Raw genomic sequence first — 112,812 nt, forward strand, 5'->3', positions numbered from 1 at the left:
TTGCCCCGCGAGGCCGTCCCGGGCGGCACCGACGACGCGGACGGCGTCGACGGAAGTGACGACGCGGACGCCACGGCGGCGACGGCGACCGGGCCGTCGCCGGCGGGCGTCCGTCGCCGTCATTCCTCGCCGGAGAACCGCTCCCAGGCGGACTGGCGGGTGATGCCGAGGGCCGTCCCGATCCTCGTCCAGGTGACGCCGCGCCTGCGCAGTTCCCGGACCCAGGCGTGCAGGTCCGCCTCCACCTGGTCGGCGACCGCCACGACCCGGGGGAGGTGGTCGAGCATCTGCTGGTCGGTCATGTCGCTGCGCACCGGGATCTGCAGTTCGACCGGCTTGCCCCGGTACTCCGCGACGATCGAGGTGGCCAGGTCCACGCACTCGTTGCAGATGTGCACCCCCGGCCCCGCGACCAGCTTGTCCACCTCCGCGTCGTGCTTGCCGCAGAACGAGCACCGCGTGCTCTCCTGTTCGGCCAACGCCTCGGGCATGCCGCACCTCCGTGTCAGGTTGTTCCTGACGGCAGAGTACGGACGTCAGGAGCAGCCTGACAAGGGACGGCGTGCGAGGGAACGGCCCGACCAGGCGGGCCCGACAAGGACGGCCTGACCAGGACGGTCCGGCGAGCGCGTACCCCGCCGCCGCGTGCGCAACCCGGCGGCAGGGCCGTCCCGCTGTCCGACGCCCGGTCAGGCGGCGGCAGGACGCTCGGGTTGCGCCTCGGTCGCCACCGGCTCCACCCGCTCCACCCGCTCCGCCCGGTCCAGCGGCTCCAGCGGCTCCAGCGGCTCCGCGATCGCCGCCGCTGCCGCGGGCCGCCGGCGGAGCACCCGGGCGAGCACCCGCGGCGCGAAGAGCCGCCGCGTGGGCGACTTGAGGTTGGCCACCCACAGGAAGGCCCGCCCGACCTCGGTGTCCTCGGCCGCCGCCCGGTGCACCCGGGCCACGTACCGGTTCAGGAGCTTCACCCGCAGGGTGCGCCGGCCGTTCACGAACGGGAAGCGCAGGTCGGCGCTGACCGACATGTCCCACGGGACGTCGGCCGCCTCGGTCGCCCGCCGCAGGAACCGCCGGACGGCCTGCTCGCCGCTGCCCTGCGCGAGGCAGTCCCGCAGGGCGATCGCCTCGCAGGCGGCGACCGTCATGCCCTGCCCGTAGGTCGGATTGAACTGGCAGATCGCGTCGCCGAACACCAGGTAGCCCTGCGGCAGGCGCTCCAGCCGGTCGTAGCGCCGCCGGATCGACACCGGGATGCGCATCAGCCGCGGCTCGGTCAGCGGCTCCAACCGCGTCAGCAACCGGTGCAGATCGGGTACCGGCAGCCGCTCCGCGAACCGGTGGTAGCCCTCCGGGTCGAGCGGGGGGTTGTCGCCGTTCATCCCGAACAGCGTCACCAGCCAGCGGTCGCCCTCGCCGCTCAGCGCCACTCCGCCGCGCGGCGCCGCGGCCGAGGCGCCGACCACGTAGGCGTCCGCGTCCACGGTGCCCGGCCGGCGCCGGTACTCCCGCGAGACGTAGACGAGTTCGGAGTCGACCCGCTCCTCCTGCGGCGGCTCGTAGCCCAGGGCCCGGAGCCAGGTCGCGCCGCGGTTGCCGCGGCCGGTGGAGTCCACGAAGAGGTCGGCGGGCACCGTCTGCGGCTCGGCGTTGACCCGCAGCAGGCGCACCGCGGTGATGCGGGTGCCGTCCCCGGCCGCGAGGGGCTCCAGCACCTCGCAGCGCTCGTGGATCTCCACTCCGGGCAGCGCCGCCACCCGCGAGCGCAGGTACCGCTCCAGTGCGGGCCGGCTGACCAGCAGGCAGGGCAGCCCGGACGGCGCCCGGCGCAGCTCGTGCCCGTCGTTGAACCACCGCACGTCCGCCTGCGCGTCGCAGACCAGCGCGCCCCCGGCGACCAGGTCCTCGCCCAGGCCCGGGAACAGCTCCTCCAGTACCTCGAAACCCCGGGACAGCATGCCGTGCGAGTGGTGGCTCTGCGGGACTCCGCGGCGCGGTACGCCGCCCTGCGGCAGCGCGTCCCGCTCCACCACCGTGACCCGTCCGTACGTCTCCGACAGTGCCCGGGCCGCCAGCAGCCCGCCGATCCCCGCTCCCGCGACGACCGCGTGGCCGTCTCTTCGACCGTCACCCTTCATTGGTGCCCTCCTCGCCCCCCGCCGGCCTGTCCGCCGGCAGGGCGAGCATGACCGACGCGACTTGACGACCGATTGCCGTCCGATTGGCGCGCGGCCGTCGTCCGCGCCCGGCGTGGCAGGATGCCTCCCCGGGCCCGGCCCTTCGACCGGCCCGGGCCCGGCTGCTTCCTTGGGTGTCAGTGCGGCAGGCGGGAGCGCGAACCGCGCTCGGCCGGCGCGGCGGCGGCCTTCGCCGGCGGCTTGTCGGCGAGCCGCGCTGCCGTCACCTTCGCGGGCGGTTTCGGCGGCTCGTGCGCGGCGACCACCTTCATCGGAGGTTTCGGCGGCTCGGGTGCGGCGGAGGCCGCGGTCGCGGTGAGGAGACCGACCACCGGCAGGGCCGCGACGGCACTGCCGACGACGGCCAGGCGGACGCGGTTGCGGCGGCCGGAGGTGGTCGTCCGGGCCGTGTCGCCGGGGTCGGCGCCGGTCGCGCCCTTGTCGGTGTCGCTCGTGCCGTCGTCGGTGTCGCTCGTGCCGTCGTCGACGGCGGTGGTCTCGGGGCGGGATGTCATACGGGTCCTCTCGACACGCCCCGGGCAGGACTGCGGAGCCGGCGCCCGGAGGCCCGCTCCGACGGACCCCGCCTCGCGGGCGGTGGGCTGTGCCGGACGTACCGTGCCTGTCGCCCCCGGGCGCTCCCCCGCGCCGGTGGCCTGTCCGAGTCGGCCGGATCGGGGGCCGCGATCCGCGGACGGGCCCCACCTCAAGGGTGTACCACCGAGGAGGCCGCGGGCTCAACCCCTCGCACCGAAGTCAAACCCGTTGTCGGAGGCTTCAGTTGGATGTCGGACGGCGTGCGGGCGCCTCCCGTGGACGGGTACGCCCCGCGCGCTCCGGCGCAACGCTCCGGCGCAGTGCCCCGCGCCCGTCTCCCCCGGTCGGTGCCCGCGGACGACACGATCCGGCTCAGCCGTCGGGCCGGCCGGGAGCGCCGCCACCGCTCAGCGCCTGCGCCAGGAGACGGGCCCACTGTGCGCGCAGCGGGCGCTGGGCGGCCAGGGCCGAGAGCTCCTCCGCCACCCGACAACGGCGCCCCAGGACGAGGTCCAACTCCCAGCTCTCCTGCTGGACTTCGACTCGCACCTCGGTCAGTCGGGCCCGGCGCAGCTCGGCGTACGGGCCGGGGACGCCGGCCAGGGGCGGGCCCTGCCACAGGCCGAGCGCCTGCTGGTAGCCGTCGGCCGCCCGCCTCAGCTCCCCCTGCGAACGCAGGGCCCGCGCCCGGGCCACGCCCTGCTCGAAGACCTCCAGGTCGACGGCCCCCTCCGCCAGCCACAGCGCGTACCCGCCCGACACGGAGACCAGCACGTGGGCCGGGCCGCCGCGCGCGCCGGCGCCCGCCAGCGCCGCGCGGATGTGGGAGACGTAGGCACGGACCATCCCCGCCGCCGCCCGCGGCGGGTCGCACCAGACCGACTCGATCACCTCCTCCGAGGCCACGACGCGCCCCGGTCTCAGCAGGAGCGCGGCCAGAACCGCGCGCTGCTTCGGCGCCCCCAGCGCCACCTCCCTCCGCCCCTCCCACGCCCGTAGCGCGCCGAGGAGCTGAAATCGCACCTCGGTGCCTGGGTGTGCGGTCACCGGCCCCCTCCTTCTGTCGACGTCTGCGGAAGGACCGGCCTCCACCGCCCGGCGGGGTCCGACCCCCCGGTTCGTGAAGCAGTCCTTCGTCGAACTCCGTCTGGCCCTGCCCGTCTCCCCCGCGTCCGGACCGCGAACCGCTCCGCCCGACCCCCGCGCGGAACCACGGCCTGCCCGGCCCCCGCTCCCCCCTCGTGCGGCGGGCGGCCGAGACGACGCACCGGACAACTCTGCCCCCTTGCTTCGGAGCGGCTCCACCGGATGTTTGGTCGTTGGCCAGAACACGCGCCCGTGATGTCCGGTCGGCGCGGATGCCGGTCGGTTGCCCGGCGCCGCCGGGGAGTGACGGGAGACGCCGGGGCACGCCGGCGGAGCGCCGGCCGCGTGCCGCCTATGCTGGCGGCCATGTCAGGTGAACGGCGGACCTTCAGGTACTCGGACGGCGAGCGGATCCCGGGGGTGTGGCGGCCGGTCTTCGTCCACGGAGCCGGCGTCCACCACCTGACCGAGCTGACGGTGTACGCGGACGGCCTGGTGGACTGCTGGGGGCTGTCCACCGTGGCGGAGTTCGCCGAGCGGGTCGGGTACGGCCAGGTGGGTGCCCAGATCGCCGAGGGCGCGCGCGGCTCCGCGGCCGGGCTGGGCACCTGGCGGTTCGCCTCGGCGCACACCTTCCTCACACCGGAGCGGCTGCTCGCCGAAGTCCGTTCGGAGATCGCGCGGTTGAACGATCCGGCCGAGCGGGCGCGGCACGACGATCCGCCGATCGACCCGGCGGTGGTGGTCGACGAGTTCTCGCTCCCCGAGCTGCACAACGAGCACCCGCTGCCGGTCACCGTGGAAGGCGTCCGGCACGCCTGCGCCGCCGACGCCTTCCGGGCGGTGGACGGTCCGCCCGCCGCCGGACGGACCGGGCCCGCGCTGATGGCCGGGGTGCTGCGCGCGAAGTTCGCCCAACACCCGGACGCGGCGGGCGTGCTGCTGGCCACCGGGGACGCCGTGATCCGCTACCACGACCCCGACTCGGCGTACTGGGGCGCCGAGGGCCGGTCTGGCCGGAACTGGATGGGCCGGCTGCTGGAGCTGGTCCGGGCGGAGCTGGCCGCGCTCCCGGCGACTGCGGACCGGCTCCCGGGGGCGTCCGGTGACCGTCCGACCGGGGGCGGGTCGCAGGTCTGAGATCGCGGAGCCCGCGGGCGGCGGCGGGTTGTGCGGGAGCGCCGCGGCGGCACCGGCGGAGCGGTAGCCTCCCGGGATGGGGCAGGTGCGGAGCGATCGGGGTGGGGACGTGGAGCAGAACTACGGCTACTGGCGCGTGACGGACGGTTCGACCGTGGCGGTGGCCCGGGCCGACGCGCTGACCTCGTGGACCGAGGCGGCGTACCCGGTCCTGGTCGGGGTGGCCGGCTCGTACCGGGCGGTCATCACCTACGGCGAGCTGGCGGCCGAGGTGCAGGCGGCGTCCGGGGTGCGGACCAAGGCCCTCCAGCACAACTGGATCGGGCGGGTGCTGGGCGGCGTCGTGCACGAGGCGCACCGCCGTGGTGACCCGCCGCTGACGGCGCTGGTGGTGCACGCCCAGGACGGGATGGTCGGGGAGGGCTACAAGGAAGTCCTGGAGGTCGCGGGCGAGCCGCCCGCCGGCGACGAGCTGGCCCGGGAACTGCATGCCGCGCGGGCCAGACTCGCCTGTTACCGGGAGTTCTGTCAGTCCCTTCCCGCCGACGGCGGGACGGCCGCGCTCGCTCCGCGCTACGAGTCGACGGTCGCCCGCCGACGGGCCGCGGCCGCCGCCGAGAAGCCGGCCGCCGTCTGCCCCGGCTGCTCGCTCCAGCTTCCGGCCACGGGGGCCTGCGACTTCTGCTGAACCGCCGCGCCGGACTCCCCGGCCGCCGGGTCCGGGGGTCCCTATCGCCCGGCGGGCTGTACGGCGGCGCCGGCACCCGTGCGGCTGCGGTCGAGCGCGCCGCGCAGCCGGTCGACCTCGGCCGGCCCGGCAAGTCCGCGCTTGGGGAGCATGGTGAGGCAGGAGGCGTTCTTGTCGCTGCTCAGCAGGACGAAGAGCCCGGTGGTCTCGACGTAGCGGGGTGCCGCCTGCCAGCTGTGGGTGCTGGACGAGTGCTCGCTCTGCACGGTGATGCCCGACTCGGTCACGGTCGCCCGGAACTCGCCCTTGTCGGCGGCCAGTCGGTGGAACTGCCGGGCCTGCAACCGCGGCAGGCCGAGCAGCAGCAGCGGGGCGACCAGCAGCATGACCACCAGCGGCGGATCCACCGTGCCCTCGTTCGCCAGCGAGAGGGCCGTCGCGACCGCGGCCAGGGCGAACACCGCGATCAGCAGCAGGCGGGTCCGCCGGCCGGTCGCGCTGGCCTTGGACCGGGCGACCAGTGCCTCCCGGAAGTCCTCCTCCGTCAGCCGGTACGTCAGCTCCACCGGTATGTCGGCCTGCTGGTCCTCATCCATGCGCTCTCCTCGTCACGTGATCGACCAGGGATGCTAGCGCGGCGGCGGTCTCCACGGCCAGGTGGATTCCCGGCCCGCCGCACCGCCCTCACCTGGGACGAGTCCCCCGTACCCCCGCGCCGAGGCGCCGACGGTCGGATGCCCGCTGCGACGCCCCGGCGGGTCGCGTCGGCCGCGGATTCGCCCGTCCTGCCGCCCCGGGCCGGGCCGGGCGGTACCGTCGTCCTCGGACTACGGAGGGTGGCAGGGCGATGACAGGACCGGAACTCCGAACGTGCGCCGCGTGCGGCGGGGCGCGCGGCACCGAGAAGACGCAGCACACCGTGGAGTTGGACGCCGAGGGCCGGCAGGTCGCGCGGGTCGACACCTTCTGGTCGGCGTGCACCGCGTGCGGCGGACTCGGGACGGTCGTCGTCGGCTGAGGACGACCGTCCCGCGCCTGGAGTGCGCGGGCCGGGAGGCGCCCCGGACCGGGCGAGGTCGGCCCCGCGTCAGCGGAGGTCGGCGTCGGGTCGGGCGAGGTCGGCATCGGGGATCCAGGAGCCGTGGATCATGGCGGGGACGCGGCGCGGCAGGTGGACGGTGGCGACCGGCGGAAGGGTCAGGTCGGAGGCGTCCAGGACGAGCATCCGGGAGGCGTCGGCGTTGAGGTCGCTGACCACGGTCAGCAGGTATCCGGCGTCCTCGCCGGCCCCCTGCGCCGCGGGCACGAACAGGGCCTCGCTGGGGAGTTGGCCGGTGCCGAAGGGCAGCAGCTGGCGGGTACCGGTCGAGCGGTCGTACTTGACCAGGGTGTGGTTGCCGATGCCGAGGTCGTCGGGGAAGGACAGCGCGTACTGGTACCGGTGCTCGCGTCCGATGAAGTCGTCGTTGATCGTCGGGAACTCCACCGTGAGGTCGTCGGTCTGCTCCTCGCGGACGGTACCGGCGGTCAGGTCGACGGTCCAGCGCCGGCTGCGCGAGCCGGAGTTGGGCTCGGCGCCGCGGTCGGGAGCACCGACCCACCAGTTCCAGGAGCGCTGCCAGCCGGCCCGGCCCACCGACGGGCCCTCGACGACGATCCGTCCGCGGGCGTCCTCGTACGCGTTGGCGAGGTGCATCGCGTAGCCCTGGCCGATCTCGAACCAGCGCACCTGCTCGGCGCCGCCCTCGCCCCTCGGCATCACCCCGATGCGCGAGGCCTGCGCGTCGCTCCAGCGGTACGGGATGCCCGACTGCTCGGCGTGGTCGAAGGTGACGGATCCCTCCAGGAACACCACGTGGTGCTCGGTGATGGCGAAGTCGTGCTTGAGCGCCGCACTCGCTCCCGGGACCTCCCGGCTGCGCAGGACCTGGCCGTCGGGCGAGGCCACGTGGTGGATCAGGTGGGGCGGGAACGGGGAGGACGCGAAGAAGTGCAGCTCGCCGGTGACCGGATCCTCCTTGGGGTGGGCGGTCATCGCCGAGGTGAGCCTGCCACCGAAGTCGTAGGCTCCGACGGTGTCCAGGTCGGCCGTCAGCTCGAAGGGGAGGTTCGCCTCGCACAGGGCGAGCAGCCGTCCGCCGTGCTCGATGACGTGCGTTCCGGCGGTGCTGGCCGTCAGGTCGGGGCCCTGCTCGGTCAGGTACGGCGCGCCCTCCAGCGCCGGGGTGTGCACCCAGCGGTTGCGGTACCACTCGGCGCGGCCCTCCCGGAGCCGGATCCCGTGCACCATGCCGCTGCCCTTGAACCAGTGCGTGGGCGTGATGCCGGGCTTGGGGTTGTGACTGTTACGGATCAGCCGCCCGGACAGCTCCGGCGGCAGGCTGCCCTCGACGCGCAGGTCGGTGGCGGTGATCTCGTCGGCGACGGGGGTGTAGTGGCCGGTCAGGTAGGGCTTGCTGGTCATGGTGTGATCCTTCGCTGCGGGACGGCGACTGGTTCGGGGCGGGGACGGCGGGCGGGGCGCTGGTGGGCACCGCGGGGACGGCGGGGACGGCGGGGACGGCGGGGACGGCGGGCGCCGCGCGGCTGCGCGCGGCGCCCGCAGCGTCAGCGCTGCTCGGCCCGTTCCTTCAGGCGCAGCAGCCACTGCTCCAGCGACTGCCTCAGCGCGTCGCGGAGCGCGTCGGGCGCGGCGAGCACCGGGGCGCCGCTCCAGGACTCGTCGGTGCGGATCGTCACCAGGCCGTCCTGCTCCTGGAAGGTCCAGACGTGGACGCCGTCGATGCCCTGCGCGGGCCCGCCCCAGACGATGCGGCGGCCGGGGACGACCTGGTAGACGGTCGAGGTGATGTCGAGGCCGTGGGTGCGCCAGGCGAAGGTGGCGCCGGGGGCGAGCGGGCCGGCGAGCTCCGCGGCGCTGATGTCGGGGTTCCAGTCGGGCCAGGCGGCGATGTCGGTGTGCAGCGCCCACACCTCGGCGAGCGGGGCGTTGACGGTGACGGCGAGCCGGACGACGACGGGGGCGTCCGAGTCGACGGCCTGGATCGGTTCCAGTCCGGCCGGGGCGACGAGGCCGTTGTCCTCGGTACGGGTGGTGCCGGCGGGGTGGGTGCTGTCGGTGGTCATGTCGGGTTCTCCTTCGTGGTGGTGGCGCCCGGGTGGGTCCCCGGGCGGGAGCGGCGGGCGGGAGCGGCGGGCGGGAGCGGCGGGCGGGAGGCTGTCGAGGTGGTGCACCACTCGCTCAGTGAATGTGTGGTCACTCACTCACTTACGAGGCCGAGAAGGTGCACCGGGCGGTCATCCGGAACTCCTGATTCCCTGTTTTCGGGATCACCGGCGAGACGCCGGGAATCAGAGATGGTTTGCGATTGACCACTCACTCATGGCCGACACGAAAGGCCGAATCGGTCGAGAGAGCGAGCGGGACACCGGTACTGCCGCCGGTGGGCGACGGCGGCCGTCAGTAGTGGCGGATGCCCGCGGCCAGCGTGCGGGTCCAGGGGGCGTCCACCGCGTCGACGTCCATCGCCACCAGCAGGTGGCAGAGCATGCCGACGGCGAAGAACTCCTGGACCTGGCGGTCCGCCGCACCCGAGGCGCCGCGGACGTACTCCACCAGGCGGGCGTACCCGGCCCGCACGACCTCTCGGACGGCGGGCTCGGAGACGGCGGCGGCCTGGGCGTGCATCTGTACGAGCAGGAGGTCGTTGTCGCTGATCAGACGGGCGTAGGCGTCCCCCATCGCGGAGAGCACCGCCTCGGGTGAGCCACCCTTGGCCTCCGCCGCGCCGACCTCCAGGCTCGCCCGGACCCGGACCAGGCAGTGCTCGACGACCGCGACGAACAGCGCCTCCTTGCTCGGGAAGAGCCGGTAGACATAGGCCTGCGAGATGCCGGCGGCCTTGGCCACCTCGGTCGTGGTGGTGCCGAAGTAACCACGGGCGGCGAACGCTCCGATCGCCGTCCGCAGGACCGTGTCGCGGCGCTCGTCGGCGGTGGAGAGTTGGCGTCGTCGTTCCGTCTGCATGTGAGTACTCAACCACTCACACTTTTTGGTGTCAAGGCTCCCCCGCGCCACCACCCCACCGCGGCGCCCCCGGGCGAACCGCCCGCCCCGCCCCGGTCAGTCGCGATCCACCCGGACCCCGCCCACCAGACCCCAGGCGTCGAGGCGCACGGTCGGACCGCCGGGCTCGCCGGGTCCGTCGTCGCGCACGCCGCCCAACCGGATCCCGCCGACCACCACCCGCACGTCCGGACGCACCCGCAGCGTCACCCCGCCGACCAGGCCGATCCTGGTGATCCGCAGCTCGGCGCCGTCCGGGATCTCCACCTCCGTCAGGTCGATGTCCACTCCCCCGACGAGCGAGGCGGCCACGGTGCGACGGTGAACCTCCGCGCCGGCCAGCCGAGTTCCGCCGATCAGGCGGACATGAAGGTCGGTCTTCCGGTCGTCCCGCTGCTCAATGTCGGTCATCCCGCCACCGTACGGAAGACCTGGCCGCCCGCGACAGTGCCCGCGGGCATCCACCGTCCCTGCCGTCCGCCCCGGACCCGCCGGGTCGACCGGATGCTCCCCGCCCGGCTCGGGAACGGGGGCGACGCCCGGCCGGTCGGCCGCCCGGGTCCACCGATCGGCCCCCTGCGTGCGGTAGGACAGGGGACGGATCCACCGGCGGCCCGCGGGGCCGTTCGGGCGATCCTGGAGGGCAGTTCGCCGCCACTCGCAACCACCGCCGCGCAGACGCGTCCATGCATGTGAAGGGCACGGAGAGGCGGAGCCGGCGACCACCGGGAACCGCGGTGCCGGACACCCTCACCCGCCACGTCCATCTCACGATCCCTGGGACCCCTGCCATGCGTACGCCCGGTTTCCCCCGTCTCGCCCGCCAGGCCGCGTTCGCCGGCGCCGCCCTCGTCATCGGCGCGGGCCTGCCGCTGACCGTCGGCGGCGCCACCGCCCACGCCTGCGGCGACGCGCCCCGCAGCAGCACCGCGACCGCCGTCGCCCCCACCACGACCGGGGACACCGCACCCCGGGGCGCCACGGTGACCGGCTTCATCCCGGTCGTCCCCACCGCTATCACCGCGGGCGGCCCGAAGATCGAGATCGGCGTGGAGGAGGCCAACCTCAGCGGCGCACCGATGGAGCGCGTCGCCCCGGGCTTCGCGCTCTACGACGAGCAGGCCGGCGGCCACGGCACCGGGACGCTGCTCCACATCGAGGAACTCTCGGTCGAGGTCATGTTCCACGGCCGCTGGACGCCGCTGGAGCTGCACTACGGCTGCGACCCCGTCATCTCGGCCGACACCTCCGCCCTCGCCGAGCCGCTCGCCGACGGCCGCGCGCACCGGTTCCTCTTCCGCGTCGGCCTGTCGGCGCAGGCGCCCGCCGACCGGACCCGGATCCAGGTCTACTCGGGCGTCGCCCCCGACGGGAGGCTGAACGCGATCACCCTGACCGTCGCGCACCCGGCCGACCGGCCGGCCACCGCCGAACCGTCCCCGACGGTGACCACGGCCTCGGCCTCGACCGCGACCTCGGCCTCGACCGACTCGGTGGCGGCTGACGCCCGGCCGTCCGCCGGCGCCCTCGACGAGCAGTCGGTCGCCGCCGAGCCCGTCGCGCCCCGGTCGGCAGCTGCGCCGCCTCTCGTACCCGCGCAGAACCCCGCCCCCGCGGCGGCCGACGCACCCGCCGGGACGGTCGGCCTCGCAGGCACGGCCGAGGCCACCCAGGTGGTGCCGCTCGCCGGAGAGCCGGCCGCCCGGGCGTCCGCTGGCTCCGACACCGCCCTCCTCTGGGGTGGCCTGGCTCTAGCCCTGCTCGGCGCCGGCGCCGCCTTCGTCGGGGTCCGCCTGCGCGCCCGGCGCTGAACGCCGCTGCTCACGCGGCACGGGCGTACGAGGCCGCGCGGCCTCGTACGCCCGTGCCGGGTTCTGCGCCGGACCGCCTGCGGCTGCGTCCTACCGGCGGAAGTGGGCCTGGTGTTCGAGCAGGAAGGCGTCGAGCGTGCGGGGCGGGCGGCCCAGGATGTCGACGACGGTGCTGGTCGGGCTCTCGGGTCGGGTCACGGCGAGTTGCTGGATCTCCGTCACGTGCTCGGCGAGCCAGCCGGGCAGGTGGGCGTTGCGGACGAGGTCCTGGCGCAGTTCGTCCGGGGCGAGGTTCACGTAGCGGATCTGACGACCTGTCAGGGTCGACATCCGCGCGGCGATTTCGGAGTAGGAGACGGCCTCGGGGCCGGTGAGGGTGTAGGTGCCTCCGGCGATCTCGGGCCTGGTGAGGGCGGCGGCGGCGACGTCGCCGATGTCGCGGCAGTCGACGTGGTTGAAGGGCGCGTCACCCGCCGTGCCGAGGATGATCCCCTGGGCGACGGTGGGGGCCAGGCGTAGGAGGTTCTGCATGAACGCGTAGGGGCGCAGGACGGTGTGGGTGAGGCCGCTGGCCCGCAGGTGATCCTCGACGGCGCGGTGTCCGCGGGAGACGGCGACCGGGGAGTCGGGTTCGGCGGCGGGCGCGGAGATCTTGACGATGTGTCCGATGCCGCTGCGGGCGGCGATGTCGATGACGCGGGTTTCGAGTTCGACCTGGGCGGGGCTGTTGGCCATGGCGAGGAAGAGCCGGTCGGCACCCTCGAAGGCGGCGCGCAGGGAGTCCGGGTCGGCGGCGTCGGCGTACCGGACCTCGGCCTGCGGGTCGGGTGCCCCGGCCATCCCGGGGATCGGCCTGTGCGGCGTGCGGGTCAGCGCTCGGACGGGCGCGCCGAGTGCGAGGAGGCTGTGGAGCAGGGCGTTCCCGGTCGCTCCGGTGGCTCCCATGACGACGATCATCGTGTGCTCGTTCCTTGGTGACTTCCCGGCGGCGGATGCGGCCGGGGCGGGCTCGGTCGGGCCCGGACTCGTGGGGCGGGTGGGCAGGCCCGGCATCGTGGGGCGGGTGGGCAGGCCTGGCATCGTGGGGCGGGTGGGCAGGCCCGGCATCGGGATGCGTGTCCCCGGCGCCGGGGTGGGCTACTGGGGGGACGGCCTCGTGGTGCTGCGCCAGCGCAGGGTGACGATGGTGGTGGCGAGCACGGCGGAGACGGGCAGGTCGATGCGCAGGCGCACCAGCCACGGGGTGGCGGGGATCGCGGTGTGGGCGGGCAGCCACTGGGCGACGAACCACCCCAGCAGGGCCGCCGCGCCGGCGGCGACGACGACGAGTGCGGCGGCCAGGACGACGCGCGGCACGGCGACGGTCCACCGTCGGGGCCGCCCGCCGTGCCGCAGCCAGGCACCGACCAGGAACGCCACCACGGCGGAGGTGCCGGCGATGGAGGTGCAGGCGGCCACGACCAGGTCCCGCTGCCCGGTGACGACACCGGCGGTACCGGCCATCAGCGCGGGGGCGGCGTAGGCGGTCAGCACCTCGCGCCACAGGATGAACGGCCGGGACGGCCGGACGGCGGCCCGGTCACGGCTCCTTCTGACCTTCGTTGCGGGCATGTCGGCCTCTTTCTCGTGCGGATGATGGGGATGCGACGGGTCGCGGCGAGCGCCGGCAGGGCCGCTCCGCCACGATAATTAGGCGGCTAACTATTGCCTCGTAAAAAGGGCCCTGCCCGGAGGCGGGGCCACGACCGACCGAAGCCGGGTCAGTCGGCGACCAGGGCCGCGCTGCCGCGCACGACCCGGGCGAGCAGATCCAGGAACACCGCACGCTCCTCGACAGAGAGCCCGCCCACCATCGCCTCAAGCCGCCCGAAGTGATCGGCGGCCATGTCGCGCAGGCGCTGCGCCCCGCGCGCGGTCAGGACGGCCACCGTGCCCCGGCCGTCCTCGACGGACGGACGTCGGGCGACCAGCCCCTCGCGCTCAAGGCCGTCCAGCAGGCCGGTGACCGTGGCCCTGGAGACGTCGAGGTCCTCCGCGAGACGCGAGGGGGACTTCTCCCCCCCGTGGTCCTCCAGGTCGGCGAGCAGCCGGTAGCGTCCGGTCGACAGGCCGAATCGGGCGAAGTGCACCTCGGCCGCCCGGCCGACCCTCGCGCCGGCCGAGATCAGCCGCACCGCGACCAGCACCGCCTGCGGATCCACCTCAAGGCCGTAGTGCTCGACCTGCCGCCTGGCCTGGTCGAGCGTGGGCGCCTCGCCGTCGATGCCACCGTCCCTCGTCATGTAGATAATATGGCGGCTAATTACTTGGTCTGTCAAGGCACCCCGGGTGCCCGTCCGACGAGGGTCGACGAACCCTCGTCCAGCCCACGCGCGGGGCAGGAAACGGGCGGCGGGCGTGGTGCCCGGCGGGCCGATCGCCGTCCTGGCAGGATGGCCGTATGGAACACGTGCTTGGAATCGGTGGGTACTTCATGCGGGCCGCCGACCCGGCGTCCCTGGGGGCCTGGTACCGCGACTGCCTGGGCCTGGAAGCCGACGAGAACGGCCTCTGGCGTCAGGAGGCCGGGCCGACGGTGTTCGCGACCTTCGAGCCCGACACCGAGTACTTCGGGTCCCGCGGCCAGCAGGCCATGCTCAACTTCCGGGTCCGCGACCTGGACGCGATGCTCGCGCAACTGCGCACCAAGGGAGCGAACGTCGCTGCCGAGACGCAGGACATAGAAGGCGTCGGACGCTTCGGCTGGGTCACCGATCCCGAGGGCAACCGGATCGAACTGTGGCAGCCCGCCTGACCGCGTCCGCACCATCGAAGGCCGACCGTGTCCCGGCTGCCCCCGGCCGCCCCGACCGGTCCGGGGCGGCCGGGACACATCGGTGTCAGACCGGCAGGGCGTCGACGGTGGGGACGACCGTGCCGAACAGGTCGGTGATGGTGGTCAGGGCGGCGGCCTGGAGGGCGGCCGCCGACAGGACGGCGCCGTCCGGGGTGGTGAGGGCACGGGTGGCGGTGGCCTCGGCGACGACGGTGGGGCGGTAGCCGAGGTTGAAGGCGCCCTGGGACGTGTGGTTGACGCACATGTGGGTCATGAAGCCGGCGATGACCAGGTCCCTGCCGGCGCCCGGCGCGGCGCCCAGGTCGGTCAGGATCTTCTCCAATTCGGTGCGGTGGAAGGCGTTGGGGACCTGCTTGACCACGACCGCCTCACCGGCCGCCGGGGCCACCTCGTCGCTGATGGCGCCGATCCGGGCACGGATGTCGTAGGGGGTGTTCTCACCGCCGTCGTTGACGACGTGGACGACCGGGGTGCCGGCGGCCCGGGCGCGCTCCAGCAACCGGGCGCCGGCGGCGAGGGCCTGCTCGGCGCCCTCCAGGGCCATCACGCCGGTGCGGTAGGTGTTCTGGAAGTCGATCATGATGAGGACCGACTCGCCCAGCCGGGGCGGCCGGTTGTCCAGGCCGAAGACCTCGCGCAGGCTGCTGGAGGGCGGGGCGTCGGTGACGGACCGGGCGGTGGCGGACCGGTCGGTGGAACGCTGGTCGGTGGAGGGCTGGTTCGTGGTCATCGGAAGCCTTTCGTGGCAGGTGGAAGCAGGCATGGCGAAGCAGAGCGCCGTACCTGCGCACTCGGGGGGCGCGGTGGGAACCGCTGGAGGGAGCGGTCCGGGGATCGGGCCCCGGACCGGATGGTCGGCCGTCAGGCGGTCAGACAGCCGGACGGTCAGGCGGTCAGGCAGTCAGATGGTCAGGCGGTCAGGCGGTCAAGGTGCGGAACCGGCGGCGGTAGGCGGCGGGTGTGGTGGCGAGCTGGCGGCGGAACGCCCGGTGCAGGGTCTCCGCCGAGCCCAGTCCGGCCGCCGCCGCGACCCGGTCGAGCGCGCCGTCGGTGGTCTCCAGCAGGCGCCGGGCCACCTCGACCCGGGCGGCCTCGACGTAGGAGGCGGGGCTGGCGCCCGTCTCCTGCTTGAAGACGCGGGCGAAGTGCCGCTCGCTCAGGCACATCCGGGCCGCGAGCACCTCCGCGGACAGGTCCTGGTCGAGGTGCTCGGCGATCCACAGGCGCAGCTCGTCGATGTCGCGGCGGTCCGAGGCGGGCCGGCTGAGCGGGACGGAGAACTGGCTCTGCCCGCCCTGCCGCTTGAGGTACATCACCAGCTGCCGGGCCACCGCCAGCGCGACCTCCTCGCCCAGGTCCTCCGCCACCAGGGCGAGCGCGAGGTCCAGGCAGGCGCTGATGCCGGCGCCCGTCCACAGCCGGCCGCGGTCGGCCCGGACGAAGATCGGGTCCGGGTCGACGGTGACGGCCGGATGGTCGGCGGCGAGCTGGGCGGCGGTCGACCAGTGCGTGGTCGCCGTCCTCCCGTCCAGCAGGCCGGCCGCCGCCAGCACGTGCGCGCCGACGCACACCGATGCCACCCGGCGGGCGTGCGGCGCGGTCTCCTTCACCCAGGCCACGACGTCGGTGTCGATCCGGGCCACCGGGCCGTCCTCGGTCAGGTCGACCGCACCGGGCACCAGCAGGGTGTCCACCTGCCCGCCGACCTCGTCGAAGGCGAGATCGGCCAGCAGTCGCACGCCGGCCGAGGTCCGTACCGCGCCGGCGACCGGCCCGGCGAGGCGGACCCGGTAGCCGGCGCGGCCCGCGGTCTGCCGGTTGGCCAGCGCGAAGACCTCGGCCGGGCCGGTGACGTCGAGGAGGTCGACGTCGGGGAAGACCGCGATGACGACACGGTGCGGAAGGGGCATGAGCCCATCCTCTCCGCGCCACACCATGACCACAATGACGGTCTGGCGTCACATTCGGACACGCCGCCGGCAACGGACCTCCACGAGGCGGCCCGTCACGCGGGCCGGCCCGTCACGCGGCGCCGGCCCGTCACGCGGCGCTGGGCGCAGGTGCCGGCTCCGGGTGCGGCGTCCGATCGCGTCGCGGGAGGAGGAGCGGGGTGGCCAGGAGCAGCAGACCGGCGACGGCGATCGCGGTACGGGGGCCGGTGACGCCGGCCAGCAACCCCAGCGACGCGGTCAGCAGCGCGGTGACGGCCTTCGCGCTCACCGACCACGCGGACAGGGTGCGGACGGCCCGGTCCGCCGCCGTCAGGTCCAGCCGGTGGGCCGCGAACACCGGGTTGAACACACCCATGCAGGTGATCAGTCCGAGTTCGACGGCGATGACCAGCAGGAGCCCCCCGGTGCCGGGGCCGACGAAGGCCAACCCGAGCGACCAGCACCCGCGCAGGATCCCGGTGGTGCGCATGACCCGCTGCCGCCCGTACCGCGCGACCAGGGGACCGGCCAGCCGGGAGCCGAGGAGGCCGCCGACGCAGGGCGCCGCGAAGGCGAGGCCGTACTGCCAGGGGGCGAAGCCGAGCGGGCCGAGCAGGAGGACGGCGAGGAGCGGCGCGGTGGCCATGATCAGGCTGTTGACCAGGACGGTGTTGAAGAACAGCGGGCGCAGCTCCCGGTGGGCCAGGATGTGGCGCCATCCTTCGAGCAGGTCGCCGGCCCGGAGCCGTGATCCGCCGGTCCGTACGGGACGCGGCTCGCCGCCGCCGATCGCGCGGATCCCCACGGCCGACAGCAGGAAGCTCACGGCGTCGGCCACGATCGTCACCACCGGGCCGAACAGCCCGATCGCGGCCCCGCCGAGCGGCGGTCCGAGCATGGTCGCGGTCCAGTTCGTGGACTCGAACCGGGCGTTGGCCGTGAGCAGGTCCTCGGGCGGCACGAAGGTCTTCAGGTGCGCGCCGCCGGCCGCGGTGAAGGTGATCCCGGCCGCGGCGACCACCACCGAGACGACCAGGAGCTGGGCGAAGCCGAGCAGGCCGAGCGCGTAGGCGGCGGGAACGGTCATGAGGGCCGCGAACCGGGCGAGGTCCATCGCGATCATCACCGGCCGCTTGCGGCGGAACTCCACCCACGGGCCGAGCGGCACCGCGACCAGCGCCCCGACCGCCGCCGCGGAGGCGGCCAGCACCGACACCGCCGCCGGCCCGGAGTGCAGCACCAGCACGGCGGTCACGGGGAGCGCGTCGAAGGCGAGCCAGGTGCCGCACGCACTGACCCCGTACGCCGCCCAGAGCCACCCGAACGGCCGCCCCAACGATCTCCTGCCCGCCATCTCCAGCGCTTCCCTCGACCATCCGACCGGGCGACCCCGTGTCGACCCGTGACAGCAAAGCGGCTGGGTGGTTCGGGGTCAAACCCGACCGGCCCTCGCCGACCGGGCGGGCGCGCGCCGAGGGCCGTGCGCCGTCCGCCGCGCCGGCTGGTAGGGAGAAGAGCGGTCGAGGAGTGCGGGTCGGGGTCAGCCCTCACCGGACGCGCGCCGCGCGAGGTTCTCCCGCAGGCCGGCCAGCCGGGCCAGCTCGGCGTCGAGCACGGCCAGCCGTCGGCCGACCACCCCGGAGCCGGGGGTGCCCGGCTCGACGGACCCGCACCGCGGCGGCTGGTCCCCGTCGAGCAGGTGGAGGCGGTCGGCGCAGCCGCGCAGGTCCTCGACGGTCAGGCCGAGGGCCAGCAGGTCGCGGATGACGCGGACCCGGGCCACCTCCGCGGGCCCGTACTCGCGCTGGCCGGAGGCCGTGCGGACGGGCGGGGGCAGCAGGCCGCGCTGCTCGTAGAACCGCAGTGCCCGAGGTGTCGCCCCGGTGGCCGCCGCCGCCTCACCGATCCGCATCCCGCCCCGCCCTCCCTGTCGGCACCGGTCGGGTCGGCCGACCGGGCACCGCACCAACGCCGTTACACGTCCACCACGACGGCCCCGAAGTGCCGGCCCTCGATCATCTCCTGCAACGCCAGCGGCGCGCGATCGATGCCCGCGATCCGCGTGTGCGGGAAGACGATCTCCCCGGAGCGCAGCCAGGCGCCGAACCGGCCGATCCACTCCTGCTCCACGTCGGGGTGGTCGACGCCGCTGTAGCCGCGCATCGAGATGCCCTTGACGAGGAAGCGGAAGGCGTCGATCTCCACCGGCGCGCTGCCGCCGGCCCGGTCCGGTGACATCTGCCCGGCCAGCGCGCCGACCAGGGCGAACCGCGCGCCCTGCCGGGCCGCGTCGATGGCGGCGACGAGGTGGTCGCCCGCGACGGTGTCCAGCAGGACGTCGATGCCCTCCGGCGCCGCCTCGGCGAGCTGGGCCGTCAGGGGGCCGGCGCCCCTCAGCACGACGGCGTCGTAGCCGAGTTCGGCGATCAGGCGGTCGGCCTTCTCCGGCGAGCCGGTGCTGCCGATCACCCGCCGGGCGCCGAGCAGTCGGGCGATCTGCCCGGCCAGGGAGCCGACGGCCCCGGCCGCGCCGGTGACGAGGACGGTGTCGCCGGTGCGGACCTCCGCCAGGCGGGTCAGCGCGCCGTACGCGGCGGACCCCGGGGAGAGGTGGGCGACGGCGTCGGGCAGCGTGTCGTCCACCGGGGTGCACCGGGCGCCGGGCACCAGGGCGTACTCCCGCCAGCCGAGCAGGTGGACGACGGTGTCGCCGGGTCGCAGCGGACTGTCGGCCGGTGCGGCCACGACCTCGCCGACGGCGGGGCCGAACAGCGGGTCACCGCTGCGCAGCGGCGGCAGCGGGAGGCCGTCGGTCTCCCCGCCGATCAGGGTGCGCAGGCCGGGGAAGACCACGAAGTGGCGGTTGCGCACGAGTACCTCACCCGCTCCGGGCCGGGGCAGCGCGGTCTCGACGACGGCGAAGTGCTCCTGCCTGGGCAGGCCCCCGGGGGTGGCGGCGAGCCGGACCTCGCGGGCACTGCGCGGGAGGGATGCGGTCATGTTGGGCCTCCTGAAAGGGAGTTCGGAGCGGGGCGGCAGGGCTGCGCCGCCGGACACCGAGACGCTAACCGTTGACGCGCGGGTCAGGGTCAAGCCCGGCCGGCCCCGGGAGGTCGGGCCGGCGGTGCTATCCGCCGCTCCCCGCGCCGGTCGAGCGCATCCGGCCCTCCAGGGCGAGCACCTCAGCGAGGGCGGGGGCGTACAGCGCCGGCACCTCGGCCGCGAGCGGGCGCAGGATCCCGACCGCCTCCTCGGCGGCGGCCAGCCCCGCGGGCAGGTCGACCGAGGCCTCGGCCCGGACCCGGGCGAAGAAGGCGAGGGCCAGGGCGAGGTCGCCCCGCCGCGCCACGGGGTTGATCGCGGCCTGCTCCCGCATCATCGCCAGCGCCTGGACCGTCACCTCGACCGCCGCCGCGTACCGGCCCAGGTCGGCCAGCGCGGCCGCGAACAGCGTCAGGGAATCGGCCAGCAGCGCGCCGTGGACGCCGGGTTCGGCGCGGTCCAGCTCCCGGAGGATCTCGACCGACTCCTGGGCGGCCGCCAGCGACTCCTCCCGGCGCACGTGCATCCGGGCCACGTTGCCGAGCCCCATCGCCAGGTCCCGCCGGTGGACCGCCGGGTTGACCGCCGCCAGCTTCCGGAAGAGTGCCACGGCCTCCTGTGCGGCCTTCAGGGCCCGGCGGCTCCTGTTCCGGGCCGACAGGCGCCGGGCCAGGTTGTTCAGGGCCTGCGCGAGCCCGGGGGTGTGGGTGGCCGGGTCCGTGGCGGCCAGCCTGCGGTGCAGGGTGACGGACTCCTTGGTGACCTTCAGCGCCTCGACGTGCAGGCCCAGTCGGGACAGCACCACGCCGAGCAGGTTGAGGGCGGTGGCGAGCTGCACCCGGTGGAGGACGTCCGTACGGGCCGGCCCGCGGTACAGGCGGACGGACTCCCGGGTCAGGACGACCGCCTCCTGCGGCCGCCCGAGTCCCCACAGGGCGGTGCCGAGGCCCAGCAGGGTGGCGGCCAACGGTGCGGCGAACGGCACGTCGGTCTGCTGCGCGCGGGCCATGGCGACGGCTTCGGTGGCGGTGCGCAGGCAGTCGTCCCACCGCCCCAGCTTGGCCAGCGCCTCGCAGCGCAGGACCAGGGCGTAGGCGAGCAGGTCCGCCGGGGAGCCGGGCCCGGCATCGGGGCCGGTCCGTCGGCCCCGGGGCGTCCGCGGGCGGGGCACCGTACCGGTGGACGGGGCGGCCGTGCCCGCCTCCCGGAGGAGTCGGGCGGCCTCGTCCGTCGCCGCCAGGGCCTCCTCGTAGCGACCGGAGGCCACCAGGCGACCGCTCAGCTCGAAGGCCGATCGGGCCCGGTCAGCCACCTCTTCGGCCGGCGTCTCGTCCTGCATGCGGCTCCTCCGGCTCGGGGTGCCGGGCCCCGGTGAGTGAGGGAGGTACCACCGCAGGCCCGGTCTGATCTGTGAACTCACGTGTCACAGAAGCGAACTGATGCACCGGCAGCACACCCGCAGCAGGCCTGCCGCCTTTCGCCAGTATGCCCGGACGGGCCGCCCGCGGACCGGAGAACGCCGATCCGCGCCCGCCCGTCGCACGCGCGGTGCGGCCGGCCGTCCAGGACCTCCGCGCACCCGGCGGACTCCTTGTGAATTTCCTGATGCTGCGTCAATCTTTTCTGGGGACATACCATTTGACGGCACCGGGGTGCAGCCGTTCGACGCGCCCCGCGCCCGCGCACCCGGCCAGGTCGGCCGCACCACCAGCCCGTCGGGGCGGGTGGCCGCCGCGACCGTCGGGGCGCCTCCAGGGGGAAGGAACGCCGATGACAGCACGGCGGCAGGTGTGGCGGGGGCTGGCCGCAGGGGGCCTGGCCGCGGCGCTCGCACTGGGCGCGGGCGGCGTGCTGCCGGCCGCGGCGAGCAGCCCGGAGGGTGTCGTCCGGGGCGCCGGCACACCGGGCACGATCGCGGGCAGCTACCTCGTCCTCCTCACCCCGCAGGCGGCGAAGTCCGTCGCCGGGCAGGGCGCCTCGCTCACCGCCCACTACGGCGGCAAGGTCCGGCGCAGCTTCGACGCGGCGCTGCACGGGTTCTCCGCCGAGCTCTCCGAGCGCCAGGCGCGCCGCCTGGCCGCCGATCCGGCGGTCGCCGAGGTCGTCCAGAACCGCCGGGTCTCCCTCGACGGGAGTCAGTCGGCGCCGCCGTCCTGGGGGCTGGACCGGATCGACCAGCGGCGCCCGCCGATGACCGACCGCTTCGACTACCCGGCCTCCGCCGGGCGGGGTGTGACGGCGTACGTCGTCGACACCGGTGTGCGGATCAGCCACGAGGAGTTCGGCGGCTGGGCCTCGTACGGGTTCGACGCCGTCGACGGGGACTCCGACGCCGACGACGGGCACGGGCACGGCACCCATGTGGCCGCCACCGTGGCCGGCGCCACGTACGGCGTGGCCAAGCAGGCCTCGGTGGTGGCCGTGCGGGTCCTCGACAACGGCGGTAGCGGGACGGTCGAGGGGGTCGTCGCCGGGATCGACTGGGTGACCGCCCACGCCGTCAGGCCGGCGGTCGTCAACCTGAGCCTGGGCGGCGACCCCGACGACGTGCTGGACACCGCCGTCCGCAACTCGATCGCCTCCGGGCTGACGTACACCGTCGCGGCGGGCAACGACAGCCTGGACGCCTCGCAGCACTCCCCCGCCCGGGTGCCCACGGCCATCACCGTGGGGTCGACCGAGAGCGACGACAGCGCCTCCTGGTTCTCCAACTTCGGTCCGCTGGTGGACCTCTACGCGCCCGGTTCGGACATCACCTCGGCGGGGATCGCCTACGACGAGGACTACACCACGATGTCGGGCACCTCGATGGCCTCCCCGCACGTCGCGGGCGCCGCCGCCCTCTACCTGGCCGACCACCGCACGGCCACCCCCGCCCAGGTGGCCGCCGCACTCACCTCGGCCGCCACCACCGGCTCCCTGCACGGGCTGGAGCCGGGCACGCCCGACCGGCTGCTGTACACCGGGAGCATCCCGAACCGCCCGCCCGGCCCGCGGTTCACCAACGCCGTCGACGTGCCGATCGAGGAGGCCCCGATCGAGTCGTCGGTGACCGTGACCGGCGTCGCCGGCCGCGCTCCGGCCAACCTGGACGTCGTGGTCGACGTCGTCCACCAGTGGCCCGACGACCTGGTCATCGACCTGGTCGCCCCCGACGGCACCGCCTACCGGCTGAAGGAGGCGCTCTTCGCCGGCTCGTTCAACGCGGGCGTGCACACGATCTTCGGCTTGGACGCCTCGGCCAGGACGGCCAACGGGGTCTGGCGGCTGCGGGTGACCGGCGGCTCCGAGTACTTCGCCGGCTATCTCGACTACTGGGCCCTGCAGTTCTGAGGCCGGCGGCCCGTTCCCGTCCGGCCGGCGCCGGGCGGGGGCGGGCCGCGGAGTGAGCGGGCTGGGGAGTGAGCGGGCCGCGGCGGGAGCTACTCGGGACGACGGGATCCGCGGGCACGTCCCCGCGACCCACCGGTGCGCTCCGGAGCCACGCCGGCACCCGAACGGGTGACCCTGCGAACAGCGGGTGCCGGGACGGCCCCCAACGGTGGCGAACCCGGCCCCTTCGGGGTTGGATCGTGCCCGACTGCTCCGTCCCGGTTCGGTGAGAGTTGGGTCCTCAACGTGAACAGCCCGCATCGCGAGCCCGACCCGGGCGCGGACCACCTCGACCGGGCTCTGCTGAACGCGCTCTTCTCGCAGTCCCCCGTCGGCCTGCACCTGCTGGACCCGGGACTGCGGCTGATCCGCGTCAACGCCGCGGCACGGCTGATCCGGGAGTTCCCGATCGACCGCTTCCTCGGCCGCTCCCTCACCGAGGTCCTGCGGGCCTTCGACGTCTCCGACCCCGAGTTCGTCGAGCGGACCGCCCGCAGGGTGCTGGAGACCGGCAGACCCGTCCCGGACCTGCGCATCCGCGCGCGCAACCGCGACAACCCGCCCCGCGAGGCGGTGGCCTCGGTGGCCTGCTTCCGCCTCCAGGACGCCGACGCCGGCGTGCTCGGGGTGGCGTTCGCCATCACCGACATCACCCCCCGGGCCCGCGCCGAGGCCCGGCTGCGCCTGCTCAACCGGGCCGCCACCGGCATCGGGACCACCCTGGACATCTTCCGCACGGCGGAGGAGATCTGCGACGTCGTGGTGCCGGACCTCGCCGAGGCCGTGGCGGTGGACGTGCTGGACCCGGTCCTGCGCGGCGAGGCCCCCGCGGCCGGGGCCGTGCTCGACAACGCGCCACTGCGCCGAGCGGGCTTCCGCTCGCTGGCCGACGTCTCCCGCCAGGGCGTGCCGTCCGTCGGCGACGTCGGCACCTACCCGGTCGGCACGCCGTACCGGCAGGCGCTGGCGGACCTCGCCCCGGTGCTCATCCCGCACCTGGACGAGAACACCCCCTGGCTGGACCCGAGCCGCAGGCGCGACAGCCGGATCATCGGCGCCGGGGTGCACTCGATGATGGTGCTGCCGATGCGCGCCCGGGGCGTCGTCCTCGGGCTGGTCAGCCTCTACCGCTGGCGCAATCCCCTCCCGTTCGACCGCGAGGACCTGGCGCTCGCCGAGCAGCTCACCTCGCGGGCCGCGCTGTGCCTGGACAACGCCCGCCTGTACTCCCGCGAGCGGTCGGTGGCGCGGATCCTCCAACGCGACCTGCGCCAGCCCGCCGGCCCGTCCGGCTCCGCCGTGGAGACCGCCCACGCCTACCTGCCCGCCGGCGACGGCGGCGGCTGGTTCGACGTCATCCCGCTCTCCGGGGCCCGGGTGGCGCTGGCCGCGGGCGACACCATCGGGCACCCCGTCAACGCGGCCGCCGCGATGGGCGAGCTGCGTGCCGCCCTGGCCGCCCTGTCGGACCTCGACCTGCCACCGGACGAGATCCTGGAACGGCTGCACGACCTCGCCGGCCAGCCCGGGGCCGCCCCGGGCGGCGAGCCCCCCGAGGACGCCTGCCGGGCGAGCTGCCTGTACGCGGTCTACGACCCGGTGAACCGCCTCTGCACCATGTCCAGTGCCGGGCACCCCCCGCCGGTACTGATCCATCCGAACGGCGAGGTGGAACCGCTCGTCCTGCCCGCCGGGCCCATGCTCGGACAGGCGACCGGACGGTACGCCGTGCACGAGCGCACCCTCCCGGAGGGCAGCACGCTGCTGCTCTACAACCCGGCCCTGCTCGGCGCCGGCCCGGCCCCCGACCACTCCGAACCGGCGCTCGGCGGCTCGGGCCCGGCGCTGGACGCGCTGCGCCGGGTGACCGCCACCGCCCGCGCCTCGCTCCAGGACACCTGCGACGCGATCGCCGACGCCCTGGCACCGGAACAGCCGGTACGGGACATCGTCCTCCTACTGGCCCGCACCCACGGGCTCGACGCCGAGCACACGGCCTCGTGGACGCTCCCCGGCTCGCTCCGGGCCGCCGCCGAGGCCCGGAAGCTGGCCACCGCGCAACTGGCCGCCTGGGGGTTGGAGGAGCTCACGGACAGCACCCAGCTGATCGTCAGCGAGCTCGTCACCAACGCCGTCCGCTATGCCGACGGCCCCGTGCGGCTGCGGCTGCTGCGCGACCGGACGCTGATCTGCGAGATCTCCGACGACAGCAGCACCGCCCCGCGGCTGCGCCGCGCCGACGACGCCGACGAGGGCGGCCGCGGGCTCTTCATCACCGCCCAGCTCACCGACCGGTGGGGCGTGCGCCCCGGAGAGCGCGGCAAGACCATCTGGGCGGAGCAGCCGCTGCCCCCGCCGACCGCCCCGGACGGCCCCGGCGAGGGTCCGTCCGGGGCTCAGGGCTCCTAGGACCCGTCCTGGGCGGCGGCCAGGGACTCCCTGGTCGGCCGGCCGTGGCCGGCGTGCCCGGACAGGGCGAGCGTGAGGTCGAGCTCGGCGAGCAGGCAGCGCAGCACGTGGTCGACCCCCTGCTGGCCGGCCAGCGCCAGGCCGTACAGGACGGGCCGCCCCAGCAGCACCGCCCGCGCACCGAGCGCCAGCGCCTTGACGGTGTCGGCGCCCGTCCGCACACCCGAGTCGAACAGCACCGTGATGCGGTCACCCACCGCGTCGGCGATCGCCGGCAGCGCGTCCAGCGCCGCGATCGCGCCGTCCACCTGCCGGCCGCCGTGGTTGGACACCACCACCCCGTCCATCCCGTGGTCCGCCGCGAGCCGCGCGTCCTCGACCGAGCAGATGCCCTTGAGCACGATCGGGCCGTCCCAGTGCTCCCGGAGGAAGGGCAGGTCGCCCCAGCTCAGGCCGTGGTTGGGGAACATCTGCGCCCAGTGCAGCGCCGCGGCCCCCGGATCCTCCTCGACGGGCTTGGCGAGCTTGGCCAGGAACGCCGGATCGGTCAGGTAGTTGGCGATGCCGACGTTGCGCAGGAACGGCAGGAACCCGCGGTCCAGGTCCGCCGGCCGCCAGCCCAGCACGGGCGTGTCCAGGGTGAGCACCAGGACCGAGAAGCCGGACGCCTTGGCCCGCTCCAGGAAGCTCAGGCAGACCTCACGATCGGTGGGCCAGTACAGCTGGTACCAGCGAGGCGCGCCGCCGCCCGCCTCGGCCACCTGCTCGAAGGAGTGCGAGGCCTGGGTGGAGTGGACGTACGGCACGCCGAGCGCCGCCGCCGCCCGAACGGTGGCCAGCTCCCCCTCCGGATGGGCCAGCGTCTGCACACCCATCGGCGCGACCAGCAGCGGCGCAGGCATCGGCGTGCCGAGCACCGTGCAGGAGAGGTCCCGGTCGGCGCTGCCGCGCAGCATCCTCGGGACGATCCGCCACCGGTCGAAGGCCGCGCGGTTCGCCCGGTGGGTCGCCCCGCTGCCGGCGCTCGGCACCACGTACCCGAGGGCCTCCGGCGCGAGCACGGCGCGGGCCTGGTCCTCCAGCGCGGCCAGGTCGGTCGTCAGCTCGGGGGTCAGGTCCGCGAACATGCCGTTCAGGTAGATGCCGAGCTGGTGGTCCCCGAAGTTCCCGGGCGACTGCGGCTGTTCCTGCGTCATGGCTGTCTCCCGGGGCGAGTGGACCGGATCGGACGGGGGCGCGTGCGAGATGAAGCCTGCAAGGGCCCGACCAGGGCGTCAAGGACCGCCGGGCGCGCAGTCGGGCGGCCCGGTCGGCCCCGGACACCCCCGCGACGCGCCGGGGCCACCACCCGGGCCCCGGCGGCTCGGGGGCTCAGACCTTGGCGCCCGCGCACTCGGGGTGTCCCCAGCTGCTGCCGACCTTGGTGATCGGGTCGCCCTTGGCGTACGGGCGGCTGCACGGGCACGTCCCGGGGAACCGCGCCGCCAGGGTCCGGGCACCGCCCGCGGAGCTCCGCTTCGTCGCGCTCCCGGACGTCGCCGCGGATCCGGACCTCGTGGTGGAGGAGGTGCGCGTGGTGGAAGAGGTGCGCGTGCTGCGCCCGGACGAGGCCGCGACGGGATCCGGCACGGGGAGGTCGGCGGCCGTCCCGGCGGAGCCCTCCTGGGTGCGGGCGGCGTCGCTGGCGGCCTTGTCGGCGATCGCGTTCAGCGGATCGCCGTCGACCTGGTGGGCGGGGACGTAGACGAAGGTGACGTCCCGGCCGGTCAGGAGGGCGTCGATCCGCTGGATCAGCTCCTGGTTGGCCACCGGCTTGCCGGCGGCGGTCTTCCAGCCGTTCCGCTTCCAGGCCGCCAGCCACTTGGTCACCGCGTCCCGGGTGTAGGTGCTGTCGAGGCGCACCTCCAGCGACGCGGCGGGATCGGTCGCGGTCAGCAACTGCTCCAACGCGGTCAGCTCACCGATGTTGTTGGTGCTGTGCCCGAGCGGCCCCGCCTGCCAGCGCTGCGGGACGCCGGCGCCGTCGGCGACCACGTAGGCCCAGGCCGCCGGCCCCGGATTGCCCTTGGCGGCTCCGTCGCACGCCGCGATGATTCGTTCAACCATGGGTCGATCATGCCAGGTCAGACAGCCCCCGCGAGCAGCCCGGGGGCACGGCCCGGGAACTCCCCCGGCCCGCCCGCAGACGAGGGCGGGTCGCGGACGTCCGAGGCCGCACGGTAGGTGGCGGCCGGCCCGCAGCGGAAGTCCCGCGCAGGACCGGGATTCTGCGGAATCCAGGTGCGCGGACGGTCCCGGCTGCCATGCTCGGATCCGGGGTCCGGGAACGACGGGGCTCCGACGGGGGGGCGGGTCCCGGATCCGTCATCAGCGATCAACTCCGAAGGCGGGAAAGCATGCTGACGATCGACGGATCCACGACCCTGGACGTGACGGCCGCCTGCAAGGCCATCACCCCGCGACTGAAGGGCGACGCGCCGAAGAACGAGACCTTCGGCGCCACGGTGCTGAAGTCCATCGTGTTCGTGGCGATCGACGAGCAGGCCGCCACCTTCCGGGAGGTGGACGTCATCAGCGTCTACATCCGGCTGCTCGACCAGGCCAAGGCCCAGGTCGTCGAATCCGAGGCGGCCACGCAGTGGTGTCTGGCCAACCTGAACGGACCGCTCGCCGGCGAACTGACCCAGCAGGCGAACGCCCAGGCCACCACCCTCGCCGGCCTGCAGGCCCAGCCCACGGTGGTGATCACCCGAGGCACCAACCCCGTGCAGAGCAAGGCGATCCTGGAGAACCGCACCATGGGCGGCGCACCCCTCGACGGAACCATCGTCACAGCTCCGGCCTCCACCGACGCCGACGCCCAGACGGGATTCGGCGACAAGAAGACCAGCGGTGGCCTGATCGAGGAGTGGTCGCTGGGCGTGCAGTTCGGGTTCGCCAGCGACGGATTCCTGCTCATCGGCGAGGTGAGCACCGCGCTGGTCACCCTTCCCAAGTCCGACCGGGCCGTGGTGATCGGCGAGGCGGGAGTCTGCGGCTACGCCGCGCTCGGGATGCAGCGGGTGACCATCGCCCGGCCGGGCCGTCCGCTCAGCGCGGACCCGGTGCAGTCCCAGCTGGCCGGCATCAACAAGCAGATCGGGCAGAAGAGGATCAACGTGGTCGAGCTGCTGCAGGCGGCCGCCCGGAGCTGACGGGTCCGAAAGGCCCGTGCCCGCCGCCCCGGGTGGGGCGGCGGGCACGGGCGGTGCCGGATTCACCGACGGGCCCGGTCAGCTCGGGGCAGGTCAGCTCGGGGCCGGGCCGGTCGCCTTCGCGTCCGCGTCCGCGTCCGGGCCCGGGTCCGGACGCTCGGAGGCCGGTTCCCCCCGACCCGGATCCTGGGCCGGGACGGACGGCGCGGTGGCTTCCGGGGACGGCCCGGGAGCCGCGGTCGGCGGCTGCTCCGCCCGGGGGGACGGGGGACCGGGGTGGGCGGCCGCAGCGTGGGAGGGGGCCGGGTGGAGGCCGGCGGCCTGCGCCAGTGCGACGTCCAGACTCTCCCGGCGGATCCGGCGGTCGACGTACAACAGCGCGTTGGTCACCGGGATCAGCGGTGCACCGGCCACGCCCACCACCAGCACACCCGTGCACAGGCTGGCCGCCAGTCCGATCACCGACGCCGCGCCGGGCTCCCAGGACCCGTTCACCCCGGTCTCGCCGAGGGCGAACATCAGCACGAAACCGAGGACGAAGAACGGCAACAGCAGGATCTGGGCAACGGTCGAGCCGATCAGACTCACCAGGTACGGGATGCCCAGACTGCGCCACCAGGCACCCTCGTTGAGGCGCCACGCCCGCCGGACGGCGGCCACCGGCCGGACGCCCTCCAGGATCAGGACGGGCATCTGGAGCACCAGCCTGACCTGCGCGTACATCCCCACGCCCACGGAGAGCACCGCCAGCGGGAACAGCAGCAGCGAGAACGGGCCGGCTCCGGCGAGGTCCGCGATGACGACCGGCAGCAGACCGACCGCCATCACGACGAGCAGGCTGAGCCCCAGCAGCAGGAAGGACCCGAACACCGGCCACAGGTACGGCCGTGCCTCGGCGGCCAACTGGCGGGCGGTCACCGGACGGCCCAGCACCGCGTGCTGCACCACCTTCGTCCCGGTGGCCGTCGCGATGACCTGCGTCGCGAGGGCGAAGCCGACCAGCAGCAACCAGCCGCCGCCGGCCACCGCGATCATCGCGGCCAACTGCCCACCGGTCGCCGTCCGGTACGGATCCCGTTGGAGGTCCGCGACGATCCCGGACAGCGCGGCGTCGGCGAAGGCCGCGTAGGCCGGCACCACCAGCAGGACCGCGACCGTCACCCCCAGCAGCTGGTGGTAGAGCACCTTGCCGTACCGGCTGACCACGGCCAGGACCGCACGGAGGATGTCCCCCGTCCCGAGCGGGCGCAGCGGAATCACCCCGGGCTGCGGAGCAACGGGCACGTACGGCTGCCCCTGGGCGCCGGCCCACCCCCACCCCGGCCCGCCCGGCATCCCGGGCGCCCCCGGCGGCGGTCCGGCGGCGCCGGGCGGCGGTCCCCAGTTCACATCGCTCACGGTCTCTTCCCCCTCTTGATCAAGATGTGGAGCGCCGCAGCCTACCGCCCCTCCCAACCCCCTCGGCCACGCGGCCCCACGCGGGTCGCCGAAGGCGTGCCGAACGGGGTTCCGCCTTGGTGGGTGCAGTGATGTGCGCGATGGGGGCACGCCCTGTCGTACGCGTGCGTCGTCGGCAGCGTGGCGGTGGATCGGGGCTGCTGCCGACGCCCAGCGGCGTGGCTGACCAACAGCCAGCCGGCGGTGACCGGAACCGCGGAGACTCAACGGGCGGACCGCTACCGGCCGCGCACAGCTGATCGCGGGATGCAGTCCGCCAGGTCATGGTGGCTGACCTGCTGGCGCAGGGAGGAGAGCCCCACTCGCCAAAATTGGGCCGCTCACGCGGCTGACCCCCGCTGATGCCGGGAGGAGGTCGTCTGGCTGTTGCAGCAGTTCGCGGACGCCGGATGACCCCCGCACCCGCGGGGGTCACCCGCACCGTCCACGCCCCGAACCACGGAACCTCGCCGCCTCGGTCCCGGTGCCTCCCGGTACGGGCCGACCGCGCACTGCCGGGCCGGCTCCGAGAGCGTCTGCGACCTCGACCGGTGTCCGATGCACCGCCCCGGGCGGCTGGTCGGGTCGGGTCGCGCGGCCGTCAGGCGGAGGGCCGGTGCCAGGCGGTGTCGAAGCTGCGGCGGGCGCGGTGCAGGCGGGAGCGGACGGTGCCGACGGGGAGGCCGAGGGTGGCTGCCATCTCCTGTTCGTTGAGGCCGTAGACGGCGCGCAGGGTGAGGATCTGGCGGTGGTGGTCGGGCAGTCGCTCCATCACGTCGGAGATGTGGACGGCGACCAGGGGGTTGGCGTCCTGGACGAGGTCGGGAAGGACGTCGGTGGGGGTCTGGTTCAGCCGGTTGGACGTGCGGATCGCCTCCCGTACGGTGACGGCGCGGACCCAGCCGTAGAAGGCGGTGGGGTCGCGCAGCCCCCGGACGCCGCGGAAGATCGCGAGCATCGCGTCCTGTGCGGCGTCGGCGCTGTGCTCCCGGGCGATCGGGACGCAGAGCTGCCTGACGAAGGACGCGACGTGCAGCAGGAGGTCGTTGACCGCCCGGTGGTCGCCGGCCTTGGCCCGCGCGAGGAGGGCCGCGACGTCCCGTTCGTGCGGTCCGGTCGCGGAGCGGCCGTACTTCTTCGGCGGGGTGGCCGGGTGGGCGCGTTCGGTCGTGCAGGTGCGGGTGTCGGCGGGGCGGACGGTCGGCGTCATCGTGGGCACGCTGCTACTCCACCGTCGCCGTGTCGCCGTCGCGGTCGGCGAAGGACAGCAGGGCCGCCTCCACGTCCGCGCGGATCCCGCCGATCTGCTCGTGTCCGAAACACTCGGTGCTGTAGGGGAGTTCGATGGCGAGGCGACCGTCGAAGGAGGTCACGCAGGCCATCAGCGGTCCGCGCCCGGCCTGCGGGTAGTACTGCTCGCGGACGGGGATGAGGCGCATTCCGGTGAGCCGCAGCCCGGTTGGCGCCGGCGGGCCCGGCACGCTGCCGAGGTTGGTCACGATGAGGCTGGTGGCCAGCAGCGCGGGGTTGCCGATCACCTCGGGCAGGATGTGGGTCTCCGGGACGAAGTCGCCACGCTCGATGGCCGTGCGCAGGTGGGCGACGACCTCGCGGCCGAGTGCGAGCGGGTCGGCGTCGGCGGGCACTTGGAGGATGTCGAGGAATCCCGTGACGGCCGGGATCATCACCTCGCGGCCGATCGGCGGTGTCACCCGGCCGCGCAGGTCCACCGGTGACAGGCATCCCAGGGCCAGCGGTCCGGGGATGCCGCCGAGCCTGCGGCGCAGGGCCGCCAGCAGGGCGCCGCTCACCAGGCCGTGCACCGAGAGTCCGACGGCCCGTGAGTAGCGTACGAGCCGTGCGGTGGCGTCGGATTCGAGCAGCACGCGCTGCACCTGGACGCGCTGGCCGGTCCCGTCACCGCCCAACCCGTCACCGCCCAACCCGTCACCGCCCGGGCCCTCGCCGCCCGGCCCGGTGCTCGGGCCCGCGATCGCCGCCTCGTACGGCAGGAAGGCGATCGGGCCGCGCTTCGACTCGTCGAGGCGGCGGGCGAGGTGCTCCGCGATCCGCTGTTCGGAGCAGTGCGGGAGGAGGTCGGTGGCGGCCTCCGGCCAGTTCTCCTGCCGCGCGTCGGGAACGCCGGCGCCGTCAGCGAGTTCGGCGTAGGTCCGCCAGAGGGCGTCGTGCAGGGCGAGTGCGCTGTGCCCGTCCGTGACGGTGTGGTCCACGCTCAGGACGAAGGTGTGCTCGCCGCTCCCGCGGAGCAGGACGGCGCGGAACAGCGGGCCGTCCGCCGACAACGGGGTGTTCATCTCCTCGGCGAAGGCGCCGGGCCCGAGCGGCCGGACGATCAGGGCCGGTGGCTCGCCCGGCAGCGGCAGGAGGGCGGGGGCGCCTTCGACCAGTCCGACCCGGCTGCGCAGTGAGGGGTGCTGGGCGACCTTGGCGTCGACGGCCGCCCCCAGCAGCTTCTCGTCGACGTCACCGTGGACCTGGCAGGTGAGCACGGCCCTGCTCCGTGAGGCGCTGACGTACAGCGTCTCCGCCGGGGACAACTTGCGGTGCATCTCCACTGGCCTTTCATCGTCTTCGTGCGTCGGTGGGCCGTACGGGATCTCGGGGCGCCCGTCGTCGGGGGCCCCGACGGCGGGCACGGCGGGCGGTGGCACGGCTTGGCCCTGCCCGCCGTCGTGTGCTCTGCCCGGGGGTGTGGACCGGGACGGCCGGCGCCGCGTCGGGTGACGTGGATTCGGGCGGCCTCCGGCCCGGCCGGGACACCGTCGCCGTTGCTCCTCCCGTGCCGGGGAGGTGATTCGGCGCACGGTGAGTGAATTCAAACCCCGGTTCTGGATGAACTCTTGATGGCAGCCGAAGGATCTCCACCGGTCATTTCGAATGAACGAACGACTGGCCCGATCAACGGCATGCCGCCATCGGCTGTGCGGCTTTCCACTGGTTTCCCCCCGAGTGGCTGGTGCATCTGACGTGACGTACGCCGACCAGCCCCCTCATCTCCGGATGAGGTGGGCATGTCGCCTCAGTCAAGCGGAGTCCGGTCTCCTTTTCAAGGGGGCCACAAGCGCCACGGGCATATCCCGACCCGCCGGAACCCCTCGCTGTACCCGGTGTTTGCGCAGGTCAGAGTGACTGTGGGAGGCCAGCGAAACTGACGGTACGTCACTATCGAGACGGCTCGTCCCCAGGGGAGGCGCCCGGGGGCACCTGACCGGGGGCAGCCGAGGGGAGACGGGCGGCGCGGACGGGGGCGTACTCCGGCGCGTTCCCGGACGCTCTTGAAATCCGCGGTGTGCAAAGGGTTGAATGTGCGTCCGGGGGCTGATCGAGCCACCATGCTCCCCGCCGGGCGGTGCCGCGCCAGGGCGATTTCACGGCAGTTCCTCGACACGGTGTGCACCTGCGCTGCCTTCGAGGACGAACAGGACGACGGCCGTGCGTCGCGCGGAAATCGCCGGCGCCGGTTCGACCCGGTCGAGGGTTCCGGCCGCACCGCACCCGCGGCGCCACCGGCGTCCGTGAGCCGGATCCACGCCTGCCGACCACCGCCGGAGAGCCGACGGAGACCCGACAGAGCAGCCGCCGCGCCCGTAGGAGTCGGCCACCCACTCGCTTCCACCCCAGCCGGCCGCTGCGGCTGCCTGCCGCCCGGCGCCGGGCCCCGTGCCCGGCCTCGGCCCGCTTTCGACCTAGGACGATGCATCGTGCTTCAGGACCGCGACCGATCCCCCTCCCCCGCACCGACGCAGCGCACCACCCCCCGGCCGCCCGGGCCCCAGCCCCTCGGATCCCAGCCGGTGGGGCTCACCGGTGCGCAGTCGGGCGTCTGGTACGGGCAGCAGCTGGATCCGTCGGGCCGCGTCTACAACACGGGCGAGTACGCCGAGGTCCACGGTCCGGTCGACAGCGGGATCTTCGAGCGGGCGCTGCGCCGCACGATCGGCGAGGCGGACGTCTTCGGCCTGCGCCTCACCGAGGCGGCGCAGGGGCCGCAGGCCGTCCTGGCGCCGGAGGCCGGTCTCGACCTGCGCCTGGTGGACGTGGGTTCGGCCGACGATCCGGGCGCGGCGGCCCTCGCCTGGATGCGCGAGGAGCTGCTGACCCCGGTCGAGCCCACCGAGGGGCCGCTCTTCGCCTGCGCGCTTCTCAAGGCCGGCCCGGACCGCTGGTTCTGGTATCTGAGGGCCCATCACATCCTGCTCGACGGTTACGCCTTCACCCTGGTCTTCCAGCGGCTGGCCGCGGTGTACACCGCGCTGGTGAACGGGCAGGAGCCGCCGCCGAGCGCCTTCCGGTCGGCGCGGGTGCTGGTCGAGGAGGAGGAGGCCTACCGCTCCTCGGTCCGGTTCGAGCGCGACCGCGCCTACTGGGCGGAGCGGTTCGCCGACGCCCCCGAGGTCGTCACCCTCGCCGCGGGCAGCGCGCCGCCGTCGGCGCCCTTCCTACGTCGCACCACCGACCTCGACGGTCCGGCCGGTGAACGGCTGTCGGCCGCCGCCGCCCGTCTGGGCGCCGGGCGGGCGGACCTGTTCCTGGCGGCGGCGGCCGGGTACGTGCACCGGGCCACCGGCTCGCCGGACGTCGTGCTCGGGGTGACCACCATGAGCCGCGCCGGTTCGGCGGCCCTGCGGGCCCCGGCCACGGTGTCGAACATCCTCCCGCTGCGGGTCGCGGTCGGGCCCGGCGCCACGGTGGCCGACCTGGTCCGCTCGGTGGCGGCCGAACTGCGCGAGGTCCGGCGGCACCAGCAGTACCGCGGCGAGGATCTCCGCCGTGACCTCAAACTGCTGGGCAGCGGGCGGCAGTTGTACGGTCCGGTGGTCAACTACGTGCCGTTCACGCATGATCTGCACTTCGGGGAACACCCCGCCGTGGCGGGCCACCTGACCGGTGGCGTGGTCGAGGACCTGACGATCACCGTCCGCCCGGCACCGGCCGGTTCGGGGCTGCGGATCGACTTCGACGCCAATCCGGCGCTCTACACCGCGGCGGAACTGGCCGACCACCAGGAGCGTTTCCTCCTCCTGCTGGACCAACTGGCCGACGCCCCGGCGGATCTGGCGCTCTCGGCGACGAGCCTGCTGAAGCCCGGCGAGCAGCCCGCCCCGGACACCGACCGGCGGGTGCCGCCCTGCGCCGACGCCACCCTGTCCGCGCGTTTCGAGGCGCAGGCCGCGCGCACCCCCGAGGCCACGGCCGTCACCCACGAGGGAGCCGCCCTCTCCTACCGGGAGCTCAACGCCCGCGCCAACCGGCTGGCCCGGCTGCTCACCGAGCGCGGCGCGGCCCCGGGCACGCTGGTGGCGCTGGCCCTGCCGCGCTCCGCCGAGCTGGTCGTCGCCCTGCTGGCGGTGCTCAAGTCCGGTGCCGGATACCTGCCGTTGGATCCGGGTTACCCGGTGGAGCGGCTGCTGACGGTCTGCGCCGACGCCGCTCCCGCCCTGCTGGTGACCGACTCCGGGACGGCTTTGCCGGCGGCGGCCGGCGTTCCCGCGGTCGTCCTGGACGATCCGGCCGTCGTCCGCGAGTTGGCCGCGCACTCCCCCGCGGACCTCGCCCTCGGGAGCGGCGCCGCCGCGCCGGAGGACATCGCCTACGTCATCCACACCTCGGGCTCCACCGGTCGCCCGAAGGGCGTGCAGATCCCGCACTCCAACGTGGTGCGGCTGTTCGAGACGTCGGCCGCCCACTTCGACTTCGGCCCGGGGGACGTCTGGACGCTGTTCCACTCGTACGCCTTCGACTTCTCGGTCTGGGAGCTCTGGGGGGCGCTGCTGCACGGCGGCCGGCTCGTCGTGGTGCCGCACGCCGTCACCCGCTCGCCCGCGGAGTTCCTGGACCTGCTGCGCCGCGAGCGGGTCACCGTGCTCAACCAGACGCCGTCCGCCTTCCAGCAGTTGATCCGGGCCGACGCGGAGGCCGCGGCCGACGCCGAGCCCCTCGCGCTGCGTTACGTGGTGTTCGGCGGCGAGGCGCTGGAGCCCGCGCAGCTGCGGCCCTGGACGGACCGGTACGGGGACGAGACGCCGGCCCTGGTCAACATGTACGGCATCACCGAGACGACCGTGCACGTGACCCACCACCGGGTCACCCGCGCGCTGGTCGAGGAGGGCGCGGGGCGCAGCGTGATCGGCACTCCGCTGCCGGACCTGCGGGTCCACCTGCTGGACCGGTACCTCCAGCCGGTCCCGCCGGGCTGGACGGGTGAGATGTACGTGTCCGGTCCGGGCCTGGCCCGCGGGTACCTCAACCGGCCCGAGCTCACCGCGGAACGCTTCCCCGAGGATCCGTTCGGTCCCCCCGGCGAGCGGATGTACCGCACCGGGGACCTGGCCCGCCGGGCGGCGGACGGCACTCTGGAGTACGCGGGGCGCGCGGACCAGCAGGTGAAGATCCGCGGGTTCCGGATCGAGCCCGGTGAGGTGGAGGCGGCGCTGCTGCGTCACCCCGGTGTGGTGCAGGCGGCGGTGGTCGCGCGGGAGGCGGCGGGGCGTGCGGACCGGATGCTGGTCGCGTACGCCGTGGCGGGGCCGGGCGGCTCGCCGGCGCCGGCCGAGCTGCGGGCGCACCTGGCGGGGCTGCTGCCGGAGTACATGGTGCCCGGCGCGTGCGTGCTGCTGCCCGCGCTGCCGTTGACGCCCAACGGCAAGCTGGACGCCCGGGCGCTGCCCGCGCCCGACTTCGCGGCGGCCGGCAGTGGCGGCCGGGCCGGTGCCGACGCCGATCAGGCGCTGGTGTGCCGCCTGTACGAGGAGGTGCTGCGGCTGCCGGAGGGCACGGTCGGCGTCCACGACAGCTTCTTCGACCTCGGTGGGCACTCGCTGCTGGCCGGGCGGCTGCTGGCCGGGCTGCGGGCGCGGACCGGGGTGGCGGTGCCGATGTCCGCGGTCTTCGGCACCCCGACCCCGGCGGGGATCGCGGTCCTGCTGGGCGGGCGGCGGGCGGGCGAGGAGCCGGCCCGTCCGGCCCTGGTGGCGGCGGAGCGCCCCGACCGGATCCCGCTCTCCTTCGCGCAGCGGAGCATGTGGTTCCTGAACCAGGTGGATCCGGCTTCGGCCACCTACAACATCCCGCTGGTCGTCCGGCTCGACCGGGCGATCGACCAGGAGGCCCTGCGGGCCGCGCTCGCCGACGTCACCGACCGGCACGAGAGTCTGCGCACGGTGTTGCCGCAGCTCGACGGCTCCCCGTACCAGGAGGTCCGGCCGCCGGGCAGTGTCCGTCCGACCCTCCAGGTGGTCGACTGCCCGGCCGGGGAGGTCGACGCGCACGTGGCCGCGGCCGAGCGGCACCCGTTCGACCTGACCCGCGACACGCCGCTGTGGGCCGGCCTGTACGGTGACCGCCCGGGCGCGCAGGTGCTGGTGATCGTGCTGCACCACAGTGCCGCCGACGGCTGGTCGTTGCGCCCGCTGGCCGAGGACCTCTCCGTCGCGTACGCCGCCCGCTCGGGTGGTCGCGCGCCGCGCTGGGAGCGGCCGCTCGCCGTCCAGTACGCCGACTACGCACTGTGGCAGCGCACCCTGCTGGACGACGGCGTCCTGTCGGACCAGGGCGCGTTGCCGGGCGGCCGGGCGGGCGGCGGCTCGGGGCTCGGGGTGGCGGGCGCGTTCTGGCGTACGGCGCTGGCCGGTCTGCCCGAGGAGCTGGCGCTGCCGGTCGACCGGGCGCGACCGGCGGTGCCCGACGGGCGGGGCGGCGGGGTGGTCGTGGACGTCGACGCCGACCTGCACCGCGCGCTGCTGCGGTTGGCGGAGCAGCACGGCGCGAGTCTCTTCATGGTGTTGCAGGCCGCGTTGGCGGCCGTGCTCACCCGGGCCGGCGCCGGGACGGACATCCCGCTGGGCACGCCGGTGGCCGGGCGCGGTGAGGCGGCGCTGGACGACCTGATCGGTCTGATCACCAACACCCTGGTGCTGCGCACCGACACCTCGGGGGATCCGGAGTTCGGTGAACTCCTCGCCCGCGTGCGGGCCTTCGACCTGGCGGCGTTCGACCACCAGGAGTTGCCCTTCGACCGGCTGGTGGAGGACCTCAACCCGGCGCGCTCCGCGTCCCGGCACCCGCTGTTCCAGGTGATGCTGGCGCTGCAGAACAACAACCCGGCCGCCTTGCGGCTCGGCGGCCGGCCGGCGGCGCTGACGCCGAGCCCGACCGGGACGGCGAAGTTCGACCTCTTCGTGGACGTGCTGGAGCGCGCCGGCGAGGACGGCTCCCCCGCCGGGCTCGGCTGCCACGTCGAGTACCGCACCGACCTGTTCGACGCCGACACCGTACGGGGGTTGGCCGAGGCCCTGCACGCGCTGCTGACGGCCGTCGCCGCCGATCCGGCGATCCGGATCGGCGCGCTGCCGGCGCCCGCCCGGCGGGCGGCCGGCGTCGGTGCGGCGTCGGCCCCGGCCTTCGACCCGGGGCCGCTGGAGCGGGCCGTGCTGGCCTGCGCGGACATCCGTGACTGCCTGGTGCTGCCCCCGGGCGAGGAGGACGGGGGGCGGGCGACCGTGCTGGTGGTGCCCACCCGCGCGGGCGCCGTCGAGCAGGCCGCGAAGGCGCTGCTGCGTACCGCACCCGACCCGGCCCGGGCCCCGCGGCTGGTGGCCGTCACCGACCTGCCGCGCACCGGGGACGGCCTGGCGGACCCCGACGCGCTGGCCGCGCTGCCGCGGATCGACGCGGACGGGGCGGCCGGCTGGCAGGTCGCGCTGGCCGCGCTGCCGGGCGTCGAGGCCGCCGCCGCGGGCCTGGAGGAGATCGCCGAGCCGCTCGGCCGCCGGCACACCGGCTCCACCGCGCCGCGCCGGCCCGACTTCGCCGGCGCGCCCGGGCCCGCCGCGGCCGGCGGCGTCCCCTCGCTGAGCACCGGCCCGGCGCGGCCCGAACCGACGGTGGCGACCTGGGCCGACGCCCTGCGGCGGGCCGCGACGGGCGGCCCGCGGGCCGAGGTGGTGCACGTCCGGGCCGACGGCGCCGGTGTGCGCCGCAGTTACGCGAGTCTGGCCGAGGAGGCCTCCCGCGTCCTGGGCGGGCTGCGCCGGCGCGGCCTGCGCCCGGGCGACCGGGTGATCCTCCAGTGCGAGGACACCGAGGACTTCCTGGCGGCCCTGTGGGGCTGTGTCCTCGGCGGGTTCGTGACCGTGCCGCTGACCGTGCCCGGCTCCTACCGGGCCGCGTCGGCGGCGGTGGCCAAGCTGGAGGGCATCTGGCGGATGCTCGACCGGCCGTGGGTCGTCGCCTCCGCCGGGAGCGAGGCGGGGCTGCGCGAGCTGGCCGGGCAGCGGGACTGGCCGGGGCTGCGGCTGGCCACGGTGGACGCCCTGCGCGAGGGGCCGGCGGACGCCGACTGGCATCCGTCCCGGCCCGAGGACGACTTCCTGATGCTGCTGACCTCGGGCAGCACCGGCCTGCCGAAGGCCGTCCGGCTCAGCCAGCGCAACGTGCTGGCCCGGACGGCGGCGGCGGTCGCCGTCAACGGGCTGACCGAGGACGACGTCTCGCTGAACTGGATCCCGCTGGACCACGTGACGGGCGTGGTGATGTTCCACCTGCGGGACCTCTACCTGGGGTGCCGGCAGGTCCACGCGCCCACCTCGTGGATCCTGCAGGACCCGCTGCGCTGGATGGACCTGGCGGACCGCCACCGGGTGAGCGTCACCTGGGCGCCCAACTTCGCGTTCGGGCTGCTCGGTGAGCACGCCCACCGGATGGCCGACCGCCGCTGGGACCTCTCCCCGATGCGCCTGGTGATGAACGCCGGGGAGGTGGTGGTGGCCGCCACCGCCCGGAGCTTCCTCAACACCCTGGCGCCGTTCGGGATGCCGGCCACCGTCATGCACCCGGGCTGGGGGATGTCGGAGACGTGTTCGGTGGTGACCGACACCGTGCTGGCGGCCGAACCCGCCACCGGGGAGGACGGCTTCGTCAGCTGCGGGCTGCCCTACCCGGGGTTCGCCATGCGGGTGGTGGACGAGCGGGAGCGGGTGGTGCCCGAGGGCACCGTCGGCCGGTTCCAGGTCCGCGGCGCCTCGGTGACCTCGGGGTACCACGACAACCCGGGCGCCAACGCCGAGTCGTTCACCGCCGAGGGCTGGTTCGAGACCGGTGACCTGGCGTTCCTGCGGGGCGGCGAGCTCCACATCACCGGCCGGGCCAAGGACGTCATCATCGTCAACGGCGTCAACCACTACAGCCACGAGATCGAGGCCTGCGTCGAGGAACTGCCCTTCGTGGTCCGCAGCTTCACCGCGGCCTGCGCGGTGCGCACCGATCCCGCGGCGGGCACCGACGAGCTGGCCCTGTTCGTCCACCTGGAGGCCGGGCAGGACGTCGCGGCGGCGCTGCGGGCGATCCGCGGGAAGGTCACCCGGGAGATCGGCGTCAGCCCGGCCCACCTGCTGCCGGTGCCGGGGGAGGCGATCCCCAAGACCGAGATCGGCAAGATCCAGCGCACCCAGCTGCGCCGGCGATTCGAGGCCGGCGAGTTCGACGAGATCGCCCGCGGCACGGAACTCCTGCTCGGCAGCGCGGCCACCGTGCCGGACTGGTTCCTGCGCCCGGTCTGGCAGCGCGCCGCGCAGCTGCACCGGCCGTCGCCGCCGGCCCGGCACACCCTGGTGCTCGCCGGGTCCGACCCGCTCTCCGTGGAGACCGCCGAAGCCCTCGCCGAGCGGCTGCGGCGCGGCGGCGGGCGGGCCACCGTGGCCGCCGCCGCGGAGGCCTTCGAGCGCCTGGACGCCGCCCGCTACCGCCTGCGGCCCGACGTGGTCGAGGACCACCGCCGACTGCTGGCGGCCCTCGACGGCGACGACCGCCCGGTGGACGCCGTCATCCACCTGGGTGCGCTCAGCACCCGTCCGGCGGACCCGGACTCGGTCGAGGCGCTGCTCGCCGCGCAGCGCGACGGCGCCGACAGCCTGCTCTGCCTGGCCCGGGCCCTGACCGACGCGCACCGACCGGAGCGGCGCACGACGCTGCACCTGGTGACGGCGGACAGCCGGGACGTGCTGCCCGAGGACCGCCCCGGCTACGCCCACGCCGCCGCCGGCGGCCTGCTGGGGAGTCTGCGCCAGGAACTGCCCTGGCTGGCCGCCGCCTGCCTGGACGTGCCCGCCGCCGCGCCCGGCCGGATGGCCGAGCTGATCCTCGCCGAAACCTCCGCCCCGGTGACGGACGCCGAGGTGGCCTACCGGGCCGGGGCCCGCTACGTCCGCCGGCTGGCGCCGCTGCCCGAGCCGGCGCCGCGCGCCGAACCGACCGCGCCCGAGGGGTTCCTACTGGTCAGCGGCGGGCTCGGCGAACTGGGCAGCCGGATCGCCGGGCACCTGCTGAAGACGCCGGGCACCCGCCTGCTGCTGGTCGGCCGCACCGACCTGCCCCCCGAGCGGGGCCGGGACGCCCCGGCGGCGGACGGCACGAACGACGCGGACGGCGGGGCGGACGACCGGCGGATCGCGGCCTACCGCGCACTGCGCGAGCAGGGCGAGGTGCGGTACGAGGCGGCCGACATCACCGATCCCGCCCAGGTCCGCGCGGCCGTCGACAAGGCCGCCACCGCCTGGTCCGCCCCGCTCGCGGGCGTCCTGCACCTGGCGGGCGCGTTCGACCAGGGCGCCGCCGCCGACCACGACCTGGCCCGCTGGCGGGCCGCCCTCACCGCGAAGGTCACCGGCGGCTGGGTGCTGCACCGGCTGGCCACCGAGTACGCGGCCCCCTCCTTCCTGTCGTTCTCCTCGGTCAACGGCTTCTTCGGCGGCTCGATGAACGGCGCCTACGCCGCCGCCAACGCCTTCCTGGACGCCCTGGCCGTCCACCAGCGCCGCAGCGCCGGGATGGACGCCCGCAGCCTGGCCTGGAGCATGTGGGACGAGATCGGGATGAGCCGCGGCTACGCCCTCAGGGCGCTCACCGAGGCGCGCGGCTACCGGGTGCTGGAGGAGGGCGACGGGCTGCGCTCCTTCGACCTGGCGCGCACGCTCGACGAGCCGCACCTGCTGATCGGCGTGGACCGGCGCGCCGCCTGGGTGCGCGGGCACGTCCTCGACCGGGCGCGCCCGGTGCACCGGCTCGCCGGCCGCGTCGAACTGGGCGAGGGCGCCGACATCGCGGCCGTCCACCAGGGCGCCGCCGAGGCCGCCCACCGGGCGGGCGCGGCCGGGCACTGGGTGCTGCGCGCGGCCGGCTCGGCGCGGGCCGCGACCGCCGCCGCGCCGCCGGACCGGGGCGACGCCCGGCGCCGGGAGCTGGCGGACGCGCTGGCCGCCGTCTGGTGCCGGGTGCTGGGCCGGGACGAGGTGGCGCCGGACGAGAACTTCTTCGACCTCGGCGGCACCTCGCTCCTGCTGGTGGCCGTCCAGGCGGCGGTCAACCGGGAGTTGGGCTGCGACCTGAGCGTGCTGGACCTGTTCGAGCACCCCACGGTCGGGGCGTTGGCCCGGCACCTCGCCGCGCGCGGCGAGGCCGACCAGGGCGACCGGCCGGTGCCCGCGCCGGGCGCCGGTGAGCCCACCGCGCCGGGCGAGGCGCCGGGCGGCGCCCTGGACCGGGCCCGGCAGCAGGCGCAGCGCCGACAGGCGGCACGTACCCGTACCACCCGAGCGAGGACGAGGACCGAGAACGATGGATGAGACCGACCTGGGCCGCTACGGGCCCGACGGCGGCCCCGACCCCGACAGTGCCGTCGCCGTGGTCGCCATGGCGGCCCGACTGCCCGGCGCGGACACCGTGGAGGAGTTCTGGGAGAACCTGGTGACCGGCCGGGACACCGTCCGCCCGGTCACCGACGAGGAGTTCCTCGCCGCCGGCGGTGACCCGGCCGACCTGGCGGACCCCCAGCTGGTGCGGATGGCCTCGGTGGTCGAGGGCATCGACCGGTTCGACGCCGCGTTCTTCGGCTGGAACCCGGCCGACGCGGCGCTGGTCGACCCCCAGCAGCGGCTGATGCTGGAGTGCGCCTACCACGCACTGGAGGAGGCCGGCTACGCCGGCGGCCACCCAGGCCTCACCGTCGGCGTCTTCGCCGGCGCGGGCGACAGCCGGTACTACCCGGCGCACGTCCACCCCCGGTTCGCCGGGCGGCCGGGCTCGGTGGCCCTGGTCCACGCCGCGACCGCCAACTCGCTGGGCACGCTGGCCACCCGGCTCTCCTACGAGCTCAACCTGACCGGTCCGAGCGTGTCCCTGCAGACGGCCTGCTCGACCGGGCTGGTGGCGATCCACACCGGCTGCCAGGCGCTGCTCGACCACTCCTGCGACGTGGCGCTGGCGGCGGCGGCGTCGCTGAACCCGTCGGCGATGCTCGGCTACCAGTACCTCCCGGACGGGCCGTTCTCCCCCGACGGCCGCTGCCGCCCCTTCGACGCCGGGGCGGCCGGCACCTCCTCGGGCGACGGCGTCGGCGTCGTCGTCCTCAAGCGGCTGTCCGACGCGCTGGCCGACGGGGACCGGATCAGGGCGGTGATCCGGGGCTCGGCGGTGAACAACGACGGCCGCCGCAAGGTGGGGTTCACCGCGCCGAGCACCGAGGGCCAGCTGGAGGCGATCCTGGCGGCGCAGGCGATGGCCGACGTGACGGCCGATTCGATCGGGTACGTGGAGGCGCACGGCACCGCGACCCGGATCGGCGACCCGATCGAGGTCACGGCGCTCACCCGGGCGTTCCGGGAGAGCACCGACCGCCGGCAGTTCTGCGCCCTCGGGTCGGTCAAGGGCAACATCGGCCACCTCGGCGCCGCCGCCGGCATGGCCGGCTTCGTCAAGGCCGTCCTGGCGCTGGAGCACCGCACGATCCCGCCGAACCTGCACTTCGACGAGCCCAACCCGCTGATCGACTTCGCCGCGAGCCCGTTCCGGGTGCCGACCGCCGCCGAGCGGTGGCCGCGCGGCGCCGAGCCGCGGCGGGCCGCCGTCAGCGCCTTCGGCGTCGGCGGGACCAACGCGCACGTCATCCTGGAGGAGGCCCCCGACGTGCCGGCCCCGCGGCCGGCCGCGCCCGGCCCCGAGCCGCACTGGCGGGTGCTCCCGCTGTCCGCGCGGACCCCGGGCGCCCTGCGCGGCCAGGCGGCGCTCCTCGCCCGGCACCTGGACGACCGCCCCGGTACCGAACTCGCTGACGTGGCCCACACCCTGTACACCGAGCGGCCCGCCATGCCGTACCGGGCCGCGGTGGTCGCCGCGAGCACCGCGGACGCCGCCGCCCAGCTGCGCCGGCCCCCGGCGCCGCTCCCGCCGGCCCGCCCGGGCGCGACCCCGGCGGTGGCCTTCCTGCTGCCCGGCGGCGGCACCCAGTACGTCGGCATGGGCGCGCAGCTGTACCGGGACTTCCCCGACTACCGGGACGCCGTCGACACCTGCGCCCGGATCCTGCGCCCCGTCCTCGGCCGCGACCTGCGCACCGCCCTGTACGAGCGCACCGAACCGGGCAGCGCGGAGGCCTTCATCTCCCTGGTGGTCACCGAGTACGCGCTGGCCACCCTGATGATCGCCCGCGGAGTGCGGCCCGACGCGCTCCTCGGCCACTCGCTCGGCGAGTACACCGCGGCCTGCCTGGCCGGGGTGCTGCCGCTGGAGGAGATGCTGCCGCTGATCGCCGAGCGGATCCGGCTGATCGCCTCCGCCGGCGGCGCGACCGTCGGCGTCGAACTGGGCGAGGCCGACCTGCGCGGGCACCTCGGCCCGGACCTCTCGCTCGCCGCCGTGAACGGCCCCGCGGCCTGCACCGTCGCCGGGCGGGAGGAGGCGGTGGCCGCGCTGGAGCGCCGACTGGCCGCGGCGGGGGTGCCCTACCGGCGGCTGCGGATGCCGGCCGCCGCCCACTCGCACGTGCTGGACCCGGTGCTCGGCGGCTTCGCCGACGCGCTGCGCGGCGTCACGCTGCGCCCGCCGCGGATCCCGTACGTCACCAACGTCACCGGCGACTGGGTGACGGACGAGCAGGCGTGCTCGCCGCGGCACTGGCTCGACCACACCCGGCACACCGTCCGCTTCGCCGACGGCATCGCCCGGCTGTGGGAGCGCGGCGAACCGCTGCTGGTGGAGATCGGCCCCGGTGACGTGCTGGCGAAGCTGGCCCGCGCCGCACTGCCCCGCGCCGCACTGCCCGGCGCCGCGCCGACCACGGTGGCGACGATGCGTCACGCCCGGGCGGAGCGGCCCGACACCCAGGTGCTCACCGAGGCCCTGGCCCGGCTGTGGACCGCCGGCGTGCCCGTCGACCTGGCCGCCCCGGCCGGCGCCGGCCCGGTCGGTCGCCGCACCGCCCTGCCCGGGTACGCCTTCGACCGCCGCCGGCACTGGATCGACGCGCCCGCGGCGACCCCGCCGCCGGCCGCCGAGGACGAGGCCGGCGACTCCGCGGGGCTCGCGCCGGCCGGCGGGACGGCCCCCCGGCCGCACCTGGCCACCGCCTACACCGGGCCGCGCACCGAACGGGAACACGCGGTGGTCCGGCACTGGCAGGAGGCCCTGGGCATCGACCCGGTGGGCATCCACGACAACTTCTTCGACCTGGGCGGCGACTCGATGCGCGCGGTGGTGCTGTCCGCCGGACTGCGCCGCAGCGGCGTGCTGGAGGTGGCGCCCGCGGCCGTGCTCGCCGCCCCCACCGTCGCCGGCCTGCTGGAGCGGGCCGACCGCGGGGGCACCGGGCCGGACGCCTTCGCACCGCTGCTCGCGCTGCGCGCCGCGGGCGGGCTCCGGCCGCTGTTCTGCGTGCACCCCGGCGGCGGCGTCGCCTGGCGCTACTCCGGCCTGCCGGCGCACCTCGACCAGGCCCAACCGGTCTACGGCATCCAGGCGTTCGGCCTGGACGGTGCCCGGCCGGTGGCCGCGGACGCCGAGGAGATGGTCGAGTCCTACGTCGACCTGCTGCGCGAGGTGCAGCCGAAGGGCCCCTACCGCCTGCTGGGCTGGTCGTACGGCGGCATGGTGGCCCACCGGATGGCGACCGTGCTGCAGCGTGCCGGCGAGGAGGTCGAGCTGCTGGCGATGCTGGACGCGCCGCCGGCCGACCCGCGTCCGCTCGACCCGGCCGCGGTGGAGGGGCAGGTCGCGGCCCTGCTGGCCCGGGTCGCCGGCCTGGCCGTCCCGGCGGGCGGCCCCGTCCCGGACGTCCACCGGGTGCTGGAGCTGCTCGACGAGGCGGCCCTGGCCGGCCGCCCGGGGCCGGTGACGCCGGCCGAGGCCGCCGCGATCGCCCGGGTGATGCGCAACAGCATGCGGATCGCCCCGGGGTTCAGCCCCGAGGTGTTCCATGGCGACGTCCTGTTCTTCAGCGCCGCCGGCGATCCGGACGGCGCCGGCGGGCCGGCGGACGCGCCGGGGAAGGCGGACGCGTGGCGCCGGTACGTCGGCGGCACCCTCCGCGACCACGCCGTGGACTGCGGCCACTACGGGATGACGGAGCCCGGGCCGCTGGCCGCGATCGCCGCCGTCCTGGCCGCCGCGCTGGACCCGGCGGCCGGCTGACACCGCACCCCGACCCTCCGATGCCCCGTTCCTCCCCTGTTTCCTCGCCCGTCACCGTCAGGAGCCCGAAGTGACCAAGGACCTCTACGAACTCGGCACCGCGCCGCCGCTGGGCCAGGCCCCGGCCCGGATGTACGCCTCACTGATCCGCCCCGAGCGCTACGGCCGCCCGGCCGACGCCTTCCGCACCGAGGTGGTCGACGTGCCGCCGGTGGGCCCCGGGCAGGTTCTGCTCAAGGTGATGGCCGCCGGGGTCAACTACAACAACGTCTGGGCCGCCCTCGGCGAGCCGCTGGACGTGGTCGCCGCACGCCGGCGCAAGGGCGCCGCGGAGGACTTCCACATCGGCGGATCGGACGCCTCCGGCGTCGTCTGGGCCGTCGGCGAGGGGGTGACCCAGCTCAAGCTGGGCGACGAGGTGGTGATCCTGGCCAACCAGTGGGACGAGGGCGCGGCGGACATCCGGCTGGGCGCCGACCCGACCACCTCGACCTCGCAGAAGGTCTTCGGCTACGAGGAGAACTTCGGGTCCTTCGCCCAGTTCACCGTGGTCGAGGAGTACCAGTGCTTCCCCAAGCCGAAGCGGCTGTCCTGGGCGGCGGCCGCCTGCTACATGGCGACCGCGGCCACCGCCTACCGCCAGCTGTTCGGCTGGGAACCGCACACCGTGCGGCCGGGCGACCCGGTACTGGTGTGGGGCGGCGCCGGCGGGGTCGGCTGCATCGCGATCCAGCTGGTCCGCTGGGCCGGCGGGATACCGGTCGCCGTGGTCTCCAGCGACGAGCGCGGCAAGTACTGCATGGAGCTGGGCGCGGAGGGCTACATCAACCGCCGGGACTTCGACCACTGGGGCCGGCTGCCCGCCACCTCGGACGAGGAGGCGATGGCCCGCTGGACGACCGGCGTGCGGGCGTTCGGGCGGCGGTTCTGGGAGGTGCTCGGCGAGCGCCGGGCGCCGCGGATCGTCCTGGAGCACTCGGGCGAGGACACCGTCCCCACCTCGATGTACCTGTGCGACAACGCGGGCATGGTGGTGATCTGCGGCGGCACCACCGGCTACAACGGCGACGTGGACCTGCGCTTCCTGTGGATGCGTCAGAAGCGGCTGCAGGGCTCGCACACGGCCAACTCCCGCCAGGCCCACGAGGTCACCCGGCTGATCGCGCAGGGCGTCGTCGACCCCTGCCTGTCGCTGACGGTGGGCTTCGAGGAGATCGGCCGGGCCCACCAGCTGCTGCACGACAACCGGCACCCGGCGGGGAACATGGCCGTCCTGGTCAACGCGACCGCGTAGCCGGGCACCGGGTCGCGCCGCGGCACGCCGAACCCCGGCGCCGCGGCGCGGCCCGTACCCCCGGTGGCGAGCACCGGTCAGGGTCGGGCCGACGACCGCTCAGACCGCCACGGCGGCCGTCCAGCTGAGCACCCCCGACCCCACCCGGTGGACCGCCACCGCCAGCACCCGGTGCGGCAGCCGCCGCGGCCAGCTGCGGAAACCCCCGGGCACCGGCAGCAGCGCGACCCCCGGCACGCCCGCGGGCGCCTCGCTCACCGGGAGCAGCGACCCGAAGGCCTTGAACGCCGCCTCCTTCGCCGAGAACGCCGCGAGCAGCCGGTGCTCGCACGCGGCGGGATCGGCCGCCCGCAGCGTCCACTCCTGCTCGTCCCGGCTCAGCACCAGGTGCGCGGCCTCCGCCGGCAGACCGCGGAACTCCAGGTCGCACCCCACCGCGGGGCGGCGGTCGGTGCGGGCGACGACCGCGACGGCCAGCCCGCCGCTGTGGCTGATCGAGCCGGCGCAGCCCGGCGGGAACACCGGCCGGCGGCCCGCGGCCGGGATCTCCCGCACCGGGAGGCCGGCGGCGGCCAGCGCCCGGCGCGCAGCGCGGCGCCCGGCCAGGAACTCCAGGCGCCGGCCCGGCTGCATCACCGCCGCCAGCCGCTCCTCACCGGGCCCGCCCGGGGTGGGGGGGCGGGGCCCCCCGCCCGCCCCCCCCCCCCCCCCCCCCCCCCCCCCCCCCCCCCCCCCCCCCCCCCCCCCCCCCCCCCGCGCGCCGCCCGCCCCGCCGGGGGGCGCCGCCGGCTCCCCGGGGGCGACCCCCAGCCACAGTCCCCGGGCCGCCAGGCCCGGACGCAGCGCGAGCAGCTGCCGCTCGGCGGCCGCCCGCTCCCGGGGGCTCAACACCGCTCGCGCAGCAGCCTCTTGAGTGCTTTGCCGGCGGGGTTGCGGGGCACCTCGTCGATGAACTCGATCCGCCGCGGGCGCTTGTAGGGGGCGAGGTGCTCGGCGAGGTGGGCGAGCAGGTCGGCGGCGGCTACGCCGTCGCCGGCCACCACGAAGGCCAGCGGGACTTCGCCGTAGTCCGGGTCGGGCACGCCGACCACGGCCGCGTCCTGCACGCCCGGATGGGCCCGCAGGGCGCGCTCGACCTCGGTGGGGTAGACGTTCTGGCCGGCCCGGATGATCAGGTCCTTGCTGCGGTCGACCAGGTGGATCCGGCCCTCGCCGTCGATCAGGCCGAGGTCGCCGGTCCGGGTCCAGCCGCCCGCCGTGGTGATCTCGGCGGTGGCCGCCGGGTCGTCCCAGTAGCCGTGCATGACGCCGGGGCCCCGCACGCAGATCTCCGCGACGGCGCCCGGCTCCACCTCCCGGCCGTCGGCGTCCAGCACCCGCACCGACATCCCGGGGATGACCCGGCCGGCCGGGATCAGCTCGGGGCGGCTCTCCGGCGCCGGGTGCTCCTCCGGGCCGAGGGTGACGAACGGACCGCCGACCTCGGTCATCCCGTAGACCTGCCGGAACCCGCACTTGAGGTGCTCGGCGGCCTCCGCGTAGATGTCGACGGGCATCGGCGCGGCGCCGTACAGCACCTCGCGCAGGGTCGACAGGTCGGTGCTCCCCAGTGCCCTGGACCGGAGCATGAAGCGCAGCATCTGCGGGACCAGCCAGACGTGCGTCGCGCGGTTGGCCTCGATCGCGGCCAGCGCCGTCTGCGGCTTGAAGCCGGGGATCAGCACCACGGTGGCGCCGGCCGCCAGGTAGGTCAGCGACACCACCATGCTGCCGTGGAACAGCGGGCAGCAGTTGACCAGCGTGATGTCGTCGGCCGGCCGGGCCACGGCGAGCCAGCCGAGGGCGATCGAGCGGAACGAGCGCTGGTCGACGGTCACGCCCTTGGCCCGGCCGGTGGTGGCCGAGGTGTGCAGGATCGCCACCGGCGCGTCGTCCGGGACGTCCGGCAGGACGCGGTCGTCGCCCTCGCCCAGCGTCGCGAACTCCTCGCCGTCCACGGCGAGGCGCAGCGCCACCGGCAGGTCGGGGTGCCGGGCGAGCAGGGCGGCCTCGCCGATCAGCGCGACCGGGCCGGTGCGCTCGACGATGCCGGCGACCTCGACCGGTGTCAGCCCGTGGTTGAGCGGGACGAAGACGGCGCCGATCCGGGCCAGCGCGAAGTAGGCCTCCAGGACTTCGATCCGGTCCAGTGCGAGCAGCGCGACGCGGTCGCCCGGGCGGACGCCGAGGCCGGACAGCCCGCGGGCGAGCGCGGTCGTCCGCTCGTGGAAGGCGCGCCAGGTGACGGAGCGGCGTTCGTCCACCAGCGCCGTCCGGTCGGGGAAGCACTGGCTGTTGCGTTCCACCAGCTGGGTCAGCCACATCAGGCGGCGCCCGGGTTCGGGAGGGCGGCGCTGCGGGCGGCGACGAACTGCTCGTAGTCGGCGAGGGTGACCAGCCGGTCCACGTCCTCGGCGGTGACCTCGGTGCCGGTGCGCTGCTCGATCAGCAGGACCAGGCGCACCAGGTCGCCGGAATCGATGCCGCTGGCGCTGAGGTCGGTGTCGTCGCCGATGCTCTCGGCGAACTCCCGCAGGCCGGTCAACTCGACGAGCATCTCCCTGATCGTGCTCATTGCTGTTCCTCTCGGTGCGTCGGCGCGGCGCGGCCGACGTGCGCCGCGGACCCCGGGGGCGCCGGGGCCGCGTGCTGGTGGCCCCCGATGCGTCCGGCTCTCATGAATACAGAGGAGCCGAAGGGGCTCCGCCATCCCTGGCGGGCACGAGTTCCTCGTCACACATCCGGTTGCGGGGCCGAGGGATTGAACGGCCGTCGGGCGGACTCTTATCCATCGGAGGCACTGCCCGCCCCGGCAGCAGACCGCAGAGGAGTGATCAAGGTGCTCGCAGAGCCCGCGCCCGCCGCCACGGCGCAGCCGCCCGACGAGGCGGACGTCGTCGGGCACTTCGAGGCGCTCCTCGCCGCCGGGGAGCGGATCGAGCCGCGGGACCACGTGCCCGACGGCTACCGGCGGATGCTGGTGCGGCAGATCGCCCAGCACGCCCACTCCGAAATCATCGGCATGCAGCCGGAGGCCGCCTGGCTCACCCGGGCACCCACGCTGGCCCGCAAGGCCTCGCTGCTCGCCAAGGTGCAGGACGAGGCCGGCCACGGCCTCTACCTCTACTCGGCGGCCGAGACCCTGGGCGTCTCGCGGGCGGAGCTGCTGGACGCCCTGCACAGCGGTCACCAGCGGTACTCGGCCACGTTCAACCACCCCGCCCTGACCTGGGCGGACACCGGCGCGATCGCCTGGCTGACGGACGGCGCGGCGGTGGTGAACCAGGTCCCGCTCTGCCACACCTCGTACGGGCCGTACGCCCGGGCGATGCGGCGGGTCTGCCAGGAGGAGGCGTTCCACGTGCGGCAGGGCTACGACGTGCTGTGGTCGCTCTGCCGGGGCACGGAGGAGCAGCGCGAGATGGCCCAGGACGCCGTGACGCGCTGGTGGTTGCCGGCGGTGGCGCTGATGTTCGGACCGCCGGACACCGTGGCCGGCGGGGCCGACGAGCGGACGGCGGCGATGGGCGCGGCGCTGACCCGCCGGTCGATCGCGTGGGGCGTCAAGCAGCACACCAACGACGAGTTGCGGCAGCGGTTCGTCGACAACTGCGTGCCGCAGGCGGAGCGGCTGGGCGTGCGGCTGCCGGATCCGAACATCCGGTGGAACGCGGAGCGCGGTCACTACGACTTCGGCCCGATCGAGTGGCGGCAGTTCCGGGACGTCCTCGCGGACGGCTCGCACTGCGCCCGCCGCCGACTGGCCCACCGGGTGGCGGCGCACGAGGACGGCGCCTGGGTGCGCGAGGCCGTGGACGCCCATGCGGCGGGCCCGTACGGGGAGGAGGGAGGCGTATGAGCGGGCGGACCGATCGGGCGCAGACGCCGTGGGAGGTGTTCGTCCGGCCCAGCCGGGGCCTGTCCCACCAGCACGTGGGTTCGGTGCACGGGGCCGACGCCGACATGGCGCTGGCCAACGCCCGTGACCTGTACACCCGCAGGGGCGAGCCGGTGTCCGTCTGGGTGGTGCGCTCGGACGACGTCCGGGCGTCCTCGCCGAGCGAGAAGGACCCGTTCTTCAGCAACGCGGCCGACCGCCCCTACCGCTACCCCGAGTACTACGTGCCACTGAACGAGCGGGACGGCCATGACGGTTGACGATCCGGGCCGGTCGGCCCACGACCTCGCCCGGTACGTGCTGGGCCTGGCCGACGACGCGCTGGTGCTCAGCCAGCGGCTCTGCGAGTGGGTGACCAGGGCGCCCACCATCGAGGAGGACCTGGCCCTGTCCAACATCGCCCTGGACCTGCTGGGCCACGCCCGGCTGCTGCTCGGGCACGCCGGCGTGCTGGACGGTACCGGCCGCAGCGAGGACGACCTCGCGTACGGGCGCACCGAGCGCCGGTTCCGCAACACCCTGCTGGTGGAACTCCCGGGCGGGGACTTCGCGGTGACCGTCGTGCGGCAGCTGGCGTACGCCCACTACGCCCGGCTGCTGTACGGCGCGCTGGAGCAGTCGACCGACCCCGTGCTGGCGGCCTTCGCGGTGCGGGCGGTCAAGGAGGTCGAGTACCACCGGATGCACGCGACGCAGTGGACGGTGCGGCTCGGCCGCGGTACCGCCGAGAGCCGGCGCCGGATGCAGGCCGGACTCGACCTGCTCTGGCCCTACACGGCCGAGTTGTTCGAGAGCGACGAGCCGGTGCGGCGGCTGGACGAGGCGGGGAGCGCGGTCGCGCCCGGCCGGCTGCGCGCGGCGTGGGACGAGGAGGTGGCCGCCGTCCTGGCGGCGGCGGGGCTGACCGTCCCCACCCCGGACTGGCGGGCCACCGGCGGCCGATCCGGCCTGCACACCGAGGAGTTCGGGCCGATGCTGGCCGAGTTCCAGTCGGTCCACCGCCAGTACCCGGGAGGCTCCTGGTGAGCGCCCCCGAGGGTCTGCGCGAGCTGCCGCGGCTGGCCGCCGAGCAGGTCCGGGCGCGGGTGGCGGGCGTCCCGGACCCGGAGCTGCCGGTGGTCACGCTCGCCGAGCTGGGGGTGATCAGGTCGGTCGGCCTCGCACCGGACGGCCGGCTGGAGGTCGTGGTCACCCCGACCTACCTGGGCTGTCCGGCGATGCCGGCGATCGAGGCCGGCATTCGGGCGGTGCTGGTGGCCTGCGGCCACCCCGACGGGCGGGTCCGGCAGGTGCTCGCGCCGCCGTGGAGCACCGAGCGGATCACCCCCGAGGGGCGTCGCAAGCTCGCCGAGCACGGCATCGCGCCACCGGGCGCGGTGGACGCGCCGGTGGCGGTCCGTCTGGGGCTCGGCGCGCGCTGCCCGCACTGCGGCTCGGAGGCCACCCGCCCGCAGAGCGCCTTCGGGGCGACCCGGTGCCAGGCGGTGGTGTTCTGCACCGCCTGCCGGGAGACCTTCGCCCATCTGAAAGCGATGTGACGGAGCATCATGACAGCGACCACAGAGGCGGATCGGGAGAGTCCCCCGGCCGCCGCCCGGCGCGCGACCGGCTGGTACCGGCTGCGGGTGACCCGGGTGGAGCGGCTGACCGAGGACGCCGTGGCGATCTCCCTGGACGTGCCGCGTCCGCTGGCGGGGATCTTCGCCCACCGGGCCGGCCAGCACGTGACCGTCCGGCACGTCCTGGACGGGCGGGAGCTGCGCCGCAGCTACTCCGTCTGCCCGGCGCCGCGCGAGCCCGACCGGCTGCGGCTGGTGGTGAAGCGGCTGGGCCCCGGCGGCTTCGCGGAGTACGCGGTGACCCGGCTGGCCACCGGCCACGAGCTCGAACTCTCGCCGCCGGTCGGTGAGTTCCGCCTGGCCGAGCAGCCCGGAGCGCACCACGTGCTGATCGCCGGCGGCAGCGGGGTCACTCCGCTGCTGAGCATGGCGGTCGCGGCGCTGCGGGAGGACGAGCACTGCCGGGTCTCGCTGGTGCACGCCAACCGGGACTCGCGGTCCGCACTGCTGGCCGACGAGCTGGCCGACCTGAAGGACGCGTACCTGGGCCGGTTCTTCGCCCTGCACGTGCTCTCCCGGGAGGTCCGGGAGGCCGAGCTGCTCTCCGGCCGGGTCGACGCCGCGCGGCTGCCGAGACTGCTGACCCTGCTGGGCGCGGAGCCCGACGAGAGCCGGTGGTTCTACCTGTGCGGGCCCCGCGGGATGGTCGAGACGGTGCGCGACACCCTCCTCCAGCGGGGCGCCGACCCGGCCCGGATCCGCTTCGAGCTGTTCTCGGTCGACGGGGGCCGACCCGAGCCGGTGACCGGTGAGCGCCCCGCCGCGGCGCGCATCACCGCCCGGCTGGCCGGCCGCACCAGCGAGGCCGCCATGGCCCCCGGGGACCGCACGGTGCTGGACGCCGTCCTGCGGGCCCGCCCGGAGACCCCCTACTCCTGTCGCGACGGCCTGTGCGGCGCCTGCCGGGCCAGGGTGGTCGGCGGCGACGTCCTGATGGATCGCCAGTACGCGCTGGGCGAGCGGGAACTGGCCGCCCGGTACGTCCTGACCTGCCGGGCCCGACCCGCCTCGGCCGAGGTCGCGTTGGACTTCGACGCCTGAGCGGGTCGGCCCGGCCGGGGGCCCTGGGCCCGCTTCGCGGCGATCGCGGCGATCGCGGCCGGGCCGGGCCCGCCGAACGCCCCGGACCTCGATCCCGGGGACACCCACATCACACCGCACCTCCCACACCACACCTCCCACACACCGCGGGCAACGAAAGGGACCACCTCCATGAGCGGGCTTTCCGGTAGGACGGCACTGGTGACCGGCGGCAGCCGGGGGATCGGCCGCAGCATCGCGCGCAGGCTCGCCCGGGACGGCGCCCTGGTGGCCGTCCACTACGGCGGCAACGAGACCGCGGCCAAGGAGACCGTCGCGGGGATCGAGGCGGACGGCGGCCAGGCCTTCGCCCTCGGGGCCGAACTGGGCGTCCCCGGGGACGCCGCCGCGCTCTGGGCGGCGTTCGACGAGGGCCTGGAGCGCCGCGGCGCCGAGCCGGGCCTGGACATCCTGGTCAACAACGCCGGCATCACCCTCCCCCGGCAGATCGCCGACGTGACCGAGGAGGACTACGACCGGGTCTTCGCCGTCAACGTCCGGGCGCCGTTCTTCCTCATCCAGCAGGGCCTCGGGCGGCTGCGCGACGGCGGACGGATCATCAACATCTCCTCCGGCGCCACCCGGATCGCCTTCCCGCGGACGGTCGCCTACTCGATGACCAAGGGCGCGCTGGACACCCTCACCCTCACCCTCGCCCTGGCCCTCGGCCCGCGCGGGATCACCGTCAACACGGTGGCCCCCGGCATCGTCGACACCGAGATCAACCCGCACCTCAAGGATCCCCGCGTCCGCGCCGAGCTCGCGTCCTTCTCGGTCTTCGACCGGATCGGCCAGCCGTCGGACATCGCCGACGTGGTGGCCTTCGTGGCCGGCGACGACGCCCGCTGGATCACCGGCCAGTACCTGGACGCGACCGGCGGCGCCCACCTCGGCGTCTGACCCCTCCCGAGGAGAATCATGAACCAGACCGTGCCCGTCCCGCTCGACACCGACGACGACGACCCCACGACCGAGTTCGACGGCACCACGCCGTACGAGGACTACGTCCACGCCGCCGTGCTGACCTCGCTCCAACAGCCGCTCTCCACCGACCCGGCCGAGATGGCCTTCCTGGTCACCACCCAGGTGATGGAACTCTGGTTCACCCTGATCGTGCACGAGTGGGGCACCGCCCGGGACGCCCTGCTCAAGGACGACTACGACCGCGCGATGGACGCCCTGCGGCGCAGCCTCGACGCCCACCAGGCCCTCAACGACTCCTGGCGGCCCATCGCGGCCCTGACCCCGGCCCGGTTCAACAGCTTCCGCGCGGCGCTCGGCCCCGCGTCCGGCTTCCAGTCCGCGATGTACCGCCAGCTGGAGTTCCTGCTCGGCGACAAGTCCCGCTCGATGGTGCAGCCGCACCGCGCCCAACCGCGCGTGCACGCCGAGTTGGAGGAGCTGCTGACCCGCACCTCGCTCTACGACGAGGTGCTCGGCTACCTGCACCGCCGGGGCCTTCCGGTGCCCGAGCACGTCCTGCAGCGGGACGTGACCCAGGCCTACGAACCGGACGCCGAGGTGGAGGAGGCCTGGCGCCTGATCTACGCCGGTTCGCCCTACGACCCGCTGGTCGCCCTCGGGGAGGCCCTCACCGACGTCGCCGAGCTCGTCCTGCGCTGGCGCAGCGACCACCTGCTGGCCACCCGCCGGGCGATGGGCGCCAAGTCCGGCAGCGGCGGCTCCCCGGGCGTGGCCTGGCTGGAGAAGCGCGCCGCCCGTTCGGTGTTCCCAGAGATCTGGACGGCCCGCAGCCATGTCTGAGACCCCCCGGACGATCTCCGACTTCGCGGCGGCCGAGGAGCTGCGGGTCCTGAGCCTGAAGCCGGTGGCCGCGCCGGTGCACGGGCGGTACGGCGGCCACCCCAACCAGGTCTACGACCTCTGGCCCGCCGAGGACCCGGACGCACCGCTGGTCGTCCTGCTGCACGGCGGGTACTGGCGGTACGACCGGATGCACCTCACGCCGTTCGCCGCCCACCTCGCACGGCAGGGCTTCACCGTCGCGCTGCCCGGGTTCCGCCGGATGGGCGGGGCCGGCGGCTACCCCGCGACCTTCGACGACATCGCCCTCGCCCTCGCCACCGTCCCGCAGGGCCGGCCCTACGTCCTGGCCGGCCACTGCTCGGGCGGCCACCTCGCCCTGTGGGCCGGCGCGCGCGGGCTGCTGCCCGTCGACTCGCCGTGGTACACCACGCAGTTGCCGGACGCGATCCTGGCCCTCGCCCCGGTGGCCGACCTGGCCGGCGCGATCCGAGCCGGCCTCAGCAACGCCGCGGCCCTCGAACTGCTCGGCGGGCCGGGCCTGGTGGAGGCGAGACTGCCCCTGGTCGACCCGCTGACACTGCTGCGCGCCACGGGCACCACCGGCGTGCCGACCGTCGTCCTGCACGGGGCCGAGGACGAGGAGCTGCCGCCTGCGCAGTTCACCGACTACGCGGCCGTACACTCGGACGCCGAACTGGTCACCCTGCCGGGGACGGGTCACTACGTCCTCATCGAGCCGGGATCCGCGGCCTCCCGCTCGGTGGTCGACACCCTCGCCCGGCTGTCACGCCCACTGGCCGCCCGCACCGGGAGGACCCCGCAGTGACCACCGAGCCCGCAGTGACCACCAGACGCCCCGGCGACGAGCTCACGGAACGCGCCGGGGAGCTCGACCGCGCCGACCCGCTGGCCGGGCTGCGCAGCCGCTTCCTGCTCCCGGAGGGCGTCGTCTACCTGGACGGCAACTCCCTCGGGGCCCTCCCGGCCGCGGTGCCGCCCGCCCTGGCGGACGCCGTCCACCGGCAGTGGGGCGGCGACCTGATCCGCTCCTGGAACGACAACGGCTGGTGGCAGGCGCCGCTCCGGGTGGGGGACGCGATCGGCCGGCTGATCGGCGCGGCGGCCGGCCAGACCGTGGCGGGGGACTCCACCAGCGTCCAGCTGTTCAACGCGCTCACCGCCGCCACCCGGCTGCGGCCGGGCCGGCCACTGCTGCTGACGGATCCGGCGCACTTCCCCACCGACCAGTACGTGGCCGACTCGGTGGCGCGGCTCACCGGCCTGGAGGTGCACCGGCTCCCGCTCGCCGACCTGCCGGGGTTCCTGGCCGCCCGGGGCGATCAGGTGGCGGTCGCCGGCTACTCCCCCGTCGACTACCGCACCGGCGAGCTGTCCGACATGGCCGCGACCACCGACGCGGCGCGGCGCAGCGGGGCGCTGATGCTCTGGGACCTCTGCCACGCGGCCGGCGCGCTGCCCGTCCGACTGGACGCGCTGGGCGTCGACCTGGCCGTCGGCTGCGGCTACAAGTACCTCTCCGGCGGCCCGGGGGCGCCGGCCTACCTGTACGTCGCCCGGCGCCACCACGCGGACTTCGACCATCCGCTGACCGGCTGGAACGGGCACGCCGAACCCTTCGCCGCGAGCTCCGACTACACCCCCGCCGAGGGCGTCGGCCGGGCCCGGATCGGCACCCCGCCGATCCTGTCGATGCTCGCCCTGGAGGCCGCGCTGACCGCCTTCGACGGGGTGGACCTCGACGAGGTGCGCGCCAAGAGCCTGTCCCTCACCGGCTTCCTGCTCGACTGCGCCGACCGCGAGCTGGACGGCCTCGGATTCACCGCCGCCACCCCGCGCGAGCCGGCCCGGCGCGGCAGCCAGGTGGCCCTGCGGCACCCCGACGCCTACGCCCTGGTGCAGGCGCTGGCCGCACACGGCGTGATCGGGGACATGCGCGCACCGGACCTGCTGCGGTTCGGGGTCAACGCGCTCTACACCTCCCACGGGGACGTCCTGACGGCGGTGCGGCAGCTCCGCGCGGTGGTGCTGGCCGGGGAGCACCGGCAGGAGCGCTTCCGGCGCCGCGGCGAGGTCACCTGAGCGGGCCGGCAGTCGGGCCGACCACGGCCGCACGGTCCGTCGGTGGGAGGTCCGTCGGGGAGGCGGCGCAGCTCTCCGTGCTCCCGTGGCCGTCGGGCGGCGGCAAGCGGAGACTGGAGACGTCGGCAGGGCGGCCGGGTCGCCCCGCGCACCGCGGAGCCCGGGCGGTCGCCCCCGTCCGGAGGAGAGCGACATGTCCGGCCTCGTTCGCATGAGCCTCGACACACCCGAGGAGGTCCGCCCCTTCGTGGCGGACACCGGGAAGGTGGAGCTGGTCAACCTGGCGGCGGGCGCCGTCGGGCGCGGGACCTTCGAGCCCGGCTGGCGGTGGTCCGAGCACATCAAACCGCTCGCCGGCACCGACACCTGCCAGGCCTCGCACATGGGCTACGTGATCTCGGGCCGGATGAAGGTCGTGATGGACGACGGCCAGGAGGAGGAGTTCGGCCCCGGCGACTTCATGATCTGCGGGCCCGGCCACGACGCCTGGGTGCTCGGCGACACGGCCTGCGTCGTCATCGACTGGCAGGGCTTCGCGGACTACGCCAAGCGCTGACCCGAGCACGGGCGACCGCCGGCCGAACGGATGCGGTCACGGGATCGGCGTGCGTCGTCGGCGTACCGAAGGCCGGGCCCGGACCGCGCGATGAGGTCCGGGCCCGGCCTTCGGTACGCGCTTCGAACGGAGTCAGTTGTTTCCGCCGCTGCCGCCCAGGCCGTCGAGGACGGTCGAGAGGGAGAGCGAGCTGAGCAGGTCGCCCAGGACGTCGGCGTTGTAGGTGTTGGTGTTGCCGCAGATGTTCGACACGGGGGCCTGGTTGCCGCCTGCGCACACCACCGCGGGGATTCCGTCCGTGGCCCGGTGAGCGGCCGAGTCGGCGACGGCCCAGCCCCCGGAGGTGAGAAGGAGACCACCCGCAGCAGCCGCGACGACAGCGATTTTCTTGATCATTTTGCCTCTCCTGGTCGGTGCCTTGGCCCCATGCTGTGGGGCCGGGTCCGTCACCACCGCCAGGTGGGGCCGTCATCTCGCATATTTAAAGATGATTTCACTCCTTTTGCCCCAGGGCCGGACCGGGAGGGGATTCGTACCGTCAGGACGCCGTGGATCCGGGCAGGTTCAGGGTCCACGCCCGCTGCTCCGCGGTGTCCGGGACGGCCAGGCCGCGGGCCTCCTCCAGCCTGGCCCAGGCGGTGTCGGGATCGGTGCCCCGGAGGATGAGGAGCGCGGCGGCGAGCAGGGAGGAGCGCCCGATGCCCGCCCGGCAGTGGGTGACGACGTGCGCCCCCGCCCGCAGCTCCTCGGCGAGCGACCGCAGGATCGGCAGGACGGTCGCCGGATCGGGGACGGTGCGGTCGGGGATCGGTATCTCGACGAAGCGCAGGCCGGCGGCCGCGGCCGCCCGGGGTTCGTCGGTCAGGCCGAGCTCCTCCCGTTCGGCCCGGGTGAGCGCGCAGACCAGCACGTCGACGCCGTGCGCGCCCAGCGCGGTCATCTCGTCCTCCAGCCAGTCGCCGCCGCGCGGTTTGGCCATGGTGCTCAGCCGCCCGGGGCCGGGGACGTCGAGGGTGAAGAGGGTGGGGCGCATGCGAGCAGCCTTTCGATCGATGGTTTCCCGCGCGCGGCCGAGTGCCGGCGAGCAGGCGGACGGGCCCGCCCGGTTCCGCGCCGCGGCAGGCAGGGGCCGACCCGCCCCCGAGGGAACGAACCCGGCGGGGGACGACGACAGTGGAGAACGACGACGGCGGGGGTGAAGGAGGCGCGACCACGACCCGGCGGCACCTCGCAGCGGGCCGGGCGCGGCCGAGGTCATTCGATCCCGAGCGGGCCGATCCCCAGGTCGACACGCATTCGAGCGCGCAGCCGCCCCATCGCGGCGCGGCGTTGTGCGATCAGGAGTGCGGCCTCCTCGGAGTCGACGGCCACCCCCCGGGCGTAGGCGTCGCGGATCCGGCGCAGGCAACCGAAGGCCTCGTTCCCGGCCGTGACGACCTGCGGCGGCCCCACCAGCCAGAGCCGTTCGCTCGCCGTGTAGAGGCCCGTGCCGCGGAAGGCCTCCCGCACCGCCGTGTCCCGCGCCGATCCGGACATGTGGTCGCCCAGCGCGACGGCCCGCATCTCCTCACCGGCCGCCTTCAGCGCGGAGACGAACTCCGTGTACGCCTCGCGCCGGACCTCCAGCGCGTGCCGGGCCTCCTCGCGCCGCCACCGGTTGCGATCCGCGACCAGGGTGGCGGAGATGCCGATGACGGCACCGGCGAGCGTGGAGAGCAGGGGCATCCAGTCCATGCGCCGCAGTTTGGCCGAATCGACGCGCGGGCACCAGTGCCTTTTCGGCTACCCGTCCGACCGTACCGGCAAGCGAACGGTCGGACGGGGAAACGGACGAACCGGCCGCACCGGGCGGGGGTTCCGGGGCCGGGGCGACCACCCGCGTCCCGCCTGCGCACCGCGGTCGGATCCGGCCCGGCCGGGGTGTCAGCGACGGCCGAGGAGCCTGCCCAGCCAGCCGCCCGGGCGCGGGGCGTCCCGGTCGCAGGCGCAGCGGTCGGACCTGGGCACTCCGGCCAGCACCTGGTCCACGTGCAGGCCGCACCCGGCATGGGTGGGCTTGCCGCAGGCTCGGCAGGCGACACGTCGGCACATGGGGTCTTCCTCTCGACGGCCCGGCGGGCCTCGCCGCCAAGATACCCTAGGGGGTATCAAAGCGGACATGGGACCCGCCGGTGAGCTGCCCCACACCCCCGCCGCCGGGCCGTCGGAACGCCCGACGGCGGTCGGGAGCCGTCAGGACCGGGCCGGCAGACCTTCGCTGGTCAGGAAGTAGAAGACCGGCAGGGCGATGAAGACGACCAGGGCGAGCAGCGGCGAGAGCAGCATCCCGACCGCCCCTGCGAGGAGGTAGGCGACCGCGCCGCCCAGGGAGCGCAGCCGACCGTGGACCACGTAGGAGGATTCGACGTCCGGGTCGAGCAGCTCCGGATGCCGGTGCAGGTGCCCGTAGAACAGGATCCAGCTGCCGCACATGCCGGCCGCGATCACGGCGTAGAGGAGGACGGCCACCCGGGCGTCGGGGCCGGAGGCATCGCTCCGCAGGGCGTCCGACACCACCGCCGTGGGGAAGGCGAGGGCGCCGGTCGTGAAGAGCAGGAGGAGGTTGGCCGCGTGCAGCCCGCGGTCCATCGCGCGGATCCGCACGAAGGCCTGATGGTGGTTCAGCCAGATCACCGCCACGTAGCTGAAGGAGGCGAGATAGCCGAGGTAGACCGGCCACTGGCGGAGCAGGGCCCGACCGAGGCCACCGGGCTCGTGCGGCGGGTCGGTCAGGCCGAGCACCAGGATGGTCACCGCTATCGCGAGGACGCCGTCGCTGAAGGCCTCCGCCCGGGCGGTCTCCGAGCGGGTGAACCTGCGCCGGGGGGCGCGCACTTCGGACATGTCGATCTCCTCGGCCCTTTAGTTGAATCCTAAATTACACCAGGGTCGGACACCCCCACGCACCACCCCCGCAGGTGACCGGCGGCACCACCGTCGTGATCGGCACCGGATGTCGGCGGTCCCGCCGACCGGCGGCTCACCCGCCCGCCGGGCCCCGGCCCTCCCGGGGGGCGGCCGTCAGGTGGGCGAGCACGGCCAGCACGCGGCGGTTGTCGTCCTCCGAGGGGGCCAGGTCCAGCTTGCCGAAGATGCTGGTGCTGTGCTTGGAGACCGCCTTCTCGCTGACGAACAGCCGCTGCGCGATCGCACTGTTGGACCGCCCCTCGGCCATCAGTTCCAGCACCTGGCGCTCCCGTTCCGAGAGCCGGCCGAGGGGTTCGTGCTCGCCGCGACCGCGGCGGCCGAGCAGCTTGGTGACGACCTCCGGGTCCATCACCGTGCCGCCGGCGGCCACCGTGCGGATCACGTCCACGAACTGGTCGTCGCTGAACACCCGGTGCTTGAGCAGGTAGCCGACCCCGCCGGCCTGGTCGGCGAGCAGTTCCTGGGCGTAGATCTGCTCGACGTACTGCGAGAGCAGCAGGATCGGCAGCCCGGGGACCCGCTCCCGGGCCGCCAGCGCCGCGCGGAGCCCGTCGTCGGTGTTGGTGGGCGGCAGCCGGATGTCCACGATCGCGAGGTCGGGACGGAACTCCAGCAGCGCGCCGAGCAGGCCCGGCGCGCTGTCGACGGCCGCCGCGATCTCGAACCCGCGCGCCTTGAGGAGCCTGACCAGCCCCTCCCGGAGCAGGAACAGATCCTCCGCGACGACTACGCGCACGGCACCTCCAGGACCACGACCGTCGGCCCGCCGGGCGGGCTGCTGACCGCCAGAATGCCATCGAAGGCCGCCAACCGCCGCTCCACCCCCGCCAGTCCGGTGCCCGCGGCGGGATCCGCGCCGCCCACGCCGTCGTCGATCACCTCGATCCGCAGCAGTCCGTCCGCCCGGGCCATCCGCAGCCGCAGGCTCCGCGCCGAGGCGTGCCGGACGGCGTTGGTCACCAGCTCGGCCACGGCGAAGTAGCAGGCCGACTCCAGCGGCGCGGCCAGCCGCCCGGGCAGATCGATCTCGGTCTCGCAGGGCAGCGGCAGGTCGAGGGCCAGCGCCCGGACCGCCTCGCCCAGGCCGCGGTCGGCCAGCATCGGCGGGTAGATCCCCCGGACCAGGCCGCGCAGTTCCTCCAGCGCCGCCGCCGAGGCGACCCGGGCCTCCACGACCAGTGCGACGGCCTCCTGCGGACTGCTGACGATCATGTCCTCGGCGGTCCGCAGGTTCATCCCGATGGCGACCAGCCGCCCCTGCGCGCCGTCGTGCAGGTCGCGCTCGATCCGGCGCAGCTCCGAGGCAGCGGAGCTGACCGCCTCAGCCCGGGTCTCGGTCAACTCCCGTACCCGCCGGGCCAGCGCCGGGTCCAGCTCGCGCCCCAGCAGTCGCCTGGCGTCCGGCAGTACGGTCCGCGGCAGCAGCCACAGCCCGAGAGCGAGCAGCAACGCCCCCTGGATCCCTCCGAGTACGGCGACGTGATGGCCCAACTCCATCGGCAGCAGGGGCTCGTGACCACTCGGCGAGCCGAACGTCCGCACCTCCACCAGGCTCTGCCCGAACCCGCCCTGGGCGATGGAGTAGGCCCCGATCACCAGCAGCCCGAGGGCCGCCAAGTCCGCCGCGAGCCGCGGCCACCGCAGCAGCCCGGCCGTGACGGCCACCAGCAGGGCCAGACCCACCTGGTACTCCGTCACGGCCGGCCCGGTGCCGGGGCTCGGATGAGCGGCCGTCCACGGGTCGAGGCCGAGCAGGCTCCCGGCCATCACCACCACGGCCGGCAGCAGCAGGGCCCAGCGCGCGGACCGCCGCGCTCCCACCCCCGCCACCCGCCCGGGTCGACCGCTCGCCGCGCCGCCCAGGGCGAGCCCGGCGCAGGTGGCGAGCGCCAGGACGACCGCACCCCCCGGCAGGAGGCCCAGCCCGGGCCACGACGGCCCGTGCGTGGACGCGTTGAGCCACAGCAGCAGTTCACCGGTCACCACCGCGACCACCGGCAACACCCACCGCCTGGGCGCGCGCACCGACGGGAGCAGCACCGTGGCGAGCAGGCCCGCCAGCAGCAGTGCCGACGGCAGCGGCCCGTCCGGCGCCAGGTCCGGCACCGTCATGATGGCCGAGTAGCCGGGCGTGCCGGGGTTGCGCAGGTCGATCCCGGGGTTGTGCAGGTCGAGCAGCAGCACCGACCCGCTCGCGTACGCCGCCATGCCCAGCAGCCCGGCCACGACGGGCCAGCCGAAGGGCCGGGCCCGACCGGCCGGGCGGGCCGGGGCCCGCTCCGCCCTGACGGCCAGTACGCCGCAGAGCGCGGTCAACACCACGACCACGCCGGGGACCCAGGCCCCCGCGTGCATCGGAAACGGCCACATGTCCGGCCCTCGTCTCGTCCTGTGGCCGCGCGCTGCGGCCTCCGAGATCATGCTGCTGCCCGGGGCAGGGCGGCCGCCATGGGCCGGAACCCACCTCCGGGGTAGGCAAACACCTACCCCCCGCCGGCGGATCCCTGCCGCGCGCCCGACCGGCGGGAGGCAGCGGGCCGCGGCCGGGCCACGCCGGGGTTGCCAGCGGCCTACGGCCGCTCGAAGAACTGCAGCACGCCGCCGAACGAGAAGCACAGTGCCCCGGCGAAGGTTCCCCAGTTGGCGATGTCCACGTTCACCAGGCTGCCGGTCTCCGGGCGGGTGAACGCGGCCAGCGCCGCGACCAGGAAGAGCACCGAGCCGAGCTGGTTGACCATGACGATCCACCAGTCGAGGCTCCGCGACCGCCAGCACAGGCGGCCGTGGCAGACCTCGGCGATCGCCAGGTGCCCGGAGATCAGGAACAGCGCGCAGCCCACCATGTCGGGAGCCCAGATCAGCCGGTTCACCTGCTGGGTGCTGAGGCCGGTGAGGAAGGAGTCGAGCAGGTTGACGCCGAACACCAGCGTCCCGACGAACAGCACGAAGGTGCTCAGCCAGTCGATCCGCATCGGCTCGAAGCTCCACCAGCGCCACCGGGTCGCGACCAGCCGGTCGGCCCCGCTGCCCGGGCGCGGCGCGTTGACGGCCTGGAGCAGGGAGACGTAGCCGCCGGTGTTGAAGAAGAGCCCGCCGGCGAAGTAGACCGAGGCGCTCGTCCGCACGCCGACCGTGCCCAGCTGGGTGAGCGCGGCGCCGAGGGCGAACAGCGCGCCGCCCACCGTGAAGGCACCCGCGGCGATCGCGTTGAGCCGGCCCAGGCGCCGCAGCACCGCGGTGTCGTCGATCGCGGCGCGGTGCTCGGTGCCCCGTTCGGTGCGGATCCGCAGCGCCCCGCGCTTGCGGGCCAGGCGGGACTCCCAGATCGCCGCGCCGCCCCGGGCCGGGCGCCAGGTCAGCCTGCTGGTGAACGGTCCGGCGCCCTCGGCGCGCTCATCGGTTCGGCCCATCCGGTGAGCGTAACGCCGCAGGTGGGGCCGCGGGCGGCGGCGCGAGCCGTGTCCCGCGGGCGTGCTGGGAAGCGCAGGCACCGCGGCACGCCTCGGCCTGCGCCCTCCCGGGCCTGCCGTACCTCACGGGTCGCGGTCGCCGGTCGGGCTCAGGCGGCGCGGCCGGCCGCCGCGTACGCCTCGTCACGGACCGGATGCCGGGCGCCGGTCCGGGCCGCCCGCTCCGGCGCGTACTCGACGAGCAGGAGCGCCGAGTCGTCCTGCGCGTCGGCGCCGGTGTGGCGTCCGACGTCCGCGCGCAGCCGGCTCAGCGCCCGGCCGGGTACGGGGTCGGCGAGCGGGGCCCCGGCCCGGGCGAGGGCCGGGTAGAAACCGCCGGAGCGGTCGCGGGCCTCGGTGAGGCCGTCGGTGTGGAAGAGGATCCGCTCGCCGGGCTCCAGGGTGAGACGCAGCGGGGTCGGTACGCCCTGCGCGAGGTCGGACAGGCCCAGCGGCGGTGCCGGTACGGCGGGTTCGGCGAGTTCGAGGCCTCCGTCGGCGCGCACCAGGATGGGCGCCGGGTGGCCGCAGTTCAGCAGGGTGACGACACCGTCGTCGCGGATCTCGGCGAGGACGGCGGTCACGAACCGCTCGCCGTCGGTGCGCCGCGCCAGGGCGAGTTCGATGCGCTCCGCCACGGGTTCCAGGCGCTCGGCGTACGGCGCGGCCTCGCGAAAGGCGGCCAGCGCGACGCTGGCTCCCCGGACGGCCTCCAAGCCCTTGCCCTGCACGTCGGCGACGATGAGCCGTACCCCGCCGGGGACCGCCACCACCTCGTACAGGTCGCCGCCGATCCTGGCCGCCCGCGCCGCGGAGACGTAGGAGGCGGCCAGGTTGAGCGGGCCGATCCGGCCGGGCGGCTCGGCGAGCAGGACGTGCTGGACGGTGTCGGCGACGGCCCGCGCGTCGAGCAGGTCGTGTTCGGCCCGCCGGCGCCTGGCGCTGACGTAGCAGGCGGCGAGGGTGACGTAGAGGATCGCCGCGAGGGCGACGTAGATCCGGGTATGGCCGAACAGGCCCTCCACGGCCGCCGTGGCCAGGCAGAGAGCGGCGCCGAGCAGGCCGGTGAACAGGACCCGGCGCACCGTGCCGGAGGCGGCCGCGAGCGCGGGCCCCGCGGCGTAGACGGGAAACCCTCCCATGTCGACCCCGGCGATCCCCAGGTCCGCCACCGCCACGGACCCCATGGCGGCGACGGGCAGCCAGCGCTGCGCGTCCCGGAGGAAGGGCTTGAAGGACTTCATGGACAGCTCCCGTCGCGACGGCTCCGCTGCCCGGCCTGATGCGGACGGTGCCGCCGGTTCTGGGTCGCATCGCTGGGTACGGCCGCCTGCGCCCCGACCGGCTTCGGGCGTGTTCGCGGGGGCAGGCGGCCGTGACGGCCGGGTGTGCACCAGCCTAGGGTCCGGCCGCAGGCCCGGGCAGAGGCCTTCGGTGCCCGGCTTCGGGACTTCCGGCCCCTACCCGTCCACCCGGATCCGACACGGCGGGGTGACCGGCTCCGCCCGGGGGTCGGCCGACGCCGGACGACGGGCCTGCGCCGGACGACGGGCCGGCGCCGGGCCACGACCGGTCAGCGGCGGGACGCCCGGGGTCGGCGGATCTTCATGTCGTCCAGGCTCGTCGCGGCGCCGCGCAGCGGACCGTGCCCGATGCCGCGCTCGGCGAGGGCCGCGGCCGCCCGGTCGCAGGCCTCGACGACCGCCGCCGCGTCGTCGCGGTCGGCGGGCTGGCCGACCACGCAGCGGAAGCTGAAGGTGCTCAGCGAGCGGTCGTAGACGAGGGTGCCCTCGTCGGTGAAGGTCGCGTTGAGGATGTCGTGCTGGTCGGCGGCCTCGGCCAGTCGGGCGCGGCGGTCCTCGTCGAGTCCGGCGAAGACGCCGCGGACGATGACGCGGTAGGTGCGGTCGCTCATGGGTGCTGTCCCTCGGACGGTGAGTGGGGGGTGGTGGGCGCCGGCTCGTCCAGCAGCGCGGCCAGGCCGTCGAGGAGACGTTCGAGGCCGAAGGCGAAGCGGGCGTCCATGGACGGTTCGGTGAGCGCGCCGGCGAGGGCGACCACATGGGGGAATTCCGCCTCCGGCAGCCGGCGGAACTGGTCGCCGACGGCCGTGGCGACCTCGCGGCGACCGGCTCCCATGGCCTCGGAGGCCGACATCGGCGTCTGCTCCTGGAGGACGAAGCCGTGGACGTACAGCCCGAGCAGGTAGCTGGCCAGCGCCGCGTCGGCATCGGGGAAGCCGGCGTCGCGAAGCCGCCCGAGCTGGTCGTCCATCAGGCGCAGCATGTGCGGTCCGGGGGCCAGCCTGCCGGCGACGACCTTGGCGGCGTCCCGTTTGCCGAGCAGGTGTTGGCGGTGGCGTTCGCAGTACGAGCGCAGCTGGTCGCGCCAGGGCCCTTCGCGGGGCGGGGGTACGGCGTCGGCCATCAGGGCGTCGGTGAGCAGGTCCAGCAGCTGTTCCTTGTTGCGGACGTGCCAGTAGAGCGAGGCCGCCTTGACCCCGAGTTCGGCGCCGACCTTGCGCATCGACAGTCCGTCGATGCCCTCGCGTTCCAGCACCCGCAGGGCGGCCTGGGCGATCGTCTCCGGCGTCAGGCCCGGGTGCGGGGTCACGTCCGCGCCCGGGGGCTCCGGGGGCGGCCCCGGCTGCCGGGGTCCGTCCGTACCGTCGTCTGCCACCGGCCACCTCCGTGTCGGGAAATCCCACTTGCCATCTAACACCGTTAGGGGCAGTCTATCCCCGCCGGACAACCGACTAACACCGTTAGGGACCGTGATGGAGGATTCGACCCCCCGGCGCAAGAGGCTGGTACTCGCCACCCTGTGCGCCACCATGTTCATGGCGATGCTCGACAACGTCGTCGTCAACAACGCCCTGCCCCGGATCGGGCGGCAGCTGCACGCCGACGTGGGCGCGCTGCAGTGGGTCGTCGAGGGCTACAGCCTGGTCTACGCCGCGCTGCTGCTCACCGGCGGCACGCTCGGGGACCGCTACGGCCGCCGCCGGATCTTCCTCACCGGGCTGGCGCTGTTCACCGCAGGCTCGGCGGCGGCCGGCCTGTCCTGGTCGACGGGCCTGCTGGTCGCCGCCCGGATGCTGCAGGGCGTCGGCGCGGCACTGCTCACACCGGGCAGCCTGTCGATCCTGCGCAACGTCTTCCCCGACGAGCGCGAGCGGGCCCGGGCGGTCGGCCTCTGGTCCGGGGTCTCCGCGCTCGGCCTGGCGGTCGGCCCGGTGGTGGGCGGCCCCCTGGTGGAGGCCTTCGGCTGGGCCTCGGTGTTCTGGATCAACGTCCCGATCGGGGTGGCCGGGCTGCTGCTCGCGGCCCGGACGCTCCCCGAGTTCAGCACCGGGGTGCGGCGGCTCGACCCGGCCGGGCAGGCACTGTCCGCACTCGGCCTGGCCGCCCTCGTCTACGCCCTGATCGAGGGGCCGGCCCGCGGCTGGACCGACCCCGGCGTGCTGGCCTGCGGATCGGCGGCGGCCGTGCTGCTGCCGCTCTTCGTCCTGGTGGAGCTACGCGTCACCGACCCCATGCTCGACGTGCGGTTCTTCCGGGATCCGGCCCTCGGTGCCGCCGCCGTGAGCGGCTTCATGGTCTCCTTCGGCATGTTCGGCGTGGCCTTCTTCCTCCCCCTGCTGATGCAGGACGTGATGGGCTGGGCCCCCTCGGACGCGGGGCTCGCGGGCCTGCCGATGACCGCGATGATCGTGCTGGCCGCGCCGCTGGCCGGGGCCCTCACCGCCCGCCGCGGGCCCCGGCTGCCGCTGGTCGCCGGCCTGGCCCTGTGCGGCGCCTCGCTGGCCGGGCTCTCGCTCTACGACGGCCACGCCCGCTACCCGCACTACCTCTGGGTGCTCCTGGCGATGGGGCTCGGCATGGGGATGACCTTCACCCCGGTGTCCATCACCGTCATGCGGCGGGTCGACCCCGCCCGGGCCGGCGCCGCCTCGGCGATCGTCAACACGCTGCGCGAGCTGGGCGGGGTGGTGGGGGTGGTGGTGCTCGGCGCGGTGCTCACCAGCCGGCTGAACAGCTCGCTGGCAGGTGCGCTCGACCGGCTCGGCGTTCCGCCGGAGGGCCGCCACCTGCCGACCGGCGCCGCCCCCGTCCCCGGCCTGGTGGGCGGCGACGGCCCGGGCGGTGCGCTGCGCGACGCCGTGGACACGGCCTTCACCGAGGGGCTCCACCTGGCGCTGCGCTGCGGGGGCGCCGCCCTGGCGGCCACGGCCGTGCTGGTCGCGGTGCTGCTGCGGCCCGCGCTCACCCGGGAGCCGGACGCGGCGCCGGACCTGAGCACCGGGACCACCGGGACCACCGGAACCACCGGAACCACCGCGATCATGGGGACCGAAGCCCGGACGGAGGCCGGCGCCGGCGCCGGGCCGGGGCCGATAGGACGATGAACGCCGACCCGGGCCCCGCGGTCTCCCCTCCGGGCCCGGAACGGCGTACGGTCGGACGATCCGACAGAGGGGACCGTCCGATGGCCGGGGAGAACGGCGGCTGGACCAGGGCCGACCGCGAGGTGCTGCACGAGGGCCCGTTCATCCGGCTGGTCCGCGACACCGTGACCGGGCCGGCCGCGCCGGCCTTCGGCTACGAGCACGTCGAGGTCGCCGACAGCGTGCGCGTCCTCGCACTCGACCACGAGCAGCGGGTCATGGTGGTGGAGGACGAGTTCTACCTGACGGGACGCCGGATGCCGCACCTGCCCGGCGGCGGGGTCGAGCCCGGCGAGGAACCGTCGGCGGGCGCGGCCCGGGAGCTGGAGGAGGAGACCGGCGTCCGGGCCCGCCACTGGCGGCGGCTCGGGCTGATCCACCCGCTGCCCGCCAGCAGCGCCGCCGCCACCCACCTCTTCCTCGCCACCGACCTGGAGCCCGGGGTGATGGCCCGCGACGACACCGAGGGCGCCATGACCGTGCACCGCTACGCGCTCTCCGAGGTCGTCGCCATGGTCCTCTCCGGCGCCATCACCGAGGCGGGCAGCGTCACCGCGATCCTGCTCGCCGCCCGCGCGGGGGACCTGTCCTGACACCGCGCCGGGCCACCGGCCGTACCCCCTACGGCCGGCCCGGGCGGAGGGGGCCTGACGGAGGGACGACCCGGACGGAAACCGGCCCCGAGGGTGATCAGCCGCACTGACGCCCCGTCGCCCGCCGTGGCATGATCGACCACGGCCACGACCAATCCCTGGCTGGCCGCCCCCCCGAGCGGCGACTCGACCGGCGGCGCGCTCGTCGTCGTGGCGGCCGAGCGGATCGTGTACACCGAGCACTGGCTGCGCCGCGACGGCTACGCACCACGTCAGTTCCGGCGCAGGACCGAGCAGCCCGCCGCCACGCGGTCCCGGCCGACCGACCGAGCGCAGTCGGTCCAGGCCCGGGCGGCCGGCAGCCGATCCCGGAGCTCCGCCCACCCGCCCGGACGTGTTCCGGGCGGACACGCCACCGCCGCGGACACCCCGCCTTCCGCGACCGCGCCGCGGAGCGGGCAGCACGGCCGGCCGGCATCGCGCCGCCGCCCCTCCGGGGTCGCCGACGAGTCGAGCGGCCGGCCGCGTAGGGTGGGCGGCTGACCGGGTACGGAGGAGGACGGCGATGGACCTCGCGGAGCGGCTCGCCGGGCAGGAACAGGCGCTGGACGAGCTGCTGGACGCTCTCGGCCTGCCCTGGCAGGAGGAGCAGGCCGACGAGCGGGTGGCACTGCTCGCCGAACGGCAGCCGCACTACCCCCGGTACCACCGGATCGGACACAAGCGGCAGCTGGCGTACCGGGCGCTGGAGGCCGACCGGGCGCTGGCCGCGCGCCACTACGAGCGGGTGCTGGCAGCGCTGCTGCGGGACGACGACCCGAGTTCACCGCGCTGGCTCGCCACCGCCCTGGTCGCGGCGGTCGGCCGCCGCCGGGTGCTGACCGACCTCGTACGGGCCGTGGAGGACGGCACGCCCGGTGAGCGGCACTGCGCGGCCGGCGCCTGGCGCTGGGCCGAGCCGCCGCTGCGCTACGCGAGCGACGCCGCGCGGCGCGAGGGCCGCGCCACGGCCTCCAGTCTCGCGGAGCGGGACTCCCTGGCGGAGCTGACCGCCCGCTTCCGGGCCGCGGCCGGCTGAGCGGCACCCCGGCCCCGACCTCCTGACCTACGGGTGACCGTACGAGGAGCGACCGCGGTCGGGCTCACACCCTGAGGACGATCTTTCCGTGGGTCCGGCCCGCCTCGCTCTCCCGATGCACGAGCGGGAGATCCGCCAACGGCCGCACCTCGACGGCGTCGAGCGCGAGCCGGCCGGCGTCGACGAGCCCGACGATCGCGGTCAGCTGTGCGACGTCGTTGCGAGCGATCACGTGGACGGCGCCGACCGACCCGTCGGCGGGCGGCTCGACGGGTGTGGCGATCGAGACCACGACACCGCCCGGCCGGACCAGACGCACCAGGCCGGCCGCCGACTCAGGGGTGATCGCGGCGAGGTTGACCACCGCGTCCACCGGGCCGCCGAGAGCGTCACCCAGGGGTGTGGTCGTGTAGTCGACGATCAGGTCGGCGCCGTGGGCGCGCACCGCCGCGCGGCTCCGGCCACTGGCCGTGGCGACGACCGTCGCGCCCACGTGCTTGGCGAGTTGGACGGCGAAGAGACCCACTCCCCCGCCGGCACCGTTGACGAACACACGCTGCCCCGCGGTCACCCGGGCGTGGTCGAACAGGGCCTGCCAGGCCGTCAGCCCGGCGACCGGGATCGCGGCGGCGACCGCCGGGTCGACCGAGGCGGGGGCCTTCGCGAGGACGCCCACCGGGGCCGCGACGTACTCGGCTGCCGCCCCGCCCCCGTCCAGGCGCCCGAGGACGCGGTCACCGACGGCGAACCCCCGGACGTCACCGCCGACCTCCACCACGGTGCCGGAGACGTCCCAGCCCAGGGTGTACGGGAGCGGCACCGCCAGCACGTCGCGCAGCCTTCCGGCCCGGAGCGCCGTCTCCGAGGGGTTGAAGGAGGTCGCGGCCACCCGGACGAGCACCTCCCCCGGTCCGGGCACCGGGCGCGGGACCACCTCGCTGCGGATGACGTCGACCGGTCCGTACCCGTGGATGCGGACGGCCGTCATGGGGGCGCGAAGGGCTTCCGCCGTCACGGGGGCGCGATAGGCGTCCGCGTGGTCGGTGACCCAGCGGCGGAAGGTGCGCGCGGGCGCCCCGGTGACCCGCTCCACGGTGTCCGTGGGCGGCAGGGGATCGGTGACCGCCCCGGCCTGCGCCCGGAGGACGCCGTCCACGGCCTCGGCCGGCCAGCCACGGGCGGACATCCGCTGCCGGGCCTCCCCCACCGTGGCTTCCTCCCAGCGCACCGGGCGGCCGATCACCTCGCCGATGATGCGGGCCTGCTCGGCCCGGGTCAGCGACTCGGGCCCGGTCAGTTCGTGGATCGCACCGGCGTGCCCCTCGCCGAGGAGCGCACGCACGGCGACCGCCGCGATGTCCCCTTCGTGCACCACGGGCGCGGCCGCCGCGCCGTACGGCTCGCGCACGACCGCGCCGGAGCGGATCCCCTCCGCCCAGCTCAGAGCGTTGGCCGCGAAGGCGTGCGGCCGCAGGACCGTCCACTCCAGCCCGGACCGGGCGATCAGCCGCTCGGCCCGCCGCTCGTGGTCGCGCACGGCCGCGGAGGACAGGTAGACCAGGCGGCGCGCCCGCCCGGCGACGGCCGCCAGGACTTCGGTCAGACCCTCCACGCCGGCGAACGGCCAGACCAGGAACACCCCGTCGACCCCGTCCAACGCCGTCGGCACGGTGCCCGGGTCCGACAGATCGCCGCGCACCACCTCGACGCCGTCCGGCAGGGCGGCCGTGGCGGGGTCGCGGGCGAGCGCACGAACCGCGCTCCCCGCCTCCAGCAGCTGCGCCACCACCAGCCGACCGACCGCACCGGTCGCGCCGGTGACCAGGACCTTGCGATGCCCCGACATGAGAACCCCTCTCCCCGGGCCCGCCGCGGTGTGACCATCACCCGTGGCCGGCCGCCTCGTTGATGTCCAACCCTAGGAAGGGCCGACGAGACGTTCCATGCGTGAAGGGCTCCGGATCATGCGTCATCGTCTCTCTGACGGCCCGTAGACTCCCGCCGTGGATGTGCTCAGCGACGTGATCGCCCTCATGCGCGCCGGACGCCCCCGCTCCGCCCGCGTCCACTGGCACGGGGTGTGGGGGCAGCGGTTCCCGGCGGCCCTCGGGTCGGCGGGGTTCCAGGTGGTCCTCCAGGGGGCCTGCTGGCTCCTCCCGCCGGAGGGCGGGCCCGTCCAGCTCGGCACCGGCGACGTGGTGTTCCTCCCCCACGGGCACGGCTACGCCCTCGCCGACAGTCCCACCACCCCGGCCGCGGAGCCCGCCTGCGACCCGCTGGAGGAGGCCGGACTCCACAGCTCGGCGGCGGTCGGCGACCCCCTGCAACGCGCCACCACCGTGACCCTCTGCGGCGGGTACCGGCTCGACTCCGGCCGGGCCCATCCACTCCTCGACGACCTCCCCGACGTGATCCACCTGCCGGCCCGCGTCGGACACCGCACGGAGCTGCGCGCGGCCGTCGACCTGCTCGGCGCCGAACTGGACAGCCCCCGGCTCGGCACGGACACCGTCGTCCCGGCCCTGCTGGACATGCTGCTGCTCTACATCCTGCGCGCCTGGTTCGACGGACGACCGGAGCAAGGCCCGGCCACCGGTTGGGCGGCAGCCGTGGCGGATCCGGCGATCGGCGCGGCACTGGACGGCATCCACCGCACCCCCGCGCACCCGTGGTCGGTCGAGACGCTCGGCAGGCGGGCCGGACTCTCCCGGGCCGCCTTCTCCAGGCGCTTCACCACCCTGACCGGACGGTCACCCGGGGCCTACCTGACGTGGTGGCGCCTGACCACCGCGGCGCGACTGCTCACCGAGTCCGACGCGCCGCTCAGCGAGGTCGCCCACCGGGTCGGCTACACCTCCGAGTTCGCCTTCGCCCACGCCTTCAAGCGGGAGTACGGCGCCGCCCCCGGCCACTACCGTCGGACGGCTCGCGCACTCCCCGGGGCGAGCGACCCACCGGAGCCGCCCCGCCCCGCGCGGCCGGCGCAGTAGCGCTGCCGGCGGCGCAGGGGCCTCGCTCCTGGCCGGCGAGGGGACTGCACGCGATCCGGGCGGATGATCGGGGCGGGGCCGGCCTACAGCTCCGGCGCGGTGGCGCCGTCGCCCAGCCTGCCCGTCCAGGCGGCACTGTCCACGAAGGCGCAGATCACCGTCCGGTGCGGCCGCGCCGTCAGGGTGTTGCCCAACGGCAGGAGGACGTCGATCCGGACGGAGGCGGGGACCGCTCGGCCCTGCTTCCGGTCCTTGGCTGCTGCCGCACAGGCCTCCCGTGCCCCGTCCGCCCGCTCGGCCGCGCCGCCGTTGATCGCGTCGCCCATGTCCGCGGTGGCGAACACCTCGCCGTGGTGCGGCTGCGCACACGGTACCGCCGTCACCTCCGAAGCGAGGTTCGCCTCGGACGGCTGGAGGCCGAAGCAATCGCCGACCCGCAGGTCGTACCCGCTGACCGTCCGGACGTGCTGGTCGTCGGAGGTCCCGTCGCCGAACACGGATGTGCCGACGATCGCCCATGTCGTGCAGAGCACCAGGCCGGTCACGGCGGCCCAGCGCCCGCTCTGCTTGGTCCGCCGGATTCGCAGCAGTGCCGCGATGCCCAGCAGGAGTCCCAGTGGCCAGAGGAATCCGATGACTCCGGGTACCAGCGAGGCGATCGCCAGGCGGCTCCATCCGGGCCGGGCGTGCGGGTCGTCGTCATGGATCGAGCCCTGGACGAAGGACCTGAACACCTCAGACTGTTCGGGGTGTTCGGGATGCCCGGCGGACCGGTCGCCGCCGTCCTCGTGCGGTCCCGCAGTCCCGTTGCCGAAGACCGGCCCGTTCGATTCCTGAGCGGACACGAGTCCTCCACGGCAGTCGTGATCGAGCGGCCGGTCCCGATCCGGAACGGCCTTGGGAGCCGCCTCGCCCGACAGGCCGCCGCACAGTGCATCACACTCCGACAGGTCCGGTCGACGGACTTTTCCACGCGCGTTCGATCCGCGGGCCGGGCCGCTCCGACGCCCGCTGCAGGGCCCACCGAGACCGGCGGGCCGGGCGGGGACTCGCCGGTTCAGGACGTCCGGATCACGGGGTCGGACCGGAGTGGTGGCCCTGGCCGAGGGCCCGTCGGACGAAGGCGCCGATGCCGGAGCGGGTGGCGCCGAAGCCCGTCTCGTGGTCCCAGACGTCGGTGCAGCCGGGGCACTGGAGGTGGAGCAGGCTGCCGGTGTTGGAGAGCAGGTAGCGCCAGTGCTCCGCGCAGTTCCGGCCGGCGCGGCAGGCTTCGCAGGTCTCGTGCGTGCGGCAGTTCGGGCAGGGGGCCCAGGCGCGGCGGCCGATGTCCGCCTGCGGGTCGATGGGCAGCATCTCAGAGCCCCCGTCCGCGCCGGTCGCCGGCCGCCGTGCGGCCCTCGTGCGACCGCTGCCGGCCCGTGCCGGGGGCCGGGGCGCCGGGGCGGCCGGCCTGCCTCGGGGCTGGGTTCGCGAGGGTGCCGGTGGGCGCGGCCGGGTGCCGGCCGGCGGCGGGGAGGTTCGAGAGCATGGGACGTCAAGTTAGGTAAGGCTGCCCTTCCTGTCAAGTCACTCGCGGACCACGACCGCCCTCGAACGACAGGGGGCCGGCGCGGAACCGAGCGCCCGACCCCGCCGGCCGGGTGGCCGACGCACGCCTCCCCGGCCCGCCACCTCCGCGCCATCGAGTGTTCAACTCCCCCATCGCGGAACGGAACCGGGAATTGGACTGGACCACTGCCGGCGGCCGCTATGCTCCCCCGGTGACCTCGACGCACTCCTCGCCCCGCAGGCGGATGGCACCACGGGCGAGCCCGGGCCGCTGGATCGGCCTCGTCCTCGCCGCCCTCTACCTCGCGGGCGACGGGTGGCTCGTCGGCTCCGCGGTGCACTGGATGTCCGTGCACGACAGCTGCACCAGGAATCCCCCACCGGACTGCGCCTCCACCGCCGTCTGGGCCGCGCTGACGCCCATCGGCGGGTTCTTCCTCTTCGCCGTCGGGCTGATGGCCGTCCTGGTGCTCTCCGTCGGCGACGGGCCCGCCACCTCACTGCTCCCCGGCGCCGTCGTACTCGGCGGCGTGACCTGCGTCCTGCTGGGCACGCTGTACGCGATCGGATCGCCGAACCCGTGGCTGCTGGGCTCGACCGCCCTCAGTGCCCTGCTGGCGGTCGGATCGGCGACCCTGGAGGAACCGCGCCGCCGGCGTCGGGCCCTCCTCCGGGAGCAGGCCGACGCGAGGGCGGCGCGGCTGGCGCAGCACGGAGTGGAGGTGCGCGGCACGATCGTGGACTTCCACGGCACCGGCAACCACGTCAACGACGACCCGGAGCTCCGGGTGACGATCAGCTTCACCACCGCCCGGGGAGCACGGCACACCGAGACCTTCACCGCCGTCGTCCCCGTCTACGACCCGCTCCGACGCGGCGGCACGGTGACGGTCCGTCACGATCCTGACGACCCGACGGTACTGGATGTCACCATCGACCGCGCCGCCCACCCCGAGGATCGCGTCGACGCCACCGTGGCACCGGACCTCCCCTCCGAACTGGCGCAGCTGACCGCCCTGCACCGGAGCGGGGTGCTCACCACCTCGGAGTTCGAGCAGGCGAGGAGCCGTCTGCTCGACGACCCGCGGACGACGCGCCTCCCCTGAGCGACCGCCCGGGCCGCACCGCGCCCGCGCGCCGACGGGCGTCCGGCCTCCGGACCCGCCGCCCCCGGCTCCGCCCGCGCCGCCCGCGCCGCCCCCGGTCCGCTCCCCGGGGGTCCGCCCCCGACTCCGCATCCGATTCCGTACCCGCCGGTAATTTACCCTGTCCGAGCCCTGGACAGCCGGTCCGGATTGGACCACGATTCACCCCCATGACCCTTGCCCCGATCCCCCGGGACTCCACGCACACCGCGCTCCTGGACGCCGTCCTCGGCGTGGCCGAGGACACCGCGGCGCTGCTCCGCGACCGCCCGGACACCACCGTGCCGATCCCCGGGGCGCAGTGGACGGTCGGCGAGGCGGCGGCCCACCTCGCCCTGGTCAACGAGCTGATGGCCGCCCTGGCCGCGGGTGAGGAGCGGCCCTACGGGGACGGCACGCCGTCCGGGCTCGCCGCGGCCAACGCGGCGGAGCTGGCCGCCTTCCCCCAGCGCGACGGCACCGTCCTCGGCGAGGAGATCGTCCGCCAGGCCCGCGCCTTCAACGAGGCCTTCGCCCGCCGGCCGGCCTCGGATCCGATGCTCACCCCGCTCGGCCCGATGGACCTCGCCACGCTGGGCTCCTACCTGCTCACCCACATGCTCGGCCACGGCTACGACATCGCCGTCGCCGTGCGGGCCCGGCACATGATCGACCGCCACCGGGTGGAGCTGACCCTCCCGTTCCTGACCACCGCCATGCCGCGGGTGGTCGACGGCAACTCGGCGGCGGGCCACACCGCCTGCTACGAGCTGCGGCTGCGCGGCGGTGCCCGCTTCACCGTCACCTTCCGGGACGGCGCCGCCGAAGTGACGCCCGGTCCGGCCCGGCGCCCCGACTGCACGATCCGCACCGAGCCGGTCGCGTTCCTCCTGATGGCGCTCGGGCGGTGCGGCCCGTACTCGGCGCTGGCCCGGGGCAAGGTGCTGGCCTGGGGGCGCCGGCCCTGGCTGTCGGCGGGCTTCCCGCTGCTGTTCAAGGCGCCGTGACCGGGCCCGGCCCTCGGTAGGAGCGGCCCGACGGTCATCGAGCTGCCGGCCGGCCGGTGGGCCCGGTCGACGACCACCTCCACCGCCGGATCACCGCACTCGGCCCGACCCGGCGTCCGCCTCCTCCCGCAGGCCGAAGAGCGCGAACACCTCCGCGTCCTGGAACACGGTCGTACGGCCGATGCCCGAGGCGGTGACGGTGAACGCCTGGAAGCCGTGCGGCCGGAACACTCCGTCCCGGCCGCGGACGTACGCCGCGACAGCCTGACCGCCGGTACCCGAGACGTCCCGAGCCCGACCGCCCGCACGCCGGACGCGCCGGGGCGGGCACACGCGACACCCGGGGCGGGACCTGGAGGCAGGTCCCGCCCCGGGTGTCCGCGGCAGATCACGGGGCGAGCGGGTCAGGGCAGCTTCTTGAGGCCGCCGCCGGTCAGCACGTAGCCGGGGGCGAGGCCCGCGGGGTCGGTGCGGACGAGTTCGACCAGGGCGCCGCCGGCGATCTCGGGGGTGAGGACGGGCCCCATCTGCTGGAGGTACTCCTCCTGCGTCTGGCCGTTGTAGGCGGCGTAGGCCCGGGCGGCGGAGCGGCCGAGGTCCGTCAGCGGGGTCATCCGGGGCAGCACCGCGGTGAAGGTGATGTCGAGCCCGGCGCGGTCGGCCTCCTCCTGGGCGTAGGCCGTGATGAAGCGCTGGGTGGCCTTGGCGCCGGCGTAGCCGCCGCTCAGCGGCGAGCCGGCGAGGGCGGCGCCGCTGCTGAGGACGATGACCCGGGTGCCGGGGTGCAGCGGCTTGAGCAGGGTCTCGCGCAGCCAGTGGAAGGTGATGCGGACATCGCTCTGCCAGTTGGCGGAGAAGGTCTCCCAGGTGTGCTGCTGGAGCGGGCGCATGTGCGGGTTGGCGCCGGCGACCAGGACGAGGGTCTGCGGCTCGTGGTCGTCCAGCAGGCGACCGGCCACGCTGGGGTCGCCGGCGTCCGCGAGCTCGGTGCGGATGGTGCCGGAGCCGTTGGCGGGCTCGGGGAACTCGGTGGCGGTGCGGGACACGGCGATCACCGGGGCGCCGGCCTCGGCGAAGGCCGTGGCGATGCCCCGGCCCAGGCCGCGGCTGGCACCGACGACGATCGTGGTACGGCCGGACAGGTCGCTCATGCTGTTCTCCAAGTCGTTGGTGTTCCACGGGACATGGATGTGCTGCGGTCGAACTCGCCTCGGGCCACTGTCACGGTTCGTGGACCGTTTGTCACGGCGGCACCCTCCGCGCGGACGGCGTGTCGCGGGGCGGCGGGCACGCGGTGACGGGCACTCACGGGCACGCGGTGACGGACGCTCGGTGACGGACAGGCGGTGCCGGACACGCGGTGCCGGGCGGCGGGCCCGGCGGCTAGGAGGCGCTGCGCTCGCGCTCCTTGAGGGTCCGGCGCTCAATCTTGCCGACCGGAGTCCGGGGGATCACCTCGATGAACTCCACGCGGCGGATCTTCTTGTAGGGCGCGACCCGTTCGGCGACGAAGGCGGTGATCTCCTCGGGGGTCGCGGGCTCCCTGGTGACCACGAAGGCCTTGGGGATCTCGCTGGCCTCCTCGTCGGGGACGCCGATCACGGCCGCGTCGGCGACCTTGGGATGGGTCATCAGGACGGCCTCCAGTTCGACCGGCGAGACCTGCTGGCCCTTGTACTTGATGAGCTCCTTGATCCGGTCGACGAGGAAGAGTTCGCCGTTGTCGTCGACGTGGCCGAGGTCCCCGGTGTGCAGGAAGCCGTCGGCCTCCAGCACCGCCCGGGTGGCCTCCTCGTCGTTGAGGTAGCCCTTCATCACGTGCGGGCCGCGGACGAGGATCTCGCCGTCCTGGTTCCGGTCCAGTTCGCGGCCGGTGGTGATGTCGACGATCTTGCACTCGATGTTGGGGCTGGTGCGGCCGACCGAGCCGGCCGCGGCGCCGTCGAGCTGCATGAACGACACCAACGCCTCGGTGAGGCCGTACCCCTGACCGATGCGTACGCCCAGCCGCTCGTGGACCAGACGGGCGGTCTCCGGGTCCAGCGCCGCGCCGCCGGAGACGATCCCGCGCAGGGAGGAGAGGTCGTAGCGGTCCACCAGCGGGCTCTTGGCGAGCAGGACGGCGATGGTGGGCACGATGTAGAGCCGGGTGACGCGGTGCTCCTGGATGGCCCGCAGGTAGGCCTCGGGATCGAAGCGGGGCATGGTGACCAGGGTGGCGCCCTGCAGGAGGCTGGCGTTCAGCGTCATCAACAGGCCGAAGGCGTGGTGGAACGGCGGCACGGCGAGCACCGTCTCGCCGTCGTCCAGCGGCGCGACGACGCTCGTCTGCAGCACGTTGGCGGACATGTTGCGGTGGGTGAGCATCACGCCCTTGGGGTGGCCCGTGCTGCCGCTGGAGTGCAGCAGCGCGACCACGTCCCGGGCCGACTCCACCGGCACCGGGGCGAACGGGGCGTCGGTGGACTCCCCGTGGGCCAGCAGGGCGGAGAACGGCGTGGCGCCCTCCGCCTCCCCGAACACCACGACCTCCTCGACCTTGGTGCGGGTGGTCAGTTCTGCGGCCCGGGGCGCCTCGGCGGGCACCGTGACCAGCAGCCGGGCGCCGCAGCCGTTGAGGTGGGCCGCGAGGTCGTCCGTGGTGTCGAGGGGGTTGAGGACCACCACGGTGGCGCCGGCCGTCGCGGCGGCGTGGAAGGCGATCGGGTACTCGGGCAGGTTCGGGGCGAGCAGCGCCACCACGTCGCCCGCGCCGAGGTCGCGGGCCTGCAGCGCGGCTGCCACCCGGTCCACCGCGGCGGCGAGTTCGCCGTACGTGTAGCTGGTCTCCCCCGTCACGTCGACGATGGCGACCCGGTCCGCGTTGCGCTCGGCGTGGCGGAGGACGAAGGCCGTGAACGACGTGTCCGGGACGGGCGTCGGCGGATGCGGACTGGTGAAGATCATGACGTGCTGTCCGAGCGGGTGTAGGTGCTCAGGCCGGGCTGGTAGGCGCGCTTCTCGAACTGCTTCAGGGCGACGTTGATCCACTCGCTGCCGGTGAGGCGGGACAGCTCCCAGAGCTTGGCCTGGTCGTAGTCGATGGCGGTGGGCAGGTCGGTGGCGCGGTTGTGCTCGTAGACCTGCTTGGCGAGGTGGAGGGTCACGGGGTTCTTCTTCAGGAGCTTGCGCACCAGGCGGTCGGTCTCCTCGTCGAGCTGTTCGGCGGGGACGGCCTTGTTGACGAGTCCGTACTGCTCGGCCTGGCGACCGGTCAGGGTGTCGCCGGTGAGGATGTAGTAAAGGGCCTGCTTGCGAGGCAGGTTGTGGGCGGCGGCCCAGGAGGCGCCGCCGGCGGGGAAGATGCCGAAGTTGATCTCGGAGAGTCCGAACAGGGCGCTCTCCGAGGCGACGGCGAGGTCGCAGATGCCGGTGACGAGAACACCGCCGCCGAACGCGAAGCCGTTGATCTTGGCGACGGTGACGGCGGGGAAGGCCTTGAGGCGCTTGAACCAGGTGAGCGCGACGAGGTTGGTGCGGTAGAAGAGCTGGGGGTCGTCGTAGGGCTTGAGGAAGCACTCCTCCAGGTCCATGCCGGCGCTGAAGCTGTCGCCGTTTCCGGTGATGACCACGACCTTGACGTTTCCGTCGGCCTCGATCTCGTCCAGGGCCTGGTTCATGTCCAGGTGCATCTGGGGATTCATGGCGTTCTTCTTGTCGGGCCGGTTGAGGAATATCGTGGCCTTCGGGCCGTCGATCTCCAGGTTCACGGTTTCCAGCGTGATCATGCGATGCTCCTGCTTTCGCTCGGCGATGTGCGCTCACGGCACTGTCGGCCGTCCGGCCGGGAATTGGGGTCGCTACGGGCGGGCCTTTCCCCGGTGCAGCGACCGGCGGGTACGAGCATCACAGGGCCCATATCCGCACCGCTTCTCCCAGCGTGCTCTTGCCGTCCGCCGGCCGACCGGCCATCGTGCCGCCACGGCCGGAACCCGGCCCGCACACCCGGCCCGCCGCTCGGCTCGCCCACCTGGCTGCGCACCCGGCCGACCGGCCCGACGGCCGGGTCGTGGAAGCGTGTTCGGCCGGGTGTCGCAGTCGCTGCCCGGTCCCGCGACCACCGGCGCGGTCCCTTTCGACTGCGACACCCCGACCCGGCCGGGGCACGGCCCCCGTGTCCCGTGCCCCTCCGGCGGGCCCGCCACCGGCCCCCGAGCGCTTCCGACGACCCGGCACACCGTGAGTCTGCGGGAAAGGACGGTGTGTTCGACTACTTCCCGATTGCCCTTCCCCGCAGCGCGGAACGGTCAACGGAATGGGCGGCCGAAGGGAGGGCACGTTGGAAGAGGTGCGGGGGCGTGGAACTCCTCGATGATGGCTGTTGTCGCGCCCCGGGGACGGTTCACCCGTGACGGTCAGGGGTCGGATTCCCGGGGCGGCGGATCGGGGCCGCCCCGGTCGGCCCGCGCGGCCCGCTCCACCCGAATCACTGCACGGGATTCGTTCGACGGGATTCGCTTCGCCGGATTCCTTCGGCGGGATTCGCTCCGCCGGATCCGTGCTGCTGAATTCCGGCCGTCGGATTCGGTGCGCTCGATTCCGGCCGGGCGTTTTCCTTTCCCGCTTGCGAGGCCGGGGTTCCGCGCCGTGCACGGAACCCGGCGGGTGCCACCGCAGGGACGAAGCCCGGCGGGCACCGTCGCGGAGGACGGTGCCGCCGGGCGGCCGGGCGTTTCGTCAGAAGGTGATGCGGACCTTCAGCGCCTCACGCGCGTCCATCGCCCGGTACCCGTCCGGGACCCCGTCCAGACCCACCGCACGGTCGAACACCAACCCCGGATCGATCGCCCCCGACAACACGTCCGGCAACAACTGCGGAATGTACGCCCGCGCCGGCGCCACCCCACCACGCAACGAAACGTTGCGCCCGAACATCTGGCCGACGTCCACACCCGCACTCCCCCCGTGCGGCACCCCCACATACCCCACCGCACCACCGTCACGCGCGATCGAGATCGCCGTCCGCATCGACTCCTCCGTCCCCACCGCCTCCAACACCGCATGCGCCCCCTGCCCACCGGTCAACTCCCGCACCGCCTCCACCGCACCCTCCCCCCGCTCGGCCACCACATCCGTCGCACCGAACTTCCGCGCCACATCCGTCCGCGCCTCATGCCGCCCCAACGCGATGATCCGCCCCGCACCCAACCGGTACGCCGCCAACACCCCGCACAGACCCACCGCACCGTCCCCCACCACCGCCACCGTCGACCCCGCCCGCACCCCCGCCGACACCGCCGCATGATGACCCGTCGCCATCACGTCCGACAACGCCAACAAACCCGGCAACAACCGCTCGTCCGACACCGCATCCCTCGGCAACCCCACCAGCGTCCCGTCCGCGAACGGCACCCGCACCGCCTCACCCTGACCACCGTCCGACCCCACCTGCCCCCAGAACCCACCGTGCGGACACGACGTCTGCAACCCCTCCCGACAGAAGTCACACGTCCCGTCCGACCACACGAACGGCGCCACCACGAAATCCCCCCGCACGAAACCCCGCACCTCCGACCCGACCTCCTCCACCACCCCCAGGAACTCGTGCCCGATCCGCTGCCCCACCTCCCGAGCCGCCACCCCCCGGTACGCCCACAGATCACTCCCGCAGATACAGGCACTCACCACCCGCACCACCGCATCGGTGGCATGCCGAACCACCGGATCCGGCACCTCCTCCACCCGAATGTCACTGGGGCCGTGGATCACGGTGGCACGCATGGGGACTCCTGCACTTGCGGACGGTACGGACGAACGGCGACGGCACAGGCGTGCCGGCACGGTGTGACTGCGAGTCGTGACCAGGACGGTGCACAGGCTCCCGACCAGCCTCCTCCCCCACCCACCCCCACGTCCAGCTACATCATCTACACGTTCGGGCTAAGCTCTTCTTATGCTTGACGTCCGGCGGCTGGTGCTGCTCCGCGACCTGGCGGATCACGGCACCGTGACCGCGGTCGCCGAGCTGCACCGCGTCACGCCCTCCGCCGTCTCGCAGCAGCTGCGCCTGCTGGAGGAGGAGACCGGCAGCCACCTGCTGGAACGCACGGGCCGGGCCGTCCACCTCACCGCCGCAGGACGCCGCCTGGCCCGCGACACCGAGGACGTGCTGACCGCCCTGGAACGCGCCCGCGCCCGCCTGCACACGGGCGCCGAGCAGCCGGCCGGCGAGTTCCACCTCGCGTGCTTCCCGAGCGCGCTCTCGCCGCTGGCCGCGCCGCTGGGCCGGGCACTGGAACTGGCGCACCCCGAACTGAGGCCGCACATCACCGAGGCGGAACCCGACGCCGCCGTCCGGCTGCTGCTGGGCCGCGGCGTCGACCTGGCCCTGACCTACCGGTACACCAACCTGGCCGCCCCCGCGTACACCGGCGTCGAGACGCACCCCGTCTGCACCGACCCGCTGGTCGCCGTCCTGCGGACGGACCACCCGGCGGCCGGGGCGCCGGGCCGGCCGATCGACCTCGGGGAGCTGCGGGAGAGCGAGTGGATCGCGGCCCCCGCGCAGTCGGCCTGCGGGCAGGCCCTCCTGCACGCCTGCCGGGCCCGGGGCTTCACCCCCCGGGTGCGGCACACCTGCTCGGACTTCTCCGCGATGCTCTCGCTGGCCGCGGCGGCGGGCCAGGTCGCCCTGGTGCCCGCACTGGCCGCGACCCGCCTCCCCGACTCGCTCACCTCGCGTGCCGTCGCGGACCAGGGCCTGGCCCGGGAGGTGGAGGCGGCCATCCGACCGGGCACCTCCCGCGAGCCTGCCGTGGCGGCCTCGCTCCGCGCCCTGCGGCGCCTCATGGGCGCCGAGGAGGCCGATTCGGCGCCCGGTACCGGTGCCCGTCCGTGAATCGGTGCCCCGTGCTCAGTCGCGACCCCGGGCCCGACGGTTCCCCGGCGCCACGGGGGCGGAACCGGACGAACGCCCCGGGGCCGTCCGCGTCCGGGCGGCCGCCGACGACGCCGAGACGAGTACCACGAAGGTGCTGATCGCGTAGAACAGGGCCGGGCCGGCACTGAAGATCCGGAGTTGGGACTTCAGCGCGTCGTGGTACTCGGGCTCGGTGAGTTCGACCCTGCTGCTGTGCTGCGGCTGGTCGGTCGTGTTCCAGTAGGTGTAGTAGTAGCCCGACGCGTCCGCCCGCACGTCCTGGGCCGTACCGGCACCGGTCGCGAAGCCCAGCAGGCACGCCCCGACGACCACCGGGTAGGCGAGTTGCAGGACGCGTGGCAGCAGCAGGACGTACCTGACGAGGTGTCGGGCATCGCCCCGGCCCAGCACCCGGGCCAGGCCCGCGCCGCGGAACAGCGCGACGGCGAAGACCGGGAACAGCCCGACGAACAGGCTCATCACGAGCCACTTCGGCGCGGTGTACCCGCCGGGCAGCCAGGTCGAGGCCATGCACAGCAGGGCGGCCCCGCAGAGCGCCCACGCCAGCACGAAGTGGACCCGGTAGCCGCCGCGCAGCTCCCCCATGTCGATACCCCCGCAGGTCTCTTGATCACGCCCAGCCCAGCTTGCCGCACCGCGGCGATCACGAGAAGCCCCCGGGACGCGGGAGTTCGGCCCCGGCTCCGCGGAGGTCAGCGGCTCGCGCCGGCCGGTTCGAGCAGCAGGGCGCCGATGAGGTCCAGTTCGGTGTGGATGTCGCCGAGGGTGCGGCAGTCGGCCGTGAAGGCCGGGGGGCGGCCGGCGGCGCCGCGGCCCTCCAGGGCGTCGGCGAGGGCGGCCAGGCCCTCGGTGACCTGACGTGCGGCCGGGCCGGGCGGGAGCGGCCGGCCGTGACCGAGGCGGACGGAGCAGGCGGTGGCGGCGTCCGCGATGCGCTCCGCACCGGCCGTCACGGCCAGCCAGTCGCGGTCCGCTCCGGCGGTCAGCTCCGCGGTGGAGACCTCGGCGGCGGCCCGGGCCTGCGAGAGCGAGTGGTAGGCGGCCCGGCGCAGCTGCGCGCGCTCGCCCGCGTGCCGCTCGTCGGCGGGCGCCGCCAGGACGTGGTCGACGTAGCGCAGCGTGTGCCGCAGCGCGTGGGCGGAGCGGTGCCCGACCCGGGACCCGGCGTCGGCCAGCCGGGGCAGGTGGCCGACCAGCAGCACGATGGCGCAGGCGATCGCCGTGTCGGCCAGCCGGGAGCCGGCCGCCCCGGTGTCGCCGCCGACGCCGGCGAAGCACAGGACGGTGACGGTGACCACGGCCGTCTGCAGGGCGAAGTGCCGGGCGGCGAAGGGGATCAGGACGCCGCAGCCGACGAGCGCCGCCACCGCCCACCAGCCCGTGAGTGCGCCCAGGGCGGTGGCGGCGAGGACGGCCGCCAGGGTGCCGGCGAGCCGGTTGACGGTGCGTGAGAACAGCGGTCCGTAGTCGGGTTTCACCAGGAAGGCGGCGGTCACCGGCAGCCAGTACCCGTGGTCGGCGTCGAGCAGCAGGGCGACGGCAGCGCTGGCGGTGACGCAGACGGCGACCCGGAGTCCGTACGCGCGGCCGATCGGTCCGGCCGGGTGGACGCCGCGCCCGAGCCCTCCCGTCCACGCGGTGCGGCCGAGCGGCTTGTGGCGGTCGGTGACGACGGCGCCCTCAGCGGCGCCCTCACCCTCGGCGTCGAGGTCGGACGGGGTGGAGCTGAAGGCGAGGCAGGCCTGGAGGACGGCGGCGTCGAAGGCGCTGCGCGCCGCGCTGCCGGCCGCCGGGGCGGAGAGCCGGCCGGGGTCGGTGTCGGCGCGGACGGCCTCGGCCAGTCGCCTGGGCCCGGCGGAGACGCGGGGCGGCAGCTGCTGCCCCTCCCAGAGCAGGGCGACGCTCGCCTCGCAGAGGGCCGCGGCGGCGGCGAACCGGCGGGTGAGGCGGGCCGTGGCCGCGCCGGGTCGGCCGGGCAGGCGCAGCAGCCCGTGCAGCCGGAGGGCGAGGTCGGCCTGGTCGAGTGCGGTGGTGAGGCGGCGGCGCGCGGCTTCGGCGCCGGGGGTGCCGACGGCGTCCAGGGCGTCGGCGAGCGCCTGGAAGACGGCGGCGACGGCCAGCCGCTCGTCGTGGTGGCGCCCGCCGGCCCGCTGCCCGGGGTGCGGCAGGAGCCGCAGGGCGAGCAGCCAGCCGGCCCCGGCGAGGTAGCACGCCGGGCCGGTGGCCGGGCCGGTGGTGAGCGGCATTCCGGCGCCGACGACGGCGAGGACGAGCAGTTGGACGGCGCCGGCGGAGCTCACCGGGCCGGCGACGCTGACCGCGCCGGAGACCAGCGCGAGGAGGAAGAACGGGAGCAGCGGCCACCAGCCGGCCTGCTGTCCGAGGAGCCCGCCGAGGACGAGTCCGGTGGCGCCGGCGAGGGCCGGCAGGCCGATCTGGACGAGTCCGAGGCGGCGGGTGCCCGGCCGGTCGTTGATCCCGGCGAACATCGCGCCGAGGCCGGCGAGCACGCCGGCCTGGTGGTGTCCGGTGAGCAGGGCGGCCGCCAGCAGCGGCCCCATGGCGAGGGCGCCGCGGGCCATCGCGGGGCGCGGCAGGGGCCCGCGCTGCCAGCGCAGGGGGTGGACGAGCCAGTTCGGCAGCCGTTCGGCCGGGGTCACCGGTGTCGATCCGTCAGGACGCGCGCCCACGTTCCTCCTCGGGCCAGGGAACCCGGGCCGCAGATCCTGGGCCGGGGCCCTCGGTGTGGGGCGCTCGGTGCAGGGGCCCTCGGCCGGGGTCTCGGTCAGGGTGTTCCCGCAGGTTATCGGGCTTGTTGGTCGGCACTGCTGCCGCTCGGTTACAGCCGGATGTCGGCCCGCGGGCGAGTCCCGCCCTGCCGGGTCGGGTCGCCGGCGGCGCCCGACCGCGGGCCGGGGCAGGGCGCCGAGCGGACCGCGCGACCGTGCGCCGGGCATCGGGCGACCGGGCATCGGGCACCGTGTGCCGGGGCGGGCCCTAGGCGCGGCGGCCGAAGACGGGCCCGAGGACGAGTTCGGCCGCTCCGGCCGCGACCGCCCAGGGCCCGGCCGTGCTGACGGACACCGCCACCGGCTGCCAGCGGGCGTCCGGGATGCGCTCCCGCAGCTGTTCGGCCACGCCCGCCCGGTAGGTCTCGGGCCGTTCGAGGATCACCCGGCCGCCGAGCACGACCCGGTCGACGTCCAGCACCCGGACCAGGTTGGCCACGCCGACGCCCACCAGGCGGGCGGCGGCGGCGTGGTCGGCGCGGCGCAGTTCGGCCAGGCAGAGCGCCTCCAGGCAGCCGCGGTTGCCGCAGTCGCAGAGCGGCCCGTCGACCAGGAGGGTCTGGTGGCCGAACTCGCCGGCGTTGGTCCGGGCGCCGCGGTGCACGACGCCGTCCAGCAGCAGGCCGGCGCCGAGGCCGCCGGCCAGGTGGATGTAGGCGACGCCGCTGCCGGGTGCGGCGGCGGCTCCGGGGGCCTCGGTGAGCGCGGCGGCGTTGGTGTCCTTGTCGACCACGACGGGCAGCCCGGCGAGCCGGGCGGCCAGTGCGTCGCGCAGCGGGAACCTGTCCCAGCCGGGCGTCCCCGGGTCGTGCGGTGAGCTGAAGGTGCTGAACCAGTGCAGCACTCCGCTGCCGTGGTCCAGCGGCCCGCGGCAGCCCGCGCCCACGCCCAGCAGCCGGGCGCCCGGCGGCGCCTCGGTGGCGGCGGCACGTACCTGGTCCGCGATCAGCTCGACGGTGGGCGCGGGGCCTCGGGCGGTGTCCACCGGGACGGTCCGCCGGTACCGGGGCCGGCCGGCCAGGTCGACCAGCAGCACCGTCAGTTCGTCCCGGTCGAGGTGGACTCCGACGGCGCAGCCGGCGTCCGGGCGCAGCCGGAGCAGGGTGCGGGGTTTGCCGCCGGTGGAGGCGGCCTGGCCGGCTTCTTCGACCGTGCCGTCCGTGAGCAGCCGGGTGACGATCTTGCCGACCGCCTGCGGGGTGAGTCCGGTCTCGGCTGCCAGCTCCACCCGGCTGCCGCCCTCCGGCCTGCCCCGCAGCAGCCCCAGGACCAGGGCGGCGTTGTGGTCGCGCAGCCCGACCAGGTTGGTTCCGGCCGGGGCGACGTGCGGCGTACTCATGCGCTCCATTCTGCCTGCCCTTGCACTTAGGAAACAGCGTTGTTTAACTGGAGCCATGAACACTCCGAGTACCGGCCTGCGGGTCGGCCTGGTCGGGTACGGCCTGGCCGGCGCGGCCTTCCACGCCCCGCTCATCGCCACCACCCCCGGCCTGCGGCTGCAGAGCGTCGTCACCGCCAGCCCCGAGCGCCGCGAGCAGCTCCGGCGCGAGCACTCGCAGGCCCGCGCCGTCGACACCGCCGAGCAGCTCCTCGCCGACCCGGACGCGCTGGACCTGCTGGTGATCGCCTCCCCCAACCGCACCCACGTGCCGCTCGCCCGGGCGGCGCTGGAGGCCGGCCTGCCGGTGGTGGTCGACAAACCGCTGGCCGCCACCGCCGCCGAGGCGGCGAGCCTCGCCGACCTCGCCAGGGAGCGCGGGCTGCTGCTGACGGTCTTCCAGAACCGCCGCTGGGACGCCGACTTCCGCACCGTCCGGCAGCTGATCGACCGGGGCGAGCTCGGCGCCGTGCACCGGTACGAGTCCCGCTTCGAACGCTGGCGACCGCAGCCCGGCGCGGGCTGGCGCGAGTCCGCCGACCCGGCCGAGGTCGGCGGCATCCTCTACGACCTCGGCAGCCACCTGGTCGACCAGGCACTGCAGCTGTTCGGCCCGGCCGTCCGGGTCCACGCCGAGGTGGACGTCCGCCGCCCGGGCGCCCTGGTCGACGACGACGCCTTCGTCGCCCTCACCCACGCGAACGGCGTCCGCTCGCACCTGTGGATGAGCGCGCTGACCGGCCAACTCGGGCCGCGCCTGCGGGTGCTGGGCGACCGGTCGGCGTACGTGAGCCACGGGCTCGACCCGCAGGAGGACGCGCTGCGCGCCGGCCGGCGGCCCGGACCGGGCTGGGGCGAGGTCCCCGAGTCCGGCTGGGGCCTGCTCGGCACCCTGGACGAGGCCCGACCGCACCGCCCGCTGCCCGGCGACTACCCCGCCTTCTACGCCGGCGTGATGGCCGCGCTGCGCGACGGCGCGCCGGCCCCCGTCGACCCGCGCGACGCCGTCGCCGCCCTGACCGTTCTGGAGGCCGCGGTGCGCTCGGCCGCCGAGGGCCGCACGGTCGCACTCGCCGAGGAGGTCCACGCATGAGCCCCGAGGAGATCACCGAGCTGATCCGCCGGATCGAGGACGAGGAGCGGCGGCTCGTCCTGCCGGGCTTCGACAACGAGGACGCCTGGCGACTGGGCGGCGCCCTGGTCGAGCTCGCCCGCGAGTGGGGCGCGCCGGTCACCGTCGACATCCGGCGCGGCACCCAGCAGCTCTTCCACTACGCCCTGCCCGGCACCTGCGCCGACAACGACGCCTGGCTCCGGCGCAAGACCCGCACCGTGGAGCGCTACGGCCACGCCTCGTACCTGGTCGGCCTGCGCTTCGCGGCGCAGGGCACCACGTTCGAGGAGAAGTCCCGGCTCGACCCGGACACCTACGCCGCGCACGGCGGCGCCTTCCCGCTGACGGTCGCGGGAGTCGGCGTGGTCGGCACCGTCGCCGTCTCCGGCCTCCCCCAGGCCGAGGACCACCGCCTGGTCGTCGCCGCACTGGAACGCCACCTGGCTGCGCGCTGACCCACCCGCCGGTCCGGGCCCGCCCCTCGCCGAGCGTGGGGCGGGCCCGGACCGGGAGCGCGCCCGGCCCGTCGAGGGCCCGGTCCGGTCGGCCCCGACGCGACCCGCCCGCACCCGCCGGGGGTGGCCCCCACCGGCGCGGACACCACCGGGCGACCGGTGGCGGAGTCGATCGCGGTGACCTGGTCCGCCGCTCTCCGGGACGACGCAGCACCTGCCGTCCCCGCTCACCGTCGCCCGGTACGGCTTCGAGGCGGGCACCGGCGGGCTCTCCCGAAGAGTGGCCAGGTCCACCACCGTCGAGCAGGCCGTCCTGCGGGCGCTCGGCCAGAGCACCGGCCGCTCCTTCGAGCGCGAATACCCCTGACCGGCGCCCCCCGACCCGCCCGGCGGACACCGATCCGGCCCCTACGGTCACCCACCGCGACGCCGGCGGCGGGCCGGTCCCACTCTGACCGGAATGGCATGTCCGCGACCCGATAATCCCTGGTCGGAGCCCTTCTCAGACGCCCCGCGCGGGTCTAGCATTCCGGCACGGCGGCCCCACCACTCACACCCCAGGGCCGCCGAGCAGCCCGGCCGCGCCCCCCTGCGGCCGGAGCCTCCCACGGCCGGGACCGGGGCTCCCCCCTCCCACGGTCCCGGCCGGCTGCACCACCCGCGCACCCCCGCGCGCGGCCCGCCGCGCCGCACCGGCGGACGGCCCGAGCGACGACCGGAGCGAGCCGGGGCCGGGCCGGGGCCGCGCCGATGCCCGGGATCAGGCCGGCCTGGCCAGGCCGAGGTCGTAGGCGAAGATCACAGCCTGCACCCGGTCCCGGGCGCCCACCTTGGCCAGCACCCGCCCGACATGGGTCTTCACCGTGGACTCCGCCAGCACCAGCCGCCGGGCGATCTCCCCGTTCGTCCAGCCCTGGGCGATCGCCACCAGGATCTCCCGCTCCCGCTCGGTCAGGGCCCGCAACCGGGGATCGTCGGTGACCGGCTCACCCGGCGCACGGACGGGCAGGTGGTGGGCGTACGCGTCCAGCAGCCGCCGGGTGAGGCCGGGGGCGATCACCGCGTCGCCGGAGGCCACCGCCCGGATCCCGGCCAGCAGTTCCTCCGGCAGGGCGTCCTTGAGCAGGAACCCGCTGGCCCCGGCGCGCAGCGCCGCGTGGGCGTACTCGTCCATGTCGAAGGTCGTCAGGACGAGCACCCGGCAGCGCCCGCCGGCGGCGACGATGCGGCGGGTGGCCTCGATGCCGTCCATGCCCGGCATCCGGACGTCCATCAGGACCACGTCCGGGCGCAGCTCGGCGGCCTTGCGGACGGCTTCGGCGCCGTGGCCCGCCTCGCCGGCCACGTCCGTTTCCGGGGAGCTTTCCAGCAGCATGCGAAAGCCCAGCCGCTGGAGGGGCTGGTCGTCCACGATGAGCACGGTCGTCACGAGCTGAGGCCTTCGGGGTCGGCGGGCGGGGTCGGGGTGCCGGGCAACGGGGTCGGGGGCGGCGGGCCCGGGGCGGCGGCCGGCGGACTGAGGGTGAGCAGGGCCTCGACCGTCCAGCCGCCGCCCGGGCGCGGCCCGGCGGTGACGCTCCCGGCGTAGAGGGCGGCGCGCTCCCGCATGCCGGCCAGGCCCTGCCCCTGGGTGTCCGCGGGCGCCGGCACGTCGGGGCCGCCGCCGGGCGGGCCGGTGTCCTCGACCCGGACGGCGACCGCCGGGCCGTCGACCGTGATCCGCAGCCTGGCCGTGGTCCCGCTGCCCGCGTGCTTGAGGGAGTTGGTCAGGGCCTCCTGGGCGATCCGGTACACCACCAGCTGCGCTCCGAGGTCCAGGCTCTCCAGGTCCCCGCCGGTGCGGTAGGTGACCTGCGGGCCGGCCGCCCGGACCCGCTCGCACAGGTCCGCGAGGTCGGCGAGGCCCGGTTGCGGCCGCAGGCCCGAGCCCTCGTCGTCCTCGCGCAGCACGCCGAGCATCCGGCGCATCTCCCCCAGGGCCTCGCGGCCGGTGCCCGCGATCAGCTGGAGCGCCTCCTTGCCCCGGCCGGGGTTGACGTCGGCCGCGTAGGCGCCGCCGTCGGCCAGGCCGATGATCACCGACAGGTTGTGTCCGATGATGTCGTGCATCTCGCGGGCCACCCGCGCGCGCTCCGCGGCGGCGGCCAGCGCCGTGCGCTGGTCGCGCTCGATCTCCAGCCGGACGGCCCGCTCGCGCAGCGCGGCGACGTGGGCGCGGCGGATCCGCAGGGCGAGACCCAGGGCGACGGACGCCGTCGCCGCGCTGGCCAGGAAGAAGAGGGCGTCGCCCACCGTGACCAGACTGGACACCTGCACCGCGACGAGGCCGAGTGCGCCTGCCATCACCGCGCAGGCGTACGGCAGGTGCCGCAGGCGGCCGTGCAGGGCGAGGCCGTACAGGGCGATCAGCAGCGCCACGTCGGCGCGCAGCACCACCAGCAGGCTCCACTGCACGACGAAGACGGCCGCGATCACCCCGTAGGCGAGGGACGGCGCCCGGCGGCGCCACCACAGCGGCAGGACCAGCGCGGCCTGGAAGGCCAGGATCCCGGCCACCGGGAGCTGGGTCAGGCCGGCCCGCAGCCCGCGGGGGCCGCCCCGGTGGACCAGGTCGGGCAGGCAGGACAGCACGAGGACCACCAGGACGACGGCGGTGTCCAGCAGCCACGGACGGTCCTGGTCGAGTCGGCGCAGCCGCTGTCCGGCCGCCGCCAGGCGGGCCACCAGGGGGTGCGCCCAGAGCGCTTCCGGTCCCGGCGGGGCCGGCAGCAGCGGCGGCCCGGCCGGCGGCGGGCCCGGCCGGGCGGCGGCGGTGAGGTCGGTGGTCACGAGGTGCACCCGTCCATAGTGGGCGAGGACCGGCGGCGGGCCGACCATCCGGTGGCCGCGCCGCCGGCCGCGCCGGGCTCCGGCGGTCAGGCGTCGGTGCGGGCGAGGCGCCAGGCCGCGGCGCCGGCGGCCAGCACCGTCCACGCCGCGAGGACCAGCAGTCCGGTGCCCGGGGTGAGCGTGCCGGCCGCGTGCCGCAGCGCGAACATCGACTCGCCCGCGTTGCTGGGCAGGTAGGGGCTGATGTCGTCCTGCCACGAGGTCGGCAGCAGGCTGATCAGGCCCGGGACAAGCATCAGCGAGGCCACCAGCACGGAGATGCCGCCGGCGACCGAGCGCAGCAGGGCGCCCAGCGCCACCCCGATGACGCCGACCAGGCCGAGGTAGAGCCCGGCGCCGAGCAGGCTGCGCACCACACCCGGGTCGGACGGCGAGAGCGCGGCGGGCGTACCGGAGACGATGCCGCTGCCGATCAGGAAGGCGGTGAGGACGCCGGCGGTGCCGACCAGCAGCGCCACCACCCCGTACACCGCGATCTTGGACCACAGCACCGGCAGGCGGCGCGGGACGGCCGCCAGCGTGGAGCGGATCATCCCGGTGGAGTACTCGCCCGCGGTGACCAGGACGCCCAGGACGCCCAGGGCGAGCTGGCCGAAGTTGGTGCCGAACAGCGAGAGGCGCACCGCCGTGGCGTCCGCGAAGTCCCGGTCCAGACGGCCGCCGGAGGTGATCCTGGACTTGTAGTGCGCACAGGCGATGATGCCGAAGGCGACCACGAACAGCAGGGCCAGGCCGAGGGTGATCCAGGTGGAGCGCAGCGACCACAGCTTGGCCCACTCGGAGCGCAGGACCCGCCGCCCGGTGACCCGGTGGACGGTACGGGCGGGCGCGGCGGCGGCCGGCTCGCCGGTGTGACTCGGGGCGATGGTGCTCATGCCGCCCTCCCGGGGGTCTCGATGCCGGTGGTGGTGCCGTGGTACTCGACGGCGTCCCTGGTCAGGTCCATGAAGGCCTCCTCCAGGGAGACCGCCCGCGCGGTCAGTTCGAACAGCGCGATGCCGTGCTCGGCGGCCTTCAGTCCGATCTCCCGGGCCGTCAGGCCGACGACCTGCAGCTCCTCCGAGCCGGCCCGGCCGGTGATCTCCACGCCGGGCCCGGCGAGCACCTCGCGCAGCCGGCCGGGGTCCGCACAGGCCACCTGGACGGTGTCGCCGCCCGCCTGCCGGACGAGGTCCTGGACGGTGGTGTCGGCGAGCAGCCGGCCGCGGCCCACCACGATGAGGTGGTCGGCCACCAGGGCCACCTCACTCATCAGGTGCGAGGAGACGAACACCGTACGGCCCTCCGCGGCGAGCCCGGTGAGGAGGTTGCGGATCCACAGCACGCCCTCCGGGTCGAGGCCGTTGACCGGCTCGTCCAGCATCACCGTCGCCGGGTCGCCGAGCAGGGCCGCCGCGATGCCGAGCCGCTGGCCCATGCCCAGCGAGAACGCTCCGGCGCGCTTCTTCGCCACGCTCTGCAGGCCCGTCAGCTCGATGACCTCCTCGACCCGGCGACGCGGGATCCCGTGCGTGTGGGCCTGGGCCATCAGGTGGTCGAAGGCGGAGCGCCCCGGGTGGATCGACTTGGCCTCCAGCAGCGCGCCGACCTCCTGGAGCGGCGCGGCGTGCTCGGCGTAGCGGCGGCCGTTCACCAGCACCGAACCGCTGCTCGGCGCGTCCAGCCCGACGATCATCCGCATCGTGGTGGACTTCCCGGCACCGTTGGGGCCGAGGAAGCCGGTCACCGATCCGGGCCGGACGGTGAAGTCCAGCCGGTCGACCGCCGTCTTCTCCCCGTAGCGTTTCGTCAGCTGCTGCGCCTCGATCATGGGTGCTCCCTCGCGCTCGGGCACCGGCCGACCCGGCTGCCTCGATGACCACGCTAGGTGCGGACCCGGTGCGGACCGTGGTACCCGGGGCGCGAAGCTCCGCCGACCGGTGGTACCGCGGTACTACCGCCGGGCGCGACCGTGCCCGGCGCGGGACGGCGGGAACGGCACCGGGGACGGCGGTAACGGCGGCGGTAGCGGCGGCGGGGACGGGCGCTCCCGGGGGTCGTCCGGCTGCTTTCGCGCATCCCGTCCCCGGGGTGGACCATGGCGATAGGGCCCGGGCGACCGGGCGGAGCGTGTCACCCCGAGAGGAGCGGCCATGTCGTCGAAGCGGCGCCGTAAGAAGAGGGCACGTCGTAAGCACTCGGCCAACCACGGCCGTCGGCCCCAGTGCTGAACCTGGAGCCCGTGGTGAACGGCCGGCCGCCGGCCCCGGGAGACCACCCCCGGCGGCCGGCGGCCGTGCGGCGCTGAGCGGCCCCGTACCCGCCGGGCGGACGGCCCCGGTGCTCCTCGCCCCCCTACCCCTGCGTGGGTCCGGCTCGCCGCGGGGCAGCGCCGGGGAGGCCGACGCGGAGAGGATGGCGGAGATGGCGAACGGGTCTGGCACGGCGGTCAGGTGCGTCGTGGTGGCGGTGGACGGCTCGGAGCAGAGCCTCCGGGCGGTCGACTGGGGCGCCGACGAGGCGGCGCGCCGACGGGTGCCGCTCCGGCTGGTGCACGCCTGCCTCTGGGAGCGCTACGAACGGGACACCGAGGACGAGGACGAGCCGCTGTCCGTCCGCAACGAGGTCCGGCAGCTGATCGCCGCCGCGCTGGAGCGCGCGGCCGAGCGGCAGCCCGCCGTGGAGACGGCCACCGAGGTGATCCCCGAGGACGCCGTCCCCGCGCTGCTCGGGCTGGGCGGCCTGGCGCCGCTCCTGGTGCTGGGGCACCGCGGCCGCGGGGGCTTCGAGGGGCTGCTGCTCGGCTCGGTCGGGCTGCGGGTGGTGGGGCGGGCCGAGTACCCGGTGGTGCTGGTGCGCGGGGAGCCGTCCGAGCCGACCGGCCGGCTGGTCCTGGCGGTGGACGAGAACGAGCGGGCGACGGCCGCCGCGGCCGGGTTCGCGGTCGCCGAGGCGCGGGTCCGGGGTGCGGAGCTGGACCTGGTGCACGCCTGGCAGCGCGAGTCCTTCCGCTCGGGCGGCTCGATCCTGATGACCGACGTGACGGCGGAGGAGCTCGCCGGGCGGCTGGTGGCCGCCGTCCCCCTGCCGGACGCCGACGGGTTGACCGTCCACCGGCGGGCGCGACGGGGGCGGGCGGCCAAGGTGCTGCTGGAGGCGGCCGCCGGCGCCGACCTCGTCGTGCTCGCGGCGGGGCGGCACGCCCACGGCGGGCTGCAGTTGGGCTCGGTCAGCCATGCGGTGCTGCATCACGCGCCGTGCCCGGTGGCCGTGGTGCCCGTCGGCTGACGGTGCGTCATCCGACGATGTACCGACCGACGATGTACCGGCCGACGGAGTACCGACCGGCGATGCCCCGGCCGACGGGCACGCGGGGCATCGGCCGGGGCACCCGGGTCAGTCGATCACCAGGCTGAACCAGACGGTCTTGCCGGTGGCCGTCGGCCGGGCACCCCAGCCGCGGGCGAGCACCTCCACCAGGCACAGGCCCCGGCCGTCCTCGCTGGCCTGGTCGGCGAACCGGGGCACCGGCAGCGTGGGGCTGGTGTCCGCGACCTCCACGGTCAGTTCCCGGGCCGTCCGGTGCAGGCGCAGCCCGATCGGCCCGCTGGCGTGCCGGACGGCGTTGGCGATCAGCTCGGAGCTGAGCAGGCAGGCGGTGTCCTCGGCCTCGGAGCACTCCCAGCTCCCGAGGGTGTCCCGTAGGAAGCGGCGGCCGGCCGCCGCCGAGGAGGCGAGCGCCGGGAGTTCGACGGCGGCGGTCGCCAGCGGCGGGGCGGGCAGGTGGGCGAGCAGCAGCGTCACGTCGTCGGCGCAGCGATCCGTCCTCGGCAGCATCGCCCGGAGCACCCGGTCGGCGACCACCTCCAGGTCCGGTGTCTGGATGAAGGACCGTTCCAGCTCGCCGGCCAGTGCGGAGAGTTGGACACCGATGTCGCTCTCCGGGGTCTCCACCAGGCCGTCCGTGTACAGCACCAGCGTGGAGCCGGGCGGGACGGGGAGCGTCGTCTGCTGGTGCGGGATGTCGCCCACCCCCAGCGGAACGCTGACCGGCGCGAGGAGTTCGCGCACCGTGTTGTCCGGGGAGACCAGCAGGGCCGGCAGGTGGCCGGCCGAGCAGATGGCCACCTCACCGGCGTCCGGGTCGATCACCAGGTAGCAGCAGGTGACCAGTTGGTCGGGCAGGTCGGCGACCACCGCGTCCAGGGCCCGCATCAGCTGCCGCGGGGGCATGCCCGTCTTGGCCAGTGCGTGCGCGGCGGAGCGCAGTTGTCCCATCACCGCGGCGGCCTCCAGCCCCCGTCCCATGACGTCGCCGACGATGACGCCGATGCGCCCGGCGCCGAGCGGCACCAGGTCGAACCAGTCGCCGCCGACGCCCGCGCCCTCGGTCGAGGCCAGGTAGCGGCTCGCGGTCCGCATGCCGGGGATGTCGGGCGGCGAGCCCATCAGGCTGCGCTGCAGGGTGAGCGCGATGTGGCGCTGCTGCTCGTAGAGCCGGGTCAGCTCCAGTTCGGCCCGTTTTCGGTCGGCGACGTCACGGACGATCGCGGACGCGCCGCAGATGTCCCCGTACTGGTCCCGGGTCGGCCAGAGGGTGACGTCGACGTGGAGCAGCCGTCCGGTGGAGGCCACCCGGAGCGCCTCGTGGTTCTCCACCCGCTCGCCGCGCGCGAGCCGCTCCAGCAGGGCGCTCACCTCCTCCTTGAGGTCGGGCGGGGCGAGCGTCGCGATGTGGCGGCCGATCGCCTCCTGCGGGGCGTATCCGTAGAGCCGGTGGGCGGCGGCGTTCCAGTAGGTGATCCGGCCGTCCAGGGTGTGGGTGATGATCGCGTCCTGCGAGGACTCCACCAGCGCCGCGAGCTCGGTGATCCTGACCTCCGCCGCCTTGCGGTCGCTGACGTCCCGGATGGCCGCGGAGACCAGCAGTCCCTCGGCGGTCTCCAGCGGGCTGAGGCTGATCTCGACCGGGAACTCGGTGCCGTCCCGCCGCAGCCCGTAGAGGTCGAGTCCGGAGCCCATCGGCCGGGTGCGCCGGGTGACGGTGTAGCCGCTGCGGTGCCGGGGGTGGTGGGCGCGGAACCGCTCCGGCAGCAGGGCCTCCACGGGTCTGCCGAGGAGTTCGTCGCGGTGGTAGCCGAACAGCGCCTCGGTCTGCGCGTTGACCAGTCTGATGACCCCGCGGTCGTCCACGATCACCATCGCGTCCGGTGCGGACTCCAGCAGCCCCCGGAAGCGCTGTTCCGCGGCACGGAGTTCGTCCATGTCCCGGCCGGCGACGCTCTGGCGGGGTATGGCCGCGGTACCGGCAGCACCTCGGTGCAGGGGGTCTTCGGTCTGGTGACTGCGCGGGGTGACCATGGAAGAGGACGCTAGTGAGATCGCGGGGACCGGTGGACCGATGTGCGGAAACCACCTGGAATGGACTGCTTCCGCCCGCTCCTGACACTTCTCGACCGAACCGGCACACACCGCCGTGTGCGCCCGGACGGCGCTGCCCGTGACCTCCCCGGGCGACCGGGCGACCGGGTCACCGGCGTCGGCGTCGGCGTCGGCGTCGGCGTCGGCGTCGGCGGACTGACGGCAGGCCGACGGCGGACCGACCGGACGGAGCCGGGGCCCGCCGCACGGATCAGCCCGGTGCGCCGTCCGCCGGGGGGAGCGGGACCCGCCACACCAGCACGGTCCCCCCGCCGGGGCGCGGACCGGCCCGGAAGCTCCCACCGAGGCGCTCCGCCCGCTCCGCGAGGTTGGCGAGCCCGCTCCGCGGCGCGCCGTCCGGGATGCCGACCCCGTCGTCGGTGACCGTCAGGATCAGCTCCGCCGCGACGCTCAGGGTCACGTCGACCGTGTGGGCCCGGGCGTGCCGGAGGACGTTGGACAGGGCCTCCGCCAGCACCGCGACCACCTCGTCACCCACCGGCTGGGGCACCCGGACGTCCAGCAGCCCGTCCATCCTGAGCGCGGGGGCGAAGCCCAGGCCGGCGGCGGCCCGGTCGACCGCGGCGACCACCCGGCCCCGCAGCCCGCGGGCCGCCGGACCGCCTTCCTTGGCCCGCAGCCCGAAGATGGTGGAGCGGATCGTGCGCACCGTCTCGTCGAGGTCGTCGATGGCGCGCAGGACCCTCGCGGACGCCTCCGGGTGGTCGATGAAGCGGGTGGCGCCCTGCAGCGTCATCCCGGTCGCGAACAGCCGCTGGATCGCCAGGTCGTGCAGGTCCCGGGCGATCCGGTCGCGCTCCTCCAGCAGCGCGACCTGCTCGGAGTCCCGGCGGCGCCCGGCCAGCTCCATCGCCACGGCGGCCTGGCCCGCGAACCCCGCCAGCGGACCGGACTCCTCCGGTCCGAAGACGGGCTCGCCCGCCGCCCGGGCCAGCATCAGCACGCCGCGGACACCGCCGTCCACCGTCCCGATCGGCACCGCCACCGCCGGTCCGAGGCCGGCCCAGCGGGGCGGCCCCGCGGTGATCCTCGGGTCCCCGCGCACGTCGGCGGTGGAGACCGGGCCGCCGGCCGCGAGGGCCGCGCCGACGAAGGACCCCTCGGTGGGCAGGATCAGCCCCCGGTGCGCGTCCGCGTCCAGCCCGACGGCGACCCGCACCTCCAGGGCGGCTGCGTCCGGGACGGGCACGGCCACCACGGTCAGGTCCGCGCCGGCGATCTCACCGGCCCGGGCGATCAGCAGGTCCAGCACCTCCTGCTGCGGTCGGCCCGACAGCAGGCGGTTGGTGACCTCCGCGCTCGCCGCCAGCCAGCGCTCGCGCAGCCGGGCCCTGGTGTAGAGCCGGGCGTTGTCGATCGCCACCCCGGCGGCCACCGCGAGCGTCGAGACCACCGCCTCGTCCTCGGCGTCGAACTCGGCGCCGCCGCGCTTCTCGGTGAGGTAGAGGTTGCCGAAGACGCTGCCGCGGACCCGGATCGGCACACCGAGGAAGCTGTGCATCGGCGGGTGGTGCTCCGGCACGCCGTACGAGGACGGGTGCTCGGAGAGCTCGGTCAGGCGCAGCGGCTCGGGGTGGCGGATCAGTTCGCCGAGCAGACCGTGGCCCCTGGGCGGCGGGCCGATCCGCTCGATCCGCTCCCGGTCGACGCCGACGGGGACGAACCGCGCCAGCCGCCGGTCCTCACCGATGACGCCGAGGGCGCCGTACTCGGCGTCCACCAGCGCCACGGCGGACTCCACGATGTGCTGGAGCACCTGACCGAGGTCGAGGTCCCGGCCGACCGCGAGCACCGCCTCCAGCAGGCTGTTGACCCGGTCCCTGCTGCCGCGGGCGGACTGCAGCCGCGCCTGGAGCCCGCTGAGCAGGTCGTCGAGGTTCGGTTGCGCCGGGCTCCCGGGGGTGGGGCCGGGTTGCGAGGTCGAGCCCACCGCACCCTCCGTCCGCACGGGCCGCAGCCGCCGGCGGCCCGGATTCCAGGCTAGGTCAGCGGGCCCGGACCGTCCCTCCGGGCTGGCTCCCGCACGGCCTACGGCCTGCCGGGCCCGTCCACGGCGGGGTCGACACCGTCCGTCGCGGGGTCCAGCACCTCGGAGAGCGGCAGGCGGGGCGTCGGCGGGCCCTCCGGCCCGTACCCGAGGCGGAGGAACACCTGCGCGTGGCCCGGGCCCTGCTTCGGATCGCGGGCGGCCCAGCGCAGCTCCGGCCACTCCATGGCCTGGTGCAGGAACGATGCCCGGACCTGGTGGACGGTCGCCGCCAGGAGCACGTGCTCCAGCGCGATGCCGGCCCGGAGCCAGTCCACCGGCGCGTCGCCCCGGGTGGCGAGGACGGCGATGCACGGTTCGCTCTCGAACGGTGCCGGCGGCAGCGGCTCGGGCGGGTGGATCGCCGAGAAGTCCCGCATCGGCAACCGCCCGGCGCTGTCCTGCGGACCGAGCGCGGCGCGGGGAATCCCGTACGCGGGCGCGTCGGGCCCCTGGACCCAGCTGCGGCTCTCGGTACTGCGCGCCGGGTCCGTGGTGTTGCGACGCTCGGCCTCCGCGGTCAGCTCCAGCAGCCGGGCCTTCTCGGCGCCGACGGGGAAGTACAGCACCGCCTCCTCCGCCAGGGCGGTCTCGGCGAGCAGGTCGAGCACGGCGGCGGGGATCGGCGGCCCGGCGAACGGCCTGCGGACGGTGTGGCGTCGCCAGATCGCCCCGTACAGGTTCTCGGTGCCGGCGAGCCGGGCGTGCGACAGGTCGTCCAGCTCGACGGTGGCCAGCAGGTCGGGTGCGGTGGAGTCGGGCAGCAGCCGGACCACCGGCGCCCAGCCCAACCGGCGTGCGGCGATGCGGAGGTTGAGCACGGCGGCGCCCACGGAGATGTGCAGCGCACGCCCGTCCGGGTCGGTGACCGGCAGCGAGCGCTCCGGGCGGGCACGCACCTCCAGCGTCGACGTCTCCGGGTCCAGCCGGAAGTGCCAGGGCTGGCTGTTGTGGATGGACGGTGCGGCGACCGCCGCGGAGATCAGCTTCTCCAGCGCGGCGGCGTCGAGGGCCAGGGTGTCCATGGCGTTCTCCGTGAATGGGCGGGGTGCGGCGGCGGGTTCAGCCGGAGGCCGGCCCGCCGGGGCCCGATCGGGGGCGGGTCTGCACGAGGGTGTCCAGGCGGTGGCGGTACTCGTCGGCGTCGATCTCGCCTCGGGCGAAGCGTTCGGCGAGCAGCTGCTCCGGTGACGGTGGTGGGGCGGGCACCCCGCCCGGGGCGCCCTGCCGGGGCAGGCGGCCGAGGTAGCGGATCAGGGCGACGGCGACGACCACCGACAGGCCCAGGAACAGCAGCATGCCGAGGGCCATCAGGCCGAAGCCCCACCCGTTCATGTCGTGGTAGTGGTGGTACCTCATCGCGGGCTCCCGGTCGTGGGGCGGGGCGGTTGCCTCCCCTCCACGATGCGCCCGTTCGCGGTGCCCGCGCTTGGGCCGGTCGGCCCGAACCGGCGGACCGGAGGGCTCACCGCGGGCGGGGCGGGTGCTGCTCGGCGTCGGCGTGGGCGGCCATCACGGCTGCCTGGAGCCGGCGTTCGACCCCGAGTTTGGCGAGCAGCCGCGACACGTGGTTCTTCACGGTCTTCTCGGCGAGGTAGAGCTCCCCGCCGATCTCCCGGTTGGTCTTGCCCTCGCCCACCAGCACCAGGATCTCCCGCTCGCGCGGGGTCAGCTGCGCCAGCGCGGCGTCGTCGCTCTCGTCCTGGTGTCTCAGGCTCTCCATCAGCTGCCGGGTGGTGGCCGGGTCCAGCATCGACTGGCCGGACGCCACCGTCCGCACCGCGCTGACCAGGTCGGCGCCCTTGACCTGCTTCAGGACGTACCCGGCGGCACCGGCCATGATCGCGTCCAGCAGGGCGTCGTCGTCGTCGAAGGAGGTCAGCATCAGGCACGCCAGGCCGGGCAGCCGGTCCCGCAGCTCCCGGCAGACGCTCACCCCGTCACCGTCCGGCAGCCGGACGTCCAGCACCGCGACCCGGGGGCGCAGGGCCGGCACCCGGGCCAGCGCCTCCGCACACGTGCCGCCCTCACCGACGACCTCGATGTCGGGCTCGGCCTCCAGGAGGTCCCGCACCCCGCGTCGCACCACCTCGTGATCGTCCAGCAGGAACACGCGCAGCGGCTGCCCCGGCTCGCGGACCTCGGTCACGGTCACGTCCATCGCTCGTCTCCTGAACCGGACGGCGGGCCCCTGCCTCGATTGTCCCCGTGCCGGGATCCGGACGCAGCGGGCAGCGGGCGCCCGGAGGGTGCGCGGCCCGGCGCCGCGCACCCGCAGGTCAGATCACGTCGGCATCAGGCCGGGTGCGGGGGGCGCAGCTCGCTCGCGATCCCGTGGGCCCAGGCCCGGATGTGCTCCGGGTCCCGGTGGTCGCCGCCCTTGCCGTGCCTGACCAGGGCGTGCGCCACCCACCCCGGGGTCTCGGACGTGATGCTGCCGCCGAAGGTGACGTGCCCCCGGGCGTGCAGGTGCTCCATCACCTTGGCCGCACCGCGCACCGGCGCGATCTCGTGCCGCTCGGCCGAGTCGTCCGTCGGGCCGCTGCTGAACAGCCAGACCGGGCGGGCGGCCAGCGCCTCGGCATTGCGATCGGCGCAGTGCAGGGCGTCGCGCTGCCAGTGGCCCGCGTAGAGCGCGCTGCCGAGGACGACGGCGTCGAACTCCGTCACGTCCCGGACCTCCGCCGCGGGGACGACGTCCGTCTCGAAGCCGTCCTGTTCCAGGGTGCGGCCGATCTCCTGCGCGATGCCGGCGGTGGCGCCGTGCTTGCTGCCGTAGGCCACCAGGATCCTCTGCCTCTTCATGACGTTCCTCCTCGGTGTGCCTCGGTGCGGGCTACCGCGCCGCCGGCTTCCGGCTTCCGAACCGCGTACGGCGCCGACGGCCGCTACCGACCGGTGCGGCCGACGGTTCCAGCGTGGGCCGGCGCCGGGCACCGGGCCAGGGCCGGTCGGCCCGTTTCGGCGGGCCGACCGGCTGCCGCCCCGGAGCCGCGCGACCCTGCCACCCGCGCCGATCGAGCGGCTCGACCCTGCCACCCGCGCCGATCGCGCCTACCGTACGAACAGGGGCCCGTGATCTCCGGGCCGCCGCACGATCACCGGTGGAGGAGCCATGGCGTCCGCCAGCAAGCGCCGTCCCGTCGTCCTCGGCGTCGACGCCCGGGGCCCCGGCAGGCTCGCGACGGCCTGGGCCGCCGACGAGGCGGATCGCCGCGGACTGCCACTGCTGATGGTCCATGCCGTCCTGCGGGCGCCCGCCGAACCGCGCACGTTCGCGAAGCGGCACGCCGAGGAGCTCCACCACGACGGCCGCCAGTTGCTCGACGAGGCCACCGCGCTGGTGGGCGAGCGGCACCCCGGTCTGGAGGTGACCGGCACCCTGGTGGACGGCAACCCCGGCCAGGTCCTGTGCCGGGCCTCGCGGCAGGCCGAGCTCGTGGTGCTCGGCTCGCGCCGGCTCTCCCGCGCGGAGGAGTTCCTCAGCGCCTCGTCCGTGGCCGTGCCGGTCAGCGCGCAGGCCGACTGCCCGGTGGTCGTGCTGCGCGAACCGGAACCCGTCGCCCAGGGCCGGCCCTACGTCGTGGTGGGGGTGGACGGCAGCCCGTCCTCGGCCGCCGCGGCCGACGTGGCCTTCGACCTGGCGGCCCGGCGGGGAGCCGCCCTGCGCGCCGTCTGGGTCTGGCAGTCGCCGCCGCTGGCCCGGGTGGACGAGCCCGCGACCGTCGAGGCGCTGAGGCGGCTGCTGGCCGAGACGACCGGCGGCCACGCCGCCCGGTACCCCGACGTGGAACTGACCCGCGAGGTGATCCGCGGCCACCCCGTGGAGGAGTTGGTCAAGGCCTCGGAGCACGCCCTCGCCGTCGTGGTCGGGCGCCGCGGCCACGGCGGATTCACCGGCATGCGACTCGGCTCGCTGCCGCACGGCCTGCTGCACCACGCCCACTGCCCGGTCGTCACCGTGCCCCGACCGCCCGACCCACCGGACGCGTGAGGCCCACAGCACGACACCGGTAGGCACGAGACGGGCACCGGGTGCGGGCACCGGGCACCGGGACGGGCACCGGGTCCAGGTGGAGCCCGCCCCCGGCTCGCCCGCAGGGGCGTCCGGGGCGAGGGTGGGTGCGTACCGGGTGGAGGCCCGGCCCGCCCGGATGCGGCGCAGGCCTCCGGACGGGACGTGAGCCTCCGGGCGGGACGCGAGGAGGAAGGGCCATGATCGTCGACTGCGCGCACTACCGGGACGGAAGCCGGCAGCACGAGGGACCGATGCCGCTGGAGGCCGCCGCCGCCCGCTGCACCCAGGGCGGGTTCGTCTGGCTGGGGCTGTTCGAACCCTCACCCGAGGAGATGGAACGGGTGCAGGAGAGCTTCGGACTGCACGAACTGGCCGTCGAGGACGCCCAGGCCCTCCACCTGCGGCCGAAGGCCGAGCAGTACGAGGACGGTACGGAGCTGATCATCCTGCGCACCGCGCGCTACGACGACGAACGCGAGGAGATCGACACCGGTGAGATCAGCGTCTTCCTCGCCGAACACTTCGTGATCACCGTCCGCCAGGGCATCGCCAGCGAACTGGCCGGCGCCCGCGGCAGGCTCGAAGGCCGCCCCGAACTGCTGCGCACCGGCAGCGGCTCGACGCTGTGGGCGATCCTCGACCAGGTCGTGGACAGCTACTCGCCGGTCGTCGCGGAGCTGGAGCACGATATCGAGCAGATCGAGGCCACGGTCTTCTCCGGGACGGTCGCACCGACCGAGCGCATCTACTTCCTGCGGCGCGAGGCCACCGACTTCTACCGGGCCGTGCACCCGCTGCTGGCCGTGCTGGGCCGACGGCTGCAGCCCAGCGCCTCGTCACCGACGGACCTGCTGCCCTACCTCCGCGACGTGCACGACCACCTGCTGCTGGTCAACGAGGAGGTGGCCGCCCAACGGGACCTGCTGACCACCGTCCTGGAGGCGAACATCGCGGTGATCTCCGTCGAGCAGAACAAGATCACCCTGCGGCAGAGCGCCATCATGGAGCGGCTGACGATCGTCGCGACGGTGTTCCTCCCGCTGTCCTTCGTGGTCGGGTTCTTCGGACAGAACTTCGGGTGGCTGGTCGACCACATCAGCGGCTTCGCCGCGTTCCTCTCCCTCAGCGTGGTCGGACTGCTGCTGCCGTGCCTGGCCCTGTACGTCTGGTTGCGTCAGCAGCGCCGCCGGTCGGTCTGAGGAGCGCGCGCCGCACCGGCGAGGGACGGACTCCGCTCAGCCGTCGGCCGCGTTCCTGGTGCGCAGGATCGCCCAGCCGACCAGCGCCGCGGCCGCGCCCGTGAGCAGCAGGCCCGCGATCGTGACGGCCCGGTGGAACTCCGCGCTCTGCGCCGCGCTCCAGTGCGACGTGGCGATGTCGCCGGTGAACAGCACCGCGAGGACGGTGCCGCCGACGGCGATGCCGACCCCGGAGGTGACCTCGGTGGCGGTGTCGGTGAGCGCCGCGCCGATCGAGGTCCGGTTCTTCGGCAGGCCGCGGAGCACGTTGACCGCGGCGACGACGCCGACCACGCGCATCCCGGCGGCCACCAGCGCGAGGGCGATCGCCACCCACAGGTACCCGAAGCCGCTCAGCAGGCTGTAGACCGCGAGCCCGAAGACCACGGCCGTGGCACCGATCCACGAGGCCCGGCCGCTGCCGACCCGCTCCACGAGCGGGCCGACGAGAGGCCCGGCCGCGAGCAGGACGACGACCTGCGGCAGCATGCCGAGGGCCGCCAGGCCGGGCGTCCACCCCCAGTCGAGCTGCAGCTGCAGCGTCACCAGGTAGCCGAGGCCGGCGGTCGCCAGGCCCGCCGCGGCCTTGTAGGCCAGGCCGCCGGAGACGAGGGGGCGGGCGACGAGGCGGAGGTCGAGGAGCGGGTGGCGCGCCGAGAGCTCGCGGTGAACGAACAGCAGCGCCCCCAGGGCTGCGGCGGCGGTGGCCGTCCACGGCTCCCAGGAGCCGGCGCCCTGACTCACGAACAGCGTGGGCGCGACGAGCGCCGGCACGATCGTCGCCGTGCCGAGCACCGCGCCGAGGACGTCCACCGGGTCGCGGTGCAGGTCGGCGGCGTCGTCCTCGGCGATGCCGGCCCGGACCCCGACGATCGCGAGCACGGCGATCGGCACGTTCACCAGCAGCAGGGCCTGCCACGGGGCGATCGCGAGGACGAAGCCGCCCACCGTCGGGCCGACCGCGAGACCGACCAGGCCCACGGTCGAGATGAGGGACGTCGCGCGGATCCGCAGGTCCTCGGTGGTGAACAGCCGGAAGGCCAGCGCCATCGACACCGGCGTGGTCATCGCCGCCGCGACGCCCGTCACCGCGCGGACGGCGATCAGCTGCTCCGCGGTCGTGACGAAGGCGGTCGCCAGGCTCGCGAGGCCGAGCAGGGCCAGGCCGGCGAGCATGATCCGCCGCCGGCCGTACCGGTCGGCCGCCGCGCCGAACACCAGCATCGACCCGCCGAACACGACGGCGTACACGCTGGTCACCCACTGGAGCGCGAGCGTCGAGGCGTTCAACTCCCTGCCGATCGTGGGCAGTGCGACGGTCAGGATCGAGTTGTCCAGCATCTCGAACAGGAACACCGCCGACAGTCCGGCCAGGGCCACCCGGGCCTCGCGCAGGGACCGGGGTGGGCCGGGCGGCCGGATCGCCGGTGGGTCGGCGGCCGCGGGCGTGGGCCGGGTCTCGTGGGGAGCGGTCATGCCAGCCACCTAAGATACAGAGTCCTATCTTACGGCTGCCAGAGTAGGGCGCTAGAATAAGATAGGCAAATCTATCCAAGGGAGGTACGGGATGCCCGAGCGACGTCGCGGGGCGGCACTGGAGAAGGCACTCCTCGATGCGGCCTGGGAGGAGCTCACGGCGAGCGGGTACGCCGGGTTCACCATGGACGCCGTCGTCCGGCGCGCGGGCACCAGCCCTCCCGTCCTCTACCGCCGCTGGTCCGACCGCGACGAACTCGTCCGGGCGGCCATCGTCCACGTCCTGCGCGAGCACCTGCTCGACGTCCCCGACACCGGGAGCCTGCGGGAGGACGTCCTCACCCTGATGCGGGAGATCAACGCCACCCGCGTGCAGCTCGTCACCGTCATGAGCGTGCACCTCGCCGGCTACTACCAGCGGACCGGAACCAGCCCTGGCGACCTGCGCGACCCCCTCGCGACGGGGCGCAAGGAATCCGTCGACGTGCTCTTCGAGCGCGCCGTCGCCCGCGGCGAGATCGACCCGGGACGCCTCACCGACCGCATCAGGTCCCTCCCCTTCGACCTGCTGCGCCACGAGGTCCTCACCACCTTCGCCCCCGTACCCGACCACGTCCTCGAAGAGATCGTCGACACGGTCTTCCTCCCCCTGGTGCGGTGACGCGGGCGGGGCCGCGGGTGAGGCCGCGGCGGAGCCCTCGCGCCTTCCGGGGCCTCACGCCTCCCCAGGCCGTGCGCCTTCCGCCGACTCGTCAGCCGACGTGCACCCGCGGTCGGCGGGTGCGGTCGGACTCGGCCTCCCGCAGCACCTCCCGGGTGACGGGCGCGACCTCGCCCTGGCCGAACAGGAAGAACCGCAGGAACTGCGCGAACGGGTTGCCCTCGGTCCACTCGAAGTAGATGTGCGGCTGCTGCCCGGTCGCGTCCCGCACGTGCAGCAGCAGCGCCGCGAGCGCGTTCGGGATGCTGGAGTGCTCCAGCGTCAGGACGCGGTAGCGCCCGTGCAGCACCTCGCCGCGGACCGTCAGCTCCGCCTCGAAGTCGGACGGGTCGCGGACGGTGACCTCCACGAACACCAGGTCGTCCTCGACCGGGATGTCGTTGTCCGTCCGGATCTGCTGGAGCTTGTCCCGGTACTCGGCGATGTCCCGGTTGTCGGGCTCGTTGGCGATCAGGCGGATGGTCCGGTTCGAGCAGTCCCGGACGAAGCGTTCGGCGACCTGGTCGAGGACCACGTCGGTGACCCGCAGTTCGAACGCCCGGGCCAGCCGGGAGGCCAGCGAGACCAGCACGATCGCGGCGATGAAGCAGGCACCGATCTTCACGCCGTCGGGCCGCTCGGCGATGTTGTCGCCGGTGGTGTAGACGAAGACCGCCGCGATGATCGCGAAGCCCACCGTCCAGCCGCGCTGGCCGGCCTTGTGCGCGGCGATGGTCACCGCGATCGCCGCCGAGGTGATCAGCACCAGGACACCGGTGGCGTAGGCGCCGCCCTGCTCGTCGACGCTCGCGTCGAAGATCCAGGTGATCAGGAAGGCGACCCCGGTGAGCACCAGCACCATCGGCCGCACCGCCCGCGCCCAGTGCGGCGCCATCCCGTAGCGCGGCAGGTAGCGGGGCATCAGGTTCAGCAGGCCCGCCATCGCGGAGGCCCCGGCGAACCAGAGGATCGCGATGGTGGACACGTCGTAGACGCTGCCGAAGGCACCGCCGAGGTACTCGTGGGCCAGGTAGGCCAGGGCGCGGCCGTTGGCCGCGCCGCCCGGCTCGAAGGCCGCGGGCGGGATCAGCAGGGTGGTGATGAAGCTGGTGGTGATCAGGAACACGCTCATGATCACGGCGGCGGTGGTGAGGAGCTTGCGGGTGCCGCGGATCCGCCCGGTCGGCTGCTCCTCGGTGTCGCCCTCGTCGCCCTCGATGTGCGGCATCACCGCGACGCCGGTCTCGAACCCGGACAGCCCCAGGGCCAGTTTCGGGAAGACCAGCACGGCCACCCCGATCATCGCCACCACGTTGCCGTGCTCCGCGGTCAGCGCGTTCGTCCAGTCCGTGACCAGGTCGGGCGCCGTCAGCACGTGCCACAGGCCGACCGCGACCACCACCACGTTCAGCGCGAGGTACACCGCGACCAGCACCACGGCCACGCCGATCGCCTCGCTGAAACCCTTCAGGAAGACCGCCCCCAGCAGGGCCACCAGGATCATCGTGATCAGCACCTGACGGCCGTGCAGCGCGCCGGTCAGGTGCGGGTTCTCCACCAGGTGCGCGGTGGCGTCGGCGGCGGACAGCGTGATGGTGATCACGAAGTCGGTCGCGGCGAAGCCGAGCAGGGCCAGCACGAACAGCTTGCCCTGCCAGAACGACAGCAGGCGCTCCAGCATCGCGATCGAGCCCTGCCCGTGCGGGCTCTCCTGGGCCACCCGCCGGTACACCGGCAGCGCCCCGCACAGCGTGACGATCACCAGCACGACGGTCGCCACCGGCGACAGCAGACCGGCCGCCAGCGCCGCGATGCCGGGCTGGTAGCCGAGGGTGGAGAAGTAGTCCAGGCCGGTCAGGCACATCACCCGCCACCAACGCTGCCGGTGCTCCGCGGGAGCTTCGGCGTGCGGGCCCGGGTGCTGCTTGACCCGGTCCGAGGTGCCCTCCAGCAGCCACGCCCGCAACCGCTGCCGCGCCGACGGCGAGGAACCGCGAGCACCCGAAGCCGAAGTCACCACCCTGCACTCCCGTCGACCGCCACGAACCCCCAGCCCCCTGCCCTCAGCCTCCTGCCGGCCGGACGGGCGACCGCGTCAGCCTAAGCGGGCCGCCACCATTCAACCGGGCAGGCTCGGGGCCGGCGACGACACGTCACCCCATTGGCGGCCGGGCAGGCCCGAGGACGTCGGGGAGGGCGGGGAGGGTGGGGAGGCCCGGGATGGCAGGGAGGGCAGGCAGGGCAGCGCAGGGCACGGCCGGGGTCAGGGCACGCGCAGGGTGAGAACCGCCGTGTGCAGCTGCCCGGCGGTCTGGAACTGGAGGAAGACCCGCCAGTTCCCGGACTCGCCGACCATGGCGTCGAAGGTCAGCGTCGGACCGCCGTGATCCCCGTCGACCGCGTTCCCGGGGTGGAGATGGGCCAGCGCCTGGTCACCCTCGTGAAAGGCACTCAGATGGGCGTAGCTGTCGAGGTACGGCTGGAGGTCGGTGGTCGGCTCGCCGTCCCTGGTGACGGTGACGGTGAGCCGCTGGGTCATCGGCCCCGTCGACCCGGCCTTCAGGGTGACGGTGTAGCCGTCGACGGTCGTGCCGTCGGCCGCCGCGGGCAGCGGCTCGGCGGCGGTCTCGCCGGGCACGGACACGGTGCGGCTGAGGACGAACTCCCTGCCCTTGCCCCGGCCGGTGTTCGGCGTGAACGCGGCGTACAGCCGCCAGCTGCCGGGCGTGAGGGCGGCCAGGTCGGCGGTCCAGCCGCCGTCGGCGGCCATCGCCGGGTGCAGGTGCTGATAGCCCGTGAGATCCGTGCGGATCGCGTAGAAGTGCAGCCGCCTGGTCTGGGCGACGGCGAAGTCGGTGACCGGCGATCCGTCGGGGCCGAGGACGGTGAACGGGTAGCTCACCGCCTGGCCGGCCGGGAGGGTGGCGACCGGGGAGTCCAGCCGGTAGCCGCCCAGTTCTCCGACGAGCCCCTCGCCGGAGGCCATCCCGGGCATCACCGGAGCGGCCGACGACGGCGACGACGGCGACGACGGCCGGCCGGGCGTCGGCGCGGCGCCGTGCCCCCGGCCCGCCGCCCCCGAACCCTCGGGGCCCCCGGACGGACCGGTGGCGCCCAGCAGGAACAGGAGCAGCCCGGCCGCGGCTGCCAGCACGGCCCCCCAGCGGAAGACCGAGCGAGTGGAAGCGAACATCATCGAAGCCTTCCGTCCCGTGGGGCCGGAAACCTGAACAGCGCCCCACAGGACAGGAGACCCGTGCCGGGCACGGCGATAACGGAAATCCGCCGGGCGCGGTCGCAGGAGCCCCGCGTCCGCGTCGGTCCGTGACGGGCCGACCGGCCACGACGCCCCGGTACGGTACGGGCGCTGCCGGGGCGAGTGGTCGCGACCACCCGCCCCGGCGGCGGCGTCAGCCGGCCAGTTCCGCGCGGACTTCCCTGGCCGCGGCGACCAGGTTCTCCAGCGAGGCGCGGGTCTCCGTCCACCCGCGGGTCTTCAGCCCGCAGTCGGGGTTGACCCAGAGCCGCTCGGCCGGGACGGCGGCCAGGCCGGCGCGGAGCAGGGCGGCGGCCTCCGCGCTGCTCGGCACCCGGGGCGAGTGGATGTCGTAGACGCCCGGACCTACCTCGCGCGGGTAGCCCGCCCCGGCCAGCTCGTGGGCGACCTCCATGTGCGAGCGGGCCGCCTCCAGCGAGATCACGTCGGCGTCGAGCCCGTCGATCGCGGTCATGATCGCGCCGAACTCGGCGTAGCACATGTGGGTGTGGACCTGGGTGTCCGCCCGGACCCCCGAGGTGGTGAGCCGGAACGACTCCGTGGCCCACGCCAGGTACGCCGGCCGGCCGGCGGCCCGCAGCGGCAGGGTCTCGCGCAGGGCCGGCTCGTCGACCTGGACGACGGCGGCGCCGGCGGCCTCCAGGTCGACGACCTCGTCGCGCAGGGCGAGGGCGACCTGACGGGCGGTGTCGGCGAGCGGCTGGTCGTCGCGGACGAAGGACCAGGCGAGCATGGTGACCGGGCCGGTGAGCATGCCCTTGACCGGCCTGTCGGTGAGGTCCTGCGCGTAGCGGAACCAGTCGACGGTCATCGGGTGCGGGCGGGAGACGTCGCCGGCCAGGACCGGCGGGCGGACGTAGCGGGTGCCGTAGGACTGCACCCAACCGTGCTGGGTGGCCAGGTACCCGGTGAGCTGCTCGGCGAAGTACTGGACCATGTCGTTGCGCTCGGGCTCGCCGTGCACCAGGACGTCGAGCCCGGCCTTCTCCTGATAGGCGATCACCTCGCGGACCTCGGCGCGCATCAGGTCCTGGTAGGCGGCCTGGTCGATCCGGCCGGCGCGCAGGTCGGCGCGGGCGACCCGCAGGTCGGCCGTCTGCGGGAAGGAGCCGATGGTGGTGGTGGGCAGCAGGGGCAGGCCGAGGCGGGCGCGCTGGGCCTCGGCGCGCTCGGGGTAGGCCTGCGCGCGGCGGGCGTCCCCGGGGGTGGTGGCGGCGGCCCTGGCACGGACGACCGGGTCGCGGGTGAGCGCCGAGGCGGCGCGGGAGGCCAGGTCGGCCCGGTTGGCGGCGAGTTCGGGGAGAATCGCGTGGGTGCCCTCGCGCAGGCCCCGCGCCAGGGTGGTGATCTCCTCGGT

General features: G+C 75.0%; 96 protein-coding genes and 2 pseudogenes (1 of these 98 cut by a window edge). 35 read left to right on the top strand and 63 right to left on the bottom strand.

The features are described from left to right. Positions 1–119: 119 nt before the first annotated feature. The 4 genes from ACFTWP_RS00225 to ACFTWP_RS00240 all read right to left on the bottom strand — a co-directional run bounded on the left by ACFTWP_RS00225 (position 120) and on the right by ACFTWP_RS00240 (position 3,758). Positions 120–491: a ClpX C4-type zinc finger protein gene (locus ACFTWP_RS00225; protein WP_380260951.1), complete on the bottom strand. Its 372-nt coding sequence runs from the start codon at positions 489–491 to the stop codon at positions 120–122. Positions 492–689: 198 nt separating this feature from the next. Continuing rightward, positions 690–2,135 (bottom strand): NAD(P)/FAD-dependent oxidoreductase, encoded by a 1,446-nt coding sequence (locus ACFTWP_RS00230; RefSeq protein WP_380260953.1) that lies wholly within the window; start codon positions 2,133–2,135, stop codon positions 690–692. Between the two features lie 176 nt (positions 2,136–2,311). Continuing rightward, positions 2,312–2,689, bottom strand: a complete 378-nt coding sequence (locus ACFTWP_RS00235) for a hypothetical protein (RefSeq protein WP_380260955.1) — start codon at positions 2,687–2,689, stop codon at positions 2,312–2,314. 394 nt (positions 2,690–3,083) lie between these two features. After that, positions 3,084–3,758 (bottom strand): BTAD domain-containing putative transcriptional regulator, encoded by a 675-nt coding sequence (locus tag ACFTWP_RS00240; RefSeq protein ID WP_380260957.1) that lies wholly within the window; start codon positions 3,756–3,758, stop codon positions 3,084–3,086. A gap of 405 nt (positions 3,759–4,163) precedes the next feature. On the opposite strand from ACFTWP_RS00240, the gene ACFTWP_RS00245 reads away from it, so the two are divergent. Beyond that, complete coding sequence (locus ACFTWP_RS00245) at positions 4,164–4,937, top strand: NADAR domain-containing protein (RefSeq protein WP_380260959.1); 774 nt, start codon at positions 4,164–4,166, stop codon at positions 4,935–4,937. Between the two features lie 76 nt (positions 4,938–5,013). Beyond that, entirely contained in the window at positions 5,014–5,625 is a 612-nt protein-coding gene (locus ACFTWP_RS00250; RefSeq protein ID WP_380260961.1) for a hypothetical protein, read from the top strand. A gap of 41 nt (positions 5,626–5,666) precedes the next feature. Here ACFTWP_RS00250 and ACFTWP_RS00255 read toward each other — a convergent pair whose 3' ends face one another. Continuing rightward, positions 5,667–6,221, bottom strand: coding sequence for a YcxB family protein (locus ACFTWP_RS00255; protein ID WP_380260963.1), 555 nt, complete (start codon positions 6,219–6,221; stop codon positions 5,667–5,669). Positions 6,222–6,472: 251 nt separating this feature from the next. Here ACFTWP_RS00255 and ACFTWP_RS00260 point away from each other — a divergent pair, with 251 nt between their 5' ends. Further along, positions 6,473–6,643, top strand: coding sequence for a hypothetical protein (locus tag ACFTWP_RS00260; protein WP_380260965.1), 171 nt, complete (start codon positions 6,473–6,475; stop codon positions 6,641–6,643). 69 nt (positions 6,644–6,712) lie between these two features. Here the strand turns inward: ACFTWP_RS00260 and ACFTWP_RS00265 are convergent, their stop codons facing one another. From ACFTWP_RS00265 to ACFTWP_RS00280, 4 genes are all read right to left on the bottom strand, one after another. Further along, on the bottom strand, positions 6,713–8,089 hold the full coding sequence (locus tag ACFTWP_RS00265; protein ID WP_380260967.1) for a carotenoid oxygenase family protein: 1,377 nt from the start codon (positions 8,087–8,089) through the stop codon (positions 6,713–6,715). Positions 8,090–8,232: 143 nt separating this feature from the next. Further along, complete coding sequence (locus tag ACFTWP_RS00270) at positions 8,233–8,751, bottom strand: SRPBCC family protein (protein ID WP_380260969.1); 519 nt, start codon at positions 8,749–8,751, stop codon at positions 8,233–8,235. 334 nt (positions 8,752–9,085) lie between these two features. Continuing rightward, the gene (locus ACFTWP_RS00275; RefSeq protein ID WP_380260971.1) at positions 9,086–9,652 is read right to left on the bottom strand and encodes a TetR/AcrR family transcriptional regulator; all 567 of its coding nucleotides are present in this window, start codon (positions 9,650–9,652) and stop codon (positions 9,086–9,088) included. Positions 9,653–9,748: 96 nt separating this feature from the next. Beyond that, the gene (locus ACFTWP_RS00280) at positions 9,749–10,102 is read right to left on the bottom strand and encodes a hypothetical protein (protein ID WP_380260973.1); all 354 of its coding nucleotides are present in this window, start codon (positions 10,100–10,102) and stop codon (positions 9,749–9,751) included. Positions 10,103–10,482: 380 nt separating this feature from the next. Here ACFTWP_RS00280 and ACFTWP_RS00285 point away from each other — a divergent pair, with 380 nt between their 5' ends. Next, complete coding sequence (locus tag ACFTWP_RS00285) at positions 10,483–11,502, top strand: hypothetical protein (protein WP_380260975.1); 1,020 nt, start codon at positions 10,483–10,485, stop codon at positions 11,500–11,502. 90 nt (positions 11,503–11,592) lie between these two features. Here ACFTWP_RS00285 and ACFTWP_RS00290 read toward each other — a convergent pair whose 3' ends face one another. The 3 genes from ACFTWP_RS00290 to ACFTWP_RS00300 all read right to left on the bottom strand — a co-directional run bounded on the left by ACFTWP_RS00290 (position 11,593) and on the right by ACFTWP_RS00300 (position 13,784). Then, the gene (locus ACFTWP_RS00290; RefSeq protein WP_380260977.1) at positions 11,593–12,447 is read right to left on the bottom strand and encodes an SDR family oxidoreductase; all 855 of its coding nucleotides are present in this window, start codon (positions 12,445–12,447) and stop codon (positions 11,593–11,595) included. A 192-nt stretch (positions 12,448–12,639) separates the two neighbouring features. After that, positions 12,640–13,113 (bottom strand): hypothetical protein, encoded by a 474-nt coding sequence (locus ACFTWP_RS00295; protein WP_380260979.1) that lies wholly within the window; start codon positions 13,111–13,113, stop codon positions 12,640–12,642. A 149-nt stretch (positions 13,114–13,262) separates the two neighbouring features. Then, a complete protein-coding gene (locus tag ACFTWP_RS00300; protein WP_380260981.1) occupies positions 13,263–13,784 on the bottom strand; it encodes a MarR family winged helix-turn-helix transcriptional regulator in 522 nt (173 codons plus the stop codon). Positions 13,785–13,942: 158 nt separating this feature from the next. Here ACFTWP_RS00300 and ACFTWP_RS00305 point away from each other — a divergent pair, with 158 nt between their 5' ends. Then, positions 13,943–14,296: a VOC family protein gene (locus tag ACFTWP_RS00305; RefSeq protein WP_380260983.1), complete on the top strand. Its 354-nt coding sequence runs from the start codon at positions 13,943–13,945 to the stop codon at positions 14,294–14,296. Between the two features lie 85 nt (positions 14,297–14,381). Here the strand turns inward: ACFTWP_RS00305 and ACFTWP_RS00310 are convergent, their stop codons facing one another. The 6 genes from ACFTWP_RS00310 to ACFTWP_RS00335 form a co-directional block, all read right to left on the bottom strand. Beyond that, positions 14,382–15,068, bottom strand: a complete 687-nt coding sequence (locus tag ACFTWP_RS00310) for a cysteine hydrolase family protein (protein ID WP_380260985.1) — start codon at positions 15,066–15,068, stop codon at positions 14,382–14,384. A gap of 187 nt (positions 15,069–15,255) precedes the next feature. After that, complete coding sequence (locus ACFTWP_RS00315; RefSeq protein ID WP_380260987.1) at positions 15,256–16,248, bottom strand: GlxA family transcriptional regulator; 993 nt, start codon at positions 16,246–16,248, stop codon at positions 15,256–15,258. A gap of 130 nt (positions 16,249–16,378) precedes the next feature. Beyond that, on the bottom strand, positions 16,379–17,623 hold the full coding sequence (locus ACFTWP_RS00320) for an MFS transporter (RefSeq protein WP_380260989.1): 1,245 nt from the start codon (positions 17,621–17,623) through the stop codon (positions 16,379–16,381). 186 nt (positions 17,624–17,809) lie between these two features. Next, positions 17,810–18,181, bottom strand: a complete 372-nt coding sequence (locus tag ACFTWP_RS00325; protein ID WP_380260990.1) for a MerR family transcriptional regulator — start codon at positions 18,179–18,181, stop codon at positions 17,810–17,812. A gap of 62 nt (positions 18,182–18,243) precedes the next feature. Further along, positions 18,244–19,269: an MDR family NADP-dependent oxidoreductase gene (locus ACFTWP_RS00330; RefSeq protein WP_380260991.1), complete on the bottom strand. Its 1,026-nt coding sequence runs from the start codon at positions 19,267–19,269 to the stop codon at positions 18,244–18,246. A 127-nt stretch (positions 19,270–19,396) separates the two neighbouring features. Next, entirely contained in the window at positions 19,397–20,650 is a 1,254-nt protein-coding gene (locus ACFTWP_RS00335) for a tetratricopeptide repeat protein (protein WP_380260992.1), read from the bottom strand. A gap of 431 nt (positions 20,651–21,081) precedes the next feature. On the opposite strand from ACFTWP_RS00335, the gene ACFTWP_RS00340 reads away from it, so the two are divergent. Together ACFTWP_RS00340 and ACFTWP_RS00345 are read left to right on the top strand one after the other, a co-directional pair. Continuing rightward, a complete protein-coding gene (locus ACFTWP_RS00340) occupies positions 21,082–22,644 on the top strand; it encodes a S8 family serine peptidase (RefSeq protein WP_380260993.1) in 1,563 nt (520 codons plus the stop codon). Positions 22,645–22,929: 285 nt separating this feature from the next. After that, positions 22,930–25,092: a SpoIIE family protein phosphatase gene (locus ACFTWP_RS00345; protein ID WP_380260994.1), complete on the top strand. Its 2,163-nt coding sequence runs from the start codon at positions 22,930–22,932 to the stop codon at positions 25,090–25,092. Here ACFTWP_RS00345 and ACFTWP_RS00350 read toward each other — a convergent pair. Both ACFTWP_RS00350 and ACFTWP_RS00355 read right to left on the bottom strand, forming a co-directional pair. Continuing rightward, positions 25,089–26,288: a lactate 2-monooxygenase gene (locus ACFTWP_RS00350; protein WP_380260995.1), complete on the bottom strand. Its 1,200-nt coding sequence runs from the start codon at positions 26,286–26,288 to the stop codon at positions 25,089–25,091. The two genes, ACFTWP_RS00345 and ACFTWP_RS00350, sit on opposite strands and share 4 nt — an antisense overlap. A gap of 175 nt (positions 26,289–26,463) precedes the next feature. Further along, positions 26,464–27,198: a ribonuclease H gene (locus ACFTWP_RS00355; protein ID WP_380260996.1), complete on the bottom strand. Its 735-nt coding sequence runs from the start codon at positions 27,196–27,198 to the stop codon at positions 26,464–26,466. Positions 27,199–27,488: 290 nt separating this feature from the next. On the opposite strand from ACFTWP_RS00355, the gene ACFTWP_RS00360 reads away from it, so the two are divergent. Beyond that, positions 27,489–28,286 (top strand): hypothetical protein, encoded by a 798-nt coding sequence (locus ACFTWP_RS00360; protein WP_380260998.1) that lies wholly within the window; start codon positions 27,489–27,491, stop codon positions 28,284–28,286. 93 nt (positions 28,287–28,379) lie between these two features. Here ACFTWP_RS00360 and ACFTWP_RS00365 read toward each other — a convergent pair whose 3' ends face one another. The 3 genes from ACFTWP_RS00365 to ACFTWP_RS00375 form a co-directional block, all read right to left on the bottom strand. Further along, positions 28,380–29,684, bottom strand: a complete 1,305-nt coding sequence (locus tag ACFTWP_RS00365) for a hypothetical protein (RefSeq protein ID WP_380261000.1) — start codon at positions 29,682–29,684, stop codon at positions 28,380–28,382. Between the two features lie 640 nt (positions 29,685–30,324). Further along, a complete protein-coding gene (locus ACFTWP_RS00370; RefSeq protein WP_380261584.1) occupies positions 30,325–30,933 on the bottom strand; it encodes an RNA polymerase sigma factor in 609 nt (202 codons plus the stop codon). A 13-nt stretch (positions 30,934–30,946) separates the two neighbouring features. Then, the gene (locus tag ACFTWP_RS00375) at positions 30,947–32,293 is read right to left on the bottom strand and encodes a protein kinase (RefSeq protein WP_380261002.1); all 1,347 of its coding nucleotides are present in this window, start codon (positions 32,291–32,293) and stop codon (positions 30,947–30,949) included. A gap of 1,245 nt (positions 32,294–33,538) precedes the next feature. On the opposite strand from ACFTWP_RS00375, the gene ACFTWP_RS00380 reads away from it, so the two are divergent. The 3 genes from ACFTWP_RS00380 to ccrA all read left to right on the top strand — a co-directional run bounded on the left by ACFTWP_RS00380 (position 33,539) and on the right by ccrA (position 47,493). Then, positions 33,539–42,361 carry an amino acid adenylation domain-containing protein gene (locus ACFTWP_RS00380; protein WP_380261004.1) on the top strand — a complete coding sequence of 2,941 codons (8,823 nt, stop codon included), beginning with the start codon at positions 33,539–33,541 and terminating at the stop codon, positions 42,359–42,361. Continuing rightward, positions 42,354–46,199, top strand: a complete 3,846-nt coding sequence (locus ACFTWP_RS00385; protein ID WP_380261006.1) for a type I polyketide synthase — start codon at positions 42,354–42,356, stop codon at positions 46,197–46,199. Before ACFTWP_RS00380 ends, ACFTWP_RS00385 begins: the two co-directional genes overlap by 8 nt. 130 nt (positions 46,200–46,329) lie before the next feature. After that, on the top strand, positions 46,330–47,493 hold the full coding sequence (ccrA, locus tag ACFTWP_RS00390; RefSeq protein WP_380261586.1) for a crotonyl-CoA carboxylase/reductase: 1,164 nt from the start codon (positions 46,330–46,332) through the stop codon (positions 47,491–47,493). Between the two features lie 99 nt (positions 47,494–47,592). Here ccrA and ACFTWP_RS00395 read toward each other — a convergent pair whose 3' ends face one another. Genes ACFTWP_RS00395 through ACFTWP_RS00405 form a run of 3 tightly spaced genes read right to left on the bottom strand, consistent with a single transcriptional unit; the run spans position 47,593 to position 50,107 of the window. Further along, on the bottom strand, positions 47,593–48,384 hold the full coding sequence (locus tag ACFTWP_RS00395; protein ID WP_380261008.1) for a 4'-phosphopantetheinyl transferase superfamily protein: 792 nt from the start codon (positions 48,382–48,384) through the stop codon (positions 47,593–47,595). After that, positions 48,378–49,856, bottom strand: coding sequence for a class I adenylate-forming enzyme family protein (locus ACFTWP_RS00400; RefSeq protein ID WP_380261010.1), 1,479 nt, complete (start codon positions 49,854–49,856; stop codon positions 48,378–48,380). Before ACFTWP_RS00400 ends, ACFTWP_RS00395 begins: the two co-directional genes overlap by 7 nt. Further along, entirely contained in the window at positions 49,856–50,107 is a 252-nt protein-coding gene (locus ACFTWP_RS00405) for an acyl carrier protein (RefSeq protein WP_380261012.1), read from the bottom strand. The genes ACFTWP_RS00400 and ACFTWP_RS00405 overlap by 1 nt, the downstream gene beginning before the upstream one ends. Before the next feature lie 360 nt (positions 50,108–50,467). Here ACFTWP_RS00405 and paaA point away from each other — a divergent pair, with 360 nt between their 5' ends. From paaA to ACFTWP_RS00455, 10 genes are all read left to right on the top strand, one after another. Further along, a complete protein-coding gene (gene paaA / locus ACFTWP_RS00410) occupies positions 50,468–51,391 on the top strand; it encodes a 1,2-phenylacetyl-CoA epoxidase subunit PaaA (RefSeq protein ID WP_380261588.1) in 924 nt (307 codons plus the stop codon). Further along, entirely contained in the window at positions 51,388–51,690 is a 303-nt protein-coding gene (gene paaB / locus ACFTWP_RS00415) for a 1,2-phenylacetyl-CoA epoxidase subunit PaaB (RefSeq protein ID WP_380261014.1), read from the top strand. Before paaA ends, paaB begins: the two co-directional genes overlap by 4 nt. Then, the gene (paaC, locus tag ACFTWP_RS00420; protein ID WP_380261016.1) at positions 51,680–52,456 is read left to right on the top strand and encodes a 1,2-phenylacetyl-CoA epoxidase subunit PaaC; all 777 of its coding nucleotides are present in this window, start codon (positions 51,680–51,682) and stop codon (positions 52,454–52,456) included. Before paaB ends, paaC begins: the two co-directional genes overlap by 11 nt. Then, a complete protein-coding gene (gene paaD / locus ACFTWP_RS00425; protein ID WP_380261590.1) occupies positions 52,450–52,968 on the top strand; it encodes a 1,2-phenylacetyl-CoA epoxidase subunit PaaD in 519 nt (172 codons plus the stop codon). Before paaC ends, paaD begins: the two co-directional genes overlap by 7 nt. A gap of 9 nt (positions 52,969–52,977) precedes the next feature. Then, complete coding sequence (locus tag ACFTWP_RS00430) at positions 52,978–54,090, top strand: 2Fe-2S iron-sulfur cluster-binding protein (RefSeq protein ID WP_380261018.1); 1,113 nt, start codon at positions 52,978–52,980, stop codon at positions 54,088–54,090. Positions 54,091–54,261: 171 nt separating this feature from the next. After that, on the top strand, positions 54,262–55,029 hold the full coding sequence (locus tag ACFTWP_RS00435) for an SDR family oxidoreductase (protein ID WP_380261020.1): 768 nt from the start codon (positions 54,262–54,264) through the stop codon (positions 55,027–55,029). Positions 55,030–55,047: 18 nt separating this feature from the next. Continuing rightward, on the top strand, positions 55,048–55,893 hold the full coding sequence (locus tag ACFTWP_RS00440) for a tryptophan 2,3-dioxygenase (RefSeq protein WP_380261022.1): 846 nt from the start codon (positions 55,048–55,050) through the stop codon (positions 55,891–55,893). Continuing rightward, positions 55,886–56,722 carry an alpha/beta hydrolase family protein gene (locus tag ACFTWP_RS00445; RefSeq protein WP_380261024.1) on the top strand — a complete coding sequence of 279 codons (837 nt, stop codon included), beginning with the start codon at positions 55,886–55,888 and terminating at the stop codon, positions 56,720–56,722. The genes ACFTWP_RS00440 and ACFTWP_RS00445 overlap by 8 nt, the downstream gene beginning before the upstream one ends. After that, complete coding sequence (gene kynU, locus ACFTWP_RS00450; protein WP_380261026.1) at positions 56,719–57,996, top strand: kynureninase; 1,278 nt, start codon at positions 56,719–56,721, stop codon at positions 57,994–57,996. Before ACFTWP_RS00445 ends, kynU begins: the two co-directional genes overlap by 4 nt. Before the next feature lie 193 nt (positions 57,997–58,189). Next, on the top strand, positions 58,190–58,552 hold the full coding sequence (locus ACFTWP_RS00455; protein ID WP_380261028.1) for a cupin domain-containing protein: 363 nt from the start codon (positions 58,190–58,192) through the stop codon (positions 58,550–58,552). 132 nt (positions 58,553–58,684) lie between these two features. Here ACFTWP_RS00455 and ACFTWP_RS00460 read toward each other — a convergent pair whose 3' ends face one another. The 11 genes from ACFTWP_RS00460 to ACFTWP_RS00510 form a co-directional block, all read right to left on the bottom strand. After that, complete coding sequence (locus tag ACFTWP_RS00460; RefSeq protein WP_380261030.1) at positions 58,685–58,948, bottom strand: chaplin; 264 nt, start codon at positions 58,946–58,948, stop codon at positions 58,685–58,687. A gap of 142 nt (positions 58,949–59,090) precedes the next feature. Beyond that, entirely contained in the window at positions 59,091–59,585 is a 495-nt protein-coding gene (locus ACFTWP_RS00465; protein WP_380261032.1) for a tyrosine protein phosphatase, read from the bottom strand. 221 nt (positions 59,586–59,806) lie between these two features. Then, entirely contained in the window at positions 59,807–60,286 is a 480-nt protein-coding gene (locus ACFTWP_RS00470) for a hypothetical protein (protein WP_380261034.1), read from the bottom strand. Positions 60,287–60,475: 189 nt separating this feature from the next. Beyond that, entirely contained in the window at positions 60,476–60,643 is a 168-nt protein-coding gene (locus ACFTWP_RS00475) for a hypothetical protein (protein WP_380261036.1), read from the bottom strand. A gap of 141 nt (positions 60,644–60,784) precedes the next feature. Then, complete coding sequence (locus tag ACFTWP_RS00480) at positions 60,785–61,435, bottom strand: TMEM175 family protein (RefSeq protein ID WP_380261038.1); 651 nt, start codon at positions 61,433–61,435, stop codon at positions 60,785–60,787. Between the two features lie 136 nt (positions 61,436–61,571). Further along, positions 61,572–62,255 carry a LuxR C-terminal-related transcriptional regulator gene (locus tag ACFTWP_RS00485; protein WP_380261040.1) on the bottom strand — a complete coding sequence of 228 codons (684 nt, stop codon included), beginning with the start codon at positions 62,253–62,255 and terminating at the stop codon, positions 61,572–61,574. Beyond that, positions 62,246–63,889, bottom strand: a complete 1,644-nt coding sequence (locus ACFTWP_RS00490) for a sensor histidine kinase (protein WP_380261042.1) — start codon at positions 63,887–63,889, stop codon at positions 62,246–62,248. The genes ACFTWP_RS00485 and ACFTWP_RS00490 overlap by 10 nt, the downstream gene beginning before the upstream one ends. A gap of 200 nt (positions 63,890–64,089) precedes the next feature. After that, positions 64,090–64,929: a hypothetical protein gene (locus ACFTWP_RS00495; protein ID WP_380261044.1), complete on the bottom strand. Its 840-nt coding sequence runs from the start codon at positions 64,927–64,929 to the stop codon at positions 64,090–64,092. A gap of 149 nt (positions 64,930–65,078) precedes the next feature. Further along, a complete protein-coding gene (locus ACFTWP_RS00500) occupies positions 65,079–66,212 on the bottom strand; it encodes a PP2C family protein-serine/threonine phosphatase (protein WP_380261046.1) in 1,134 nt (377 codons plus the stop codon). Positions 66,213–66,541: 329 nt separating this feature from the next. Further along, complete coding sequence (locus tag ACFTWP_RS00505; protein ID WP_380261048.1) at positions 66,542–66,883, bottom strand: DUF6204 family protein; 342 nt, start codon at positions 66,881–66,883, stop codon at positions 66,542–66,544. Further along, positions 66,880–67,647 carry a TetR/AcrR family transcriptional regulator C-terminal domain-containing protein gene (locus ACFTWP_RS00510; RefSeq protein ID WP_380261050.1) on the bottom strand — a complete coding sequence of 256 codons (768 nt, stop codon included), beginning with the start codon at positions 67,645–67,647 and terminating at the stop codon, positions 66,880–66,882. Before ACFTWP_RS00510 ends, ACFTWP_RS00505 begins: the two co-directional genes overlap by 4 nt. A 97-nt stretch (positions 67,648–67,744) precedes the next feature. Here ACFTWP_RS00510 and ACFTWP_RS00515 point away from each other — a divergent pair, with 97 nt between their 5' ends. The 4 genes and pseudogenes from ACFTWP_RS00515 (at position 67,745) to ACFTWP_RS00530 (ending at position 71,086) form a co-directional block, all read left to right on the top strand. Next, positions 67,745–69,376, top strand: coding sequence for an MFS transporter (locus ACFTWP_RS00515; protein WP_380261052.1), 1,632 nt, complete (start codon positions 67,745–67,747; stop codon positions 69,374–69,376). Between the two features lie 80 nt (positions 69,377–69,456). Continuing rightward, on the top strand, positions 69,457–70,008 hold the full coding sequence (locus ACFTWP_RS00520) for an NUDIX domain-containing protein (protein ID WP_380261054.1): 552 nt from the start codon (positions 69,457–69,459) through the stop codon (positions 70,006–70,008). Between the two features lie 195 nt (positions 70,009–70,203). Then, positions 70,204–70,299 (top strand): annotated as a pseudogene (locus tag ACFTWP_RS00525) (pyridoxamine 5'-phosphate oxidase family protein); the annotation flags it as partial. Positions 70,300–70,573: 274 nt separating this feature from the next. Further along, positions 70,574–71,086 carry a hypothetical protein gene (locus ACFTWP_RS00530; protein ID WP_380261056.1) on the top strand — a complete coding sequence of 171 codons (513 nt, stop codon included), beginning with the start codon at positions 70,574–70,576 and terminating at the stop codon, positions 71,084–71,086. A 64-nt stretch (positions 71,087–71,150) separates the two neighbouring features. On the opposite strand, the gene ACFTWP_RS00535 is transcribed toward ACFTWP_RS00530, so the two are convergent. After that, the gene (locus ACFTWP_RS00535; protein ID WP_380261058.1) at positions 71,151–72,932 is read right to left on the bottom strand and encodes an NAD(P)H-binding protein; all 1,782 of its coding nucleotides are present in this window, start codon (positions 72,930–72,932) and stop codon (positions 71,151–71,153) included. A gap of 157 nt (positions 72,933–73,089) precedes the next feature. On the opposite strand from ACFTWP_RS00535, the gene ACFTWP_RS00540 reads away from it, so the two are divergent. Next, positions 73,090–74,076, top strand: coding sequence for an AraC family transcriptional regulator (locus tag ACFTWP_RS00540; RefSeq protein WP_380261060.1), 987 nt, complete (start codon positions 73,090–73,092; stop codon positions 74,074–74,076). 83 nt (positions 74,077–74,159) lie between these two features. On the opposite strand, the gene ACFTWP_RS00545 is transcribed toward ACFTWP_RS00540, so the two are convergent. Both ACFTWP_RS00545 and ACFTWP_RS00550 read right to left on the bottom strand, forming a co-directional pair. After that, on the bottom strand, positions 74,160–74,921 hold the full coding sequence (locus tag ACFTWP_RS00545; RefSeq protein ID WP_380261062.1) for a DUF4190 domain-containing protein: 762 nt from the start codon (positions 74,919–74,921) through the stop codon (positions 74,160–74,162). Between the two features lie 226 nt (positions 74,922–75,147). Next, entirely contained in the window at positions 75,148–75,429 is a 282-nt protein-coding gene (locus tag ACFTWP_RS00550; RefSeq protein WP_380261064.1) for a hypothetical protein, read from the bottom strand. 407 nt (positions 75,430–75,836) lie between these two features. Here ACFTWP_RS00550 and ACFTWP_RS00555 point away from each other — a divergent pair, with 407 nt between their 5' ends. Together ACFTWP_RS00555 and ACFTWP_RS00560 are read left to right on the top strand one after the other, a co-directional pair. Continuing rightward, a complete protein-coding gene (locus tag ACFTWP_RS00555; protein ID WP_380261066.1) occupies positions 75,837–76,730 on the top strand; it encodes a DUF3592 domain-containing protein in 894 nt (297 codons plus the stop codon). A gap of 209 nt (positions 76,731–76,939) precedes the next feature. After that, complete coding sequence (locus ACFTWP_RS00560) at positions 76,940–77,755, top strand: maleylpyruvate isomerase family mycothiol-dependent enzyme (RefSeq protein WP_380261068.1); 816 nt, start codon at positions 76,940–76,942, stop codon at positions 77,753–77,755. Between the two features lie 90 nt (positions 77,756–77,845). On the opposite strand, the gene ACFTWP_RS00565 is transcribed toward ACFTWP_RS00560, so the two are convergent. The 5 genes from ACFTWP_RS00565 to ACFTWP_RS00585 all read right to left on the bottom strand — a co-directional run bounded on the left by ACFTWP_RS00565 (position 77,846) and on the right by ACFTWP_RS00585 (position 83,515). Beyond that, on the bottom strand, positions 77,846–77,986 hold the full coding sequence (locus ACFTWP_RS00565; RefSeq protein ID WP_380261069.1) for a hypothetical protein: 141 nt from the start codon (positions 77,984–77,986) through the stop codon (positions 77,846–77,848). A gap of 173 nt (positions 77,987–78,159) precedes the next feature. Continuing rightward, positions 78,160–78,906 carry an SDR family NAD(P)-dependent oxidoreductase gene (locus ACFTWP_RS00570; RefSeq protein ID WP_380261071.1) on the bottom strand — a complete coding sequence of 249 codons (747 nt, stop codon included), beginning with the start codon at positions 78,904–78,906 and terminating at the stop codon, positions 78,160–78,162. Between the two features lie 232 nt (positions 78,907–79,138). Next, complete coding sequence (locus tag ACFTWP_RS00575; protein WP_380261073.1) at positions 79,139–80,701, bottom strand: AMP-binding protein; 1,563 nt, start codon at positions 80,699–80,701, stop codon at positions 79,139–79,141. Beyond that, entirely contained in the window at positions 80,698–81,522 is an 825-nt protein-coding gene (locus ACFTWP_RS00580; RefSeq protein WP_380261075.1) for a p-hydroxycinnamoyl CoA hydratase/lyase, read from the bottom strand. The genes ACFTWP_RS00575 and ACFTWP_RS00580 overlap by 4 nt, the downstream gene beginning before the upstream one ends. Positions 81,523–82,471: 949 nt before the next feature. Next, entirely contained in the window at positions 82,472–83,515 is a 1,044-nt protein-coding gene (locus ACFTWP_RS00585) for a zinc-dependent alcohol dehydrogenase family protein (protein WP_380261077.1), read from the bottom strand. A 172-nt stretch (positions 83,516–83,687) separates the two neighbouring features. Here ACFTWP_RS00585 and ACFTWP_RS00590 point away from each other — a divergent pair, with 172 nt between their 5' ends. Further along, entirely contained in the window at positions 83,688–84,632 is a 945-nt protein-coding gene (locus tag ACFTWP_RS00590) for a LysR family transcriptional regulator (RefSeq protein ID WP_380261079.1), read from the top strand. 15 nt (positions 84,633–84,647) lie between these two features. Here ACFTWP_RS00590 and ACFTWP_RS00595 read toward each other — a convergent pair whose 3' ends face one another. The 3 genes from ACFTWP_RS00595 to ACFTWP_RS00605 all read right to left on the bottom strand — a co-directional run bounded on the left by ACFTWP_RS00595 (position 84,648) and on the right by ACFTWP_RS00605 (position 88,802). Further along, positions 84,648–85,259, bottom strand: coding sequence for a hypothetical protein (locus ACFTWP_RS00595; RefSeq protein ID WP_380261081.1), 612 nt, complete (start codon positions 85,257–85,259; stop codon positions 84,648–84,650). A gap of 107 nt (positions 85,260–85,366) precedes the next feature. Continuing rightward, positions 85,367–87,334 (bottom strand): FUSC family protein, encoded by a 1,968-nt coding sequence (locus ACFTWP_RS00600; protein ID WP_380261083.1) that lies wholly within the window; start codon positions 87,332–87,334, stop codon positions 85,367–85,369. Positions 87,335–87,671: 337 nt separating this feature from the next. After that, positions 87,672–88,802: an ROK family protein gene (locus tag ACFTWP_RS00605; RefSeq protein ID WP_380261085.1), complete on the bottom strand. Its 1,131-nt coding sequence runs from the start codon at positions 88,800–88,802 to the stop codon at positions 87,672–87,674. A 55-nt stretch (positions 88,803–88,857) separates the two neighbouring features. On the opposite strand from ACFTWP_RS00605, the gene ACFTWP_RS00610 reads away from it, so the two are divergent. Then, positions 88,858–89,934, top strand: a complete 1,077-nt coding sequence (locus ACFTWP_RS00610) for a Gfo/Idh/MocA family oxidoreductase (RefSeq protein WP_380261087.1) — start codon at positions 88,858–88,860, stop codon at positions 89,932–89,934. Then, a complete protein-coding gene (locus ACFTWP_RS00615; protein ID WP_380261089.1) occupies positions 89,931–90,410 on the top strand; it encodes a heme-degrading domain-containing protein in 480 nt (159 codons plus the stop codon). The genes ACFTWP_RS00610 and ACFTWP_RS00615 overlap by 4 nt, the downstream gene beginning before the upstream one ends. A gap of 69 nt (positions 90,411–90,479) precedes the next feature. Here the strand turns inward: ACFTWP_RS00615 and ACFTWP_RS00620 are convergent. The 5 genes and pseudogenes from ACFTWP_RS00620 to ACFTWP_RS00640 form a co-directional block, all read right to left on the bottom strand. Then, positions 90,480–90,713, bottom strand: a pseudogene (locus ACFTWP_RS00620) (YncE family protein); the annotation flags it as partial. A gap of 457 nt (positions 90,714–91,170) precedes the next feature. Beyond that, positions 91,171–91,839 (bottom strand): response regulator, encoded by a 669-nt coding sequence (locus tag ACFTWP_RS00625; RefSeq protein ID WP_380261091.1) that lies wholly within the window; start codon positions 91,837–91,839, stop codon positions 91,171–91,173. Beyond that, the gene (locus ACFTWP_RS00630) at positions 91,836–93,248 is read right to left on the bottom strand and encodes a sensor histidine kinase (RefSeq protein ID WP_380261093.1); all 1,413 of its coding nucleotides are present in this window, start codon (positions 93,246–93,248) and stop codon (positions 91,836–91,838) included. Before ACFTWP_RS00630 ends, ACFTWP_RS00625 begins: the two co-directional genes overlap by 4 nt. Positions 93,249–93,325: 77 nt before the next feature. After that, positions 93,326–94,174 (bottom strand): ABC transporter permease, encoded by an 849-nt coding sequence (locus tag ACFTWP_RS00635; protein ID WP_380261095.1) that lies wholly within the window; start codon positions 94,172–94,174, stop codon positions 93,326–93,328. Further along, on the bottom strand, positions 94,171–95,109 hold the full coding sequence (locus tag ACFTWP_RS00640; protein ID WP_380261097.1) for an ABC transporter ATP-binding protein: 939 nt from the start codon (positions 95,107–95,109) through the stop codon (positions 94,171–94,173). Before ACFTWP_RS00640 ends, ACFTWP_RS00635 begins: the two co-directional genes overlap by 4 nt. Positions 95,110–95,702: 593 nt before the next feature. On the opposite strand from ACFTWP_RS00640, the gene ACFTWP_RS00645 reads away from it, so the two are divergent. Continuing rightward, positions 95,703–96,566, top strand: coding sequence for a universal stress protein (locus ACFTWP_RS00645; RefSeq protein ID WP_380261099.1), 864 nt, complete (start codon positions 95,703–95,705; stop codon positions 96,564–96,566). 108 nt (positions 96,567–96,674) lie between these two features. On the opposite strand, the gene ACFTWP_RS00650 is transcribed toward ACFTWP_RS00645, so the two are convergent. The 6 genes from ACFTWP_RS00650 to ACFTWP_RS00675 all read right to left on the bottom strand — a co-directional run bounded on the left by ACFTWP_RS00650 (position 96,675) and on the right by ACFTWP_RS00675 (position 103,551). Next, positions 96,675–98,543: a PAS domain S-box protein gene (locus tag ACFTWP_RS00650; protein WP_380261101.1), complete on the bottom strand. Its 1,869-nt coding sequence runs from the start codon at positions 98,541–98,543 to the stop codon at positions 96,675–96,677. 367 nt (positions 98,544–98,910) lie between these two features. Beyond that, positions 98,911–100,650, bottom strand: a complete 1,740-nt coding sequence (locus tag ACFTWP_RS00655; RefSeq protein ID WP_380261103.1) for a GAF domain-containing protein — start codon at positions 100,648–100,650, stop codon at positions 98,911–98,913. A gap of 98 nt (positions 100,651–100,748) precedes the next feature. Then, positions 100,749–101,771 carry an Acg family FMN-binding oxidoreductase gene (locus ACFTWP_RS00660; RefSeq protein ID WP_380261105.1) on the bottom strand — a complete coding sequence of 341 codons (1,023 nt, stop codon included), beginning with the start codon at positions 101,769–101,771 and terminating at the stop codon, positions 100,749–100,751. A 37-nt stretch (positions 101,772–101,808) separates the two neighbouring features. Then, on the bottom strand, positions 101,809–102,105 hold the full coding sequence (locus tag ACFTWP_RS00665; protein ID WP_380261107.1) for an SHOCT domain-containing protein: 297 nt from the start codon (positions 102,103–102,105) through the stop codon (positions 101,809–101,811). Positions 102,106–102,211: 106 nt separating this feature from the next. Further along, positions 102,212–102,907 carry a response regulator gene (locus tag ACFTWP_RS00670; RefSeq protein ID WP_380261109.1) on the bottom strand — a complete coding sequence of 232 codons (696 nt, stop codon included), beginning with the start codon at positions 102,905–102,907 and terminating at the stop codon, positions 102,212–102,214. Between the two features lie 134 nt (positions 102,908–103,041). Next, entirely contained in the window at positions 103,042–103,551 is a 510-nt protein-coding gene (locus ACFTWP_RS00675; RefSeq protein WP_380261111.1) for a flavodoxin domain-containing protein, read from the bottom strand. Positions 103,552–103,861: 310 nt separating this feature from the next. Here ACFTWP_RS00675 and ACFTWP_RS00680 point away from each other — a divergent pair, with 310 nt between their 5' ends. Next, positions 103,862–104,740 (top strand): universal stress protein, encoded by an 879-nt coding sequence (locus ACFTWP_RS00680; RefSeq protein WP_380261113.1) that lies wholly within the window; start codon positions 103,862–103,864, stop codon positions 104,738–104,740. Between the two features lie 221 nt (positions 104,741–104,961). Then, positions 104,962–105,963 carry a magnesium and cobalt transport protein CorA gene (locus ACFTWP_RS00685; RefSeq protein ID WP_380261115.1) on the top strand — a complete coding sequence of 334 codons (1,002 nt, stop codon included), beginning with the start codon at positions 104,962–104,964 and terminating at the stop codon, positions 105,961–105,963. A gap of 36 nt (positions 105,964–105,999) precedes the next feature. On the opposite strand, the gene ACFTWP_RS00690 is transcribed toward ACFTWP_RS00685, so the two are convergent. Next, entirely contained in the window at positions 106,000–107,478 is a 1,479-nt protein-coding gene (locus ACFTWP_RS00690) for an MFS transporter (protein ID WP_380261117.1), read from the bottom strand. A 91-nt stretch (positions 107,479–107,569) separates the two neighbouring features. Between ACFTWP_RS00690 and ACFTWP_RS00695 the strand changes: the two genes are divergently transcribed. Continuing rightward, positions 107,570–108,139, top strand: a complete 570-nt coding sequence (locus ACFTWP_RS00695; protein WP_380261119.1) for a TetR/AcrR family transcriptional regulator — start codon at positions 107,570–107,572, stop codon at positions 108,137–108,139. A 91-nt stretch (positions 108,140–108,230) separates the two neighbouring features. On the opposite strand, the gene ACFTWP_RS00700 is transcribed toward ACFTWP_RS00695, so the two are convergent. The 3 genes from ACFTWP_RS00700 to metE all read right to left on the bottom strand — a co-directional run. Beyond that, on the bottom strand, positions 108,231–110,195 hold the full coding sequence (locus ACFTWP_RS00700; RefSeq protein ID WP_380261121.1) for an amino acid transporter: 1,965 nt from the start codon (positions 110,193–110,195) through the stop codon (positions 108,231–108,233). A 246-nt stretch (positions 110,196–110,441) separates the two neighbouring features. Continuing rightward, on the bottom strand, positions 110,442–111,371 hold the full coding sequence (locus ACFTWP_RS00705) for a hypothetical protein (RefSeq protein ID WP_380261122.1): 930 nt from the start codon (positions 111,369–111,371) through the stop codon (positions 110,442–110,444). A 217-nt stretch (positions 111,372–111,588) separates the two neighbouring features. Beyond that, a protein-coding gene (gene metE, locus ACFTWP_RS00710) for a 5-methyltetrahydropteroyltriglutamate--homocysteine S-methyltransferase (RefSeq protein ID WP_380261124.1) crosses the window boundary here: on the bottom strand, positions 111,589–112,812 show its 3' portion. 1,113 nt of this gene lie beyond the right edge of the window; only the last 1,224 of its 2,337 coding nucleotides appear in the window; the start codon falls outside the window, past its right edge; its stop codon occupies positions 111,589–111,591.

The sequence above is a fragment of the Kitasatospora sp. NPDC057015 genome (assembly GCF_042673745.1).
Taxonomy (GTDB): domain Bacteria; phylum Actinomycetota; class Actinomycetes; order Streptomycetales; family Streptomycetaceae; genus Kitasatospora.

Bases quoted from the DNA above. Each gene is read 5' to 3' on its own strand.
- ACFTWP_RS00225 (WP_380260951.1), bottom strand. From the start codon at position 491: ATGCCCGAGGCGTTGGCCGAACAGGAGAGCACGCGGTGCTCGTTCTGC.
- ACFTWP_RS00230 (WP_380260953.1), bottom strand. From the start codon at position 2,135: ATGAAGGGTGACGGTCGAAGAGACGGCCACGCGGTCGTCGCGGGAGCG.
- ACFTWP_RS00235 (WP_380260955.1), bottom strand. From the start codon at position 2,689: ATGACATCCCGCCCCGAGACCACCGCCGTCGACGACGGCACGAGCGAC.
- ACFTWP_RS00245 (WP_380260959.1), top strand. From the start codon at position 4,164: ATGTCAGGTGAACGGCGGACCTTCAGGTACTCGGACGGCGAGCGGATC.
- ACFTWP_RS00250 (WP_380260961.1), top strand. From the start codon at position 5,014: ATGGGGCAGGTGCGGAGCGATCGGGGTGGGGACGTGGAGCAGAACTAC.
- ACFTWP_RS00255 (WP_380260963.1), bottom strand. From the start codon at position 6,221: ATGGATGAGGACCAGCAGGCCGACATACCGGTGGAGCTGACGTACCGG.
- ACFTWP_RS00260 (WP_380260965.1), top strand. From the start codon at position 6,473: ATGACAGGACCGGAACTCCGAACGTGCGCCGCGTGCGGCGGGGCGCGC.
- ACFTWP_RS00265 (WP_380260967.1), bottom strand. From the start codon at position 8,089: ATGACCAGCAAGCCCTACCTGACCGGCCACTACACCCCCGTCGCCGAC.
- ACFTWP_RS00270 (WP_380260969.1), bottom strand. From the start codon at position 8,751: ATGACCACCGACAGCACCCACCCCGCCGGCACCACCCGTACCGAGGAC.
- ACFTWP_RS00275 (WP_380260971.1), bottom strand. From the start codon at position 9,652: ATGCAGACGGAACGACGACGCCAACTCTCCACCGCCGACGAGCGCCGC.
- ACFTWP_RS00280 (WP_380260973.1), bottom strand. From the start codon at position 10,102: ATGACCGACATTGAGCAGCGGGACGACCGGAAGACCGACCTTCATGTC.
- ACFTWP_RS00285 (WP_380260975.1), top strand. From the start codon at position 10,483: ATGCGTACGCCCGGTTTCCCCCGTCTCGCCCGCCAGGCCGCGTTCGCC.
- ACFTWP_RS00290 (WP_380260977.1), bottom strand. From the start codon at position 12,447: ATGGGAGCCACCGGAGCGACCGGGAACGCCCTGCTCCACAGCCTCCTC.
- ACFTWP_RS00295 (WP_380260979.1), bottom strand. From the start codon at position 13,113: ATGCCCGCAACGAAGGTCAGAAGGAGCCGTGACCGGGCCGCCGTCCGG.
- ACFTWP_RS00300 (WP_380260981.1), bottom strand. From the start codon at position 13,784: ATGACGAGGGACGGTGGCATCGACGGCGAGGCGCCCACGCTCGACCAG.
- ACFTWP_RS00305 (WP_380260983.1), top strand. From the start codon at position 13,943: ATGGAACACGTGCTTGGAATCGGTGGGTACTTCATGCGGGCCGCCGAC.
- ACFTWP_RS00310 (WP_380260985.1), bottom strand. From the start codon at position 15,068: ATGACCACGAACCAGCCCTCCACCGACCAGCGTTCCACCGACCGGTCC.
- ACFTWP_RS00315 (WP_380260987.1), bottom strand. From the start codon at position 16,248: ATGCCCCTTCCGCACCGTGTCGTCATCGCGGTCTTCCCCGACGTCGAC.
- ACFTWP_RS00320 (WP_380260989.1), bottom strand. From the start codon at position 17,623: ATGGCGGGCAGGAGATCGTTGGGGCGGCCGTTCGGGTGGCTCTGGGCG.
- ACFTWP_RS00325 (WP_380260990.1), bottom strand. From the start codon at position 18,181: ATGCGGATCGGTGAGGCGGCGGCGGCCACCGGGGCGACACCTCGGGCA.
- ACFTWP_RS00330 (WP_380260991.1), bottom strand. From the start codon at position 19,269: ATGACCGCATCCCTCCCGCGCAGTGCCCGCGAGGTCCGGCTCGCCGCC.
- ACFTWP_RS00335 (WP_380260992.1), bottom strand. From the start codon at position 20,650: ATGCAGGACGAGACGCCGGCCGAAGAGGTGGCTGACCGGGCCCGATCG.
- ACFTWP_RS00340 (WP_380260993.1), top strand. From the start codon at position 21,082: ATGACAGCACGGCGGCAGGTGTGGCGGGGGCTGGCCGCAGGGGGCCTG.
- ACFTWP_RS00350 (WP_380260995.1), bottom strand. From the start codon at position 26,288: ATGACGCAGGAACAGCCGCAGTCGCCCGGGAACTTCGGGGACCACCAG.
- ACFTWP_RS00355 (WP_380260996.1), bottom strand. From the start codon at position 27,198: ATGGTTGAACGAATCATCGCGGCGTGCGACGGAGCCGCCAAGGGCAAT.
- ACFTWP_RS00360 (WP_380260998.1), top strand. From the start codon at position 27,489: ATGCTGACGATCGACGGATCCACGACCCTGGACGTGACGGCCGCCTGC.
- ACFTWP_RS00370 (WP_380261584.1), bottom strand. From the start codon at position 30,933: ATGACGCCGACCGTCCGCCCCGCCGACACCCGCACCTGCACGACCGAA.
- ACFTWP_RS00375 (WP_380261002.1), bottom strand. From the start codon at position 32,293: ATGCACCGCAAGTTGTCCCCGGCGGAGACGCTGTACGTCAGCGCCTCA.
- ACFTWP_RS00385 (WP_380261006.1), top strand. From the start codon at position 42,354: ATGGATGAGACCGACCTGGGCCGCTACGGGCCCGACGGCGGCCCCGAC.
- ccrA (WP_380261586.1), top strand. From the start codon at position 46,330: ATGTACGCCTCACTGATCCGCCCCGAGCGCTACGGCCGCCCGGCCGAC.
- ACFTWP_RS00400 (WP_380261010.1), bottom strand. From the start codon at position 49,856: ATGTGGCTGACCCAGCTGGTGGAACGCAACAGCCAGTGCTTCCCCGAC.
- ACFTWP_RS00405 (WP_380261012.1), bottom strand. From the start codon at position 50,107: ATGAGCACGATCAGGGAGATGCTCGTCGAGTTGACCGGCCTGCGGGAG.
- paaB (WP_380261014.1), top strand. From the start codon at position 51,388: ATGAGCGGGCGGACCGATCGGGCGCAGACGCCGTGGGAGGTGTTCGTC.
- paaC (WP_380261016.1), top strand. From the start codon at position 51,680: ATGACGGTTGACGATCCGGGCCGGTCGGCCCACGACCTCGCCCGGTAC.
- ACFTWP_RS00430 (WP_380261018.1), top strand. From the start codon at position 52,978: ATGACAGCGACCACAGAGGCGGATCGGGAGAGTCCCCCGGCCGCCGCC.
- ACFTWP_RS00435 (WP_380261020.1), top strand. From the start codon at position 54,262: ATGAGCGGGCTTTCCGGTAGGACGGCACTGGTGACCGGCGGCAGCCGG.
- ACFTWP_RS00440 (WP_380261022.1), top strand. From the start codon at position 55,048: ATGAACCAGACCGTGCCCGTCCCGCTCGACACCGACGACGACGACCCC.
- ACFTWP_RS00445 (WP_380261024.1), top strand. From the start codon at position 55,886: ATGTCTGAGACCCCCCGGACGATCTCCGACTTCGCGGCGGCCGAGGAG.
- ACFTWP_RS00455 (WP_380261028.1), top strand. From the start codon at position 58,190: ATGTCCGGCCTCGTTCGCATGAGCCTCGACACACCCGAGGAGGTCCGC.
- ACFTWP_RS00460 (WP_380261030.1), bottom strand. From the start codon at position 58,948: ATGATCAAGAAAATCGCTGTCGTCGCGGCTGCTGCGGGTGGTCTCCTT.
- ACFTWP_RS00465 (WP_380261032.1), bottom strand. From the start codon at position 59,585: ATGCGCCCCACCCTCTTCACCCTCGACGTCCCCGGCCCCGGGCGGCTG.
- ACFTWP_RS00470 (WP_380261034.1), bottom strand. From the start codon at position 60,286: ATGGACTGGATGCCCCTGCTCTCCACGCTCGCCGGTGCCGTCATCGGC.
- ACFTWP_RS00475 (WP_380261036.1), bottom strand. From the start codon at position 60,643: ATGTGCCGACGTGTCGCCTGCCGAGCCTGCGGCAAGCCCACCCATGCC.
- ACFTWP_RS00480 (WP_380261038.1), bottom strand. From the start codon at position 61,435: ATGTCCGAAGTGCGCGCCCCCCGGCGCAGGTTCACCCGCTCGGAGACC.
- ACFTWP_RS00490 (WP_380261042.1), bottom strand. From the start codon at position 63,889: ATGTGGCCGTTTCCGATGCACGCGGGGGCCTGGGTCCCCGGCGTGGTC.
- ACFTWP_RS00495 (WP_380261044.1), bottom strand. From the start codon at position 64,929: ATGGGCCGAACCGATGAGCGCGCCGAGGGCGCCGGACCGTTCACCAGC.
- ACFTWP_RS00500 (WP_380261046.1), bottom strand. From the start codon at position 66,212: ATGAAGTCCTTCAAGCCCTTCCTCCGGGACGCGCAGCGCTGGCTGCCC.
- ACFTWP_RS00505 (WP_380261048.1), bottom strand. From the start codon at position 66,883: ATGAGCGACCGCACCTACCGCGTCATCGTCCGCGGCGTCTTCGCCGGA.
- ACFTWP_RS00515 (WP_380261052.1), top strand. From the start codon at position 67,745: ATGGAGGATTCGACCCCCCGGCGCAAGAGGCTGGTACTCGCCACCCTG.
- ACFTWP_RS00520 (WP_380261054.1), top strand. From the start codon at position 69,457: ATGGCCGGGGAGAACGGCGGCTGGACCAGGGCCGACCGCGAGGTGCTG.
- ACFTWP_RS00530 (WP_380261056.1), top strand. From the start codon at position 70,574: ATGGACCTCGCGGAGCGGCTCGCCGGGCAGGAACAGGCGCTGGACGAG.
- ACFTWP_RS00535 (WP_380261058.1), bottom strand. From the start codon at position 72,932: ATGTCGGGGCATCGCAAGGTCCTGGTCACCGGCGCGACCGGTGCGGTC.
- ACFTWP_RS00550 (WP_380261064.1), bottom strand. From the start codon at position 75,429: ATGCTGCCCATCGACCCGCAGGCGGACATCGGCCGCCGCGCCTGGGCC.
- ACFTWP_RS00560 (WP_380261068.1), top strand. From the start codon at position 76,940: ATGACCCTTGCCCCGATCCCCCGGGACTCCACGCACACCGCGCTCCTG.
- ACFTWP_RS00570 (WP_380261071.1), bottom strand. From the start codon at position 78,906: ATGAGCGACCTGTCCGGCCGTACCACGATCGTCGTCGGTGCCAGCCGC.
- ACFTWP_RS00575 (WP_380261073.1), bottom strand. From the start codon at position 80,701: ATGATCTTCACCAGTCCGCATCCGCCGACGCCCGTCCCGGACACGTCG.
- ACFTWP_RS00580 (WP_380261075.1), bottom strand. From the start codon at position 81,522: ATGATCACGCTGGAAACCGTGAACCTGGAGATCGACGGCCCGAAGGCC.
- ACFTWP_RS00585 (WP_380261077.1), bottom strand. From the start codon at position 83,515: ATGCGTGCCACCGTGATCCACGGCCCCAGTGACATTCGGGTGGAGGAG.
- ACFTWP_RS00590 (WP_380261079.1), top strand. From the start codon at position 83,688: ATGCTTGACGTCCGGCGGCTGGTGCTGCTCCGCGACCTGGCGGATCAC.
- ACFTWP_RS00595 (WP_380261081.1), bottom strand. From the start codon at position 85,259: ATGGGGGAGCTGCGCGGCGGCTACCGGGTCCACTTCGTGCTGGCGTGG.
- ACFTWP_RS00605 (WP_380261085.1), bottom strand. From the start codon at position 88,802: ATGAGTACGCCGCACGTCGCCCCGGCCGGAACCAACCTGGTCGGGCTG.
- ACFTWP_RS00610 (WP_380261087.1), top strand. From the start codon at position 88,858: ATGAACACTCCGAGTACCGGCCTGCGGGTCGGCCTGGTCGGGTACGGC.
- ACFTWP_RS00615 (WP_380261089.1), top strand. From the start codon at position 89,931: ATGAGCCCCGAGGAGATCACCGAGCTGATCCGCCGGATCGAGGACGAG.
- ACFTWP_RS00635 (WP_380261095.1), bottom strand. From the start codon at position 94,174: ATGAGCACCATCGCCCCGAGTCACACCGGCGAGCCGGCCGCCGCCGCG.
- ACFTWP_RS00640 (WP_380261097.1), bottom strand. From the start codon at position 95,109: ATGATCGAGGCGCAGCAGCTGACGAAACGCTACGGGGAGAAGACGGCG.
- ACFTWP_RS00645 (WP_380261099.1), top strand. From the start codon at position 95,703: ATGGCGAACGGGTCTGGCACGGCGGTCAGGTGCGTCGTGGTGGCGGTG.
- ACFTWP_RS00650 (WP_380261101.1), bottom strand. From the start codon at position 98,543: ATGGACGAACTCCGTGCCGCGGAACAGCGCTTCCGGGGGCTGCTGGAG.
- ACFTWP_RS00660 (WP_380261105.1), bottom strand. From the start codon at position 101,771: ATGGACACCCTGGCCCTCGACGCCGCCGCGCTGGAGAAGCTGATCTCC.
- ACFTWP_RS00665 (WP_380261107.1), bottom strand. From the start codon at position 102,105: ATGAGGTACCACCACTACCACGACATGAACGGGTGGGGCTTCGGCCTG.
- ACFTWP_RS00670 (WP_380261109.1), bottom strand. From the start codon at position 102,907: ATGGACGTGACCGTGACCGAGGTCCGCGAGCCGGGGCAGCCGCTGCGC.
- ACFTWP_RS00675 (WP_380261111.1), bottom strand. From the start codon at position 103,551: ATGAAGAGGCAGAGGATCCTGGTGGCCTACGGCAGCAAGCACGGCGCC.
- ACFTWP_RS00680 (WP_380261113.1), top strand. From the start codon at position 103,862: ATGGCGTCCGCCAGCAAGCGCCGTCCCGTCGTCCTCGGCGTCGACGCC.
- ACFTWP_RS00685 (WP_380261115.1), top strand. From the start codon at position 104,962: ATGATCGTCGACTGCGCGCACTACCGGGACGGAAGCCGGCAGCACGAG.
- ACFTWP_RS00690 (WP_380261117.1), bottom strand. From the start codon at position 107,478: ATGACCGCTCCCCACGAGACCCGGCCCACGCCCGCGGCCGCCGACCCA.
- ACFTWP_RS00695 (WP_380261119.1), top strand. From the start codon at position 107,570: ATGCCCGAGCGACGTCGCGGGGCGGCACTGGAGAAGGCACTCCTCGAT.
- ACFTWP_RS00705 (WP_380261122.1), bottom strand. From the start codon at position 111,371: ATGTTCGCTTCCACTCGCTCGGTCTTCCGCTGGGGGGCCGTGCTGGCA.